This window comes from Pseudomonas sp. 05L36, assembly GCF_056398125.1.
Genome location: NZ_JBFTOU010000001.1, coordinates 288,358 through 403,700, shown reverse-complemented (window position 1 = coordinate 403,700; position 115,343 = coordinate 288,358). Strand labels below are relative to the sequence as shown.

General features: G+C 57.6%; 94 protein-coding genes, 1 tRNA gene and 11 pseudogenes (2 of these 106 only partly in view). 57 read left to right on the top strand and 49 right to left on the bottom strand.

The window, feature by feature from the left end; genetic code table 11:
* Both AC1DKH_RS01760 and pgm read left to right on the top strand, forming a co-directional pair.
* Positions 1–208, top strand: partial view of an aminotransferase-like domain-containing protein gene (locus tag AC1DKH_RS01760; RefSeq protein ID WP_477797251.1) — the 3' portion only. It extends 1,193 nt beyond the left edge of the window; 208 of the gene's 1,401 nt are visible here — the last part of the coding sequence; the start codon falls outside the window, past its left edge; the stop codon is at positions 206–208.
* A gap of 113 nt (positions 209–321) precedes the next feature.
* Positions 322–1,968 carry a phosphoglucomutase (alpha-D-glucose-1,6-bisphosphate-dependent) gene (gene pgm / locus AC1DKH_RS01755; RefSeq protein ID WP_477797250.1) on the top strand — a complete coding sequence of 549 codons (1,647 nt, stop codon included), beginning with the start codon at positions 322–324 and terminating at the stop codon, positions 1,966–1,968.
* Positions 1,969–2,132: 164 nt separating this feature from the next.
* Here the strand turns inward: pgm and AC1DKH_RS01750 are convergent, their stop codons facing one another.
* A complete protein-coding gene (locus AC1DKH_RS01750; protein ID WP_477797249.1) occupies positions 2,133–2,828 on the bottom strand; it encodes a pirin family protein in 696 nt (231 codons plus the stop codon).
* Positions 2,829–3,107: 279 nt separating this feature from the next.
* Between AC1DKH_RS01750 and AC1DKH_RS01745 the strand changes: the two genes are divergently transcribed.
* Entirely contained in the window at positions 3,108–5,582 is a 2,475-nt protein-coding gene (locus tag AC1DKH_RS01745) for a UvrD-helicase domain-containing protein (RefSeq protein WP_477797248.1), read from the top strand.
* A 140-nt stretch (positions 5,583–5,722) separates the two neighbouring features.
* Here the strand turns inward: AC1DKH_RS01745 and AC1DKH_RS01740 are convergent, their stop codons facing one another.
* Entirely contained in the window at positions 5,723–5,995 is a 273-nt protein-coding gene (locus AC1DKH_RS01740) for a DUF1652 domain-containing protein (protein ID WP_477755487.1), read from the bottom strand.
* Between the two features lie 264 nt (positions 5,996–6,259).
* On the opposite strand from AC1DKH_RS01740, the gene AC1DKH_RS01735 reads away from it, so the two are divergent.
* From AC1DKH_RS01735 to AC1DKH_RS01725, 3 genes and pseudogenes are all read left to right on the top strand, one after another.
* Positions 6,260–7,075, top strand: a complete 816-nt coding sequence (locus AC1DKH_RS01735) for a helix-turn-helix transcriptional regulator (RefSeq protein WP_477797247.1) — start codon at positions 6,260–6,262, stop codon at positions 7,073–7,075.
* Between the two features lie 50 nt (positions 7,076–7,125).
* Positions 7,126–8,532: an NAD(P)/FAD-dependent oxidoreductase gene (locus AC1DKH_RS01730; protein ID WP_477797246.1), complete on the top strand. Its 1,407-nt coding sequence runs from the start codon at positions 7,126–7,128 to the stop codon at positions 8,530–8,532.
* Positions 8,533–8,596: 64 nt separating this feature from the next.
* A pseudogene (locus tag AC1DKH_RS01725) lies at positions 8,597–8,716 on the top strand (spermidine/putrescine ABC transporter substrate-binding protein PotF); the annotation flags it as partial.
* 45 nt (positions 8,717–8,761) lie between these two features.
* Here AC1DKH_RS01725 and AC1DKH_RS01720 read toward each other — a convergent pair.
* Positions 8,762–9,439 (bottom strand): MliC family protein, encoded by a 678-nt coding sequence (locus AC1DKH_RS01720; RefSeq protein ID WP_477797245.1) that lies wholly within the window; start codon positions 9,437–9,439, stop codon positions 8,762–8,764.
* Between the two features lie 140 nt (positions 9,440–9,579).
* Positions 9,580–9,804, bottom strand: a complete 225-nt coding sequence (locus tag AC1DKH_RS01715) for a YgdI/YgdR family lipoprotein (protein ID WP_477755483.1) — start codon at positions 9,802–9,804, stop codon at positions 9,580–9,582.
* 194 nt (positions 9,805–9,998) lie between these two features.
* On the opposite strand from AC1DKH_RS01715, the gene AC1DKH_RS01710 reads away from it, so the two are divergent.
* From AC1DKH_RS01710 to AC1DKH_RS01700, 3 genes are read left to right on the top strand one after another with little or no spacing between them, the layout of a single operon-like run.
* Positions 9,999–11,666, top strand: a complete 1,668-nt coding sequence (locus AC1DKH_RS01710) for a VRR-NUC domain-containing protein (protein ID WP_477797244.1) — start codon at positions 9,999–10,001, stop codon at positions 11,664–11,666.
* Positions 11,663–13,951 carry an ATP-dependent DNA helicase gene (locus AC1DKH_RS01705; protein WP_477797243.1) on the top strand — a complete coding sequence of 763 codons (2,289 nt, stop codon included), beginning with the start codon at positions 11,663–11,665 and terminating at the stop codon, positions 13,949–13,951. The genes AC1DKH_RS01710 and AC1DKH_RS01705 overlap by 4 nt, the downstream gene beginning before the upstream one ends.
* A 13-nt stretch (positions 13,952–13,964) precedes the next feature.
* Entirely contained in the window at positions 13,965–15,884 is a 1,920-nt protein-coding gene (locus tag AC1DKH_RS01700) for a hybrid sensor histidine kinase/response regulator (protein WP_477797242.1), read from the top strand.
* On the opposite strand, the pseudogene AC1DKH_RS01695 reads toward AC1DKH_RS01700, so the two are convergent.
* Both AC1DKH_RS01695 and AC1DKH_RS01690 read right to left on the bottom strand, forming a co-directional pair.
* Positions 15,862–17,223, bottom strand: a pseudogene (locus tag AC1DKH_RS01695) (cation:proton antiporter). The gene AC1DKH_RS01700 and the pseudogene AC1DKH_RS01695 sit on opposite strands and share 23 nt — an antisense overlap.
* A gap of 227 nt (positions 17,224–17,450) precedes the next feature.
* Positions 17,451–18,605, bottom strand: a complete 1,155-nt coding sequence (locus AC1DKH_RS01690) for a MalY/PatB family protein (protein WP_477797241.1) — start codon at positions 18,603–18,605, stop codon at positions 17,451–17,453.
* 298 nt (positions 18,606–18,903) lie between these two features.
* On the opposite strand from AC1DKH_RS01690, the gene fdnG reads away from it, so the two are divergent.
* The 7 genes from fdnG to AC1DKH_RS01655 all read left to right on the top strand — a co-directional run bounded on the left by fdnG (position 18,904) and on the right by AC1DKH_RS01655 (position 27,998).
* Complete coding sequence (gene fdnG / locus AC1DKH_RS01685) at positions 18,904–21,969, top strand: formate dehydrogenase-N subunit alpha (protein ID WP_477797240.1); 3,066 nt, start codon at positions 18,904–18,906, stop codon at positions 21,967–21,969.
* Positions 21,970–22,905, top strand: coding sequence for a formate dehydrogenase subunit beta (gene fdxH, locus AC1DKH_RS01680; RefSeq protein WP_477797239.1), 936 nt, complete (start codon positions 21,970–21,972; stop codon positions 22,903–22,905).
* Entirely contained in the window at positions 22,902–23,567 is a 666-nt protein-coding gene (locus AC1DKH_RS01675; RefSeq protein ID WP_477797238.1) for a formate dehydrogenase subunit gamma, read from the top strand. Before fdxH ends, AC1DKH_RS01675 begins: the two co-directional genes overlap by 4 nt.
* A 3-nt stretch (positions 23,568–23,570) precedes the next feature.
* Positions 23,571–24,497: a formate dehydrogenase accessory protein FdhE gene (gene fdhE / locus AC1DKH_RS01670; protein WP_477797237.1), complete on the top strand. Its 927-nt coding sequence runs from the start codon at positions 23,571–23,573 to the stop codon at positions 24,495–24,497.
* Between the two features lie 51 nt (positions 24,498–24,548).
* Complete coding sequence (gene selA / locus AC1DKH_RS01665; RefSeq protein ID WP_477797236.1) at positions 24,549–25,979, top strand: L-seryl-tRNA(Sec) selenium transferase; 1,431 nt, start codon at positions 24,549–24,551, stop codon at positions 25,977–25,979.
* Entirely contained in the window at positions 25,976–27,883 is a 1,908-nt protein-coding gene (gene selB, locus AC1DKH_RS01660; protein ID WP_477797264.1) for a selenocysteine-specific translation elongation factor, read from the top strand. The genes selA and selB overlap by 4 nt, the downstream gene beginning before the upstream one ends.
* A gap of 19 nt (positions 27,884–27,902) precedes the next feature.
* Positions 27,903–27,998: transfer RNA gene (locus AC1DKH_RS01655), tRNA-Sec, on the top strand.
* Positions 27,999–28,006: 8 nt separating this feature from the next.
* On the opposite strand, the gene AC1DKH_RS01650 is transcribed toward AC1DKH_RS01655, so the two are convergent.
* The 8 genes and pseudogenes from AC1DKH_RS01650 to AC1DKH_RS01615 form a co-directional block, all read right to left on the bottom strand.
* Positions 28,007–29,335, bottom strand: a complete 1,329-nt coding sequence (locus tag AC1DKH_RS01650) for an OprD family porin (protein ID WP_477797235.1) — start codon at positions 29,333–29,335, stop codon at positions 28,007–28,009.
* 66 nt (positions 29,336–29,401) lie between these two features.
* The gene (locus tag AC1DKH_RS01645) at positions 29,402–30,055 is read right to left on the bottom strand and encodes a hydrolase (RefSeq protein ID WP_477754798.1); all 654 of its coding nucleotides are present in this window, start codon (positions 30,053–30,055) and stop codon (positions 29,402–29,404) included.
* Positions 30,056–30,317: 262 nt separating this feature from the next.
* A pseudogene (locus AC1DKH_RS01640) lies at positions 30,318–30,662 on the bottom strand (DUF1254 domain-containing protein); the annotation flags it as partial.
* A 225-nt stretch (positions 30,663–30,887) separates the two neighbouring features.
* Positions 30,888–31,955: an alpha/beta fold hydrolase gene (locus AC1DKH_RS01635; RefSeq protein ID WP_477797234.1), complete on the bottom strand. Its 1,068-nt coding sequence runs from the start codon at positions 31,953–31,955 to the stop codon at positions 30,888–30,890.
* A gap of 163 nt (positions 31,956–32,118) precedes the next feature.
* Complete coding sequence (locus AC1DKH_RS01630; protein ID WP_477797233.1) at positions 32,119–33,477, bottom strand: ATP-binding protein; 1,359 nt, start codon at positions 33,475–33,477, stop codon at positions 32,119–32,121.
* A complete protein-coding gene (locus AC1DKH_RS01625; RefSeq protein WP_477797232.1) occupies positions 33,453–34,118 on the bottom strand; it encodes a response regulator in 666 nt (221 codons plus the stop codon). The genes AC1DKH_RS01630 and AC1DKH_RS01625 overlap by 25 nt, the downstream gene beginning before the upstream one ends.
* Positions 34,119–34,201: 83 nt before the next feature.
* Positions 34,202–34,636, bottom strand: a complete 435-nt coding sequence (locus tag AC1DKH_RS01620; RefSeq protein WP_477797231.1) for a hypothetical protein — start codon at positions 34,634–34,636, stop codon at positions 34,202–34,204.
* A 27-nt stretch (positions 34,637–34,663) separates the two neighbouring features.
* A complete protein-coding gene (locus tag AC1DKH_RS01615) occupies positions 34,664–35,428 on the bottom strand; it encodes a COG4705 family protein (protein ID WP_477797230.1) in 765 nt (254 codons plus the stop codon).
* 217 nt (positions 35,429–35,645) lie between these two features.
* Here AC1DKH_RS01615 and AC1DKH_RS01610 point away from each other — a divergent pair, with 217 nt between their 5' ends.
* The 4 genes from AC1DKH_RS01610 (at position 35,646) to AC1DKH_RS01595 (ending at position 40,138) form a co-directional block, all read left to right on the top strand.
* The gene (locus AC1DKH_RS01610; protein WP_477754946.1) at positions 35,646–36,155 is read left to right on the top strand and encodes a cupin domain-containing protein; all 510 of its coding nucleotides are present in this window, start codon (positions 35,646–35,648) and stop codon (positions 36,153–36,155) included.
* Positions 36,156–36,334: 179 nt separating this feature from the next.
* Positions 36,335–38,173: a transposase gene (locus AC1DKH_RS01605; RefSeq protein ID WP_477797229.1), complete on the top strand. Its 1,839-nt coding sequence runs from the start codon at positions 36,335–36,337 to the stop codon at positions 38,171–38,173.
* 26 nt (positions 38,174–38,199) lie between these two features.
* A complete protein-coding gene (locus AC1DKH_RS01600) occupies positions 38,200–39,093 on the top strand; it encodes a TniB family NTP-binding protein (RefSeq protein ID WP_477797228.1) in 894 nt (297 codons plus the stop codon).
* The gene (locus tag AC1DKH_RS01595; protein ID WP_477797227.1) at positions 39,083–40,138 is read left to right on the top strand and encodes a TniQ family protein; all 1,056 of its coding nucleotides are present in this window, start codon (positions 39,083–39,085) and stop codon (positions 40,136–40,138) included. Before AC1DKH_RS01600 ends, AC1DKH_RS01595 begins: the two co-directional genes overlap by 11 nt.
* Positions 40,139–40,395: 257 nt before the next feature.
* Here AC1DKH_RS01595 and AC1DKH_RS01590 read toward each other — a convergent pair.
* Positions 40,396–41,535, bottom strand: a pseudogene (locus tag AC1DKH_RS01590) (site-specific integrase).
* A 78-nt stretch (positions 41,536–41,613) separates the two neighbouring features.
* Between AC1DKH_RS01590 and AC1DKH_RS01585 the strand changes: the two are divergent.
* The 4 genes from AC1DKH_RS01585 to AC1DKH_RS01570 all read left to right on the top strand — a co-directional run bounded on the left by AC1DKH_RS01585 (position 41,614) and on the right by AC1DKH_RS01570 (position 49,547).
* Positions 41,614–42,483: a DNA-binding protein gene (locus AC1DKH_RS01585; RefSeq protein ID WP_477797226.1), complete on the top strand. Its 870-nt coding sequence runs from the start codon at positions 41,614–41,616 to the stop codon at positions 42,481–42,483.
* A 543-nt stretch (positions 42,484–43,026) separates the two neighbouring features.
* The gene (locus tag AC1DKH_RS01580) at positions 43,027–44,895 is read left to right on the top strand and encodes an ATP-binding protein (protein WP_477797225.1); all 1,869 of its coding nucleotides are present in this window, start codon (positions 43,027–43,029) and stop codon (positions 44,893–44,895) included.
* 107 nt (positions 44,896–45,002) lie between these two features.
* Positions 45,003–45,332 (top strand): hypothetical protein, encoded by a 330-nt coding sequence (locus AC1DKH_RS01575; RefSeq protein ID WP_477797224.1) that lies wholly within the window; start codon positions 45,003–45,005, stop codon positions 45,330–45,332.
* Between the two features lie 96 nt (positions 45,333–45,428).
* Positions 45,429–49,547: a hypothetical protein gene (locus tag AC1DKH_RS01570; RefSeq protein WP_477797223.1), complete on the top strand. Its 4,119-nt coding sequence runs from the start codon at positions 45,429–45,431 to the stop codon at positions 49,545–49,547.
* Positions 49,548–50,010: 463 nt separating this feature from the next.
* Here AC1DKH_RS01570 and AC1DKH_RS01565 read toward each other — a convergent pair whose 3' ends face one another.
* The 7 genes from AC1DKH_RS01565 to AC1DKH_RS01535 all read right to left on the bottom strand — a co-directional run bounded on the left by AC1DKH_RS01565 (position 50,011) and on the right by AC1DKH_RS01535 (position 59,337).
* Positions 50,011–50,856 (bottom strand): LysR family transcriptional regulator, encoded by an 846-nt coding sequence (locus AC1DKH_RS01565; protein ID WP_477797222.1) that lies wholly within the window; start codon positions 50,854–50,856, stop codon positions 50,011–50,013.
* A 95-nt stretch (positions 50,857–50,951) separates the two neighbouring features.
* Positions 50,952–51,215, bottom strand: a complete 264-nt coding sequence (locus tag AC1DKH_RS01560) for a DUF2790 domain-containing protein (protein ID WP_477797221.1) — start codon at positions 51,213–51,215, stop codon at positions 50,952–50,954.
* A 171-nt stretch (positions 51,216–51,386) separates the two neighbouring features.
* Complete coding sequence (locus AC1DKH_RS01555) at positions 51,387–52,673, bottom strand: SLC13 family permease (RefSeq protein WP_477797220.1); 1,287 nt, start codon at positions 52,671–52,673, stop codon at positions 51,387–51,389.
* 69 nt (positions 52,674–52,742) lie between these two features.
* The gene (locus AC1DKH_RS01550) at positions 52,743–53,690 is read right to left on the bottom strand and encodes a D-2-hydroxyacid dehydrogenase family protein (protein ID WP_477797219.1); all 948 of its coding nucleotides are present in this window, start codon (positions 53,688–53,690) and stop codon (positions 52,743–52,745) included.
* 470 nt (positions 53,691–54,160) lie between these two features.
* The gene (gene scpA, locus AC1DKH_RS01545; protein WP_477797218.1) at positions 54,161–56,317 is read right to left on the bottom strand and encodes a methylmalonyl-CoA mutase; all 2,157 of its coding nucleotides are present in this window, start codon (positions 56,315–56,317) and stop codon (positions 54,161–54,163) included.
* Positions 56,314–57,174, bottom strand: a complete 861-nt coding sequence (locus tag AC1DKH_RS01540) for a Pnap_2097 family protein (protein WP_477797217.1) — start codon at positions 57,172–57,174, stop codon at positions 56,314–56,316. The genes scpA and AC1DKH_RS01540 overlap by 4 nt, the downstream gene beginning before the upstream one ends.
* 261 nt (positions 57,175–57,435) lie before the next feature.
* Positions 57,436–59,337, bottom strand: a complete 1,902-nt coding sequence (locus tag AC1DKH_RS01535) for a sigma 54-interacting transcriptional regulator (protein ID WP_477797216.1) — start codon at positions 59,335–59,337, stop codon at positions 57,436–57,438.
* Between the two features lie 242 nt (positions 59,338–59,579).
* Between AC1DKH_RS01535 and AC1DKH_RS01530 the strand changes: the two genes are divergently transcribed.
* From AC1DKH_RS01530 to AC1DKH_RS01500, 7 genes are all read left to right on the top strand, one after another.
* Complete coding sequence (locus AC1DKH_RS01530) at positions 59,580–60,062, top strand: MSMEG_0572/Sll0783 family nitrogen starvation response protein (protein WP_477797215.1); 483 nt, start codon at positions 59,580–59,582, stop codon at positions 60,060–60,062.
* Positions 60,063–60,188: 126 nt separating this feature from the next.
* Positions 60,189–61,166 carry a Nit6803 family nitrilase gene (locus AC1DKH_RS01525; protein ID WP_477797214.1) on the top strand — a complete coding sequence of 326 codons (978 nt, stop codon included), beginning with the start codon at positions 60,189–60,191 and terminating at the stop codon, positions 61,164–61,166.
* Entirely contained in the window at positions 61,153–62,235 is a 1,083-nt protein-coding gene (locus AC1DKH_RS01520; RefSeq protein ID WP_477797213.1) for an MSMEG_0568 family radical SAM protein, read from the top strand. The genes AC1DKH_RS01525 and AC1DKH_RS01520 overlap by 14 nt, the downstream gene beginning before the upstream one ends.
* A 14-nt stretch (positions 62,236–62,249) precedes the next feature.
* Positions 62,250–62,810 (top strand): MSMEG_0567/Sll0786 family nitrogen starvation N-acetyltransferase, encoded by a 561-nt coding sequence (locus AC1DKH_RS01515; protein ID WP_477797212.1) that lies wholly within the window; start codon positions 62,250–62,252, stop codon positions 62,808–62,810.
* A complete protein-coding gene (locus AC1DKH_RS01510) occupies positions 62,803–63,834 on the top strand; it encodes a sll0787 family AIR synthase-like protein (RefSeq protein WP_477797211.1) in 1,032 nt (343 codons plus the stop codon). Before AC1DKH_RS01515 ends, AC1DKH_RS01510 begins: the two co-directional genes overlap by 8 nt.
* Position 63,835: 1 nt before the next feature.
* Positions 63,836–64,171, top strand: a complete 336-nt coding sequence (locus tag AC1DKH_RS01505; protein ID WP_477797210.1) for an MSMEG_0570 family nitrogen starvation response protein — start codon at positions 63,836–63,838, stop codon at positions 64,169–64,171.
* 43 nt (positions 64,172–64,214) lie between these two features.
* On the top strand, positions 64,215–65,516 hold the full coding sequence (locus tag AC1DKH_RS01500; protein WP_477797209.1) for an MSMEG_0569 family flavin-dependent oxidoreductase: 1,302 nt from the start codon (positions 64,215–64,217) through the stop codon (positions 65,514–65,516).
* 406 nt (positions 65,517–65,922) lie between these two features.
* Here the strand turns inward: AC1DKH_RS01500 and AC1DKH_RS01495 are convergent.
* From AC1DKH_RS01495 to AC1DKH_RS01485, 3 genes and pseudogenes are all read right to left on the bottom strand, one after another.
* A pseudogene (locus AC1DKH_RS01495) lies at positions 65,923–66,057 on the bottom strand (IS3 family transposase); the annotation flags it as partial.
* 76 nt (positions 66,058–66,133) lie between these two features.
* Positions 66,134–66,415 (bottom strand): DUF2790 domain-containing protein, encoded by a 282-nt coding sequence (locus AC1DKH_RS01490; protein WP_477797208.1) that lies wholly within the window; start codon positions 66,413–66,415, stop codon positions 66,134–66,136.
* Positions 66,416–66,484: 69 nt separating this feature from the next.
* Positions 66,485–66,898, bottom strand: a complete 414-nt coding sequence (locus AC1DKH_RS01485; RefSeq protein ID WP_477797207.1) for an ester cyclase — start codon at positions 66,896–66,898, stop codon at positions 66,485–66,487.
* 163 nt (positions 66,899–67,061) lie between these two features.
* On the opposite strand from AC1DKH_RS01485, the gene AC1DKH_RS01480 reads away from it, so the two are divergent.
* Positions 67,062–67,940 carry a LysR substrate-binding domain-containing protein gene (locus AC1DKH_RS01480; RefSeq protein ID WP_192409343.1) on the top strand — a complete coding sequence of 293 codons (879 nt, stop codon included), beginning with the start codon at positions 67,062–67,064 and terminating at the stop codon, positions 67,938–67,940.
* A gap of 216 nt (positions 67,941–68,156) precedes the next feature.
* On the opposite strand, the gene AC1DKH_RS01475 is transcribed toward AC1DKH_RS01480, so the two are convergent.
* From AC1DKH_RS01475 to AC1DKH_RS01460, 4 genes are all read right to left on the bottom strand, one after another.
* Positions 68,157–69,419 carry a c-type cytochrome gene (locus AC1DKH_RS01475; protein WP_477797206.1) on the bottom strand — a complete coding sequence of 421 codons (1,263 nt, stop codon included), beginning with the start codon at positions 69,417–69,419 and terminating at the stop codon, positions 68,157–68,159.
* Between the two features lie 113 nt (positions 69,420–69,532).
* On the bottom strand, positions 69,533–69,811 hold the full coding sequence (locus AC1DKH_RS01470) for a muconolactone Delta-isomerase (RefSeq protein WP_477797205.1): 279 nt from the start codon (positions 69,809–69,811) through the stop codon (positions 69,533–69,535).
* A gap of 44 nt (positions 69,812–69,855) precedes the next feature.
* Positions 69,856–71,292, bottom strand: coding sequence for an aldehyde dehydrogenase family protein (locus tag AC1DKH_RS01465; RefSeq protein WP_477797204.1), 1,437 nt, complete (start codon positions 71,290–71,292; stop codon positions 69,856–69,858).
* A 143-nt stretch (positions 71,293–71,435) separates the two neighbouring features.
* Positions 71,436–71,597 (bottom strand): hypothetical protein, encoded by a 162-nt coding sequence (locus tag AC1DKH_RS01460; protein ID WP_477797203.1) that lies wholly within the window; start codon positions 71,595–71,597, stop codon positions 71,436–71,438.
* A gap of 118 nt (positions 71,598–71,715) precedes the next feature.
* Here AC1DKH_RS01460 and AC1DKH_RS01455 point away from each other — a divergent pair, with 118 nt between their 5' ends.
* From AC1DKH_RS01455 to AC1DKH_RS01435, 5 genes are all read left to right on the top strand, one after another.
* The gene (locus AC1DKH_RS01455) at positions 71,716–72,897 is read left to right on the top strand and encodes an MFS transporter (protein WP_477797202.1); all 1,182 of its coding nucleotides are present in this window, start codon (positions 71,716–71,718) and stop codon (positions 72,895–72,897) included.
* A gap of 257 nt (positions 72,898–73,154) precedes the next feature.
* Positions 73,155–73,430 (top strand): SDR family oxidoreductase, encoded by a 276-nt coding sequence (locus AC1DKH_RS01450; RefSeq protein ID WP_477797201.1) that lies wholly within the window; start codon positions 73,155–73,157, stop codon positions 73,428–73,430.
* 331 nt (positions 73,431–73,761) lie between these two features.
* On the top strand, positions 73,762–74,247 hold the full coding sequence (locus AC1DKH_RS01445; protein ID WP_477797200.1) for a (2Fe-2S)-binding protein: 486 nt from the start codon (positions 73,762–73,764) through the stop codon (positions 74,245–74,247).
* The gene (locus tag AC1DKH_RS01440) at positions 74,240–76,468 is read left to right on the top strand and encodes a xanthine dehydrogenase family protein molybdopterin-binding subunit (RefSeq protein WP_477797199.1); all 2,229 of its coding nucleotides are present in this window, start codon (positions 74,240–74,242) and stop codon (positions 76,466–76,468) included. The genes AC1DKH_RS01445 and AC1DKH_RS01440 overlap by 8 nt, the downstream gene beginning before the upstream one ends.
* Before the next feature lie 136 nt (positions 76,469–76,604).
* Entirely contained in the window at positions 76,605–77,615 is a 1,011-nt protein-coding gene (locus tag AC1DKH_RS01435; protein WP_477797198.1) for an XdhC family protein, read from the top strand.
* A gap of 479 nt (positions 77,616–78,094) precedes the next feature.
* Here the strand turns inward: AC1DKH_RS01435 and AC1DKH_RS01430 are convergent, their stop codons facing one another.
* Positions 78,095–79,222, bottom strand: coding sequence for an alkene reductase (locus AC1DKH_RS01430; protein ID WP_477797197.1), 1,128 nt, complete (start codon positions 79,220–79,222; stop codon positions 78,095–78,097).
* A gap of 93 nt (positions 79,223–79,315) precedes the next feature.
* Here AC1DKH_RS01430 and AC1DKH_RS01425 point away from each other — a divergent pair, with 93 nt between their 5' ends.
* The 3 genes from AC1DKH_RS01425 to AC1DKH_RS01415 all read left to right on the top strand — a co-directional run bounded on the left by AC1DKH_RS01425 (position 79,316) and on the right by AC1DKH_RS01415 (position 80,869).
* A complete protein-coding gene (locus tag AC1DKH_RS01425) occupies positions 79,316–79,699 on the top strand; it encodes a winged helix-turn-helix transcriptional regulator (RefSeq protein ID WP_477797196.1) in 384 nt (127 codons plus the stop codon).
* Between the two features lie 72 nt (positions 79,700–79,771).
* Positions 79,772–80,062, top strand: coding sequence for a muconolactone Delta-isomerase (catC, locus tag AC1DKH_RS01420; protein WP_477797195.1), 291 nt, complete (start codon positions 79,772–79,774; stop codon positions 80,060–80,062).
* A 51-nt stretch (positions 80,063–80,113) separates the two neighbouring features.
* Positions 80,114–80,869, top strand: a complete 756-nt coding sequence (locus AC1DKH_RS01415) for an SDR family oxidoreductase (protein WP_008017997.1) — start codon at positions 80,114–80,116, stop codon at positions 80,867–80,869.
* Between the two features lie 86 nt (positions 80,870–80,955).
* Here the strand turns inward: AC1DKH_RS01415 and AC1DKH_RS01410 are convergent, their stop codons facing one another.
* Positions 80,956–82,119, bottom strand: a complete 1,164-nt coding sequence (locus AC1DKH_RS01410; RefSeq protein WP_477797263.1) for an MFS transporter — start codon at positions 82,117–82,119, stop codon at positions 80,956–80,958.
* A gap of 556 nt (positions 82,120–82,675) precedes the next feature.
* Between AC1DKH_RS01410 and AC1DKH_RS01405 the strand changes: the two genes are divergently transcribed.
* Positions 82,676–84,349, top strand: a complete 1,674-nt coding sequence (locus tag AC1DKH_RS01405; protein WP_477797194.1) for a nitrite/sulfite reductase — start codon at positions 82,676–82,678, stop codon at positions 84,347–84,349.
* The gene (locus AC1DKH_RS01400; protein WP_477797193.1) at positions 84,346–84,849 is read left to right on the top strand and encodes a DUF934 domain-containing protein; all 504 of its coding nucleotides are present in this window, start codon (positions 84,346–84,348) and stop codon (positions 84,847–84,849) included. The genes AC1DKH_RS01405 and AC1DKH_RS01400 overlap by 4 nt, the downstream gene beginning before the upstream one ends.
* 54 nt (positions 84,850–84,903) lie before the next feature.
* Here AC1DKH_RS01400 and AC1DKH_RS01395 read toward each other — a convergent pair whose 3' ends face one another.
* The 10 genes from AC1DKH_RS01395 to gcvA (AC1DKH_RS01350) all read right to left on the bottom strand — a co-directional run bounded on the left by AC1DKH_RS01395 (position 84,904) and on the right by gcvA (AC1DKH_RS01350) (position 93,149).
* Complete coding sequence (locus tag AC1DKH_RS01395) at positions 84,904–85,278, bottom strand: cobalamin B12-binding domain-containing protein (RefSeq protein WP_477797192.1); 375 nt, start codon at positions 85,276–85,278, stop codon at positions 84,904–84,906.
* Between the two features lie 127 nt (positions 85,279–85,405).
* A complete protein-coding gene (locus AC1DKH_RS01390) occupies positions 85,406–86,611 on the bottom strand; it encodes a CaiB/BaiF CoA transferase family protein (protein ID WP_477797191.1) in 1,206 nt (401 codons plus the stop codon).
* Entirely contained in the window at positions 86,601–87,011 is a 411-nt protein-coding gene (locus AC1DKH_RS01385) for a PaaI family thioesterase (RefSeq protein ID WP_477797190.1), read from the bottom strand. The genes AC1DKH_RS01390 and AC1DKH_RS01385 overlap by 11 nt, the downstream gene beginning before the upstream one ends.
* 18 nt (positions 87,012–87,029) lie before the next feature.
* Positions 87,030–87,836 carry an enoyl-CoA hydratase/isomerase family protein gene (locus AC1DKH_RS01380; protein ID WP_477797189.1) on the bottom strand — a complete coding sequence of 269 codons (807 nt, stop codon included), beginning with the start codon at positions 87,834–87,836 and terminating at the stop codon, positions 87,030–87,032.
* A 10-nt stretch (positions 87,837–87,846) separates the two neighbouring features.
* Positions 87,847–88,611 (bottom strand): SDR family NAD(P)-dependent oxidoreductase, encoded by a 765-nt coding sequence (locus AC1DKH_RS01375; RefSeq protein WP_477797188.1) that lies wholly within the window; start codon positions 88,609–88,611, stop codon positions 87,847–87,849.
* A 1-nt stretch (position 88,612) separates the two neighbouring features.
* A complete protein-coding gene (locus tag AC1DKH_RS01370) occupies positions 88,613–89,758 on the bottom strand; it encodes a thiolase family protein (RefSeq protein WP_477797187.1) in 1,146 nt (381 codons plus the stop codon).
* Positions 89,755–90,114, bottom strand: coding sequence for a Zn-ribbon domain-containing OB-fold protein (locus AC1DKH_RS01365; protein WP_477797186.1), 360 nt, complete (start codon positions 90,112–90,114; stop codon positions 89,755–89,757). Before AC1DKH_RS01365 ends, AC1DKH_RS01370 begins: the two co-directional genes overlap by 4 nt.
* Positions 90,115–90,297: 183 nt before the next feature.
* Positions 90,298–91,128: an oxidoreductase gene (locus tag AC1DKH_RS01360; RefSeq protein ID WP_477797185.1), complete on the bottom strand. Its 831-nt coding sequence runs from the start codon at positions 91,126–91,128 to the stop codon at positions 90,298–90,300.
* Positions 91,129–91,208: 80 nt separating this feature from the next.
* A complete protein-coding gene (locus tag AC1DKH_RS01355; protein ID WP_477797184.1) occupies positions 91,209–92,147 on the bottom strand; it encodes an NAD(P)-dependent oxidoreductase in 939 nt (312 codons plus the stop codon).
* A gap of 96 nt (positions 92,148–92,243) precedes the next feature.
* Positions 92,244–93,149, bottom strand: coding sequence for a transcriptional regulator GcvA (gcvA, locus tag AC1DKH_RS01350; protein ID WP_477797262.1), 906 nt, complete (start codon positions 93,147–93,149; stop codon positions 92,244–92,246).
* A gap of 224 nt (positions 93,150–93,373) precedes the next feature.
* On the opposite strand from gcvA (AC1DKH_RS01350), the gene AC1DKH_RS01345 reads away from it, so the two are divergent.
* The gene (locus AC1DKH_RS01345) at positions 93,374–94,660 is read left to right on the top strand and encodes an OprD family porin (RefSeq protein WP_477797183.1); all 1,287 of its coding nucleotides are present in this window, start codon (positions 93,374–93,376) and stop codon (positions 94,658–94,660) included.
* A 77-nt stretch (positions 94,661–94,737) separates the two neighbouring features.
* On the opposite strand, the gene AC1DKH_RS01340 is transcribed toward AC1DKH_RS01345, so the two are convergent.
* Positions 94,738–96,171: an aldehyde dehydrogenase family protein gene (locus tag AC1DKH_RS01340; protein WP_477797182.1), complete on the bottom strand. Its 1,434-nt coding sequence runs from the start codon at positions 96,169–96,171 to the stop codon at positions 94,738–94,740.
* Between the two features lie 317 nt (positions 96,172–96,488).
* Between AC1DKH_RS01340 and AC1DKH_RS01335 the strand changes: the two genes are divergently transcribed.
* The 3 genes and pseudogenes from AC1DKH_RS01335 to AC1DKH_RS01325 all read left to right on the top strand — a co-directional run bounded on the left by AC1DKH_RS01335 (position 96,489) and on the right by AC1DKH_RS01325 (position 99,102).
* The gene (locus AC1DKH_RS01335) at positions 96,489–97,832 is read left to right on the top strand and encodes an MFS transporter (protein WP_477797181.1); all 1,344 of its coding nucleotides are present in this window, start codon (positions 96,489–96,491) and stop codon (positions 97,830–97,832) included.
* 205 nt (positions 97,833–98,037) lie between these two features.
* Positions 98,038–98,702, top strand: a pseudogene (locus AC1DKH_RS01330) (hypothetical protein); the annotation flags it as partial.
* Between the two features lie 82 nt (positions 98,703–98,784).
* The gene (locus AC1DKH_RS01325; RefSeq protein ID WP_477797180.1) at positions 98,785–99,102 is read left to right on the top strand and encodes a type 2 periplasmic-binding domain-containing protein; all 318 of its coding nucleotides are present in this window, start codon (positions 98,785–98,787) and stop codon (positions 99,100–99,102) included.
* Between the two features lie 71 nt (positions 99,103–99,173).
* On the opposite strand, the gene AC1DKH_RS01320 is transcribed toward AC1DKH_RS01325, so the two are convergent.
* On the bottom strand, positions 99,174–100,574 hold the full coding sequence (locus AC1DKH_RS01320; RefSeq protein WP_477797179.1) for an MmgE/PrpD family protein: 1,401 nt from the start codon (positions 100,572–100,574) through the stop codon (positions 99,174–99,176).
* Positions 100,575–100,707: 133 nt separating this feature from the next.
* A complete protein-coding gene (locus tag AC1DKH_RS01315) occupies positions 100,708–100,890 on the bottom strand; it encodes a hypothetical protein (protein WP_477797178.1) in 183 nt (60 codons plus the stop codon).
* Between the two features lie 906 nt (positions 100,891–101,796).
* On the opposite strand from AC1DKH_RS01315, the gene AC1DKH_RS01310 reads away from it, so the two are divergent.
* The gene (locus tag AC1DKH_RS01310) at positions 101,797–103,098 is read left to right on the top strand and encodes a cation:dicarboxylate symporter family transporter (protein WP_477797177.1); all 1,302 of its coding nucleotides are present in this window, start codon (positions 101,797–101,799) and stop codon (positions 103,096–103,098) included.
* A gap of 26 nt (positions 103,099–103,124) precedes the next feature.
* On the opposite strand, the pseudogene AC1DKH_RS01305 reads toward AC1DKH_RS01310, so the two are convergent.
* Together AC1DKH_RS01305 and AC1DKH_RS01300 are read right to left on the bottom strand one after the other, a co-directional pair.
* A pseudogene (locus tag AC1DKH_RS01305) lies at positions 103,125–103,301 on the bottom strand (IS3 family transposase); the annotation flags it as partial.
* Between the two features lie 301 nt (positions 103,302–103,602).
* A pseudogene (locus tag AC1DKH_RS01300) lies at positions 103,603–103,889 on the bottom strand (helix-turn-helix domain-containing protein); the annotation flags it as partial.
* Between the two features lie 231 nt (positions 103,890–104,120).
* Between AC1DKH_RS01300 and AC1DKH_RS01295 the strand changes: the two are divergent.
* Together AC1DKH_RS01295 and AC1DKH_RS01290 are read left to right on the top strand one after the other, a co-directional pair.
* The gene (locus tag AC1DKH_RS01295; protein WP_477797176.1) at positions 104,121–104,570 is read left to right on the top strand and encodes an IS3 family transposase; all 450 of its coding nucleotides are present in this window, start codon (positions 104,121–104,123) and stop codon (positions 104,568–104,570) included.
* A gap of 215 nt (positions 104,571–104,785) precedes the next feature.
* Positions 104,786–105,505 (top strand): GntR family transcriptional regulator, encoded by a 720-nt coding sequence (locus AC1DKH_RS01290; RefSeq protein WP_477797175.1) that lies wholly within the window; start codon positions 104,786–104,788, stop codon positions 105,503–105,505.
* A 78-nt stretch (positions 105,506–105,583) separates the two neighbouring features.
* Here the strand turns inward: AC1DKH_RS01290 and AC1DKH_RS01285 are convergent, their stop codons facing one another.
* Positions 105,584–106,576 (bottom strand): HpcH/HpaI aldolase/citrate lyase family protein, encoded by a 993-nt coding sequence (locus tag AC1DKH_RS01285; protein WP_477797174.1) that lies wholly within the window; start codon positions 106,574–106,576, stop codon positions 105,584–105,586.
* An 11-nt stretch (positions 106,577–106,587) separates the two neighbouring features.
* Positions 106,588–107,658, bottom strand: a complete 1,071-nt coding sequence (locus AC1DKH_RS01280; protein WP_477797173.1) for a MaoC family dehydratase — start codon at positions 107,656–107,658, stop codon at positions 106,588–106,590.
* 238 nt (positions 107,659–107,896) lie between these two features.
* Between AC1DKH_RS01280 and AC1DKH_RS01275 the strand changes: the two genes are divergently transcribed.
* The 4 genes and pseudogenes from AC1DKH_RS01275 to AC1DKH_RS01260 all read left to right on the top strand — a co-directional run.
* On the top strand, positions 107,897–109,111 hold the full coding sequence (locus tag AC1DKH_RS01275; protein WP_477797172.1) for a CaiB/BaiF CoA transferase family protein: 1,215 nt from the start codon (positions 107,897–107,899) through the stop codon (positions 109,109–109,111).
* A gap of 81 nt (positions 109,112–109,192) precedes the next feature.
* Positions 109,193–109,378: pseudogene (locus AC1DKH_RS01270) on the top strand (transposase); the annotation flags it as partial.
* Between the two features lie 243 nt (positions 109,379–109,621).
* Positions 109,622–110,527 carry a transcriptional regulator GcvA gene (gene gcvA, locus AC1DKH_RS01265; RefSeq protein WP_477797171.1) on the top strand — a complete coding sequence of 302 codons (906 nt, stop codon included), beginning with the start codon at positions 109,622–109,624 and terminating at the stop codon, positions 110,525–110,527.
* A pseudogene (locus tag AC1DKH_RS01260) lies at positions 110,514–110,666 on the top strand (NAD(P)-binding domain-containing protein); the annotation flags it as partial. The gene gcvA (AC1DKH_RS01265) and the pseudogene AC1DKH_RS01260, both read left to right, overlap by 14 nt.
* A gap of 1,329 nt (positions 110,667–111,995) precedes the next feature.
* On the opposite strand, the gene AC1DKH_RS01255 reads toward AC1DKH_RS01260, so the two are convergent.
* Positions 111,996–112,943 (bottom strand): site-specific integrase, encoded by a 948-nt coding sequence (locus AC1DKH_RS01255; protein ID WP_477797170.1) that lies wholly within the window; start codon positions 112,941–112,943, stop codon positions 111,996–111,998.
* Positions 112,944–113,124: 181 nt separating this feature from the next.
* Between AC1DKH_RS01255 and AC1DKH_RS01250 the strand changes: the two genes are divergently transcribed.
* The 4 genes and pseudogenes from AC1DKH_RS01250 to AC1DKH_RS01235 all read left to right on the top strand — a co-directional run.
* The gene (locus AC1DKH_RS01250; RefSeq protein ID WP_477797169.1) at positions 113,125–114,093 is read left to right on the top strand and encodes a DNA-binding protein; all 969 of its coding nucleotides are present in this window, start codon (positions 113,125–113,127) and stop codon (positions 114,091–114,093) included.
* A gap of 75 nt (positions 114,094–114,168) precedes the next feature.
* Positions 114,169–114,378 carry a hypothetical protein gene (locus tag AC1DKH_RS01245; RefSeq protein ID WP_477797168.1) on the top strand — a complete coding sequence of 70 codons (210 nt, stop codon included), beginning with the start codon at positions 114,169–114,171 and terminating at the stop codon, positions 114,376–114,378.
* A 101-nt stretch (positions 114,379–114,479) separates the two neighbouring features.
* Positions 114,480–114,875, top strand: a pseudogene (locus tag AC1DKH_RS01240) (transposase); the annotation flags it as partial.
* A 145-nt stretch (positions 114,876–115,020) separates the two neighbouring features.
* Positions 115,021–115,343, top strand: the 5' portion of a protein-coding gene (locus AC1DKH_RS01235) for an ATP-dependent nuclease (protein WP_477797167.1). The gene runs 1,465 nt beyond the window's last position; only the first 323 of its 1,788 coding nucleotides appear in the window; it begins with the start codon at positions 115,021–115,023; its stop codon lies beyond the right edge, outside the window.

The window sequence follows — 115,343 nt, the reverse complement described above, 5'->3', positions numbered from 1 at the left end:
GATGCGCTCGTTGCGTCGGGTCAACGTACGTCGTGTGTTCCAGCGCCTGCTGGTGCATCAAGTGGTCATCGCGCCGGGGGAACTGTTCAGCCTCCACGGTCTGCACGGGCAGCATTTGCGCTTGAGTCATACGTTCGGCGGCGATCACAACCTGGCGGCCGCACTGGGACTGCTGGGGGATGCGCTGCGCCTGGAATCAATCGAGTGAGCGAGACAAAAAATAACAACCTGCGCTGTGTTGGATCGATCCCATCGCCTTGCGGTCCAACTGCCAGTAAACTGCGCCCCAATTCCTGAACCACTCTATTCCAGAGGTTTTGCATGACACTCAGTCCTTTTGCGGGTAAACCGGCACCGGCAGCATTGTTGGTCGACATCCCGCGACTGGTAACGGCCTATTACACCGGCCAGCCGGATGCCGCGATTTCGACCCAGCGCGTTGCCTTCGGCACGTCCGGGCATCGGGGCAGCTCGTTCGACTTGAGTTTCAACGAATGGCACGTGCTGGCGATCAGCCAGGCGATCTGCCTGTATCGCGAAGCTCAAGGCATCGATGGTCCGCTGTTTGTCGGCATCGACACCCACGCGCTGTCCACACCGGCCGGCGCCAGCGCCCTCGAAGTGCTGGCGGCCAACGGCGTGACCGTGATGATCGCCGAAGGTGACGAGTACACGCCGACGCCGGCCATTTCCCATGCGATTCTCTGCTACAACCGTGGTCGCACCACCGGCCTGGCGGACGGCATTGTCATCACGCCGTCCCACAACCCGCCGCAAAGCGGTGGCTACAAGTACAACCCAACCAACGGTGGTCCGGCCGATACCCACATCACCAAGTGGATCGAAGCCAAGGCCAACGAACTGCTGGCCAACAAGCTCGCTGGCGTCAAGCGCATCAGCTATGAGCAGGCACTGAAAGCCAGCACCACCCATCGCCACGATTACCTCAACACCTATGTCGCCGACCTGATCAACGTGATCGACTTCGACGCCATCCGCGATGCCAAGTTGCGCCTGGGTGTCGATCCGCTGGGTGGAGCGGGGGTGCGCTATTGGTCGGCGATTGCCGAGCATTATCGTCTGGACCTGGATGTGGTGAACAAAGAGGTCGACCCGACCTTCCGTTTCATGACCGTCGACTGGGACGGCCAGATCCGCATGGACCCATCGTCCAGCCACGCCATGCAAGGCCTGATCGGCCTGAAAGAACGCTTTGACGTGGCATTTGCCTGCGATCCGGACCACGACCGCCATGGCATCGTCACGCCGTCCGGTGGTTTGCTGGCGCCGAACAACTACCTCGCCGTTGCCATCGACTACCTGTTCCAGAATCGTCCGCAATGGCGCGCCGATGCCGCCGTGGGTAAAACCGTGGTCAGCAGCGGCTTGATCGACCGCGTGGCCAAGCGCCTGGGTCGCCGCCTGTACGAAGTGCCGGTTGGCTTCAAATGGTTTGCCGACGGCCTGTTCGATGGATCCCTCGGTTTCGGCGGTGAAGAAAGCGCCGGTGCCTCGTTCCTGCGCAAGGACGGCAGCGTCTGGAGCACCGACAAGGACGGTTTGATTCCGGCCCTGCTGGCCGCCGAGATGACGGCCCGGACCGGTCGCGACCCGAGCCAGGCGTATCGTGCCTTGACCGACGAACTGGGTGAGCCGTTCTCGGTACGGGTCGATGCCAAGGCCAATCCGGAGCAGAAAGCGCTGTTGAGCAAGCTGTCGCCGCAACAGGTCACCTCGACCCAATTGGCCGGCGAGCCGATCCAGAGCATCCTCAGCCACGCACCGGGCAATGACCAGGCCATTGGCGGTCTCAAGGTCATGACCGAGAACGGCTGGTTCGCGGCGCGTCCGTCGGGCACGGAAGACATCTACAAGATCTACGCCGAAAGCTTTGTCAGCGACGACCACCTCAAGCAACTGGTGGCCGAGGCGCAAACGCTGGTGGATGGTGCTATTTCCTCGAAGTGACGGAGGACCCCATCGCGGGCAAGCCCGCTCCCACAGGGTTAAATACAATCCCTGTGGGAGCGGGCTTGCCCGCGATGGCGGCGGTGCCAACACTGTAATACTTGAGCAAAAAAATGGGGGTGACCATGACAGTCGCCCCATTTTTTTGTCTGGCAATTACCGAATCACGCCAGGTCCACCAGAACGATTTCGCTGTCCTCGATGGCAGTTACCCGCAGCACCCGTTCATCGGCAACCGCTACACCATCTCGAGCTTGTGCACGTAACCCATTGACTTCAATGACCCCGGTGGCCGGCACCAGGTACGCACGTCTTCCGTTGTCCAGTTGGTACTCGGCGGACTCGCCGGCCTTCAGATTGGCCGCTACCAGCCGGGCATCTGCGCGGATGCGCAAACTCTGGTCGTCGCCTTCCTTGCCGCTGGCCAGGGTGACAAAGCCTTCGCGGTTGCCTTTCGGGAACGGCTTGGCGCCCCAGGAAGGGGCCAGGCCGGACTCGTTCGGGATGATCCAGATCTGGAAAATCCTGGTCGGCGTCGCTTCCAGGTTGTACTCGCTGTGGGCGATCCCGGTGCCTGCACTCATGACCTGGACGTCGCCCGCTTCGGTGCGCCCCTTGTTGCCAAGGTTGTCCTGGTGGGTGATGGCGCCTTCGCGGACATAGGTGATGATTTCCATGTCCCGGTGCGGGTGTTGCGGGAAACCGGTGCCGGGGGCGATCACGTCGTCATTCCAGACCCGCAGGTTGCCCCAGTTCATGCGCTTGGGATCGTAGTACTCGGCGAACGAAAAATGATGGTGAGCATCCAGCCAGCCGTGGTGAGCGCCGCCGAGCGAGTTGAAAGGTCTGAGTTCAAGCATGATCGTCTCCAGAAAAGGTTCGTCATGGGGCAAGGCGCCTGAGCCACGAAGCGAGACCGGTGAGTGATGACGGCCATCATCCAACAGGCAACAATCGATAAAAAGCGTAAAAAATGCAGCATTCCCATCGAATACATTGATATAAAACGAACTCGGAAGTTTCTCATCCAGCCTTCACTTCATCGCATAAGCCAATGAGTCATAAGCAATTCACTAGAACTCGAGAGCAAATGCAGACACCATAGCGCTCAACAGCCTCACACCCTGGAGTCAGTCCGCGTGCCGCAACACACCCCCGATCTTCCTCCCGAACTTCGCCCCTTGGCCGAGATGCCGTTGATCAAGCGATTGCTCGCCCGATTCTTCGGTTACAGCCTGACCCGCCTGCACGCACAGCATCGTGCGTCGTGGTTGCATGGCCAGGCCGACGGTTTTCGCAGCGGTCACAGCGCCGGGGTCGATTACGGCTACAAGGAAGGCAAGCTCGAGGGGCTGGAGGAGGGTCGGCAGGTCCTGCTGATCCGCGACTCGCGCGCCACCGAACACCGGCCACCGAATGTCGATGACCTGTTGTTCGACGATTGGCGCCTGCCGTTGAACGCCGAATTGAAGAAGCGCATGAAGGCGGATGTCGCCCGGTTGTTGCCAGCCCATGCCCAACCCAGCGCCGCCCAGTGGAAAATGATCTTCAGCGACACGCCATCCACCTCGGTGATCGCGGGCGCCGGTGCCGGCAAATCGACCACGCTGGTGCTGCGTATCTTGCTGTTGACCCATTACCTGGGCTTCGAGCTGAGTTCGATGACGGTGGTGACCTTCACTCGTGAGTCGCGCAAGGACTTCATCAATAAGCTGATCGAACTGTTTGCGCTCTGGGGGCGCGCGATCAGTTTCAAGGAGGCGCGGGACCTGGTGCGCACCTTTCACTCGCGGATCCTGCCGATGGTCCGCAGTCTTCCGGGTTTCGAGCGTTTGCAGGCATTCGAGAACCTCAGCCTGCGGGCTGCGCAGGGTGACGAGGAGGTCGACAGCAATCCGTTCGATCTGCGGATCAACGACGCTCAACGCCAACAGCTCAACGCCTGCTATCACCGTCTGCACAATGAGGATGAACGTTTTCGTGAGCTGATCAAGCCATTGTCCCGGCACGCCTTGCAACTCAGGGAGCTGGAGCGGGATCACCCGGATGTGCAGAAACGCATGGGTGTTACCGAACTGGCGGCCAAGCGCGATGAAGAACTGTGCGACGCCATTGAGGACCTGTGGTTTCGCGCCGGTGCCTGGCCCATCAAGGGGATTGAGCCGAATCGCCAGTCGTTCGATATCAACGGTTCGAAATTTCATAGTCACGGCTACATCCCGTCCCTGGATGCCTGGGTGGTGCTGGGGTTCGACCCTCGGGAAAACCCGCAGGTCACGCGACCAAACGCCAAGCTGTCGGTGCGCGCAGAGTGGGCAGTCAAGCGCACCCTGTTTCAAGCTTTCTGTCGTAAGCCATTGATATGGTTGGATAGCTACGAATCATCGAAACGTGTTTTGGCCTCGCTGGCGGGCGATGCCAGCGCCGGGCCGGGCTTCGATTACAAGGTCAAGGGCGAGCTCGCCTCCGCGCCGTTGCTCGATTGCTTTGTCGCCGCCGCCGGGTTCATCGAAAATCTTGGGCTGGACGTGCCGAGTGCCGTCGGCCAGATGAGTTTCGCCAAGGACGATCCCGACCGGTTCTTCTTCGAGGCCTTGAGCCTTTACTGGCGGGCGCTGGAAGATCACTTGCTCGATCAGAAACCGCCGATCATGACTTACAACCGGATGTTTGCGCTGTTCAGCGAGCATTCGCCGGAGAATCTCAAACTGCTCAGCGATGATCTGCTGCGACCGCTGTCACACCTGATGATCGACGAGTTTCAGGATGTCTCGCCGCAAATCGTCTCCTGGATCAGGGCCAGCCTGGCAGAGATCCGCAGTCGCGGGCCGGCCATGCATGTCGGACGCGGCGCCCAGCGTTCCTCGCTGCTCTGTGTGGGCGATGACTGGCAGTCCATCTATGGTTGGCGCGGCAGTTCGCCGACCTACTTCATGGAGTTCAACAAGGAGTTCCCGTCGCCGAGCACCACCAAGGTCATGCTCAGCGACAACTATCGCAGCCACCAGCACATCATCGATGCCGCCGAACACATCGTGCGTGCAGCACCGGCGATTGCCGGGAAGAAAGCCAAGGCTAGCGGTGAACCCAAGGCATTGCTGCCGGTGAACGTCCTTGATCGTGATGACCAAGGCATGGCCCAGCGCCTGATGGAACATTACCGAAAGGGCGATTCGATCTTGATGCTTTATCGAAAAAGTAGCGATAAGTCATTGATAGAAGAACATATTCAGTCTGTAGTTAATGTTGATTCTAGCTTGCCGTATGAGGCTCGCAGGCTCAAGCAACTGACGTATCACAGTGCCAAGGGCCTCCAGGCCGATGCGGTGTTTCTGCTGGGCGACTGCCAGCACCTGACCAGCTCGCCCTACAAGAATCAGGTTTACCGGATGGCGGGCCTGGGCAAGGCCGGTGACAGCGAACCCTACGACAACGCCCAGAAGGACGAGATCCTGCGGCTGGCCTACGTGGGTATTACCCGCGCCGTCAGCCATTGCTACTGGTACGTCGATGCGCAAGACACCCAGGCTGCGAACATGCCCAAGGCCTCCGACCGGGTGGGCAAGGGCAAGGCGTTCTTTGTCGATCATCGGCAGGGCAAAGCGTCGGCCTGAATTGCAAAGATCGCAGCCTTCGGCAGCTCCTACAGGGTGTACACCGTCAACTGTAGGAGCTGCCGAAGGCTGCGATCTTTTGATCTTTCCTTACCCACAAAAGCCCACCTGATGTGGGCTTCATTGTGCGCCTTTAGCCTTCAGGCATAACTCTTGAAGGCCTCCGGTGGTACGAAGGCTTGAAGTTCATCCTCCACCGCTTCGATTATCAGTTCTACATCCGCGGCATTCATGACGGTGGCGCAAGGAATACCGGCAATGGCGATCATGGTCTCGCCAGTGGCACGATCAAAAAGACGGGCAATCATGCTGCCCGGGGCGTCCATGCTCGCCTCGAAACCCATGGGATGAAAATGCCAGCGCATCAGCTGGCAGGCGTTTGGAAACGTGACCTTACTGAACCCTCTATTCATGTGTTACCCGCCTTCATTATCGAGCGCTTCCCTTAGCTCATGGTAGGAGGGAAGAACCTTCATTGGTTCAACCAGTGACAGTGTTTAAAAGTAGCATCCGGATGTAAAAAGAATGTGGATTTTTCAGTTCATTTGGCGATTGCCGCCATTTTTTTGATTCAGGTCACGCTTCGTTCGCATTTGCGCTCAAAAGCCTTCATCCGTTTAGTCGTTGAAGACAAGGCGCAAGTTGGGCAAGCTCGGTTTTTTCCGTCGAGATTTTCAATGCACGCCGATGATGATGGCCCGTTGCAAACCCAGGCCACGGGCGAGACGGTCATGCGCTATCACTTGCGCTGGAAGCACCGGGATCTGGACGGCGTCATGGCGCTCTATCACCCCGAAGTCCAGTACAACGACTTTTTCCAGAACCGGGTCATGGGCCGGGCCGAATTACGCGAATACGTGCGTAGCAGCATGCCCCGGGATCCGGACGAAGCGCTGGAGCACTCTGACCGCATTCGACTGGACGGCAACACCGCGTTCATTCAATACCGCATCACCTTGCGCGGCGGTGAAGGGCTGGTGTCGTTGCGCGCCAGTGAAGCGATCACCGTCAAGAACGGGCTGATCTGGCGGGTCAATGAATATGCCTCGTTGGTGCATGAACAACCTGGCAGCAAAACTTCCAGTAACCAGCGCCCGGCGGTCAGCCGGCTCGGCCTGTCGCCTCGCCAATTGAGCTTCATGGCCGATGACCTGCAGCAGTATTTCCAGCGCCAACAGCCGTATCTTGCCCCGGAGCTTGATCTGCAACAGGTGGCGAAGGAGTGCGGGTACAGCCGCAATCAGATTTCCTATCTGTTGAATCAGGTGCTGGGCCAGAGCTTCTACCGCTACGTCAACCAGGCACGCCTGCAACACTTGCTCGCGGCGCTGGATGACGCCACACCGCCTGTGCGTATCGATGAGCTGGCGTTCGCTGCCGGATTCAATTCGCTGTCAGCGTTCTACAGCTGTTTCCGCCAGCACACCGGCCAGTCACCCAAGGCCTACGTCAAACAAATTTCTTTGCGTGCACGCGCGCAAGACAGCGCCTGAGCCCACGCACTAGGATCGACGCCATTGAAGTTTGAGTGACGGAGTCTTGCATGCCGGCGTGGCGCACTATCAGTTTGTGGATGGACCAGCTCGACGAGCCTTTGTTGGCGCGTCCGGCGCTGGAGCGGGACCTGGATGTCGACGTGGCAATCATCGGCGCGGGCTACACCGGTCTCTGGACCGCGTACTACCTCAAGCAGCACAAACCGGACCTGAGCATTGCGATTGTCGAAGCGCAGACCGCCGGTTTCGGCGCGTCGGGGCGCAATGGCGGCTGGCTGATGGGCAACTTGCTGGGTGAAGATCGCCTGCTGGCAGACCTGCCGGCGCAAGAGCGCCGTGCCTCTTACGATTTGTTGCACAGCATTCCAGACGAAGTGGAGATTGTCCTCGAACGTGAGGGGATCGACTGCGATTACCGTAAAGGCGGAGTGCTGTACTGCGCTGCGCGCTATCCGGAGCAGGAGGCCAGCCTTCGCCACTACCTGGACGATCTCCACCGCCAGGGCCTCAACGACAGCCACTATCGCTGGCTGAGCCCGGAACAACTGGCGCAGCAGATCCGCGTCGCCAAACCCTACGGCGCAATCTACGCGCCGCACGTGGCGACCATTCACCCGGCCAGGCTGGTCCGAGGGCTGGCCCGGGCAGTGGAGCGCCAGGGGGTCAAAATCTATGAAAGCAGCCCGGTCACCCATTGGCAGTCCGGCAGCCTGCGCACGGCGAAAGCGTCGGTGCGCAGTCGCTGGGTGGTGCCGGCGGTAGAAGGCTACTCCGTCACCTTGTCGCCACTGGGGCGTTATCAGATGCCGGTGCAGAGCCTGATCGTCGCGACCGAGCCATTGTCGGCGGCCACCTGGGACGAAATCGGCCTGAGCCGCGGCCAGGCGTTCAGCGAGGCCAGTCGCCAGGTCACCTACGGTCAGCGCACCGCTGACAACCGACTGATCTTTGGCGCCCGTGGCGGGTACCAGTTCGCCGGCAAACTGCGCCACGACTTCGACCTGACCACTGACGAAATACACCTGCGGCGCTACCTGTTCGGCGAGCTGTTCCCGCAGTTGAAGAACGTGCAGATCACCCATTCCTGGGGCGGCAACCTGGGCATGTCCCGGCATTTCCAGCCGCACATGCTTTGCGATCGGGCCAACGGCATTGCCCTGTCGGGCGGCTATGGCGGGGAGGGTATTGGTGCCAGCAACCTGGGTGGCCGCACGCTGGCTGACCTGATCCTGGGCCGCGACACCGATCTGGTGCGCCAGCCGTGGGTCATCCCCCAGCGCGGCCTCGACGCGCTCAGGGCCTGGGAGCCGGAACCCATCCGCTGGCTCGGCTACAACGCAATCATCCGCAGCTTTGTCCATGAGGACCAGACCCTGGCCAACCCCGCGACCGCGCCCTGGCGGCGCAAGCTGGCCAGCGGGGTGGCCGGTTTCATGGAAGGTTTCATGCACTGAACAGCGTCTCTACAGCGACAGGTACTCCCATGAGCATCACGCAATTCAAGAACAGCGCAACCCTGAAACCAAGGTTTACCCAAGTCCTGAAATGATGGGCAAGCTGTTTGCGCTGGAGGCCATGCCTCTGAATATCGATCGGGGGCGTACGCGAGTGTGGAACAAGATTCGCACCGGCAGTTGAAGCGGTGAGCGGCCATCGGGACAGGACGTCCCGATGCCATCGTCCTCAGCCGACCGGCTCGCCTGCGCAACTCATCTGCCCTGAACCGGGTATCTGGAAAAACACGTCATCGCCGATTTGCCAGAAGCTGTAGTTGCCTTTGTAATCCTTGCCCGTGTACTGGGTTCCGGAATTGCTCGGCACCTGGTCCAGGGTGATCGAGGTGTTCGCCCATTTCAGGAACACAACGCCCGGTTCGACCGTAAAGAACGTGGCGGCAACCAGCGGGCTGAGCCCTGCGCAATGAAAGGCAATGGGGCCTTCGGTGCGTCTGCTTGGGTCTTTGGTTCTGGCAATGGCCGAACCCTGGCGCAATTGATGCGCGCGCTCGGCATAACTGCGAATGACGCAGGGCCTGGCTTGCGCGCCGCTGTCACACTGGTTGCGGGCGTCGATCCAGAACTGTTGATCAACCTCGACTTTATCCGGGCGCGGCACCGAATGTTCATCCGTGAGCGCCAGCAGATAAAGGCGATTGAGTTCCAGGTCCATCTGCGCCAGTTGGGCGTCATGACAGATGAGCTTTTCGGCGGATGCCTGGGGCGAGGCGCAATCGAAACTGGTTTTGTAAGTTGGCAAGGGCTTCGGTTTTGCCTTTGCCTTTGTGGCAGCGTCACACACGCTCGCAGTCACGCACGCGCTGACGGCGAGCAGAGAGGCCAGAAGTGGCGTGACCATTTTCATTTCGACGTCACCTGAGAATCTTTACGTGATGCCCGTATTGCACCGCATCGTGTCGAAGCGTTGCACAGTCATTCGGTCGCACGGGGTCTGTCGAGTGTAAAGCAGTGCTCGAAACCTGCCACATCGTGCCAGGAGAAACGTTAGTCTTCCTGGCGAATCGTCGCCACGTCATCGGCCCTGACTTTGACCTTCGCACCCGAAATGTCCTCAAACTCGAAGAACCCGTCGCTGGTTTTGGTTTTCGGCATGTCTTTGGTCAGGTACTGAGTGCCGTTCTGCAGCGTCACCACCGTTGGCGTCGAGCAACCGGCCAGCGTCAGCAGGGCCGCTACCGCCAGGGGCAAGCCCAAAGTCTTGATATCCATAATCACCTCCATAGGTTCTGAAGCAGCGCCATCAATTCGATGGCTGTCACTGCACCTCTATGGCGGTTGGTGCCACCGGGGGGCAGAAAGTTCTACTGCTCGGGAAAAATTCCGTACAGCGCCATTTATCCTTTTCCGATTGCACCGGGCAGGGTGGAACTGGTATCTGTACGCATAACCAGTACTCGCTCGCCATGGCCCATTTCCCTGTGACTGCAAATCCCCTCGACGATCCGTTCTATTACCTGAACAACTTCATGCAAGTGCTTGATTGGCTTGAGCAGCGCTCTAGCGATGTGTTGAGCGTCGAAGAGCAGCATTTCATTCATGCGTTCAAGGGGGTACCCCGTGAATCGCAGGCACTGCTGGTCAGAATGGTCATGCGCAAAGGCGTTCATTTCAGGGCGAGCAAGCTGCATTACGACGAAATCGGTGATATCGGCACAGCCGCCGGCCCGCTGCTCGAACTGGGTTGGGTCGACAGGCAAATGCCAATCACCATCGACGAGCTGTTCGAGGTGCTGCTCAAGGCCGAAATCCTCCAGACCTTTGCCGCTGCCATCGAGCAGCCCAAAGGCAAGAAAACCGACTGGCTGCCGACGCTGAGCGCGCAATTTCCCCAGACGCAGAGCTTCAACGACTGGTGCCCGTGGCTGGACGAGCGCCTGTTCAGCCTGACCATCATGGCGTTGTGCGATCGCCTGCGCCTGATGTTCTTCGGCAACCTGTACCAGGACTGGTCGGAGTTTGTGCTGGCCGACCTGGGCATTTATACCTACGAAAAAGTCGAGTTCTGTGCCGAGTCCCGTGGCTTGCGCAGCCGCGAAGACGTGGATGCCTGTGTCCTCCTGCACGCGTACCAGCAACAATTCGAGGCCGGTGAAGCGCTGGAAGAGGTGGTCGAGCGCATCAAGGGGTTGGTGCTGGACAACCCATGGTTGCAACGGCGGCGCGGCAAGCTGCTGTTCCAGATGGGCCAGTATTGCGAACGCATCGCGGATTTCGCCATGGCCCTGCACCTCTACCGCGAATGTGCCTATCCGGGCGCGCGTTCGCGGCTGATTCGCGTGCTGGAACGCAGTGGCGAGTTTGAGTTGGCGCTGGAGCTGGCCGCAGAGGCCGAACAGGCGCCGGAGAGCGCCGCCGAACAACAACAGCTGCTCCGTGTGCTGCCGCGCCTGCGGCGCAAGCTCGGCGGGCCGCCCATCAAGCGGGCAGCGCCTCGGGAAATGCAGCGTCTGGACCTGCAACTACCAAGAGTCGATCCCGCAGTGTCGGTCGAGTTTTATGTTCAGGCGCATCTGGCTGAGGATTCGGCGCCGGTGCACTACGTCGAAAACAGCCTGGTCAACTCGCTGTTCGGCTTGTTGTGCTGGCCGGCGATTTTTGCGCCTTTGCCGGGCGCGTTTTTTCACCCGTTCCAGCGCGGGCCGGTGGATTTGCTCAGCGAAGACTTCCATGGCCGTCGGGCCGAACTGTTTCAGGCGTGCCTGGCCGAACTCGACGACGGGCGCTACCGGCAGACCATCCGCGAACGTTATGTCGCCAAGTGGGGCGTGCAGTCGCCTTTCGTGTTCTGGAGCGTGCTCAGCGAAGAACTGCTGGAGCAAGCCCTGGATTGCCTCCCGGCCGAGCACCTCAAGCACTGGTTCAACCGTTTGTTGCTGGACATCAAGGCCAATCGTGCCGGCATGCCGGACCTGATCCAGTTCTGGCCGCAGCAAAAGACCTACCGCATGATCGAAGTCAAAGGCCCGGGCGATCGCCTGCAGGACAACCAGTTGCGTTGGCTGGAGTTCTGCCACGAACACCAGATGCCGATTGCCGTGTGCTACGTGCAATGGGCGGAGCCGGGCGCTTGAGCTACAGCATTGCGGTGCGGGCGCTGTGTGAGTTCACCGCCAAGGCCGGCGACCTCGATCTGCGCTTCACACCGTCACCGACCGCGCTGGAAGGCATTGTCGGGCACCGTACGGTGGCATCGCGACGCAGCGAGGGTTACCAAAGCGAAGTCGCCCTGGAGAGCCAGTATCGAACCTTGACGGTCAAGGGCAGGGCGGACGGCTATGCCCCCGGGCAAAACTGCCTGGAAGAGGTCAAGACCTACCGCGGTGATTTGAGCAAGCAACCGTCCAACCACCGCCAGTTGCATTGGGCCCAGGCGAAAATCTACGGCTGGTTGATGTGCCGGAAACTGGATCTGCCTCAAATCAACCTGGCGCTGGTGTATTTCGACATCGTCAGCGAAAAGGAAACCTGCCTGGTCGAGCCTTTCGATGCCATGGAGTTGCAACAATTCTTCGAATGGCATTGCGCGCGGTTCCTGCAATGGGCCGAACAGGAAGTCGCCCATCGAGAGGGGCGCAATCGGGCGGCGCAGCGTCTGGCGTTTCCCCATGCCGACTTTCGACCGGGGCAGCGCCACCTGGCCGAGTCGGTGTTCAAGGCCATCAGCACGGGGCGCTGCCTGATGGCCCAGGCACCCACCGGAATCGGCAAAACCCTGGGCACCTTGTTCCCCATGCTCAAGGCGCTGGCGCCACAGCAACTGGACAAAGTGTTCTTCCTCACGGCGAAAACCCCGGGACGCAAACTGGCCCTGGACGCCGCGCAAGTGATTCTTGCCAGCGCCGGTGCGCCGCCGTTGCGGGTGCTGGAGATGATCGCCCGGGACAAGGCCTGCGAACACCCGGACAAAGCCTGCCATGGTGAGTCGTGCCCATTGGCCCGGGGTTTCTACGATCGCCTGCCCGCCGCACGGCAGGCGGCCAGTCAATTGAGCCTGCTGGACCAGAGCGCCTTGCGCGAGGTCGCCCTGGCGCACGATGTCTGTCCGTATTACCTGAGCCAGGAAATGGCGCGCTGGGCCGACGTGGTGGTTGCCGACTACAACTATTACTTCGACTTCAGCGCCTTGTTGTTCGGTCTGGCCCAGGCCAACAACTGGAAAGTCGCGGTGCTGGTCGACGAAGCCCATAACCTGGTGGAACGCGGCCGGCAGATGTACAGCGCCAGCCTCGATCAAGGGACCCTCAATAGCGTGCGCAAATCCGCACCCGAAGCGCTGAAAAAGCCGATGCAGCGGGTCAACCGCGAGTGGAATGTCCTGCATGGCGCGCAAACCGGTGCTTATCAGGCCTATGACAAGGCGCCGGAAAAGCTCCTTCAGGCACTGTCGTCTTGCAGCGCCAGCATCGGTGATTACCTGAACGATCACCCTCAAGGGCTGGACAGTGCACTGCAGGGTTTTTACTTCGACATGCTGCATTTTTGCCGGGTGGCCGAATTGTTCGATGAACAGTTCCTGTTCGACATCAGCAAGCGTGACCTCGAGCGCAAGCGCAACCTCTCGCAGTTGTGCCTGCGCAATGTGGTCCCCGCCGGGTTCATCCGCCCGCGCCTGACCGCCGCGCGCAGCACGGTGCTGTTTTCCGCGACCCTCAGCCCCCGGCACTATTACGCCGATTTACTGGGGACACCGGCGGACACGGTGTGCATTGACGTCGAGTCGCCGTTTCATGCCGATCAACTGCAAGTGCACATCGTCGATCAGATTTCCACCCGCTTCGTGCATCGCCAGTCCTCCCTTGAACCGATCGTGGAGTTGATCGCCAGACAGTTCAGCAAACGTCCCGGCAATTACCTGGCGTTTTTCAGCAGCTTCGATTATTTGCAGCAGGTGGCGCAGTTACTCGCCGAGAAGCATCCGCACATCAGTCTGTGGTCGCAGTCCCGAGGCATGGGCGAAGCGCAACGTCAGCAGTTTCTCGATCAATTCCACGCCGACGGCCAGGGTGTCGGCTTTGCGGTGCTGGGCGGGGCCTTTGGTGAAGGCATCGATTTGCCCGGTGCCCGGCTGATCGGCGCATTTATCGCCACCCTGGGGCTGGCGCAGCTCAATCCGGTGAACGAGCAACTGAAGCGGCGCATGGCCGCCATTTTTGGCGCCGGTTACGACTACACGTATCTGTTTCCCGGCGTACAGAAAGTGGTGCAGGCTGCTGGGCGGGTCATCCGTACGCAACAGGATCAAGGGGTGGTGATGTTGATCGACGACCGTTTTGGCGAGAGCAAGGTCAAGCAATTGCTGCCGCGTTGGTGGGCTTTCCAAAATCCCGGTATGACCCATACTCCAGTGAAACTATGAGGCGGTGGGATCAATGAGCGAAGATCGAACCAAGGCCAGTGCCATCGAAGACGGTCGTTTTCGGCTATTGATCGATGCGGTGATCGACTACGCGATCTACATGATCGATACCGATGGCATCATTACCAGCTGGAATGCCGGCGCCAGGCGTTTCAAGGGGTATGAGGAGGCCGAGATCCTCGGCGAGCATTTCTCGCGCTTCTACACCGATGACGATCGCCGTGTCGGCTTGCCCCTGCGGGCACTGGACACGGCGATCCGTGAAGGGCGTTTCGAGGGAGAAGGGTGGCAGGTGCGCAAGGACGGCACACACTTCTGGTCCCATGTGGTCATCGACCCGATCCTCGACCCGTCGGGCACATTGCTGGGGTTTGCCAAGATCACCCGGGACCTGACCGATCGCAAAATGGCCGAGGAAATCCTCAAGCAAAGCGAACAGCAGTTCCGTCTGCTGGTGCAGAGCGTTACTGACTATGCGATCTATATGCTCTCGCCGGACGGACACGTGAGCAACTGGAACCTGGGCGCCCAGCGCATCACGGGTTACTTGCCGGAAGAAGTCATTGGCCAGCATTTTTCGATGTTCTATACCCCGCAGGATCGCGATGCCCGCGAACCACAAAGGACGCTGGACATCGCCATTCGTGAAGGGCGCTTTGAAAACCAGGGCTGGAGGGTGCGCAAGGATGGTACGCGGTTCCATGCCCATGTCATTGTCGATCCGATCCGGGGCGACACCGGCACCTTGCTCGGTTTTGCCAAGATTACCCGGGACATCACTGAAGTCACCCAGGCGCAGCAGGCGCTGGAGCAAACCCGGGAGGCCTTGTTCCAGGCGCAGAAAATGCAGGCCATCGGCCAACTCAGCGGCGGCATCGCCCACGACTTCAACAACCTGCTGACGGTGATCCTCGGCAATCTGGAAATCGTGCGTAAACGGGTGACGGACGATCCAAAAATAACCCGCCTGATCGACAACGCCACCCAAGGCGCCTTGCGCGGGGTTTCCCTGACCCAGCGCATGCTGGCGTTTGCCCGACGCCAGGAACTCAAATCGGAACCGGTGCGGATACCGGCATTGGTGGAAGGCATTTCCGGGCTATTGCGCAGCTCCCTCGGTCCTTCGGTGAACATCGAAGTACGCTTTCCCGAGGATCTTGAACCGGTGATGGCGGACGTCAATCAACTGGAACTGGCCGTACTGAACCTGGCAACCAATGCCCGTGACGCCATGCCCCATGGCGGGACCATCATCTTCAGCGCCAGAACCGATGAAGTGACCGACAGCGCCACTTCATCCCTTGCGCCGGGGCGTTACGTTTGCCTGAATGTGACTGATACCGGCGAGGGCATGGATGAAACCACGCTGGCCTCGGCGATGGACCCGTTCTTTACCACCAAGGGCGTCGGTAAAGGTACGGGCCTGGGGTTGTCGATGGTCCACGGTTTTATCGAACAATTGGGTGGGCGCTTCATCCTCAAAAGCAACAAGGATCAGGGGACGACGGCCGAGTTGTGGTTGCCGGTTGCCACCCAGGGCTCGGTGGTTCAGCCGGTAGCGCAAACTCAGGCCATGGAAGTGCCCCGCCTGTGTGTACTGGTGGTGGACGATGACAGTCTGGTGTTGACCAGCACCAGCCTGCTGCTCGAGGACCTCGGACACCGGACCATCAGTGCGGCTTGCGGTGCCAGGGCACTGGAACTGTTCGACAGTGAACCGGATATCGATCTGGTCATCACCGACATGGCCATGCCACAGATGAGTGGCGCGCAACTGGCCAATGCCATCAGGAACATGCGACCGAGTGTGCCGATCATCCTCGCCACCGGTTATGCCGAGCGGCTGGAAGGCTTTGCCGCCCATCTGCCGCGTTTGTCGAAACCTTTTACCCAGCTCAACCTGGTGGAAGTCATTGCTTTGGCGATGAAGTGACGCGGCGGTTGCGCTGTTCATAGCGGGCAAGCAGCGGCTGGGTGCTGATACCGTGGACCAGAATGCTCAGGGCGACCACCGAGAGCGTCAGGTCGGCACACACCGTTGCCACTGAAGGCACCAGATCGTGGTTCAAGGCATAGAAAAGGTAGTAAAAACTCCCGATGCCACGAATGCCGAACCAGCCGATCAACCAGCGTTGCGGGCCATTGAGCAGCGACCCCCACGGCATCAGCCAGACCGTCAGCGGGCGAATCGTCCCGAACAGCACCAACGCGACCAGCAGCGCCCGCCAGTCCCAGTGTGCGATCAGCACAACCCCGAGCAAGGTGACCAGAAACACTTCCATGGCCCGTTCCACCAGGCTGCCGAACGACAACATGTCGCCCATCATGATCCCGGCCGCGACTTGCGTGTCTTCCAGGTGGTCCACATTGCCGAGCACGGCCGCTTGGGGTTCGGCATTCTGATGACCGACCACCGCTTGAACCAGGTGCTCGGCCGGCGTGTGGGCGTCACTGCTGGTCTTGACCTCGGCCTGGCGCAAGCCCAGGCCAGCGGCAAACACCGAGAGAAACCCATAGCCGCCAATGGTTTCGGCCACGACATAAGCCAGTGCGATCAGCGCCAGCGCCAGGTAATCGTTGGGGGAAAACGTGCTGTCGGCATTCTTGATGCGCATGAACAAGGTCAGGCGGCCAATGCCGCGGCCCATCCAGTAACCGGTCAGCAGTCCGACGGGCACGGCCCACAGCAGGCGCTCGAAGATCCAGTCCTCCAGACCGCTGGCAAAACTGCCGTTTTGCTGCAACAACAGCAGTCCCAGAATCACAAACGGGAACGCGATGCCGTCGTTCAGTCCTGCCTCGCCCGAGAGTCCGAACCGCACCGGATCGTCATCCTTGGCGTCATTGACCTGAACCAGCGAGGCCAGGACCGGATCGGTCGGCGCCAGTATCGCCCCGATCAGCAGCGAGGGCCCCCATGCCAGTCCGAAAGCGAAATGCAGCAGCAGGCAGACTCCGACAATCGTCAGCACCATCACCGGTCCCGCCAGAACGAACGCCACTCGTCATTGGCGATCACGAAGTGCTGGTCGCAGCTTTAGACCGCAGACAAACAATGAAAACAGCACCGCGACTTCCGTCAGGTGCTCGATCCAGAATGACGACTCTTTGATATCCAGCCTGAGCAAAACCAGGCCCGCCGGACCGATGGCGACGCCCAGTACCAGACACACCGCCGAAGTGGTGACCGGCATCCAGCGCAGGTACGACGAGGTCAGTGCCAGCGTCAGCAACACAGCCCCCAACACCGCCACCCAGGTAATGAAGCTCATGGCTCAGATCTCGAAACAACCGCCAGTGCAGGGCTATAGGCTGTTGAGCATCGCGGGCTTGGGTCGGTTCAATAATTGCCTGTAGGAGCGGCGGTGCGGCGATCCGACTTGCCCGCGATGGCGTCGGCACAGTCGATATTGATGCTGGCTGACACGACGCCATCGTCGGATCGCCGCCCGGAGCAAGCTCGCTCCTACAGGGATCTTCGATGTTGCTGAGGGGCTGATCAGGCCTTGAGATGGCGCAAGCTGCGCTCCATCCGCGCAATGCCTTCTTCCAGCAGCGACCGTGGGCAACCGAAGTTCAGGCGCACGAATTGCTTGCAGTCATCGCCAAAGTCCAGGCCCGCGCTCAAACCAACTTTGGCCTGTTCAAGGAAGAACTGCTGTGGGTCGTCCAGCCCCAGTGCCGAGCAGTCGAGCCACGCCAGATAGGTGCTTTGCGGCAGGTTCATGCTGATGCCCGGCAGGCGGGTGTGCACGGCCTCAGCGAGGAAGTCGCGGTTGCCCTGCAGATAGACCTTCAGCTCGGCCAGCCATGGCGCGGCTTCGCTGTAGGCGACGCGGGTGGCTTCCATGCCCAGCGGATTGACGCTGTCGACCATGCCGCAACGGGCGTGGTTGACCTTCTCGCGCAGGTGACGGTCCTGGATGATCATGAATGAGGTCTTGAGACCTGCGATGTTGTAGGCCTTGCTCGCCGACATCAGCGTGATGGTGCGCTGGGCCACTTGCGGGCTCAGGGTCGCCAGCGGAATGTGCGCGCGGCCGTCGAAGCACAAATCGGCGTGGATCTCGTCGGAAATGATCCAGGCGTCATGCTCAAGGCAAATGTCGGCAATGGCTTGCAGCTCTGCGCGGGGGAAGGCCTTGCCCAGCGGGTTATGCGGGTTGCTCAGCAGCAGTGCGCCGCCACCTTGCAGCGACTGGCTCAGGGTATCCAGCGGCGTGGTGTAGGTGCCATCGGCATGCGCATCGAAATTCAGCTCGACCTTGTTCAGGCCCCAATGCCCGGGGGCGTGGCGCAGCGGCGGGTAGTTCGGCACCTGCACAACGACGTTCTGTGGCGCCTGCACCAGGGCCTTCAATGCCATGTTGAAGCCCGACTCGACGCCCGGCAGGAAGATCAGTTCCTGGGGTTCGACGCGCCAGGCGTACTTGTTCCAGAGATCGGCGACGATCGCCTCGCGCAGGTCATCCTGGGCCACGCTGTAACCGACCATCGGGTGTTCCAGTCGTTTTTGCAGGGCCTGGATGATCACCGGCGGCGCGGCGAAATCCATGTCGGCGACCCACATCGGCAACACATCGGCCGGGTAGCGGCTCCATTTGGTACTGCCGGTGTTGTGACGGTCGAACACCTGATCAAAATCGAAAGTCATGCGGGATCTCGTGAAGGCGGGGTTGAACATGCACCTATGATAAGCGCCAACTTACTGTAGGAGCGAGCTTGCTCGCGAAGGTGTGTCAGATACGGTGATGTCAACTGACACACCATCGCGAGCAAGCTTGCTCCTACAAGGATCTTCACGGCCCGCTGGATTTACCCGACGGTCGGTTTTTACACAGAACGCCAACCGGTTGACTACAGTTTGTAGTGTCGGCAGCCAGACTGCCGCGACCGTGGTTGTTCAAAAAGGCCCGGCCATGTACCGGGTTCCACCTGATCAGGAGTGCACGATGGATCTCAGCCGTCGTCAGTTCTTCAAGGTCGCCGGTATCGGCCTTGCAGGCTCTAGCCTGGGCGCGTTGGGCATGGCCCCGACAATTGCCTTTGCCGAACAGGTGCGTCACTTCAAGCTCGCCCACACCCATGAAACCCGCAACACCTGCCCGTATTGCTCGGTCGGTTGCGGCTTGATCATGTACAGCCAGGGTGATACGGCGAAGAATGTCACGCAAAACATCATCCACATCGAAGGTGACGCCGACCACCCGGTCAACCGCGGCACCCTTTGCCCCAAAGGCGCGGGCCTGCTGGACTTCATTCACAGCCCCGGACGCCTGCAATACCCGCAGGTGCGCAAACCCGGCAGCACCGAATGGACCCGCATCTCCTGGGATGAAGCACTGGATAGAGTCGCCGACCTGCTGAAGGCCGACCGCGATGCCAACTTCATCGAGAAGAACGCCCAGGGCCAAACGGTGAACCGCTGGCTGACCACCGGTTTCCTCGCGGCATCGGCGGCGTCCAACGAAGCCGGCTACATCACCCACAAGGTGGTTCGCAGTCTCGGCATGCTGGGGTTTGATAACCAGGCGCGTGTCTGACACGGCCCGACGGTGGCAAGTCTTGCCCCGACGTACGGCCGTGGTGCCATGACCAACCACTGGACCGATATCGCCAACGCGAATCTGGTTCTGGTGATGGGCGGCAACGCAGCAGAAGCGCACCCGTGCGGCTTCAAATGGGTGACCGAAGCCAAGGCGCACAACAAGGCGCGGCTGATCGTGGTCGACCCGCGTTTTACCCGGACCGCCTCGGTGGCCGACTATTACGCGCCGATCCGTACCGGCACCGACATCGCCTTCATGGGCGGGCTGATCAATTACCTGCTGACCGAGGACAAGATCCAGCACGAATACGTGCGCAACTACACCGACGTGTCGTTCATCGTCAAAGCCGGTTATGGCTTCGAGGACGGTATTTTCAGCGGATACGATGCGGCCAAGCGCCTCTACACCGATAAATCCGGCTGGGGCTATGAGCTCGGTGAAGACGGCTTTGCCAAGGTCGACCCGACCCTGCAAAACCCGCGCTGCGTCTATCAACTGATGAAGCAGCATTACAGCCGTTACACCAGGGAACTGTCGAGCCAGATCTGCGGCATGCCGGTCGATGCCATGCAGAAAATCTGGGAGGAAATCGCCACTTGCTCGACGCCGGGCAAGACCATGACCATTCTCTATGCGCTGGGCTGGACCCAGCACTCGATCGGCGCGCAGATGATTCGCAGCGCGGCGATGGTGCAACTGTTGCTGGGTAACGTCGGCATGCCGGGCGGGGGCGTGAACGCCTTGCGCGGGCACTCCAACATCCAGGGGCTGACCGACCTGGGCTTATTGTCCAACTCACTGCCGGGCTACCTCTCGCTACCCGGCGATGCCGAACAGGACTACAACGCCTACATCGTCAAGCGTACGCAAAAACCGTTGCGCCCGGGGCAACTGTCTTACTGGCAGAACTACGGCAAGTTCCACGTCAGCCTGATGAAAGCCTGGTACGGCGCCAATGCCACGGTCGAGAACAACTGGGCTTACGACTACTTGCCGAAACTGGACATTCCCCAATACGACATCCTCAAGGTGTTTGATCTGATGGGCCAGGGCAAGGTCAATGGCTACCTGTGCCAGGGCTTCAACCCGATTGCCGCGCTGCCGGACAAACACCGGGTGACCGCGGCACTGGCCAAACTGAAGTGGCTGGTGGTGATGGACCCGTTGGCCACCGAAACCTCGGAATTCTGGCGCAACGTCGGGCCGTACAACGATGTGAAGAGCGCCGACATCCAGACCGAAGTGATTCGCCTGCCCACCACCTGTTTTGCCGAGGAGGACGGCTCGCTGGTCAACAGCAGTCGCTGGCTGCAATGGCACTGGAAGGGCGCCGATGGGCCGGGCGAAGCGCAGACCGACATCCGGATCATGAGCGAACTGTTCGTGCGTCTGCGTCAGCGTTATCAGGCCAATGGCGGCAAATACCCCGACCCGCTGCTCAAATTGTCGTGGCCGTACAAGATCCCCGACGAACCTTCGCCGGAAGAGCTGGCCAAGGAAATCAACGGCTCTGCCACCACCGACTTCACCGACGCCACGGGGGCGGCGATCAAGGCCAATGCGCAACTGGCCGGGTTCGGCCAGCTCAAGGACGACGGCAGCACGGCGTCCGGCTGCTGGATTTTCTGCGGCAGTTGGACCGAGCTCGGCAACCAGATGGCCCGCCGCGACAATGCCGACCCTTACGGCATGCATCAACACCAAGGCTGGGCATGGGCCTGGCCGGCCAACCGGCGGATTCTCTACAACCGCGCCTCGGCAGACCTGCAAGGCAAACCGTGGGATCCGAAAAAACGCCTGGTGTGGTGGAATGGCAAAGCCTGGGCCGGCACCGATGTGCCGGACTACAAGGCCGACGTGCCGCCGGAAGCCGGGATGAACCCGTTCATCATGAACCCCGAAGGGGTGGCGCGATTCTTCGCCGTCGACAAGATGAACGAAGGCCCGTTCCCCGAGCACTATGAGCCGTTCGAGACACCGATCGGCATCAACCCGCTGCACCCGCAAAACAAGAAAGCCACCAGTAACCCGGCGGCACGGATCTTCGATTCGGTGTGGGATTCCCTCGGCGTGGCCAAGGATTACCCGTACGCCGCCACCAGTTATCGGTTGACCGAGCATTTCCACTTCTGGAGCAAGCATTGCAAGCTCAACGCGATTGCCCAGCCGGAGCAATTCGTCGAGATCGGTGAAGTGCTGGCCAAGGAAAAAGGCATCGTCGCAGGCGACAGGGTACGGGTCAGCAGCAAGCGTGGCTTCATCGAAGCGGTGGCGGTGGTGACCAAGCGGATTCGTCCGTTGCAGGTCAACAATCAGGTGGTGCACCAGATCGGTATTCCGTTGCACTGGGGGTTCACCGGGCTCACGCGGCACGGTTACCTGACCAACACCCTGGTGCCGTTCCTCGGCGATGGCAACACCCAGACCCCGGAATCCAAGTCATTCCTGGTCAACGTGGAGAAAGTCTAAATGGCCAGCCAAGACATCATCGCCCGTTCGGCCACCACCACACCTGCGCCCTCGGTGCGTGGCATGGAGGAAGTCGCCAAGCTGATCGACACCACCAAATGCATCGGCTGCAAGGCCTGCCAGGTCGCCTGCTCGGAATGGAACGAGCTGCGTGACGAGGTCGGTCACAACCATGGCACCTACGACAACCCGCAGGACCTCACCGCAGAAACCTGGACGTTGATGCGCTTCACCGAGCACGAGACCGACGCCGGCAACCTGGAATGGCTGATCCGCAAGGACGGCTGCATGCACTGCGCCGAGCCCGGTTGCCTGGCGGCATGCCCCAGCCCGGGGGCGATCATCAAGCACGCCAACGGCATCGTCGATTTCGATCAGGACCACTGCATTGGCTGCGGCTACTGCATTACCGGGTGTCCGTTCAACATTCCACGGATCTCGCAAAAGGATCACAAGGCCTACAAATGCACCTTGTGCTCGGACCGGGTGGCGGTAGGGCTGGAACCGGCCTGCGTGAAAACCTGCCCGACCGGTGCCATCGTGTTCGGCTCCAAGGACGACATGAAGGAACATGCCGCCGAGCGTATCGTTGATCTCAAGAGCCGTGGCTTTGAAAACGCCGGTCTGTATGACCCTGAAGGCGTCGGCGGCACCCACGTGATGTACGTGCTGCACCACGCCGATACGCCAAGACTGTACGCCGGTTTGCCCGATCACCCGGCGATCAGTCCGTTGGTAGGGCTGTGGAAAGGCGTGAGCAAACCGTTGGCGCTGCTGGCCATGGGCGTAGCGGTGCTGGCCGGGTTCTTCCACTACGTACGTGTCGGCCCGCAAATCGTCGAAGAGGATGAGCATCCGGAACCGCCGGACAACACCGTGCACGAAGTCGATCCGTCGGTGCATACCTTCGATCCCCGTGGGGAGGGCAGGCCATGAGCAACAAGACGATCCTGCGCTACACCAGTAACCAGCGCACCAATCACTGGCTGGTGGCGATTCTGTTCTTCATGGCCGGGCTGTCCGGGCTGGCGCTGTTCCACCCGGCGCTGTTCTGGCTGAGCAACCTGTTCGGCGGCGGGCCATGGACGCGCATTCTGCACCCGTTCATGGGCGTGCTGATGTTCCTGCTGTTCCTCGGCCTGGTGATTCGCTTCTGGCGCGCCAACTACTTCATCGCCAATGATCGCCTGTGGCTCAAGCGCATCGATCGGGTCGTGAAGAATGAAGAGGAGGGCGTCCCGCCCATCGGCAAATACAACCCCGGGCAGAAGCTGCTGTTCTGGACTTTACTGCTGTGCATGCTGGTGCTGTTGTTCAGCGGACTGGTGATCTGGCGCGCGTACTTCAGCGAGTATTTCGGCATCACCGCGATACGCTGGGCGATGTTGCTGCATGCGTTGGCCGCTTTCGTGCTGATCCTGAGCATCATCGTGCACATCTATGCCGGGGTCTGGATCAAGGGTTCGGTCAGCGCCATGGTGCACGGCTGGGTCAGCCGTGCCTGGGCGAGAAAACACCACGAACTCTGGTATCGCCAAGTGACTCAAGATGAGACCCGCGGCGAAGCACCCAAGCGACCGATCACCAAAAAGGGCTGACATTTGCCAACCATCCTCGAACCTGGAGAAATCGAAGCGGCGGCCAGTTCGCCGCCGTTTCTGTATATGCCACCGCATAACCTGTTCAGCCTGCGCGCCCAGCGCCTGGAAACGCTGGCCGACGGGCACCCGCTGGCCGATTACCTGCGCCTGATTGCCGGGTTGTGCCAGGTGCAGCAACAGGTGCTGGACGACCCGCCGCTGAGCGAACCCCTCGACCGGCAGCGCATCGAATTGTGCCAGCAACACGGCTTGCCGCCGTTCGCGGCCGACAGCCTGGCGCGCGAAGACGATTGGCAGCTTTACCTCGATGCTTTGCTGCAGCGCTACAGCGCACCGTCACAATCCGCCGTGGCCGATGCCGTGGACACCTTGCGCCTGGCCGGTGCCGGGCAACGTCGTAGCTGGGCGGTGGCACTGGTCAGCGGCCAGTATTCGCTGGTGCCGGCCGCGTTGGTGCCGTTTCTCGGTGCGGCGCTGCAAACGGCCTGGAGTCATTGGCTGTTGAGTACACCGAACCTGGCACTGACCGCCGGCGACAGCCTCAGCCAGTGTCCGGCCTGTGGCTCGCCGGCCATGGCCGGGGTCATCCGCCATCGCGGCAAGCACAACGGTTTGCGTTATCTGGTCTGTTCGCTGTGCGCTTGCGAGTGGCATGTGGTGCGGGTCAAGTGCGTGTATTGCGAGCAGAGCAAGGGCCTGGAATACCTCAGCCTTGAAGATGATCGCCATGCCGCCAACCAGGCGCCGTTGCGCGCCGAAATCTGCCCCGGTTGTAACTGTTATCTGAAGTTGCTCTATCTGGAGAATGATGCGGACGCCGAAGCGCTGTCGGCGGACCTGTCCAGCCTGATGCTAGACATGCGCCTGGCCCAGGACGGTTATCAGCGTTTGGCACCGAATCTGCTGCTGGCTCCGGGAGACGAATAAGCGCAGCGTCTACACTCTGGCGCGAGGGTCATTCGTTTTCAGGAGCGCCAGATGTCTGCACGCGGTGCCAGCCAACCCCTGCGTCTACCTTCCATCGACAGTTTGTTGCGGCACCCGGCGTGCCTGCCGTTGGCCGAGCGCTATGGACGCGACGCCTTGCTGAGTACCTTGCGGCTTTTGCTGGATGAGTTGCGCGAAGGGGTGCAGCAGGGTTTGCTCGAACCTGCAGAAGTCGGCGCCGAAGTGTTGGCGGGCAGGGTCGGCGAACGATTGGCAACCCAGCATCGCAGCCAGGTGCGCCGGGTATTCAACCTCACCGGCACGGTCTTGCACACCAACCTCGGCCGGGCACTGTTGCCCGAAGAAGCGATCGAGGCGGTGCAAATGGCCGCGCGCTATCCGCTCAACCTGGAATTTGACCTGCGCAGCGGCAAGCGCGGTGACCGCGACGACCTGATCGAAGGCTTGATCCTCGAACTCACCGGCGCTGAAGCGGTGACCGTGGTCAACAACAATGCCGCAGCGGTCTTGCTGACCCTCCACAGCCTGGGCGCGCGCAAGGAGGGAATTATTTCCCGGGGCGAATTGATTGAAATCGGCGGCGCTTTCCGCATTCCCGACATCATGGCCCGCGCCGGGGTGAAGCTGGTTGAGGTCGGCACCACCAACCGCACCCATCCCCGCGACTACGAGGCCGCCATTGGCCCGCGCAGCGGTTTGATCATGCGCGTGCATGCGAGCAACTACAGCATTCAAGGCTTCACCACGCGTGTGGCGACGGCTGAACTGGCGCAAATTGCCCACCAACATGGACTGCCGTTGCTTGAAGACCTTGGCAGCGGCAGCCTGCTGGACCTGACCCGCTGGGGCTTGCCCGCCGAACCGACGGTACGCCAGGCGCTGCTCGATGGCGCGGACATCGTTACCTTCAGTGGCGACAAACTGCTTGGCGGGCCGCAAGCCGGGCTTATCGTCGGCCGCAAGGAATTGATCGCCAGGATCAAGAAAAACCCGCTCAAGCGTGCGCTGCGGGTCGACAAAATGACCCTCGCTGCGCTGGAAGCGGTGTTGGCTTTGTACCGCAACCCGGACCGACTCGCCGAGCGCTTGCCGAGCCTGCGCCTGTTGACCCGGCCACAGGCCGATATCCTCGCCCAGGCCGAGCGATTGCGGCCAGCGCTGGCCCAGGTGCTGGGTGAGGGCTGGAGCGTCAGTGCCATGCCGGCACTGGGCATGATCGGCAGCGGCAGCCAACCGGTGGCACGGCTGGCCAGTGCGGCGCTGTGTGTGCGACCACTCACCTCGAAGCGTTTGCGCGGGCGATCCTTGCTGAGTCTTGAGGAGGCTTTGCGCGGTTTACCGATTGCGGTTCTCGGGCGCATTGACGATGACGCCCTGTGGCTGGACCTGCGGCAACTGGACGACGAGCCGGCATGGCTGACGCAGCTCGATCAATTACAAGTGGAGGGCCGGACAGGGTGATTGTCGGCACCGCAGGGCACATCGACCATGGCAAAACCGCGCTGCTCCAGGCGCTGACCGGTCAGGCGGGTGACCGGCGCCGGGAAGAGCGCGAGCGCGGTATGACCATCGACCTCGGCTACCTGTATGCCGCGCTGGAGCCGGGAGCGGGCCTGACCGGTTTCATCGATGTTCCCGGGCATGAGCGCTTCACCCACAACATGCTCGCCGGGGCGCAGGGCATCGATCTGGTGTTGTTGGTAGTGGCCGCCGATGACGGGGTGATGCCGCAGACCCGCGAGCACCTGGCGATTGTCCAGTTGCTGGGTATCCCCCGGGCATTGGTTGCGATCAGTAAGTGCGACCGGGTCGACAACGCCCGAGTACAGGACGTGCGCGAGCAGATCCGTACCTTGCTGGCGCCCGGACCCTATGCCGATGCACCGCTGATTGCGCTGTCGAGCGTGACCGGCGAGGGTATCGAAACCTTGCGCCAACAATTGCTGCAAACCCAGCGTGAAGTTCAGCAACGCAGCACCGAAGGTGGTTTTCGCCTGGCGATCGATCGCGCCTTCAGCGTGGCCGGGGCCGGCATCGTGGTGACCGGCACGGCGCTGTCCGGCCAGGTCACGGTGGCCGATACCCTGCTGTTGGGGCCACAAGGCAAACCGGTGCGCATTCGCGGCCTGCACGCGCAAAACCAGGCCACCGACCACGCCATTGCCGGCCAGCGCGTGGCGTTGAATCTGAGTGCCGAACGGCTGGCCCTGGAGCACATCCATCGCGGCCACTGGCTGCTGTCCGCCGGCTTGTACGCACCGACACAGCGCCTGGACATCGAGATGCAGTTACTCCCCGGCGAATCCCGCGCCTTCGAGCACTTTCAACCGGTGCACGTGCACCTCGGCACCCAGGACGTCATCGGTCGAGTCGCCTTGCTCGAAGGCACCAGCCTGGCGCCCGGTGGGCGGATGATTGCGCAACTGTTGCTCAATACGCCGGTGCATGCGGTGAGAGGCGATCCGCTGGTCCTGCGCGATCAAAGTGCCCAACGTACGCTGGGTGGCGGCCGGGTGCTCGATCCGTTTGCACCCACCCGGCAACGCCGCAGCCCCGAACGGTTGGCGCAGCTGGTCGCGCTGGCGAACAGCGCAACGCTGGAAGATGTATTGCCGGCATTGCTGGCCCATAGCGACAGCGGGATCGATCCGCAGCGCCTGGAACGGCAGTTCAACCGACCGCGCAGCAGTTGGGTGTTGCCCGCTGACGTGCGCTTGATCGACACCCGTCAAGGCGCGTTGCTGTTTAGTGCCAGTCGTTGGGAATCCTTGAAAGCGCCTTTGGTGGATCAGCTCGCGCGTTTCCATCTGCTCGAACCGGATCAGATGGGGCCGGACCGGGATCGCCTGCGTCGATTCACCGGCAGCGCGCTGGAGCGCTCGACGTTTATCAGCCTGCTCGACGAGTTGCTGGCCAGCGGCGACATCGCCAGCAGCGGTCCGTGGTTGCATCTGCCCGGGCATCAGGTGCGCTTGAGCGAAACGGACGAAACCCTGTGGCTGCACTTGCAGCCGTTTTTCGAACAGGCCGGCTTCGACCCGCCGTGGGTGCGCGACCTGGGGCATGAGGAAGCGGACGTGCGCGATTTGCTGCGCAAAATGGCGCGCCTGGGCTTGATGCACCAGGTGGTGCGCGATCTGTTTTATACCGACAGCATGATTCGCCGATTGGCGGCTATGCTGTTGCAACTGGCGGACGCCAACCCGGTGATTCAGGTGGCGGCATTTCGGGATGCGGTGGGCTTGGGGCGCAAGCGCAGCATTCAGATACTGGAGTACTTCGACCGTATCGGCCTGACACGACGCTTTGGCGATCGACGGCAGATTCGCCTGGACAGTGCGTTGGCCCGGCGCAATGAGCTCTGATTCAGGGGCATGACTTCAAGGAAGGCAATCGCGCCCGGTGGCGCGGCCGGGCTTCAAACCCGGTTGGGGACGGCATCCGTTCCCGGGCAGGTTCGACTCCGGCTGCCTTCCGCCACTTTCCGTTCAGAACGGCCCGAAGTCCAACGGGTACTGGATGACCACGTACACCCGGTCGATGTCGTCGCCGGCCTGGGCGGCGTTGGCCCGGTGCGACACATGGGACAGTTGCAGCGACAAGCCCTTGGCCGCCCCGGACTGCACGACGTAGTGCAGGTCGATGTCTCGCTCCCAGTGTTTGCCCCCATCACCTTGTTGCGGCACGAAGGTACCGGTCGCCGGGTCGAACGGGTTGTAGGCCCCGCCTTGTGGCGCATGGGTGCCGTCGATCTGGTCGCCGGTGACGTAACGGGTCATGAACTTCAAGCCGGGTATCGCGAAGGTGGCCAGGTCCAGGTCGTAGCGAACCTGCCAGGAGCGTTCGCGGGCGCCGTTGAAGTCGGCGTACTTGATCGAGTTGGCCAGGTAGATGGAGTCGCCACCGACAAAATCGAACGGCGTATCGCCGTTGATTTTCTGATAGGCCAGGGTGAAACCATGGGCGCCCAGCGTGTATCGGCCGGACAGGCTGTACGCCGTATTGTCGATGGCACCGGCCAGCGCCTGACCGGTGTCCCGGGTGTGATACAGGTTGGCGTCGAGGAACACCCCGGACTGCTTGAAGTGCAGGTTGCCGTAGTACTGGTGCCAGGTGTCGGTCAACTCCGAGGCGTACAGGGCGCCGCCGACCGGGTTCTGGGTAAACAGGTCGGCGCCGACAAACGAAATGCCGCCGGCCTCGGTGTTGGCGCCATAACCGAAAAAGTTGCCCTTGCCTGAAGCACTGTCCTGATTCTTGAATGCCGTGAAGTGGCCGGCTTGCAGGTTCATGCCGTCGATTTCGCGGCTGTTGAGCAGAAAACCTGTGGCGTACTCCGGCTGCAGGCGTTTGTCTGCGGTGTCGAACACCGGGGATTCGACCTCCATTTCGCCAAACGCCAGGGTGGTTTTCGAGGCCTTGAACTTGATCGCGCCGCCACCGCTGGAGTAGTCGCTTTCGCTGCGGCCGTCACTGCCCACCGGCAGCAATCCGGTCCCGGAATGGCCCTTGCCGCCATCGAGTTTCAATCCCAGAAAGGCATGGGCATCGAGGCCGAAGCCGACCGTGCCCGGTGTGAAACCGGATGCAAAAGCGCCGATAAAACCTTGAGCCCATTCGGCTTTGTAGCTCTTGCCGGTCGGCGAGGGGGATCGATAGTCACTGTTCAGATAGAAGTTGCGGCTGAGTACGCCAAGCGTCGCTGCGTCGAAAAATCCTTCTGCGCCTTGCGCCGATTCATCCGCCAGTGTGTGGGTGGTCAACAGGCCTAAGCACAGGGCAATGGCCGTCCTGAAGTCTCGCGGGGAATGGATCATCAATGGGTCACCGCAGGGGCAGCGACTGCGCCGGGGTGGCGCAGTCGCAGGTTTTTTCAACGGACCTTAATGGCCTTCGGATGCACCAAACATGGTTTTGGCGTAGATCAGGCCAAGACCGTAGGCACCGCCGTTGGCAATCGAGGTTTTCACCGTTTCGTCGTAGGTCTCGCCGCGCGCCCAGTCACGTTGCAGTTCCAGCAGGTATTGCAGCGAGGTCATCGGCCGGGCGCCGATCTGGATCATGCGCTGCATGGCCATTTCATGGGCTTCGGTGCTGACGTCGCCACAGGCGTCGGCAATCACATACACCTCGAAACCCTGGTCAATCGCCGACAACGCCGGGCCGACGATGCAAACGGACGTCCATAAGCCGGCGAGGACAATCTTCTGCTTGCCGATGGCATTGACTTGCACGGCAATGCGTTCGTCTTCCCAGGTGTTCATGCTGGTGCGATCGATGACGTTGTGTTCCGGGAACACAGCCTTGATTTCGTCGAAGATCGGCCCGGAAAAACTCTTCTCGGCGACGGTGGTGAGGATGGTCGAGACCTTGAAGCCACGGGCTGCCTTGGCCACCAGTGCGGCGTTGTTGCGCAGGGTCACGGCGTCGATCGACTTGGTCGCGAAGGACATCTGCGACTGGTGGTCGATCATGATCAGGGTGTGGTCGGTCGGGGTCAGCAGGGTTTTGCCGGGGGCTGCTTTTGCAATGGCCATGACAGGGTCCTTACGGGGTGAGTGAGGACGTCATGGTTACGTAGATCGAACCGGGAATATTGAATCGGTGTGCTGTCTTTGACCGACGTGTGCAGTGAGCGAGGCGCGTACCTGTAGGAGCGAGCCTGCTCGCGATGAGGCAGGTACATTCAATAATGATGTCGGCTGACATGCCGCCATCGCGAGCCGGCTCGCTCCCACAGGGATTGGTGTTTGCCAATTCTGCTCAGTTCATTTTCACCACGGCCGGCGGGGCCCAATTGCCCAGTTCGGCGAAGCTGTCGGAACGCAGATCCACCACCTGATACACCCAGAAACGCCCGTCGAAGTCCGGCACTTGCAGCACCATCAAGCCAGGCTCGGACAGGTTTTTGAACGCCTGGCGTCGATTGAAGATGTTGGCCATTGGCCAACCCCAGAAATACGCCTCGCGCGCCATCATGCGCACGTACGGCTCAGTGACTTTGGTGCCGGCGACAGGCCCTGCGACAGGGCCGGAAACGGTGCTTTCTACCGCTTTGCCCTGGGCACCCAGCAAGGGAGTGGCGGTGAGCACACTGACGAAGGTCAGGGCAAAGAGGGCATGTTGCCGGGGCAAACGAATCATAAAGCGTCCTTACTTGATAGCAGTCACCTGGTGCAGGCGGGTTGCTGAAAAGATAGCTCATGTTTGCCGCAGCAATACCTGTAGGAGCCGGCTTGCCGGCGATGGGCTCAAGTGCACCGCGTTTATCCAGTTCACACGCGTTATCGTTTACGACCATCGCCAGCAAGCTGGCTCCTACAAGGGACCGTGCCCACGAAGGTGGTTATTCGGCAGCCGGATCAGCCCTCAAAGATGATCCGCATCGATCACCGCCTTGGCGAACGCCTGCGGATCTTCCTGCGGCAGGTTGTGGCCGATGCCGCCGCTGATCAGCCGGAATTGGTACTTGCCGGTGAAACGCTTGGCGTAATCCTCGGGGGCAGGGTGGGGCGCGCCGTTGGCATCGCCTTCCAGGGTAATGGTCGGCACGCTGATGGACGGCGCCGTGGCCAGCTTCTGCTCCAGCGCTTCGTATCGGCTTTCGCCCTGGACCAGGCCCAGGCGCCAGCGGTAGTTGAACACGGTGATGTCGACATGGTCCGGGTTGTCCAGCGCCTTGGCACTGCGGTCGAAGGTGGCGTCATCGAATGCCCATTTCGGCGAAGCCAGTTGCCAGATCAGCTTGGCGAAGTCGTGGGTGTTTCTCTCGTAACCGGCGCGTCCGCGGTCAGTGGCGAAGTAGAACTGATACCACCACTGCAATTCCGCCTTGGGTGGCAGCGGGTTCTTGCCGGCTGCCTGGTTGCCGATCAGATAACCGCTGACCGAGACCAGTGCCTTGACCCGCTCCGGCCACAGCGCCGAGACAATATCGGCCGAACGCGCACCCCAGTCATAGCCACCGAGCACTGCTTGTTTGATCTTCAGGGCATCCATGAAGTCGATGACATCACTGGCCAGCGCAGCCGGCTGGCCGTTGCGCTCGGTTTCTACGGACAGGAAACGCGTATCGCCATAGCCGCGTGCATAGGGCATCAGCACCCGATAGCCCTTGGCGGCCAACAACGGTGCGACCTCGTCATAGCTGTGAATGTCGTACGGCCAGCCGTGCAGCAGGATCACCACCGGCCCGTTGGCCGGGCCGGTTTCGGCGTACGCCACGTTCAGCAGTCCGGCGTTGACATGCTTGAGCGGGCCGAAGGGCAGGGGCGCCGCCTGCGTGGTAGCGGCAGGGGGCGCCGCTGGCTGCATGGTGGCGGCCGTTTGCGCGTGGGCCGCGCCGAGCACGCCGAACAGCGTAAGCGCAAGGATCGAAGGGCCGACCAGGTGGCGGCGAGTGTTGCGGGGGTTGCTGTTGCGCAGTGCCATCTTCATGGGATGTCTCCATTACCAGCCATGGGTCAGGGGTCCGGTCCGAGCCCCTTCAAACCTGGCTTGCATTGAAACGCGGCAATGTATCCGGCCTGTGTCGAATCGCAGGCCCGATGAAAGTCTGTGTATCAAGAAGTCACATTGACACACTGTGATACATAGACATTTAGCCTGAGCCTCTTTTCAACTCGATCGAGACACATAACCCGCGCTTGTTCGTCTCGTCCGAGAAACTCAGGCGCACGCGAGCGCCGGTACGCTCTACGATGGCCCTGACGATGGACAAGCCCAGCCCGGAGCCTGCCTCTTCGGTGCCCACACTGCGATAGAAGGGGTCGAACACGCGCAGTTGTTCATCGGCGGTGATGCCAGGGCCGGAATCCTTGACCTGAAGGATCACGGTTTCCTGTGCGAGCTCCACCGACAGGTCGACGCGTCCGCCGCAAGGGGTGTAGCGGATTGCGTTGTCTGCCAGGTTCTTGACCAGGATCAGCAGGTCCATTTCGTTGATGACGACCTGCACGTCTTCGCTACTATCAACACCGATGTCGATGTTCTTGCGTTCTGCCAGTGGTAACAGGTCCTCCAGCACCCGTCGATAGACCTCATGCACCGACACCCTGGTCGGCGGCCGCTCGGCGTTCGATTGTGCGGCGGCCAGGGCCAGCAATTGATCGATCAGCTTTCTGCTGCGCTCTATGCCGCGAGACAGTGGCAGCAGGCGCTCGACGGCTTGCGTCGGCATGGGTGTGGCTTTCAGTCGCTCGGCTTGCAGGGACAGGGCTGTCATGGGCGAGCGCAGTTCGTGGGCGGCGTCGGCGATGAAGCGGCGCTGGGTTTCCATGGACTGTGCAACCCGTGCCAGCAGGCGATTGATGGCCACGACGAAAGGGCGGATCTCGCTTGGCAGATGGTTCTCGTCGATAGGGTGCAGGGGCTGTTTGTCGCGTCGGTCTATGTCATCGGAGAGGGTGGCAATGGGGCGAAACAGCTTGTGCACCAGATCGCTCACCACCAGCAACAGCACCGGAAACAGAATGAGAAACGGCAGCAGGCTGCGCAAGGCGCTCTCTCGCGCCTCCTTGTCGCGCACACCCGTCTCCTGGGCGACGACGATGCGCTCGCCCCGGGCGGTGGTCCTGACCAGCGCTCGAAAGTCTTCGCCGGCGATGTTCAAGGTCGACAGACCATCGGCCAGCGTCGTAGGGAAGGGCAGCGGTATGACGCTGTCGTCAGTGTGGCCGGCGGCTTTGCTGCTGTCGGCCAGGTATTGCACGATGACCCTGGATTCTTCGTCGTCGCCGGCGATTTTTTCGGCAGCGGGGTAGTGCAGGGTCATCTGCTGCCGATCGAACAGCACGGCCACGTGACGCAAGGTTTCATCCTGCATTTCATGGGCTTCGTCGAGGGCCGAGACGAATGCAAACACCCCGGCCAGCACCGCCACGATCAGGATGGCCAGCGACAGCGCGACCGACAGCCGTACCTGCACCGAGTCGATCAAGCGCTTTTTGAAACCATCCATCCCATACCCCTGACGTTCTTGATGACCTGGTTGCCCAGCTTGCGCCGCAGCGAATGAATCAGAAACTCCACGGCGTTGCTTTCCACTTCGTTGCCCCAGCCGTAGAGGCGGTCTTCGAGTTCGCTGCGCGAGAGGATCGCGCCCGGGCGGATCAACAGGGCCTGTAACAGGGCGAACTCGCGGCTGGACAGTTGCACGTCGGGGTTTTCGGCAGTGCTCGCCTGTTTCGACACCAGGTCCAGCGCCACCACGCCGTTGTCCAGCAATGACTGGGCGCTCCCGCCGTTACGGCGCAGCACGGCGCGCATGCGGGCCAGCAACTCGGCCAAGTCGAAGGGCTTGAGCAGGTAGTCGTCGGCGCCACCGTCGAGGCCGCGCAGGCGATCGTCGAGGCTGTCCCGTGCAGTGATAATCAGCAGAGGCACCGGGTTGTTGCGGGCGCGAATGCTGTCGAGGACATCGAGCCCGTCCTTGCCGGGCAACCCGAGGTCCAGCAGCACCAGGTCGTAGGGCTGGGTCTCCAGCACCGAGAGTGCGGTAAGGCCGTTTTTCACCCAATCGGTCGCGTAGCTCGCATCACTCAGTGCGCCCTGGATGGCGTCCCCGATCATCGGGTCATCTTCGACCAGCAATATGCGCATGTCCCGCTCCGAAAAAAGGCGCGGCGGTGATGACCGACGCGCCTGTATTGAAGCACCTGTACCGGCGTTTGTCCGCCCGGTTATTACGCGCTTTTCATCGAATCGAAGGCCTTCATCAGCTCGTCCATGCGGGCCTTGCAGTCGCTCTGTTGCGGGCTGCTGGCGCGCAAGGCGTCGAGCGCGCGGTCAATGGCCTTGTCCACGACATGCCAGTCGCTGGCGGCACGAGGCTTGATCCCGGCTTCGGCCGAGTCCCAGGCGCTCTCGAGGTCCTTGATGCGGGCTTTCGCGCCCGGCAGGTCGTTTTTATCGACGATCGTGGCAACGTCGGCGGCGATGGTGCGGAACTCGGACAGGTCACCCAGTTTTGAACCGGCCTGGGTTTGTGCACTCATCGCACCGGATGCAGCGCCAGCAGCGGGCTTGTCGGCGGGTTTCGAGCAGCCGGCGGCGATGCCCAGCAGAAAAATCGACGAGACAATGGCGACGTGGCGAATGATGTGTTGAAAAGGGCGCATGACGATTCCTTGATGGACTAATAAGCGTTACTGAGTGACGGGTTTGCGGTTGCCGACGCTGATCTGCGCGACCGCCACCAGCAGGACGATGACGCACAGGAAAATCGCGCTGGTCCAGGTAGCGCCCATGCCGAGGCCACCGTAGGTCCTGGATTGGGTCAGCAAGTCGCCAAGAGAAGCACCGAACGGACGGGTCAGGATGTAGGCGATCCAGAAGGCCAGTACCATGTTGGCTCCCAGGCGCCAGGCCACCAGGGTTGCGGCGATCAGCGCGGCGAAAATCACGGCACCGAGGGTGAAACCCAGGCCCAGTGCTTCGGTGGCCAGGTCACCAGCCGCCGTACCGAGGGCAAAGGTGCAGAGCACGGTCGTCCAGTAAAACCATTCCCGTCGAGGAGTGACGATCTCGCGGATCGACAGGTTGTGTTCCACCCGGTACCAGACCAGAAAATTGACTGCCAGCAGGACAGAAAACACCGCCGTGCTGGTGTACAGGCTGACGTCGAGAACGTCGGTCAGGATGTCGGTAAGCTGCGTTCCGACGATACTCACCAGCACCACGGTCAGCCAGTAGATCCAGGGCGAACAGGCGGTTTTGCGCATCTGTATGAACAGGGCGATGGCCAGCAATGTCGCCATGCCGAGGCTGGTCCAGCCCAGGCCGAGGCCAGCATCGACAGCGAGAAAGTCCGCGCCGGTTTCACCCACCGTCGTGGACAGGATCTTGATCACCCAGAATGACAGCGTCACCTCGGGTACTTTGTTGAGCCATCCGGCTGTATGGGGTTTCATGGGCGGGTTGCCTCTCCTGTGCAGCGCCGAACTTGCGCAAGGGAGACGATACGCAGCGAAACTTAGCTGAGACTGAGGGGCGGGGAAGTCGAGCGGTTTTCTGGTACGGCTTCGAGCCAGAGTAAAAGCCAACTCGACTAAAGCACTATTTAGTCGAGTTATGTTTATAAATGCTGCGAATGTGTCACTAAAATCACCAATGAGAGGCGCGCGGCAAATGAATCAAAGCACCCTGCAAATTGGAGAAATGATCAAGACCCTAGGTCTTGAGCCCCATATCGAAGGTGGATTCTTTCGCAGAACCTACCAATCGGACGACCAGAACATGGTTGTAACTGCGGGTGGCCAACGGCATTGCATGACGTCGATTTTTTATCTGTTGACCGAGGATTCTCCGATAGGTCATTTCCATCTCAACCAGTCAGACATCGTTCATTACTATCATCTGGGCGATCCGATTCAGTACACGCTGATTTTTCCGGACGGCACGTTGAAAACCATCGTGATGGGTCACGACGTTCTCGCCGGACAATACTTGCAGCTGCACGTGCCCGGTGGAATCTGGAAAGCTTCGCAGGTGATGCAAGGCGCTGCAGGATTCGGCTTGATCAGTGAAGCGGTTTCGCCAGGATTTGATTTCGCGGATATGGAAATGGGCGACCGGCAAGAGCTCGGTCAGCAATTTCCCGAGCATTGGGCGCTGATCGAAAAGCTGACGCTTGGATGAGGTGGTTGCGTGCTTCAAGATCTGTGTGTGTCGAAATTAGAAATATAGGATGAACTCTATGTCATTGAAAAGTCGATTCTTTTAAAACTCATTTTTAAATGATGTTCTAAAATCTTGAAAGTTTTGCACGTTTAACTAAAATTCAGTCAATTATTGCGTTTTTTGTTGTGGGGCATCCCATGCAACAAATAAGCATAACTCAGGGGATTTTAGTGCTTGTTGGCGATAAAAAGCTAGAGGTAATTTCTTGTATTTCTTCAAGCAAAATACAAGCTAGAGATATCGTCTCAGGTGAAATGGTTTTAATATCGCCTGGAGAAATAGATTGCGAACTAAAAAGAACCTCATATTTTTCGACCCACGACACTTCTCAGTCAGAGGAAAAGCCGATAGACGAGGAGGTTGCGGAGGTCGACGCTCAACTGGCGTTGGACAGATTTAAGGTTTTATGTCCGATGGCTGGTAAAAGGTTTCTATCCAAAGACGATATGGAGCAATGTACAGCCGCTCTAGGTGTGAGCTCCGCTCAGGTGTATCGACTATTGGCGAGGCTGGATATGAGCGTAGGCGCAATGAGTTTGTTGCCTGGGCGACGCGGTAGGCAAAAGGGGGTTAGGCTATTAGGGGCGGACGCGGAGGGTATCATCAGCGAGACTATCAATGAGTGCTATGAGGGGCCGGGAGCCACCTATCAACATATCATTGAAAAAGTGCAACAGCGTTGCCAATCAAAGTCCATCCAGTCGCCGAGCGCAGGCACCATAACAAGCAGAATCAGAGATCATAAACCGCGCGCATTGCTGGCAAAAAAATCGGGAATGAAAGCCGCGCGTCAGGTATATGAAGTCCGTGGAGAAAAAATACAGCCAGAGGCGCCTCTAGAGCTGGTTCAGATCGATCATTGTAAAGTCGACTGCATTATTGTCGACAGTGAACAACGCGAGCCATTGATTCGGCCTTGGGTCACCATGGCTACTGATGTATATACAAGAGTGATTCTCGGTTTTTATTTGTCCTTATCTTATCCGTCGGCAATGTCCGTAGCGCTGTGTATTTCGCACTCAATATTGCCGAAGCAGCGTTGGTTAAAACAGTATGGAATGCCAGACGTCGAGTATCCATTTTATGGTGTGCCGAAGAGGATTCATCTTGACAATGCCAAGGAATTTAGATCTAAGAATTTAGCCGACAGTTGTCGTCGCTATGGTATTGAGTTGACGTTCAGGCCGAAAGCTACACCACATAATGGTGCGCACATCGAACGCGTGTTTGGAACATTAATGGGAAAGGTTCACTTGCTACCTGGAACCACCATGTCTTCGACACAAGAAAAATCTAACTATAAAAGCGAAAAACATGCCGCTTTATCATTTTCGGAGTTTCGAGAGTGGTTCATTCGAGAGGTGGAGATCTATCACAAAACAACACATTCATCGATCAACTGCTCCCCCCTATACAAGTGGGAGAGTTATTTTGAAGAAAAGGCAGGCGGAGTTTCATATCCGAGTATTATCGATGATCAATTACGTCTATTGATAGATTTTATGCCAGTCACGAAAAGGGTCATAGGCAGAGCTGGCATTAGGCTTCATAACATCGATTACTACTCATCAACTTTGAGAGCATTTGATATTGGAACAAAGTGTTTGGTGCGTTACGATCCGGACTCATTAAGCAAGATTTGGATCCAGCCCGCTGGCGAGCGAGCATACATCGAATTGGGTTACGCAGACCTCAGATTGCCAAATACAACTCTCTCAGAGTTTAAGCATTTTAGAAAAAAATTAAAGAATGAAAGTGAGCGTCGCGTGCCCGCAGCAGATGTGTTTGATTTAATCAGAAAAAACGATGCTCTTGTGAGCCTAGCCAAAGGCAAGCAGGAACGAAAAAACAGGGAGCGAAAAAAAAGTCGTAGCACTGATCCGGGCCACCCGCTTAATGAAAGAATCCCGCCTTCGGATACACCAGTGTCAACAGACTACAGCCGGAAGCCTCAGGCTTATGATTTCGAAGACTAGTCTCTAATGGCGACGAGGTGATGGTTATGAAAGTCGCAGAGAGTTTTGAACATATTTCACCACAACGTCGAAATTTGGTAGTACTCGGTGACAAAGCCCGAATCCGGTGTATTCATGAGGATTGTTGGATTAATTATCCTGTAGTAAGTTCAGTCCGGGGTGTGGCCCGAGCATTGTATGAAATGCCGTATAAAACGCAGGCCGAATGTCTCTTGATATCCGGCCAGGCTGGAATGGGTAAAACCAGTCTTTGTGAGAAAATTCAATCGGATTTAGAGACTCTCAGAAAGCGAAATAAAGAACATCCCAGCTTCATCACTTTTAGCGTCGCCTCGAATCCTACATTGATTTCACTTGAAGATACTATCAGCAATGCCTTCGGCGTGCCGATTGGTAAAATCCGCAATGGAGTTATTCCTGAAGCGTTGTGCAGGTTAGCTCGTCTTCGAAATATGCGGTTTATTCTGATTGATGAACTGCACAATTTACTCTATGCCAGTCGGATGGATCAGCGTAGAAACCTCGCTTTTCTGCGGGCCTTAAGTAGTCCGCCGATGTCACTATCGATTATAGGTTTTGGCACCGACGATGCGGTTCACGCTATCAACAGTGATGCTCAGTTGATACGACGCTTCCAGCTGTATGATCTACCGCGATGGAAAGAAAATGAGACTTTCAGGTCTTTTCTTGCTGGATATGAGAGTGCGTTACCGCTGAGGAGGCCCTCTGAACTATGGCGGCGAGAGAAAGTAAAGTTTTTATTGATTGCCTCCGAAGGTGTTACTGGTCAAATCGTCAGGCGGATAACCTGGGGTGCGATTTGGGCGATAATCGACGGTAAGGAAGCGATTGATCTCGAGTGCTTGAACAAAGCGGCCGCCATGCCTCCCTATTTGGAGCGCTTTGACGATGAGGAGTAATGCATACTTTGGTGGTTTGCTGAAGCCCATACATCAAGAGTCGTTGTCATCTTGGTTGAATCGAGGCTCGTATGCAAGTAACTCCATGCCTTTTTTGCGCGCCATGGATTGTATCAAACGAAATGATATCGAGGATATTGATGCCATGGTATTGCGTGCGAATGTTGATAGTGTATCTAAAGCGTTAGGCATTTCAAGTCAAGACCTTATGCGAAATTTCCCTTTGGTTAGCAGTTGGCTTAAAGTTCCAAGTATTGGTCGCTGTCACTTCTGTGAGTATTGCCTTATTGACGACTTTCGAAGTGGCCGACGGCCGTCATCGCGAACGCTATGGTCTTATTGGTGGTTTACTATTTGTCCGGTGCATGAACGATTGTTGATTGAAGCAACAAGCACCTCGGCTTCTCAAGCTCTGTTTTCCGCAATCAAAAATTATGCATCGTTAGATTTTATTCCGCAGCGGGCAGCGCCTTGGCCGCCTGTACGCCAAAGATTATGGGGGGGTAGACTATCTAAGGCGCTATTCTATATGGCGTTATATTTTCAGCGCTGGTATCAAGCATCCTTAAAGAATAATTCTTTCCATATTGACAATGTGGAAATTGTTGCAAGCTCTACTGAGATGGAGTTGATGATGGGGGACGTTCTCGCCATTATTGGAAAGAAGCGAAGTTATCCATTCGATCCACCATCGTATATTGCACAGCTATTAGGCATCAAATCATGGTCCTCGCTGCGCTCTCCACTTTTCCCCGACGCAGGATGTGAAGCTTTTGTATGTAAGGACATAGGTGAGCACACTGTCGAAATTCGCATGGCAATGTTCGCTATGCTTGGGCTGGTGCTGAAGCTACCAAGGTGCTTGGACGTATGGTGTATGTTGTTAGGCTATAAATCTGATGACCTTCGCTGGCAGTGGGAAGCAATGCATAGCGATGCGAGGAGGGTGCCCACATACTTGGATTGGCTACAAACACGCGGAGTTGCGTGGAATGATCCTATTAAGAAGCATTTCGCCTACCTGTTAGATAGTGCGCCTAATTAGTTTGCCCGGAATATACGCAGTACATTAGGCGCTCGTTAATCGATTCGAAGTGTACAATTTTCACAAGCGGATGAGGCTGTCCGATTTTGGAGGAAAATACCTTAACCCGTGCATTGCTAATGAGTTAGGGCTGAATGCAGTGACTTCGAATCATTGAAGCGATTTTTTGAAAAGACAAAACGGCTAGCAATCGTGGCGGCGAAGGTTTTACGTTAGCGTTCATATCTCTTGATAAGCAGCGATATGCAACTGGAGCGCTACAGAATGCGCTCGGCAGGCATTAGCGGATCTTGTTTCGCATCAGTGGCCGAGGCTGGCTCTGTGAGTAGCTCGGTTGCCCTGCTACTGAGCAGCGAACCGGCCTGGAAATAGCCCATCACCGTGCCCACACTGCGATGCTCGGTCATCGCCATGACCTCGCCTAGTGACACGCCCTGACGGCCGGCCTCGGTGACGAAGCCTGAACGCAAGCTGTGCGCCGCCCAATCACCGTCCAATCCCGCAAGCTTAGCCCGGCGTTGGACGATGCGCGCCACTTGGTCCGCTGACAACGCGCTGGTACCGACCTTGCCGCCCTTATGCAGCTGGCGGAACAGCGGCCCTTTGTCAACGGGCGCCGCATCTAGCCATGCGGCGAGCGCCTCTGCCGCTGGTCCGCGCAGCGGCTTTTCGCGGCGAATGCCGCCGGTGTCAGTCTTGGTCGTGCCCAAGGCATACAGCCAAGTGCCGGCATCCAGTTGGCGCACATCGCTGATCTGAAGGCCCACCACTTCCGAGCGCCGCCGGCCGCCGCCACTCCATGCCAGCAGCAGTAGGGCCCGATCACGCACCCCGCGTACTCCGTCCGTACAAGTGGCCAACAGCGCCTGTAATGGCTCAAGCACGATAGCGGTCTTCTTGCGCACCGCCACCCCCTGACGCGACTGCGCCTTGCGCGCTTCGCGCAGCAGAGTCTTCATCGCCGGCGCCTCACATGGACTGTCCTAGCTATTGATCCGATGCCATTTACCCATCACCGCCAGCCGGTGACTGACCGTGTTGAACGCCAATGGCCCCGGCTTGCTTTTGATCCGCGCCTTGACCAGGGCGGCGTCAATCGCCGGCGGCAACAGGTGGACCCAGGTGCCGTCGGCCAACGGCCGCGCCAGGTGATCGAGGACGAACTGCACGGCCACGGTGGCGGGGAGTGGCGCAGCGCCCAGCGCCTGGCCGTAACGCAACTGCAACCAGGCCGACCAGTAAGCGAGGGCGCTGCGGTAGCTGCGCACGGTATTCGCTGCGGTGCCGGCGGCGATAAACGCTGCCGCCGCTTCCTGGGCATTAATTGCCAGAAAATGCGGGGCCAGCGGGGTTTCGTCGACCAGGGGCCACTGATCGGTAGCATTGAGTACGCTCATCGGACTGAAATTTCCGTCTGCGGAAAATAACGGCGGATAACATTCCATTATCAGACCTAATATACCCGGAGGTGGGATATGGCAGTAGGAGTGCCGGAAAACGACGTATTTACCGCCGCTGATGCAGTCCTGGCCCGCGGTGAACGGCCGACCGTGGAGCGGGTGCGCCTGGAACTCGGTCGCGGCAGCCCGGCGCGGGTCGGCGGCTTGCTCGATCAATGGTGGGCGCGCCTGGCCGAGCGGCTGAAGGGTGAGACCCGTCTACCGTCATTGCCCGGGGACGTGTCGCAGGCCTTTGTCGCGGTGTGGCAGCAGGCCATTCACCTGGCGCAAGGCGTCGCCGAACAGGCACTCACGGAGCAACGTCAGGTGCTGATTGAAGAACGCGAGCGGGTGGCCGCGGTCGAGGATCAGGCACGTCAGAACGCGGCACTATTTCGCCAGCAGGCGGCGGAGGCCTTGGCTGGGCGTCAGGCAGCTGAATTGCGCTTGGCAGATTTGGAGTTGTTGCTGTCTCAGCGCCAGACGCAGGTCGAGGACCTGCAACAGCAGCGTGAAGGCTTGTTGGACGAGCGCCGTGAAGCTCAGCAGCAAAGTCAGACAGTACAGCTGGAACTGCAGGCGCTGCGGCTTAAGGCCGAGCAGGAGCGCGTCGCGCAGGAGAGCTACGTGCGTGGCGTCGAAGATCGCGCCCACCGCGAGGTCGACCGCGCGCGGGAAGAGGGCAAGGCGATGTCGACCCAGCTCAAAGAGGCCGGGCGACACGTCGAGCAGTTGCAACGGCGACTGGAGTTGATCCAAACCGAGCTCAGCCAAACCCAGCAACGTGCCGCAGCGCAGCAGGCCCGTGCTGACACGCTGGAGCAGCAACTGACGCAAGGACGTCAGGCTCCCACAACCAAGCGTAAGCCTCGGCCCCAAAAACCTGCAGCGTTGAAGACTTCTTAAATGTGATGGAGGGATCCAAGGCCGATGCAGTGCCAAGAGCAAAGTCAGGTACACACCTCCCGATAGAGGCTACAGAGTGTCCGTCGGTGCAGGCTTTCCGATCCCTCTTGGCGTAAGGCCGCTTTCGATCAAGAGTGTGTAAAAACGCTCTTGGGCCTCATCGTCTTGTAGCGACGTTCGTTGGTTGAGCGATTGCACGGTTAATGCCGTGAGTACTATCGGTAGCGACCAGAAACACGTCAAAGCCAACGCGTTAACGGGCAATATTTGCTCCCGAAGGACTGGCTTCAACTTTTGGTGAGCGCCTCCGATAATGATCACATCCATGGGGACAATGGGCACAGTGTCTGACCGTTTCCACATGCGGTGATTGTGCAAAATCAAAAGCGGCCAGACTGGCGCGCGATGAAACAGGCAACAACGGGCTGTGTCGATCGCTCTAGCGGTCGATAATCGGCAAAATCCAGCCGCTCGGCTGACAGCCGGTGTTAACTTCACGCATGGTTGCCTGTTCGGCACTGTTCATCAGAAATGGGCAAAGGAATGAGTTCAAAGAAAATGACCGGCGAGAACAAGGACGCCTTTCTCGGCGCGGGCAAGGGCATAGACAAGGTGCGCGCCTCGAAAGCCGGGCATGCTTTCCACGAGGCCTGGGCGGCACGTATGGCATTAGAGTTACTGTTGCCACGAACCGATCTAGCGTCAATTACCCTAGAAGGCTTTGAGGAGGTCGATGAAGCCGGCCTGGATAGTGGCGCGGTCGAAATTGCCGATCTGGTCCGCTACTACGGTCATGCGGAGGTGGCGTATGCCTCTCGAGTGGACATCATTCAATTCAAATATTCAATTGCCAGTGCCGAGGTTGCTGTTCGGGCAGCAGTGCTAGCAAAGACACTCACGAAATTTGCACAGACCGATGTTGAATTACAAACACGCCATGGCCAAGCGCATGTTGAGCAGGTCGTTCATTACGATTTTGTGACTAACCGACCGATTCATCCCCACCTGATCGAAGCACTGCACGCGATCATCTTAGGTGAGAAAAGAACCGGTGACGTTGGTCGGCAACAAACGCAAGTGGCCGATGCACTTAATGACTACCCGCACGACCGCCGACGCCTGCTCAAACGCCTCTCGCTGTCGGGTGCTCGTGGCTCTCTACGTGAGGCTGAGCGCGCTGCAGGCCAAATCTTGGCATCGTGGAGTGCGACCAATGATCCACAAGCCGAAACCCGCCTGCTGAAACTGCGCAGTCTTGTACGCAGCAAGGCATCGGACTGGGACGGCGACAAACGGATTAATCGCGTCGCCGTACTGGCAGAACTCGGTATCGCCCATGAAGAACAGCTCTACCCGACAGAGGACGCCTTTCCTCCGGTGGTCACGGTTATCGCGCGCCCCATTCTCCAGGACGCCTTGACCCTGATCCGAGAACCCGGACTGCCTCTGGTGATCCACGGCTCCGGAGGCATGGGCAAAACTGTGCTCATGCAAAGTCTCGCCGACGCCCTGGGTGAGCGCGACCATGTGGTGGTGTTCGACGGTTTTGGTGCCGGTCGCTGGCGAGACCCTGCGGATGGTCGGCATCGATCGGAGAAAACGCTGATTCACTTAGCCAACTTGTTGGCCGGTCACGGCCTGTGCGACATCCTTTTACCCACTGTCGAACCCGTAAGCCTGCTGCGCGCCTTTCGACAGCGCTTGGTACAAGCGGTCACGACACTACGCCAGGTCTCGCACGATGCCAACGTGGTGATTTTGCTTGATGCTATCGATCACTCCGCGATGGCTGCCAAGGAAACCTATTCCCACTCGTTTGCACATGCCTTACTGCGTAGCCTGGCGGTCGAACCTATTGCGGGAGTGAACATAGTCTCCTCCTGTCGCAGTGAGCGCCTCGAGATGGCTGTGGGGGCGACTGAACATCGCACGTTGGCGGTTCCCTCTCTTTCCACTGACGAGTCTCGGCGATTGATCTTGGCCCGTGTGGCGGGTGCCTCCGAGGTAGAAATTGCGGCACTAGTAGGACGCTCCGGTGGCAATGCGAGGTGCTTGGACACACTTCTAAGCGGAGGGCGCCCGTTCGACCTGCCTGTCAGTCTGGAGGAGCGAACCGCTACACCTGGCGAGCGTCTTGATCAGATGTTGCGTCAGCGAATTGAGGCCGCCCGGGCACAGGCGCGTTCCAAGGGCGCACTGGACAATGAGATCAACTTGCTTTTGTCCGGTCTGGCATTACTGCCACCGCCGGTGCCCATCGAGGAGTTGGCTTGTGCCTGCGGCATGCCTTCCGCGCAGGCGGAAAGCTTTGCGGCCGATTTGGCCCCACTGCTTGAGCGCACCCGCCACGGTTTGATGTTCCGCGATGAGCCCACCGAGGATGTGATTCTCGCACCCACTCCGTCGACATGACTGCCCGTAGCACAATTGTCACGGCACTCTTCGCCAGGCAGGTTGCCTCGAACTATGCGGCTCGCGCACTACCTGCCTTGCTCACCAACTTGGGTGAGGCGGACTCGTTGATCGCGCTGGCCTTTGATGAGCGCGTGCCCTTGGCGGCCACTCAAGTCAGCATCCGCGACATTCGCCTGGCGCGGATCAGCGCCGCCATCGCGCTATGTGTAGTGCAGAAGCGCCGTGAAGACCTGATCAAACTGTTGCTCGAAGCGTCGGTTGTCGCTGCAGGCCACGAGCGAGCCGACCGGTTCCTTTATGAATATCCCGACCTCACTGCCATCGCCGATGATGCCGAGGCGCTACGTCGATTGTTCTCGACTCAAGTCGGTTGGCCGGGCGGACGGCATGCGGCTATAGCCCTGGCTTATGCGTTTGGTGGCGATTTTAATTAGGCACGTCGTCATGCGCGCCGCGCAATCGAATGGCACGATCTAGCCCGGGATGGGGGTGAAAATGAAGTGTTTGAGCCGGGTAAGGCTTCGACCCGCTTGGACGAAATCGGTTTTGCCTATGTCGAAGCTCTGGCGGGCAATGATGTTCGCGTGGCTAATTTCTTTGCTCGGCAAAAGCCCGAGACCGCATTCGGTGCATTTTGTACTTTATTCGACCTGTTCGAACGTCATCTGCACACTAATCATCCACCTAGTGAGCGCCTTCGGCGGCGCCTGCAACGCTGCCGACTGGCGTCGCCTGCTCTGTGGGCTGCCGCTTTGCAGTACTCTCAGCGCGACTCGGCGCAAGACCGCCAATTCATTCGACGCCTAGCGGCTGCCTGTGAGCAGCAACCGTCAGTCCCGCTCTCACTCTGTTTGTCCGGCGCCGCTCAGGCGATTGCGTTGGCATGTCCCGGGGAGGCGAAAGCAATTCTGGCCAGCACGAATTCGGCACGCCCTCATTTATATAGTTTCGGTCGATGGGGCGGTGATGAACAGCCTGAGTTGTTAGTTGTCCAGGCCGGGTTGACAGCCGCCGTGCACGCAAAGCCAGTCACACTGATGCAACTCGTCCCGAATGAGCTGTTGCTCTTGGTACCCCGCAGTCTACATACACGGGGAGCGGCCACCTTCGAGCGAGCGCTGCGCCAACGTCTGGAGGAAGCAGCCAACGACGGCAGACGTCGACGCAAAAACAAGCTCGACTATCGGCGCCGCACAGAATATCGCAACACGCTGCAACATCGAATTGAACCGTTATTGCCCTATGCCCAGGTGATCGCTGACTTGGTGAAGGCTGCCGATGCACCGTCCGCGCGGCGGTTACTCTGTCAGGCTCTGGCGCAATTGGCGCAAGACGTTGAAAAGTCCTCGGAGTATCCCTTCACTGATGGTAAGGCCTATCGCGCCAGAGTCGGCTTTAAGGCGCTGTTTCAGGTGGCCGACGCCGTTGGGGTGATCGACGCCGAGGTGGCCTCACACATGGTTACCTGGCTCACTGATGCGCCGGGCTTCTACATACCGCAACTGACGGGGGTCATCGAGCGCTTCTCGCGCGAGGCGACCTGTCATGACTCTGCGCTCGACTTGGCAAAAGAGGTGGAACGCCGAATTCTACTGGAGACAGAGATAGGTGCGCGGATTAGCGCTTATGGTTCGTTAGCCCGAGCGGTCTGGCGAATTGCACCGGAAGAGGCGGCCGTATACTTCCGACGGCCCCTTGACTTGGCCGAAGCCGTTGGCTCAGAAGATTTTGATCGCACCAATTTCCTGCTGGAGCTCACCGGGCATTACCAGGGGCAAGAGTTAACAGCAGAGGCGGGGCATACGCTTGCACGCATCTTTGAGCTCAATCAGAACGATGATGCCAAGTTCCCTTGGTCCGAATACGCCAAAGCCATGGTACCCATCGCTGGCCTGAGCACGCTGGCGGTGATCGCCCGACTCAATGACCGGGACAACGCTGCGCTGGGTCTGTCGCTGGGCCCGAGTCTGACCCAGCTACTGCGCCACGGCAAAGTCAGTGGCGACATCGCGACGAGCCTGATTGGTCTGGCGGCGCCGATAGAAAGTTGGACTTGGTCTCTTGGGCAGTTTGCTGAACTTGCACTGACTTCGTTGCCCGCTCAGCACCACGAATGGTTCTTTGAACAATTGTTGATTGAACTCGATCGCAATGACCAATTGTCGCCACCGCGATCTCACCTCGAGGCATGGAATCGGCTGGCCGCCGAATATTTGCCCAACACCTCGCCCTCTCGGGTGCGTCTTGCGGCACTCCTAAAGCGCTTGCGCTTGGAGCCCACGACCTCACCACGTGAGCCACGGCCAAACCCGTCGGCAAGCGTGGCGATCGATCTGGCCGACCCAGTTGCTATCGATCGCATGATACTCGAGCAGGAACCTGTCAACGGGCACCGCTGGCCGTTGGGGACGTTACGCGACCTTGCGCATCTGGCAGGCCAGGAACCCCCGGCCCGGCGCTTGGCCTTCGTACAGGCCGTGGTGACCAGCGGTGTCGCCAGTCTGAGCGACAAGATCTGGGCTTTAGACAAATTTTTACCCATCTGGGGCGCTCGTTCGCCGGCCATGGACCTAGCCCTGCCAGAACTCGGACTGAGGTTGGCGCGTCTGCACGCTGAGGAGTTGCTACAATCGGAGAGCTGGCGTTCAGCAGACTGGGACGGGTTATTGAAATATTTCCACAGTGATCGCGCAGGGCTTGTCGATGCCGTGCTGGAGGGACTGGGGTCGTCCGTCGCTGAAGTGTCGGGAGATGCCTGGCTGGGATTGGCGGAAAAATTGGCCCCTGGTGTTCGGGATGCTGCTCTGGCAGAAGGACTCACACGTTTGCTGAAGCTGGCAGCAGTCACTCTGCCAGGCGAGATCGGTGATGGCCCGTGGACCCCTGAGCTGGCGTTGGTATTGAACCCAGAAGGGGTCACGGCTGGATTGATTTGGGCCCGTTTGGGGCACTCGCATGCGCCCATGCGCTGGCGTGCAGTACACGCAGTATCGCGCTTGGCGGCGGTTAAGCGATTTGATGTCATCGCCCATTTAATTCAGCGCTTCACCGATTCTGGCATCGGCCCTTTTGGTGATGCCAAGCTGCCGGCCTACCCAATGCATTCCCAACTATGGCTGTTGATTGCCTTGGCACGGATTGCCCTGGATCATCCACAACAACTCGTCGTGCACCTTCAGTTTTTCGAACAGGTGGCCTTTGCCGATAACTTTCCCCATGTCGTCATGCGTGCCTTTGCCATTGATACATTGCGCGCCTTGGCCGCCGTACTGGATCCGTCTGAACGAGACAAGCTGCTGCAACGTCTAGACAACACGAATCGATCGCCTTTCCCTCAGGTCATGGCGCGCGAATTCCAGAAACGTCGCTATCAGCCTAAGCCGGACACGGCGCAACCAGGCCCAGAGGCATTCCACCTCGATTACGACTTCACCAAGTACCATGTCGAGCGACTGTGTCGCGTATTCAGCTGCGCAGAATGGGAAATTGAAAGCCGCATGACGCATTGGGTGCACGGTTGGGATGCCAACGCCCACTCCATGTATGACGATCACCGAGCGCGGCGTTCCTACGAGAATGATTGGTCGTCGGGTTCGATGCCGGAAGTAGATCGTTATGGCGGTTACCTGGGGTGGCATGCACTCATGTTATGCGCGGGCGAGTTCTTGCAGACGCGCGAGGTAACCAGAGATGAATGGAGCGATGATGCCTGGGCCGATTTTCTTGAGCACTATCGTCTATCGTGCGCAAACGGTCAGTGGCTGGCTGAACTCACGGATCTGTTCCCCGTCGATCTTCCCGACAGCGATGCCATACCGATGCCGGAGACGGATAATACCGCCAGTGAACGCGACGATCATGCGCTACTGAAGCCGATGCTGGGCATTTCTGAAGCCCAATTAACAAGCGAATCGTTACCGGTTAGTGGGCGTTGGTCAATTTCCACGGATTGCACGGTTTCGCTTTCCAGCGTGCTTGTTACGGTCGACGACCTTTCTGCGGTGGTGATGACGCTACTGACCGAGGGCAGGTTCTTCTGCTCTCTACCTGAAGATCCGGAGTCCGTCGAAAGTCATTTCGGGGGGAGCGGTCATGGGATCCGTACCTGGATAGATGGCGTGGCACGTACCGACTCGAACCTTGATCAGCATGACCCCTACGCGTTTATCAGCGCGCAGCGTCGTCCGGCACCCAGTGCCTGGGTGCGTGACCAATTGGGGTTGGTGGCTGACGATGTGGGAGGGCGCTGTTGGTCGAACAGTACTGGGGTTTGCTTCAGGACCGAAGCTTGGGGCGCGACTGGAGGGCGAGGGGAACACCGCTGGGAAGTCGGTGGCCATCGCATCAACGTGGATCGATCATGCCTGCTGAGCCTGCTCAAATCCGAGGAGGTGAAATTGATCGGGGTACTCAAAATGCAGCGTTACCTTGCGGGACGCGCAGGAGGCACTGGCAACTTCTCCCACCGCTTACTGGTATTCACCGTCGATTCCAATGGCCGGGTCGAACTGTTCAAACGTGCTAACAAATTTGCGCGGGATGCGATAGCAGGCCTGGATAAAAAGTATAGACACGATTTTCGCCATCGCTTCGACGCCATTCGCGCGGCGTTGAAAGCCCGTCCAGGTTCGCGGGGTGTGCGCAAATAACGGCGCCAACTTTCAATACCATGCAGACTGTTTCACCTTCGGTGGAGCGAGTCTGCAATTGAGTGAGTGCTACCGCAGTCAGAGACTCCGGTAGATGTCCCTTGAGGAATGGTCCGGCCGACAATTCGCCTAAACGAACAGTGCCCCTGATGTAAGCTCTTCGTCGAACGGACCATAGCTGCTGTCTCTCTTTAGTGTGCGAACGCACCAAAGATAAAAGCTGCGCGATGGCTGGACGGAACCACTTGGGACCTCGCGGTACGCCGTTCCGCGAGAGATGAGCGCAGTACCACAGTTGCCGCGGAGTTGATAGGGAAGTGTCGGGCCCCAACCAGCATTCCAATAGACAAGTTCTGCAAGAGTGTTGTTGTTCCGTTTCGCCTCCAGCTGGCCGCCTGAAGGGGGCTATGTCGACCGACGCTGTTCCGCTTACCGTCGACTGAAAATATTCCCCGGCGTCAGGTTACCGGGCGAGGCACTGAGCCAAAAACGTCATGACGGCCTGTACTGATGCGGTATGACGAATGTCACTATGAGTCACCAGCCACACTTCACGTTCTAATGCCGGTCCAGAAATGCCAGCAGGCTTCAGTGAATATTGTTCACCGAGAAAGTACGGTAGCACTGCGAGTCCAACACCCGCTTTCGCTGCCATTGCCTGAATGTTTAGATCGTTACTGCGTAGAAGAATAGGGCGATCACCAGCCTGTTCAAGCAACCATAGCTGCTGAGGGGTTTGTTCCATGCTCTCGTCATAGGCAATGAATGTCAGTTGATCAACAGGTGTTCGATCCAGGTATTCGGCGGAACCGTACAAAGCAAATAGAATTGATGTGATTTTTCGCGCGACAAAATCGGGCTCTGTAGGGCGGCTCAAGCGAATGGCAATGTCTGCCTCCCGGCGATTGAGGGACGCGCTGCCCAGGTTCCCAAGCAATTGCAGAGAGAGGTGCGGATGTTGTTGGCGAAGCTTTCCTAGGTGTGGAGCAATCAGTGAACAGGCTAGCGCAGGTGGCGCGCTGACTTTGACCTCTCCGACAACCCCGGACTGGCCTGCTAAAGCACTTCGCTCCACTGCAAAGGATTCGACTTCCATGCGCTTACCTAGGTTGGCAATACGCTCTCCGTCCGCAGTCAGGACGTAAGCTCTAGGGCGACGGTCTACCAACTTCAGATTCAGCGATGCTTCCAGTGCACTGATTCGCCTTGCGACAGTAGCGTGATCGACTTTCAACTTGCGCGCGGCCGCGGATAACGACTGTTCCTGAGCAAACACCGAAAAGTAGCGCAGATCTTCCCAATCAAACATCACATAAGTCCTTTGCCGAGTTATGGTGCCTGCCTGGCACGTGGCAACTCGATGTTGCCACAGCCAGACTGCCGATGGACGGGGCACATAAACCATCAGTTCTGAGAGTTGCACGATTGAGCAAATTTCCGATAACTGATGCGTTGCAGGCTACCTTCGGTCGTACTGTAGGTCATGTACGCCTCGACCACTTGGCACTCTGCTGGATCAGGTTCATCCATTGCAATCACCTCGGCAACGTCGAGATTCATCGTGTAGCTATAAGGGGTAGCTGGGGGTTGCACGCTGTCTTGATCTGCATGAGCAAAAATGCTGATCGTTGCAATTACGACGGCGCCAATGGTGTTTGTAAATTTCATGATGTTTCTCCAGAAGTCACGTTGTTAACCAACATCGCCAGCCTCATTGGGTTGGCTTGTGAACATTCTGCTGAAACCTCTCTATGCTTAAAATTCCCCAGCTACGCACACGATCTATGCATTTTCGCACAAGCGAACCGGCACCTGAGCAATCACTCTGCCTGCGATCACTCAGCCCAGCACGCTCAAGAATGCCAATGTGAATACAACCGCTACACCCAACAGCGGAACCATGAAGAGTTGGTAGAAAAGTCGACTGCGTTCGGCTTCTTCTTGAACACCTGCCAGCGCCATCGCACCCGCTGAGGAGAATGGTGAAAAACCGGTCATGATTGCGCACGAAGTAATCACAGAAAACAGCACCGTTGGACTAACACCAGTCTTTGCGGCCAAGCCTGGGACGATTGGATATAACGTTGGCATGACTACGCCGAGCGTACTTGAGAAGAAGCTCATGATCCCCGCGCAGATACCCGTGGCGTAAACCACAGAGTTGAATCCGACGTGTAATCCCAGCCATTGAGATAAAGCATCGATGGTGCCGGCTCGCGTCGCGACGGAGATGAGCATCCCCATGCCACACAGCAATATGATGATCGACCACGGCACCTTAGCCAAGGCAGTGCGTTCATCTCCGATTTTGAAAATCAGCGCCAGGACTACGCCTAGCAATGAGATAAACGTTGGATCTACAGCGGTTCTGACAGTTGCGAGTAGACCCTGCCCTGGAATAATCGCTGCCAGAAGGCTCGGTACGATGACCAACCCCAGTATGACGAGTACCAAAACTACCGTTTTACGTTGTACTTCGTCTAACGGGGGTGGTGCATCCGCCACCAGGCATCGGGTCTTATAGCCTTGCAACAAAACGTAGGCTGCAACAAAAAGAACGGTCTGTACAATTAGTGAGTCCAGTAGCAGTTGGTGGGTGAAGAGTTCGGCAGTAGCGGTGTCGAAGCCCATTTGTTCGAATATCCCCTGAGTCACTCGACCTCCAAGACTAATGCTGTTGAATGTGGTGGCCATTCCTCCGCATACGACGATCACAGCGCCTAGTAGTCGACTCATACCAGTCTTGCTCGCAACTGCCATAACCAGCGGGGAGAGAAAAACAAATACAGCATAGTGTCCCGGCCCTACGCCAGAAATCAGCATCACCAATCCATATAAGGCAAAAGGAATAGCCGCAGAGCGATTGCGTGTTGCATAGACCACACGATTTGCAATTTGCTCAAGTGTGCCGTTAGCGATGGCAAAGCCGAAGAAGAACGTGACTCCAAAAATGATTAAAAACAGTTTGGTAGGCCAAAGTGAGATCAGTTCGTTCAGGGTCGTACCGGGGGTAGTAACGCTAAGGAAATAGGCGAAAACAATCGCCAATAGCCCAGTGTTCACGTTGAGCCAGTAGCCGACACCGATGGACGCCAGGATCGCTAATAAAATCAATAGGGTCAGCATCGAAGCCACCTCTTTTTTATTCTTGTTGTAGACCAGGGCCAATCGGCCCTGGGGGGAATTGCGAAGTGATCAGTGATGAGGCAGGAAGCGTGGGACATCAATACCCTTCTTCCAACCCAGTAGTGCATCAGCTGCGGCATCAGCGAACTGTGCATACATCTCATCGGTTGGCCAGCCGAGATGGGACGTGAGAATGACGTTCGAAAGACCAGTCAAGGCGTGCCCCGCTGGCAAGGGCTCCTGATCGAACACATCCAGTGCAGCGCCAGCGATCCGACCTTCTGCGAGCGTTCGCACAAGTGCGGCTTCATCGATAATCGGACCGCGCGCAGTGTTGATGATGTAGGCGGATGGTTTCATCAGGGCCAGGCGGCGCGCGTCAATCAACCCGCGCGATTCCGGGGCCAACGTGGCATGTACCGAAACGATATCAGACTGTCTCATCAGGTCATCCAGCTCCAATGCTTGGGCTCCAACCGCCGCAGCGTCTTCCGCCGTCAGCCTCGGCCCCCACGCTACGACATTCATGCCGAATACTTGGGCAACCTGTGATACGTAACGACCGATGTTACCCATACCCACAATGCCCAGCGTTTTGCCGCGCAGGACCCGAGTCATAGGCGTTGGCCATTCACCACGTTTGACGGCGCTGTCGACCCATGGGATTTCTCTCATCAAGGCCATCATCAATCCGAACGTGAACTCGCCTGCGCTGGTACAGAATCCTCCAGTGGCCTTGGCAATCACGATACCTAGCCGCTGCGCGGCCTCAAGATCGATGTGGTAAGCGTGATTACCCGTTTGAGCGATGATGCGAAGTTCCGGTGTCTGTTCCATAAACTCGGCAGTAAACAAAGTGCGCTCACGATTGGCGATGACCGCATCGTAGCCTTTCAAATCGCCGGGCCCACTAAGGGGGCCGGTGAAGATTTTGACCTGTGCGTGTTCACGCAGTCGGCGGATGCCTGCGGTATTTTCGTAGGCATTGTGAATATCGTTAAGGACGGCGATACGCATTTTCATCTTCCTCTTATTGTTAGGAGTTAAACCGGACAGTGATCTGTTGTCCAAAATAATTAGCTTGACCAATACAGGCAACGGAGTTTTTGGCCGCTTTCGGTTGAGAAAAAATCAACAACGTAGCTTAATTACTAATGCGTTATGAACTATCGGGTCGTCGCATTATCTCGATGTTAGCTAGTCAATGAATTGGCGATAAAAAATTGTTTGTTTCTGCATTATAAAAGCGTGCGGCGGTGATAATATTCATGATTTATTGTGGTGGTAATGTCAGTGACAAATATATTCATTCCGGTCGGCGCCGCAGCGTCTACTTCGGGTAGTAAATTTATATCCACGATCTATTTAGCGTCGTCGGCAAATGAAGTTTCGCAATCATTAATTCACAACAATTCTCGTTGTGTTCCCCATAGTGGCGCATTTTTGAATTGGCGGTTCCCAGTCATCGTTTACGATGAGTGAGTTAATCACCAATCGCAGTCACGTGGCGTTACTGACGGAGTAGGGCAAGTTAACGGTTCCTCAGAGTGGGGTTGATTTGATGTGCCGAGCTGCGAATGAGGGGGAACGAGCAAATCGACCATCTGTTGAATAATTTCAATCATTTCCTGTCCTGCACCGAAACAGGCCTTGACCCCCAAGTCCAGCAACTGACGCGCATCGGCTTCTGGAATGATTCCTCCCACGACCACCGATATGTCGAGCTCACGTTTTTTCAACAGGCTCAACAGTTCAGTGAGTAGTTCCTGGTGCCCCCCCGCCAGGCTTGAAATCCCGATCAGGTCCACTTGGTTTTCTTCATCCAAGGATTCCAGTAACTGAATCGGTGTTTGAAACAAGGGCAGAAGGCGCACTTCGAAGCCGGCATCGGCCAGTGCCGCAGCAATTAGCCGAATACCTCGGTCATGCCCGTCCTGGCCTAGTTTGGTCAGCAGAATCCTCGGCGGCCGAGCCTGGTGCGCGACAAAGGTCGAGAGGCGTGCACCTACCTGCGCCCAACCCGGGTGCTCACTCACAGAGGGGCCGTAAAAATCTGCGTGAAAGCTCAGGCCCTGCCGGAAACGTGGCCATACCTTTTCCAGGGCCTGGGTGCATTCGCCGAGGGTCGCCCGTGCCCGGATGGCAGCCATGGTCACCTGCAGAAGGTTGCCCTGACCGGAGCGTGCGCACTCAGTGATCGAATCCAGAAGGGTTTCAACCCGAGCGGTGTCGCGCCTCAGGCGTAAGCGACTAAGGCGTCGGCACTGTCGGGCGCGCAGTGCCTGGCTGTCCACGGCTGACGCTGACGCTGACTCTGGCGCCGCGTGCGCTTGCTCACTTGCAGCAACACGCCGTTGAATTCCGCTATCGAGTCGGACCTGGGTGGCCAGGGCCTGAAGGTGGATGGCCTGACTGATCCAACCGGACGCTATCGACTGGAACACCCCGCCCTGAGCATCAATTTCCGCCATCCGTTGGCGAACCTCCATAGCCATTTGCGCCGTCAGGGATTCCATCATGTAGGACCCCGCCCAAGGATCAACCACATCACAAAGTCCGGTTTCCTGCTGCAGGATATGCTGGGTATTGCTGGCCAACCTAGACGACGCCTCACTGGGCAAGGTCAAGGCTTCGTCCCAGGCATTGGTGTGTAGAGACTGCGTACCGCCAAATACCGCGGCCATGGCCTGGACGGTGGTGCGCGTGACATTGTTGAGCGGATCCTGAGCACAGAGTGACCAGCCTGAGGTCTGGCAGTGCATGCGCAGTGCCCGGCCTTTTTCACTCTGCACGTTCAGGGCCTGGGTGATTTCGGACCAGAGCAGACGGGCCGCGCGACACTTGGCGATTTCGGTGAAAAAGTCGCTGCCGATGCCGAAAAAGAAACTGATTCGTTCACAGAAACTTTGCAGGTCCAGCCCGCTTTTTTGCACCTCCTCGGCATAGGTTCTGGCGTTGACCAAGGTCAATGCCAGCTCCAGCACCGCATCCGCACCGGCCTCCTGAAAGTGATAGCCGGACACCGAAATCGGGTTGAACCGCGGAACGTGTTCGTTCAAGTAGCCGATCACATCCGTGGTAATGCGCATTGAGGGTTGTGGCGAAAAAATGTAGGTGTTGCGTACCGTGAACTCTTTGAGAATATCGTTCTGGATCGTGCCGCTGAGTTGAGTCGCAGCGACGCCGGATTCTTCTGCGGCAACGATGAACGCTGCCAACACCGGCAGCACTGCGCCGTTCATGGTAAGTGACACCGACACCTGGTCCAGAGCAATGCCGTCTAGCAGTTCGGCCATGTCCTCGACGCTATCGATGGCGACACCAGTCTTGCCGACATCCGCCTGCCATTGCGGATCACTTGAGTCGTAACCGCGATGAGTCGGCAGATCGAAGGCCAGTGATATACCCGTTGCGCCCTCGGACAAACGTTGCCGCAGACGCTGATTGCTGGCGTCGGCACTCGCGAATCCGGTGTACTGGCGCACGGTCCAAGGTTTTTCCGGGTACATGCTCGAATAGGGGCCACGCACAAAAGGCGCTTTGCCGGGCAGGCTGTGCAGGTGCTCGAGACCGTCCAGGTCACTGCCGTGGTACACCGGCTTGAGTCGCAGGCCTTCGGGCCGCCAGAGAGGAGGATGGCTCATGGTCGGCTGCAATCGGAGAGGTGGATTTTCCGGGTGAAAATGTCAGCCAGCTTGAAGAGGTCGCTGCGCCGATACACTTCACACCAGTGCAACTCTCGATGACCTGACTGGCCGGTGTGCAGTCTGAGCTGCACGCTGTCGCTGATATTGAGGTTGCCGTAGAAGTGCAGCTCGCGTTGACGAATGTGGCCGGGGCGGCGCAATCCCAATAGGGCCCATTCCGCACGTTCGACCAGGGCCTGAAAGTTGGCGAAGTACAGAAGGTCGGCACCGTTGAAGTCGATGTCAGGGCAGGGCGTAAAATCAAACACGCGCGCTTCGGTTGATTGACGGTCAATGCCGAAATGACTGCACCAGTCGCCGCTGCGTATTCGACGATTGTCGGCTTGCAGTGCTTGCAACGCCTCAGGTAGCGGGGTCGCGGGTACTTGAGTGCCGTTCAAACATGCTTTGCTGACACTGCGATTATCGCCCGGTACTTGACGGCTCACAAAGGTGGACAGCAATGCCAGTTGCCCCACAAGGCGATCACCCAGTCTAACCTCATGTTCGCTGTAATGCCGGGCCTGTCCACCGCGCCCGATCCGCGTATGAATCTGGAACGAGCGATTCTCGATGATGGCTTCCAGCTGTAAATTCCACGTTTTGACTGCGGTGAACGCGGCATAGGCGATGCGCCCTTGCTCATCGACGAAATCAGGCAGAGGCCGATCATGCAGTTGGGCCAGTGCGAGCCAATGTTGATGCCCGCATTCTTTCAGTAACCAGTTTTCCGATAGGCCGGTGAAGGCCAGGTTGGGCATCGAAGCCAGGTAGGTTTCTGAACGTGAGACGGTGAAAGCAGAGGTTGTCGGCATGGTAGGCATCCTGGATCTGCTGTTATCGATGGCCCGTTTGGCTTATCGGTTGCAGCACTCAGAAGCGAAGGTCGTGCCAGCACGTTGATGGTTTCAAGCTAATCGCTAACTATTTGATAATAAATATTATTTTTAGTGTCCAATACGCCTGGGCATCGCTGATGGCGTCGCAGAAATTACGTAATTGCGTGGAAATACGAATTTTCGTAGAGGCTTTTACGAGATTGCGTGGTCAAGTGCCAAACCATGCCCACGATCGAATCAGTTCTCCAACTTGATTTCCAGTCGCTTGAACCTCGACGCCAAGGTCGTGGGTTTCAGGCCCAGCAGTTCGGCTGCGCCACCTTTTCCAAACAGTTTGCCGTCGGAGGCCTTGAGCGCGGCCTGCATGTTGTTGCGCTCCAGTTCCCGAATCTGCGCGTCAGTCATGATCTGGGACGAGGGGAAAGGCTTTTGGGTGACGGTGGTTTTAGGTTCGTCGGGCAAGTCCAGGTTCAGATCCGCCCCGACGGAGGTGATCAGCGCGCGCTCAATGACGTTTTGCAGTTCGCGAATATTCCCCGGCCAGGAGTAGCTTTGCAGCCGCTCGATATCGCTGTTACGCAAGCGCCGCCCTGGCATGTTCAGGCGCTTGCCGGTCTGCTTGAGGAAGTGCGCCGCCAGGGGCGCAATATCAATCGGACGTTCACGCAGCGCCGGAGACTGGATCGGGAAAACGTTGAGCCGGAAATACAAGTCTTCACGAAAATGCTTCGCAGCGACTTCCTGGCGCAGATCGCGATTGGTCGCGGCAATGATCCGCACATCGACCTTGCGGGTGCGTTCTTCGCCGACCCGTTCGAACTGGCCTTCCTGCAAAACCCGCAGCAGTTTACTTTGCAGCTCCAGCGGGATTTCGCCGATTTCGTCGAGAAACAGCGTACCGCCATCGGCCAGTTCAAAGCGCCCGACGCGATCTCGCACAGCGCCGGTAAAGGCACCGCGAATGTGCCCGAAGAATTCGCTTTCGAACAATTCGGCAGGAATCGCCGCGCAATTGACCCGGATCAGCGGGCTGGCATTACGACGGCTGGCCTGATGGATGGCGCGAGCGATCAGTTCCTTTCCCGTACCCGACTCGCCGTTGATCAACACGCTGGCATCGGTGGGGGCGACCACGTCGATCTGTTTGATGATTTTTTTGATCGGCTCGCTCTGGCCGACGATCTCGCGGAAGTTGTGCTCGATGTGAATCTCTTCCTGCAAATAAGCGTTTTGCTCTTCGAGCCGCTCCTTGAGGACCTTGAGTTCATCCAAGGCATTTTGCAGTTGGGTTTCGGTGCTGCGCCGCTCGGTGATGTCGCGAAACACCACCACCGCACCGACGATTCGGCCGTCGGAAATCACCGGAGTGCTGGTGAATTCCACCGGAAACGAACTGCCGTCTCGGCGCCAGAACACCTCCTGACGTCCTTCGTGAACCACGCCGTCGCGCACGGCTTTGTAGATCGGACACTCTTCGACCGGGTAATGGCTGCCGTCCGCGTGAGTATGGTGGTGGATGCGATGGATGTTCTTGCCGATCATGTCCTGCGGCTCCCAGCCCAGCATGCGCGCGCCGGCCGGGTTGACGAAGGTGGCCAGGCCATCGCTGTTGATGCTGTAGATGCCGTCGCCCACGGAGCTGAGCAACAGTTGGTTATCGCGCTCGCTTTCCTGAAACAGGTTGAGAATGTTGCGCCACTCGATCAGCCCGCCGCGCATGGTGCGCTCGGTATGCGCCTGGTCGCGCTGGTACTTTTCATGACTCAACTCGCGCATCACCAGAATCAAGTGCTGCTCACCCTTGATCTGCAAGGTGGTGGCGGAGATTTCCAGCTCGATGCGCTCGCCGCTTTTGCAGTTGCAGCTCAACTCTTCGGTCCAGCCACGACCTTTGTCCATCACTGCCTGGGTGAACACGATCAGGTCGGCCAATTGATGGCCGAACAGCTTGCTCACCGGCAGTTCCAGCAACTCCTGACGCGGGTAGCCGAGCAACTTACAGGCAGCAATGTTCAGGTCACCCAGCCGATCAGAAAACGGGTTGAGCAGCGCGATGGCCTCGGCGCAATGCTCGAACACCATGTGCCGCGACGAATACGCCAGATCGGCCCAGCCGTTGAGAGAGTCTGTTTCAGCCATGGCTACGAAGTCTCGTGATTGGCCGCTACGAATATTCGTATTTCTACGGGAATACGTGATTCACCGATAGCATCAGATACGCAATATAAAACCGGATCAGATTGTCATTCGTAACCTAATCAATCACTTACCACTGCACAGAAAATAATTTTATTTCCTGGCACGGCATTCGCTCTCTCTCCTGTAACCCGGCAGCCAACACAGGCTGGCGTTCAAGCACGAAGCAACTGGAGAGCGACACTATGCCAACCGTGGACATCCCCCATTACAAAGACGGCGACTTCCTGGTCAATTACGAAGAGAAAGTCTTCGAAGACATCAAGGCCGAGCCCGGCGAAAAAGTCCTGATCACCTTCCACACCATCGCCTTCGAGGGCTCCATTGGCCTGGTAAATATGCTTCAGGCCAAACGCCTGCTGCGCAAAGGCTTCGAAACTAAGATTCTGCTGTACGGGCCGGGTGTGCAACTGGGTGTGCAGCGCGGTTTCCCGACGCTGGGTGCCGAAGCCTTCCCCGGTCACCTGTCGGTCAACAAGCAGCTCATTCAATTCATGGAAGAGGGCGGTGAGGTCTACGCCTGCCGCTTCGCCCTGCAAGCCCTCTACGGGCAGACCGAAAAAGCCCTGATCGAAGGCATCCGCCCGATCAATCCGTTGGACGTAATGGACCTGCGCCTGCTGATGCGCCGTGAGGGCGCGATGATTATCGATACCTGGACGGCCTGATATGTAGGAGCGAGCTTGTTCGCGATGGCGGTGCGTCTGATACACCGCACCGCCCGCATCGCAAGCAAGCCAGCTCCTACAGGACCGTTGTCGATCTTACAAACACTACTGACCTCAGGACCCCTCATGGCCATTATTCGCGCAGCCGCCGTACAGATCAGCCCGGTGCTTTACAGCCGCGAAGGCACCGTGGACAAGGTCTGCCAACAGATCATCGCACTCGGTCGACAAGGCGTGCAGTTCGCCGTGTTTCCGGAAACGGTGGTGCCTTACTACCCGTACTTTTCGTTTGTGCAACCGGCGTTTGCCATGGGCGCACAGCACCTCAAATTGCTCGATCAATCGGTCACGGTGCCATCCGCCGCCACGCTGGCGATTGGCGAGGCCTGCAAGCAAGCGGGGATGGTCGTTTCCATCGGCGTCAACGAACGCGATGGCGGCACGATCTACAACGCGCAATTACTGTTCGATGCCGACGGCAGCCTGATTCAGCATCGACGCAAGATCACCCCGACCTACCACGAACGCATGGTCTGGGGTCAGGGCGATGGTTCGGGACTGCGCGCGATCGACAGTGCCGTGGGGCGCATAGGCTCGCTGGCCTGCTGGGAGCATTACAACCCGCTGGCCCGTTACGCCTTGATGGCGGACGGCGAGCAGATCCACGCTGCGATGTTTCCCGGCTCCTTGGTGGGCGATATTTTTGCCGAGCAAATCGAAGTCACCATCCGCCATCACGCCCTGGAATCCGGCTGTTTCGTGGTCAACGCCACCGCATGGCTGGATGCCGATCAGCAGGGCCAGATCATGCAGGACACCGGTTGCGGCCTCGGCCCGATCTCGGGTGGCTGCTTCACCGCCATCGTCTCTCCCGAAGGCAAATTGCTCGGAGAACCGCTGCGTTCCGGCGAAGGCGTGGTGATTGCCGACCTCGATCTGGCACTGATCGACAAGCGCAAACGCATGATGGATTCGGTCGGGCACTACAGCCGTCCGGAGTTGCTCAGCCTGTTGATCGACCGCACGCCCACGGCGCATGTCCATGAGCGCGGCGGCCACTTTGCATCGGTTGCCGACGAGGAGTCCGATCATGCAAACCAATGAATTGCTCGCTGAACTGCAATGCCATGGCGTGCGTTGGCCGGCTGCGCAGAACGGCTTGTCCCGGCAAGGTGGCGCGGGACCGTCGGATCACAAGGCGCTGAGTTTTGGCAGCCGGACCATGATGGTGCCGATCCTCAATCAGGCCTCGCAGGATTCACCCTATCAAGCGCAACCCAGCGCCGATGGCAGCCAGGCGCTGATCTTTCGCGAAGGCCTGCAGGTCGGTCAAGTGCAGATGCCAGGCGTGCCGAAGTTCTATGGTTTGAGCACTGCCGACGGTATCCCTTATTGGAAAATAGCCACGTTGCACAGCAGTGATGTACTCGCGACCACGGTGTTGCAGCACTGCATTCGCTTCAATGACCGCGGCAGTTCCTGCCAGTTCTGCGCCATCGGCCAGTCGCTGGCAGCGGGCAAGACCATTGCCCGAAAACGTCCGCAGCAACTGGCCGAAGTGGCAAAAGCTGCGGTGGAACTCGACGGCGTCAAGCACATGGTGATGACCACCGGCACTCCACAAACCCCGGACCGTGGCGCGGCGATTTTGTGTGAATCCGCCGCGGCGGTAACCGCTGTGGTCGCTCTACCGATTCAAGCCCAGTGCGAGCCGCCGGACGACGATCACTGGTTCCAACGCTTGGCCGACAGCGGCGTAGTGTCGCTCGGCATGCACCTGGAAGCGGTCACCGATGAAGTGCGCCAACGGATCATGCCGGGCAAGGCCGAAGTCCCGTTGAGCCGTTATTTCGAAGCCTTCAGCGTGGCGGTCGAAGTCTTCGGTCGGGGCCAGGTCAGCACTTACATCCTCGCCGGCCTGGGTGACAGCGAAGCGGCGATCAGCGAAATGAGCGAGCGTTTATGCGCGCTGGGTGTGTACCCGTTCGTGGTGCCGTTCGTACCCATCGATGGCACACCGCTGGCTCATCACCCGAAACCCGACAGCGCGATGATGGCCCGGCTCTATCCGCAGATCGGCGCGAGCCTGCGTCGTCACGGTCTGCACTCCGATCAGATCAACGCCGGTTGCGCCAAATGTGGCGCGTGCTCGGCCCTGAAAAGCTACGAATAAGCCGGAGAACACCCATGCCGAATCTCGCCTTTGCTTTGGTCGACAGCACGTTCGAACCGTTCCGTGCCGGTGAATTGCTGGTCAAACCCGCCAGCGAACAGTGGGAGAAACAGGCCTATTTCGCCCTGCGGCGCTCGGTGTTTTCCGATGAGCAACAACTGCTGGTGCAGGACAAAGACAGCCATGATTTCCAGGCGATCGCCATCGTCGCCTTGGCCGGCAATTGCGGCATCGCTGATCAGGTGGTCGGTGCGGTGCGCATCTATCAGCCAGAGCTGGGTTTGTGGTACGGCGGACGCTTGTGCGTAGCGCCGGCGTATCGGCGGCACAGCATGATTGGTAGGGCGCTGGTCAATGAAGCGGTGTCTCGGGCCAAGGACCTGGGTTGCGAGGTGTTTCGCGCCACTGTACAGACGCAAAACGAAACCTACTTTCACGGCTTGAGCTGGCAAACTCTCGAACAACTGGAATTGCTCGGCCAGCCGCATTGCCTGATGCAGGCGGATTTGCCGAGCTACCCGTTGATGCCGCGCCAGGTGTCGTTACGTGCGCTGAAGGTGGCTCTCCATGACTGACGTCGTTGATTTACCCGCGCTGCTCGAAACCTTGCGCAACACCCCAGCGATGCGCTCGAAACAGGCTATCCAGCAACCTGCGGCGGTTATCGGCAGTGCGGCACAAGCGCTGACCCGCGAACAGCTTTACGCCTTGCCCGGCGATGACACGGCAGCGATTGCCTGTGGCGATCATTTTCAGCTGCTGGCCATCGAAGGCATGTTGCCGGCCTTCGTCGAGGCGGCACCCTGGTTTGCCGGGTGGTCGGCGGTCATGGCCAATGTCAGCGACATCACAGCCATGGGGGGGCGCGCCACGGCGGTGGTCAATGCTTATTGGCATCACGATGATGCGGCCGCCAAAGCGCTGTTGGCGGGTATTCGTGCGGCCTGCGACGCGTATGGATTGTTGCTGGCCGGTGGGCACACCAGCCTCACGGCGGGCAATCCGGCTGCGCTGGCGGTAGCGATTACCGGCATCGCGAAAAAATTACTGTCGACCCTGCATGTCGCTCCCGGTCAGGTGATCGCCATGGCGGTGGACCTTGTCGGCCATTGGCATTCCGACAGCACGTACTGGAAGGCCTTCGAAGGCGTACCGGCCGAGCGCCTGCGCAGCAAGCTCGAAGTGCTGCCGCGCCTTGCCGAAGCCGGGCTGCTGCAGGCGGCCAAAGACATCAGCAACGCCGGGATTCTCGGCAGCCTGTTGATGCTACTGGAAACCACCGGCTGCGGCTCGAGCATCGATTTATCTGCGCTGCCCTGTCCTGCGGATGCCGACCTCGCGCGCTGGCTACAGGTGTTTCCCAGCTACGGCTTTTTGATGACGCTGGATGAGCGTGACTGGCCGCAGGTGCAGGCCGCTTTTGCCTTCGAAGGTGTGCGCTGCGAACGCATTGGCCAGGTCAACACCAGTGGCACGTTGCGTGTCCAGTCCGGCGCACAACACGGCGACTTCTGGAACCTGCGCGAGCAGCCGTTTACCGGCTTCAGCTATCCCCATCTCGATCTCACCCCTTTAAAACTTAATCAACAGGAGCACTGACATGCCCGCCGTCAATTTCAAAATCCGCTGGCCCAATGGCCGGGAAGCGACCGGTTATTCGCCTTCGACCGTGATCTATGAATACCTGGAGGAGGGCGCCAGTTACCCGCTGACGGACTTTCTGCAACGCATCGAAAGCGCATTGGACAATGCCTCGGAACGGGTCAAGCAGGTCAAGGGTTTCTATTGCAGTTCGGCGATGGACACCTTGAGTTCGCTCAAGGGCCAGGCCAGTTATCTGGTCGATCCAGCCCTCGCCGATGGCCAGGTGGACATTCTGAGCATGCGTACCGAAGGCGCAGGCCAAGTGATCGGTGCGGGCTGGAGCTCATTCTGATTCATTCCCTTAACCCTTGTCGTTACCCAGTACGGAGCACCCCATGACCAGCCACCTCGTTTCAATCAAAACTCCACACCACAGCGTGATCGTCGTCGGCGGCGGCCAGGCCGGGTTATCCGCCAGCTACTACCTGCAACAGCAGGGCATCGATCATCTGGTCCTGGAAAAACACAGCCTGACCCACACCTGGCGCAATCAGCGCTGGGATGCCTTCAGTCTGGTAACGCCCAACTGGCAATGCGCATTGCCGGGCTACAGTTACACAGATGGCTTCAACGGCAGCGATCCTCATGGGTTCATGAAGAAGGACGAGATCAACGAATACCTCGCCGGATTCGTCAAATCGGTCAATGCCCCGGCCCGTGAAGGTGTCACGGTCCAGCGCGTGGTGCCTCGAACCCAAGGTGGTTTCGAGGTGCATACCTCGCAAGGCGAATTCACCGCCGATCAGGTGATTGTCGCGTCGGGCGGTTATCACACACCGATCATCCCGCGCCTGGCCGAACGCTTGCCGGCGGGCATTCATCAGCTTCACTCCGAGCAATACCGCAATCCGCAGGCCTTGCCCGTCGGCAATGTGCTGGTCGTTGGCTCCGGGCAGTCGGGTGCGCAAATCGCCGAGGACTTGCACCTGGCCGGGCGCAAAGTCTATCTGGCTGTCGGTGATGCGCCACGTTGCGCACGTTTCTACCGGGGCAAGGACGTAGTCGATTGGCTGGCGGAAATGGGTTACTACGAGATTGGCGTTGATACCCATCCATTGCGTGAAGGCGTGCGCGACAACACCAACCACTACGTGACCGGTCGCGATGGTGGCCGTGATATTGACCTGCGCAACTTTGCCCGCGAAGGCATGGAGTTGTTCGGTCGGCTTGACGGCTTGCAAGGCACGCGCCTGCAATTCGCCAACAACCTGACCGAGAATCTGGACAACGCTGATGCGGTCTACAACCGGATCAACGGCTCGATCGACAAGTACATCGAGCAACACGGGATTGATGCGCCTCCCGGCGAGCGCTACCAGCCGAGTTGGGTACCCGTGCAGGAGCGTAGCGAGCTGGACCTAGTTAGCGAGGGCATCACCAGCATCATCTGGTGTATAGGCTTCAGTCCGGATTTCACTTGGGTCGAGGCACCGGTCTTCAATGGGCGTGGCCATCCCGGGCACCAACGCGGAGTGACGGCACAGTCTGGTTTGTACTTTCTTGGATTGCCGTGGTTGTACACCTGGGGGTCAGGACGTTTCTCGGGTGTAGCGCGGGACGCGGAGTACCTGGTGCAGCACATTATCGAAGGAGCGCTTGAAGGCACCTCACGGAAACGACGTTTCGTGGCGGGGTAGGCCAGCCACCAAATCCTCTGGCATGTGTGAGCAGGCCAGAGGCGTTTGCTTCTAGCATCGAGGATGGCTGAAACAAGGTTTATCGTGTATCCGGGTGCAGGGGATCTGGAGGATGACCGAAGCCCGCCCAAGGCAGGATCGTTCTCGTATCCATCACGATTTCCGGAGGACGAGCAGCATGGGGCGGTGTCAACAGTTGTAGGCAGAGTACTAGATACGCCATCGGGTTCATGAGCGCTCCGGGAGGAAAATCCAACCCTTCCGACAGTGTCGACCATCGGATGGGACAAGTTCGATGGTGTAAGGGGCGATCAGCGCAACTTGAAGCGCCTTGGTCACTGCCAGCAGGCAGAAGCCGTAATCGATGACTAGATCCGCTGCGCCGTCCCATTCATCACGAGCGTCAACCGTCGGTCATTGAGCAAGTGATTCCATGTTTTGTGTGTACTTCTTGATAATGAGCGGAGCAGTACTGGGCGCCTCGATCCGAGTGATGGACTAGCTTCTGAACGCTTCGACGTTGCTTCAAAGCCATTCGAAATGGCTTGCACCACAGAGTTGGTGCAGACTTGATGAGGCGCAAGGGGCAGTGGTCGTTTGATGCGCGGGTGTGGCCGTTAACCGCCGAAGGCGTCGCAATCTGTTGACAGCGAAAGGTATTCAAGCCCTTTGATGTGTCCACTGGAGTCGCGGTAGATCAAGGTGACGGGGGCGGCATTGCACTTATCCGCCGGGGTCGTAATCGAAATCATACTGGCGATGTCCAGGTGCATTGCATAGCGATACGGTTCAATTTCTACATGGCGTTCATCTGTTAACTGATCCGCCATGACTGTGGAACAGAACACCAGAACTGCCAATGGAAGCAGGTTTTTCATTGCAATAACCTCGTTGATCAAGACTCCCTCCGTACGTTGCGTGGACGAAACCGAGGGAGGTAAGTCGGGTGTTGAGGCAGCGATTCGACCTTAGAGACCGATAACGTCACGATGAACCTCAAGCGCATTGCGCTCTACCCAGTTGTGCGCCAGCAGACCGTCTGAACGTACTTCCCAAACTGCAGTACCGAGCATTTCGAAAGGTTTGCTACACGAGCGAGCGCCTATGAAGCCCTTGTTCTTGCCGGTGAGTTTCCACCGTGAGGCCACGCGAGTACCTTCGTTGTTCTGGAACGTCTCGATACTGCCAAATGTGAAATCTTCGATCTTCGACAGAAAGACTCCGATCCACTCAATAAAGGCCTCACGGCCGACGACATCGACCCCGCCAGAGGTAATGACAAAGTCTTCAGCAACAAAGCGCGCGGCGGCCTGCGGATCTTTCGCCTGCCAGACTTCGCGCCAGAAGCTTTCAACAATTTCTACAGCTTTATTGTCAGGCATTTTCTATCTCCTGGAATTTGGGCTCGGCGTCCCATTCAGTGGTGACGCTGGATTAATCGGTGAAACGTCCCTAGGGGATGATCACAAGTACGATGTTCGGAGTTTGCTATCTATAATTCAAACGCATAAAGTTAATGGCATCTAGTTGATAGGCGAATTCATCATGCAAGCGGGCGACGTTGATATCGATTTGCTTCGGGCGTTTATCGCAGTCGCAGAAACGGGAAGCTTCACGGCGGCGGCCGAGGTGATTGCACGATCGCAATCAGCGGTGAGTCAGAAAATCATCCGGTTGGAAGAAGTACTTGGCATGCGCGTTTTCGAGCGCACCAGTCGTGCATTGACCCTGACCCCGGAGGGCGAACGACTTCTGGTTGGCGCACGCAAAATGATGGTGCACTTTGACAATTTCGTCCGTGAAATCAGAGAGCCGGAGGGGGTGAATGTCCTGCGTCTCGGCATCTCTGAGAACCTGGTGCCTACCCAGTTGCCACGACTGCTCTCACGCTTCAGCAAGCTCTATCCGGATATTCAGCTGGAACTCACCACTGGCCTCAGCAACGACTTGTTGGCGGACCACGAAGCAGGACTGCTGGATGTGGTGATCGCTAAACGCAAGATCAGCGCCACGGCCCAGCGAGGCAGAATCATCTGGCGTGAACCACTGGTCTGGATTGCCGCAAAGGATTATGAAATTGAAGCATCGCGGCCGGTGCGCCTGGTGATGATGCGACCTCCATGTGCGTACCGCGCGATCATGATCGAGGCGATGGCTTCGGTAAGGCGCGAGTGGACTTCGGCCTGTCTGGCCAGCAATCTGATTGGAGTTCAAGCAGCCGTAGCAGGCGGATTGGGTATCACCGCCCTTGGCACTTCATTTCTGCAGGAAGGCATGAAAATTGTCGAGCCTTCGGAAAAATTGCCAACGCTGCCCACCACTGAAGTGGCGGTGATCGGCGATGATGTTCGTACTCAGCATTTAGTCCAGCCTTTGGTGTCGTTGCTGACTGAAGGACTAATGTCTGGCACTAGCCTGACTTGACATTCCAGGTTTCGTCCTTCTTGTTCGCGTCTGCGAGGGGCGCCTTCAATACTGAGTTTGCAATAGCGCGATCAACGCCTTCACGCAGCACCGATCCCGTGGCGATGCTCTGTCGAAAACTGATTCAGGTTCAGCATGAGCCTTGGCTGCAGCAAAACACGCGCTAGAGGCAGGCGCGCGTCTTGTTGGCGTGAGCCGCAGCATGCTGGATCGCGATCAATGTGCCCCTTGAGTCACGTCCCTGATTTTTTTCACCTGTTCATCAGTCACGCTCGAACCCTCCTTGTGCCACGCGGAGCGCAGATAAGTAACCACGTCGGCCACGTCCTGGTCGTTCAGCGCGGTGCGAAAACCGGGCATGGGGAAGGGGGAGGGGATGCCATGGAGCACAATGAAGGGGGTGCCATTAAGGGTGACGTTGATCAACGATGATGGATCCGGCTCCAGCACATTGGGGTTCCCTGCTAGCGGCGCCAGCCAAGGAGCTCGACCTTGGCCGTTGGTGCCATGACATTGAAGACAATGGTTGGCGTAGAGCAGGCGGCCACGATTATCACTGAGGCTCGTCGCCAGACCCGCCCCCGGTTCAAAGTGTGCTCCATCATCGTCACGGGCTCCGGGCAGGGATTTCAGGTACACCGCGACGGCACGCAAATCCTGTTCAGTCAGGTGTTGGCTGCTGTTGTTGACCACCTCGGTCATTGAGCCGAATGAGGTCGCGTGCCGATTAGCGCCACTGCGCAGGAAGTTTTCAATGTCCTTGATGTCCCAGCGACCCAGCCCTGTGTTGTGGTTGCCGGTCAGATTGGAAGCGAACCAATGGTCGACCTGCGCACCACTCAGGTAGCGAGGGCTGTTTTGATCCAGGCCCAGTTCCTGAAAACCGATGCCTCTCGGCGTGTGACAGGCACCGCAATGCCCTAGGGATTGGACCAGATAAGCGCCACGGTTCCATTCTGAAGACTGCTGTGGGACCGCGGTGTAGCGTTCATCCTCTAGAAACGTCCAACTCCAGAACATCAATGGCCAGCGAATGCTAAGCGGCCAGGGAATGTCCGACGCTGTATTGGCCTGGGCGACGGGGGGGACTTCCTGCATGAACCAGGTATAGAGCGTATGCATGTCCTCGTCGCTGATTTTCGCATAGGAAGGAAATGGCATAGCCGGATAAAGGCGATGGCCGTCTTGGGCTACGCCTCCGCGAACCGCTCGTATGAATTCGGCCTCGCTGTAGCTTCCAATGCCGGATTCACGATCAGGGGTAATGTTGGTGGAGTAAATAGCGCCCATGGGCGTCACCATTTTCAGCCCGCCGGCAAATGGCTTGCCCCCGGGGACAGTGTGGCAGGCGGCGCAATCTCCGGCTCTCGCCAGGTATTCGCCGGTACTGGCGAGCGTACTGTCGGTGGCTGCGAATGCAGGCGCAAGTATTGCGCTCAGCCAGACAAGGCAAAGGGCTGGAATCAGGTTCTTTTTCATGATCAGGTTCCTTATCTGGCGTTGACAAGGTCTATCTTGCAGAGGTGCACTTTGCTTGGAAATTCGGCACGGCTGCTTATCACCTCTGCAAAAATTCCCAATGAGGTTTTGCCTCACCCTATGGCCGCAGGGTGTTTGCACAACGGTGTTATGTCGAGCGCCATGAAGGGGAACAGCGGCAGAGCGCTCAGGATTGCGTGAAGCTCGTCGATACTGTCGACATCGAAAACACTGACGTTTGCCCATTTTCCAGCGACCCGCCATAGATGTAGCCACTTCCCTTGATGCTGAAGTTCTTGCGCCTGCTTGACCTCCAGGGCGCTGAGGTTTCGAATTTTTTCCTGGTCCGCGTCATGCGGAATGTTGATCTGGATGTGTACGTGAAACAGCATGGGAGTCTCCTGTCTGTATGAGGGCGAATAAGCGACCTCCGTTCTTACAAACGGATAATCACTGATTTCAATTGAGTGTAATGAGACAGGGCATCAACACCCTGTTCGCGTCCATATCCGCTTTGTTTGAAGCCACCGCAGGGCGTCTGCACGAAGCCGCCGCTGTACTCGTTGACCACGATTCGCCCGGCTTCCAGTCTGCCTGCAACGCGATGGATGCGTCCGATGTCCCGACTCCAGATCCCGGCCCCCAATCCAAACTCACTATCATTGGCAATGCGCAAGGCGTCGGCTTCATCCTTGAACGGTATGACACACACGATCGGTCCGAAGATCTCTTCCCGAGCCAGCGTCATATCGTTAGTGACGTGGGTGTAGACCGTAGGTTCGATGTACCACCCCTCATCCAGTCCTGGCCGGGATAGCACCTTGCCCCCGATAGCAAGCGTCATACCTTCGCGTTCGGCGATGACGAAATAGCTTTTGATTTTTTCGAATTGCGCCTGAGTTGTGATGGGGCCTGAAGTGGCGTCATCTTCCGGGCCGACGCGCAGCGCTGCGACTTCGGCGACTAGCTTTTCCACAAAACGATCATAGATATTTTCCTGAACCAGCAGGCGCGTGCCGGCCGCGCACCATTGACCACTGTTCCATGTGAAGGCAGTGGTCGAACCCCTTGCCGCAGCATCGAGGTCAGCATCGTCAAAGACAATATTGGCTGACTTGCCGCCCAATTCCAGGGTCAGTGGGAGAATGCGCTCTGCGGCGATATGCCCCAGTTCCTGACCTGCTCGCAACCCACCCGTGAAGGAGATCTTGCGAATATCAGGATGACGGGCCATGACCGGCCCTATGACACTGCCTTTTCCAACGATGACGTTGAAAACGCCAGCGGGTATGCCGGCTTCTTCCACGGCAATGCGCGCCAACTCTACCAATGATGCGGAGGTATGCTCGGAGGGTTTCGCAACGACGACATTGCCGGTGGCCAACGCTGGCGCGATTGCTCGTGCAGCCTGGTGGAGCGGGGCATTCCACGGCAGAATTACGCCGATAACCCCGAATGGATCGCGCCGAGTGTAAACATGGTAATTCGGGCCTTGGTTGATCACTTCGCCATCCATCACATTCACGATGCCGCCATAGAACTCGAAGTATTGGGCGGTGAGATCCATTAGCGTTGACATCTCACTGCGCGGCTTGCCAGTGTCTGCACTCTCCAGCGCGCCCAAGGTGCTTTCACTGCGCCGAATGATGCGAGCCAAGTCGTTGAGTAGACGACCACGGTCAGCTGGGCGCATATCGCGCCACGCCTGCAATGCGCTGGATGCCGATTCGATAGCGAGCTCGACATCGCGTGCGTCACTGTTGGCGACTTCACTGAGTTTGAGCCCGCTTCGGGGATCGATTTTGTCCACATACGCTCCTTTCACCGGCTCCGAATATCTCCCGTGGACGTAACTCTTCACTTTTTCAAACATGGTCATTTCTCTCTGAAAGAAATCTCGCAATTCGAGGCGACAAGCGAGCAGTGTGGGGTCAACCTTTATTGTCGTTACGCGGCAGACGATGCAGGCAGGGTGAATTTCATTACAGAAGCAAGCAGAGGGTTGTTCAACTGATTTTATGGCGTTGGAAGATTGAGAAAAAACCAATCGTCAGTGGGATAACGGAACGAAAAAGAGCCTGGAAAAGCATCTGAAACCACAACCGCGACATTATTGCCGGGGTTTTTCTTTGGAAAATTATTTAGCAGATCCACTCGCTTGGCCTCGCTGAGGTTCATTATCAACGCTCAACGCTTGTGAAAATTTGCACAAGAACTCCGCGCCCGTGGGCATATGTAGGTCAAAGAGCACTGTTTATGCTGTCTCCACTACGGGAATTTATGCGGAGTGTTAACGATGAATATCGAAGTGAAAGCTGACAACACACTGGGCGTTATGCGGGCCGCCTGGGTAATCACGGCAATATTTATACTTTCCAATGCTGCAACACCGTTATATGGAATTTGGCAGGATGAATTAGGATTTGCTTCGGGAATACTGACTGTTATTTTCGGATGTTACATTCTCGGGTTGTTAATGACGTTAATTGTTGCTGGGCAACTTTCGGATCACTATGGGCGCAAAGCAATGTTGCTGCCATGCATTGTGATAGCCATCGCAGCCGCAGTGTTATTTGAGGCGGCTCAAAGCGTCTTCGTCCTGATGCTTGCGCGCTTCCTGACAGGCGTATCAGTGGGTATCGTCGTCTCTGCGGGTATGGCCAATGTAGTTGAACAGACCTCGTCCCATCGTAAGCATTTCGCGTCGTTAATGGCCTCTGTTGCCATGGTCGCGGGGGCGGGCTCGGGACCTTTGTTAGCGGGGGTAATAGCCCACTACTACGCGGATCCGATTCGCCTGGTCTTCAGCACTGAAATCCTGCTGTTGTTGCTCGCGCTGGTCGCCGTTCTTCGCCAACCCCATCGGAAGTTGGGTACAGGAACGTTCCGTCCCAAGCTTCCCTCTATACCAAAGCAGAGCATCGGTATTGTCTTGCTGGGAGTGACCTTTTTCGGACCCGGGATCACAGCTACGTCTTTTGTGCTTTCGTTGGGACCGAAGATGCTCGCGACATTTTTACATACCAATCAACCCCTCCTGAGTGGTGTGATGGCGTTTTTCATGTTTCTTACCGCGGTGCTCGTGCAATTTGCGATGAAGCCATTCAGCGTTAAAAAAATGTTTTTGCTCAGCGGGCTCTCGACGACTTTAAGCATGCTGAGTCTGTGGGTTGCGCTGCACTTTGGCTCTGCGGCGTGGCTTCTGGTAGGCGCTTTGTTTGCCGGTGCGGGTCAAGGTCTGGGGCAATTAGGCGGGTTGACGCTGATTGCCGATAATGTGTCGGCCAATCGCCGAGCTGAAGCGAATGCGATATTCAATATCGGCGGTTACATACCAGCCGGCATCATTCCTGTGGCCACGGGTTATCTCATTGAATTTTTTGGTTTGGAAATGGGAGTGACTGCCTTGGCTTGTTTTATTGCCAGCAGTGCTCTGCTGGCGCTGGGCGGCTTGGCAAAGTCTGCGAGGGTCGCTTGATCGAGTGATGTTCATTTCCACAAAAAAAGCCGGGAGGCAACTCCCGCCTTTTTTATTCAACCGCCCCGTATTGAGTTGATATTTTGTCAACTGACTCCTGTCTTCATATCGTTTGAGCGGTCACGCTCGTTGTTCGACCATTCCTGAAACGATCTGGTGCTGGCGGATACAACAGGAGGTCAAATGAACAAATCATCGCAACTTTTGGTGTTGACTGCGCCACGCAGCCTGCGCGCCAATGCCACATTGAAGGTGGCGTGGTCAACCTGTCCCGCAGCCTCGACATTGAATTCGCCGCGAAAGGTGTCACGGTCAATGCCATTGAGCCCGGCATCGTCGATACGCCATCATTCCAGCGTTTTGCCGCAGATATGCAGGACCGCCCCAAAAACACGGCCTCGGTCAAGGGCATCGGCACCCTTGACGATATAGCCAATGCGGTCGATTTTTTTGTCAATCCTTTAAGCAGCTATGTGACCGGTCAGACGTTGTGCGTCTGTGGCGATCGCACTCTGTTGTCCGCCAGCGTGTGAGGAGGTCAGAAAAAACATATAACAACCACAGCATATATTTTAAGCCAATGGCGAGTAGCTATGACAAGTTATCGGCATGGGTATTTATTCACATCCGATGTGAATAAATAACAGCTACCAGCTCCCTTATTGGCCTGCGAGAATTGTTCGAACTCTGGATGACGTATCAGTGAAGCAACCTTCTGGTTCGTCTTTGACGACAGTGGGTAACAGCTGAAATGTGCGGCGACTTAATCGGTTTCAGCTGAAACACATGTTGTGAACAGCTGGGTGGGTGAGGCGTATATTGAGCGCACGTCACCAGGCATTTTCTTGCAGAGAGGCGAGCACCATGAGTCAGTCACTATCGCTGGTTGTGAATCAAAAAACAGTTACAGTCGAAGTTGATGATCCAAATATGCCACTCCTATATGCTCTTCGCGATGAGCTTGGATTTCATGGTCCTAAGTTCGGCTGTGGCTTGGGCCAGTGTGGTGCTTGCACGGTATTGCTCAATGGAGAGGCGTTGCGGTCTTGCCTGATGCCTGTATCCGCCGTCGTAGGTTCCAGCGTCACCACGCTTGAAGGTTTGGCCGAAGGCGACGCCTTGCATCCTCTGCAACAAGCGTTCATCGATGAACAAGCAGTGCAGTGCGGCTACTGCATCAACGGCATGATCATGCAGTCGGCGGCGTTGCTGCATCGCAACCCGACACCGAGCGACGAGCAAATACGCCAGGAACTGGCCAATAACTTATGCAAGTGCGGCACTCATGTGCGGATCTTGCGCGCGATAAAACGCGCCTCCGAATCGTTGCAGGGAGGCCAACATGTTTGATATCTCAAGCAGTCGACGAGGGTTTCTCAAGGGCGGGGCGGTTGTGGTCGGCTTTAGCCTGCTACCTCAAGCCGCTCAGTTGCTTGCTCAAACAGGTAATCAGGACAAAAGCGTCGACATCGATCAGGTCGACGGATTTCTAGCCATCGATAAAACCGGTCAGGTCACGGTGTTCTCCGGCAAAGTTGACCTGGGTACCGGGGTTGAGACCGCGCTGGCGCAAATGGCCGCCGAAGAACTCGATGTAGCGATTGAACGGATCACGATCATCCAGGGTGATACAGCATTGACCCCGGATCAAGGCACCACATATGGCAGCATGTCGATCACCAATGGCGGGGTGCAGATTCGCCAGGCTGCGGCGACTGCCCGTCAGGCATTGATAGCTAAAGCCGCCGTGCGCTTGAAGGTCGGCATTGATCGCTTGCAAGTCACCAACGGCGTGATCTCCACCGCACCTGGGGCACCTGGCCTCAGCTATGGCGAACTGGTTGGCGGCGATCAGTTGAACTTGCCCATCGCGACGAACGTGGTGCTCAAAGATGCCACGCAATACCGGAGCATCGGTAAGTCCGCGGCGCGTCGTGATATTCCACCAAAAGTCACCGGCGACTTTACCTACATGCAGGATTTCAAGGTGCCGGAGATGCTCCATGCCCGGGTCATTCGGCCACCAGCGATGGGGGCAACGCTAGTCAGCGTTGATGAGGCGTCGGTCAAGGACATTCCTGGTCTATTGAAAGTCGTGCGCGAAGGAAACTTCCTGGCAGTGGTGGGCAAGACGGAATGGTCAGTGATACAGGCGACTAAAACCCTCAGCGCTTCGTGGACGAACTGGACTGGACTGCCTGAGCAGGAAAAGCTTTGGGAGCATGTGCGTGCTACACCCGTGACGAATACCGAAGTCTCCAGCAATTTTGGCGATACCGGTGCGGCTTTGGGCAGCGCACATCGGACGTTGAAATCCACCTACGACTTCGCCATTCATACCCATGGCTCCATCGGCCCATCGTGTGCCATCGCCCAGTTCAAGGACGGTGATCTGACCTGCTGGACTGCATCTCAGGGCACCCACGCCTTGCGTAGGCAGTTGGCGGTGATGTTCAAGCTTGATCCAAAAAACGTACGCGCGATTTACCTGGAAGGCGCCGGTTGTTATGGCCGCAACGGTCATGAGGACGCAGCGGCAGATGCAGCTTTGTTGGCGAAGATCATGAACAAGCCGGTGCGCGTGCAATGGATGCGTGCCGATGAACACGGGTGGGACCCGAAGGGGCCTCCGACGCTCATCGATATGCAGGCCGGTTTCGACGCTGACAACCATTTGACGGCGTGGCAAAGCGACTTTTTCGTGCCGGACGGCAAACCGGGTACGGTGGCGCTGATCGCTGCCAACCTGAGTGGCATGCCCCACGAAGACTTCATCTCGCCGGGCGGCGTGATGGGTAACTCAGGCATTCCTTACCGCTTCGCCAATATCCTCACTCAAGGTCACCGCTTGGCCAATACGCCGTTTCGTCCTGCATGGATTCGCTCCCCGGGACGGATGCAGAACACTTTTGCCAACGAAAGCTTTCTCGACGAAATTGCAGCAGTTGAAGGAATTGATCCGATGACGATCCGTCTCAAAAGCATCGATCCCACCGACTTGCGTGGTGCCGAGGTGCTGCAACGTTTGGCAACGATATCGAAGTGGCAGGCAGGGGCTTATCCTCGCCCGGCCGGTACCGACGAGACGGTAAGGGGGAGGGGATTGGCCTACGTCAAATACGACTTGTCGAAAACCTACGTGGCCATGGTGGCGGACGTTGAGGTAAACCGAAAAACCGGCAAGATCCTTGCGCGCAAGTTCTACGTCACTCATGACTGTGGACTTGTGATCAATCCCGACGGGACCCGCAACCAGATCGAAGGCTGCATTGTGCAAACCCTCAGCCGGACCTTGCGAGAGGAACTCAAGTTCGATCAGTCGACCGTGACCAGCCGCGACTGGGCGTCCTATCCGATCCTCACCTTCCCGGAAGTTCCGGAGATCGAAATTGAGTTGATCGAACGTCCCACGGAACCTCCGCTGGGCGTAGGTGAAATTGCCGCGGCCGTGGTGTGTGCGGCGGTCGGTAACGCGGTGTTCGACGCTACGGGAGTGCGTCTGCGATCAATACCTTTCACCGAGGCCAAAGTGTTGGCCGCGTTGGGGCATACCGCAAGCACCAGTGTTTGACTGCCCGCAATAGCGGCAAAACTACCCGCTGCTGTGATGCAGCAGCGAGTGTTTTTTCTGAGTGCTCAGCGTGGGTTTTCAGCCACATTCCCACCCTGAATTAAGTCTCTATCCTTCAAGTATGTCCGGAGGCCCCATGGACAGCGTCGATCTCAACGTCTTGAAAAACGTCCTGCAATGGCGCCGCGACGGACATCTTGTCTGGCTCTATACGGTCATCCAGACATGGGGAAGTGCACCCCGTCCACCAGGCGCGATGTTAGCCTTGCGCGAAGATGGCATGGTGATCGGGTCAGTGTCGGGAGGGTGCATTGAAGATGATCTGATCGCGCGTCGTCAGTCAGAACGGGATCAAGATGTGCTCAATGTTCCCGTACAACTGATCACCTACGGATTGAGCAGGGAAGAAGCGGCTCGTTTTGGACTGCCCTGCGGAGGCACGTTACGGTTAACCGAAGAACGGATAACTGATCCGTCCTGGGTCGAAGAACTGTTGGCGTGCTGCGAAAAGCACGAAATTGTGAGTCGTGAACTGTCGTTAAGCACAGGTCAGTCGAAACTGGGTGCTGCGACGCGCGATGATCTCCTTGAGTTCGACGGAAAACGACTGAAGACTGTTTATGGGCCGCGCTGGCGTCTGCTGTTGATTGGCGCTGGACAACTGTCCCGCTACGTGGCGTCTATGGCTCGAATGCTGGATTTCGACGTCCTTATCTGCGATCCGCGAGAAGAGTTCGCCTATGGCTGGGAGGACGAAGGAGCCCGCTTTGTTCCAGGAATGCCCGACGATGCCGTGCAAGCTATCGTCCCTGATGCGCATACTGCCATCGTCGCGCTCACCCATGATCCAAGGTTGGATGACATGGCACTATTGACCGCACTGAAGTCCGATGCTTTCTATATCGGCGCGCTTGGCTCTCGAGTTAACACACTCAAACGTCGAGAAAACCTCCTGTTGCTTGGGTTGGCGGAGGACGAAATTGCTCGATTGCATGGGCCTGTTGGTTTACATATTGGTAGTCATACTCCGCCGGAAATAGCCTTGTCGCTGATGGCCGAAATCGTCTCGATCAAGAATGGAGTCCAAGCGGTGCAAAAGAAGTCCTTTGTTGAACCGCATCTGTTATCGCTGATCGCAAGCGCCTGAATCTCTGAGATCTAACACCGACTGAACCAAAGCAGTGATTTATAACGTTGCTCGTTACCTTGCCCAAGCTCCGTAGAATCACCCGGGGATGCAAAAGCTGTGGTCTCTGCCTGCTTTGCAAAGAGGACACTATCTCTAGCCTTTTTAAGCGGACGTCTAAGCGACAAGTGCGCCGTCATCTCGCTCAAGGCATCTCTATCATGCCACTGGATAGTCGGCAAGTGGCTGCTGGGATCACTGATGCGGCCCCAACAGCTATATGAGCGCCGATGTTGGCCGCACTTACCAATCCTTACTTTCTACTACCGACTTCGCAGCCAATCCAAAAATCCCAGCATTGAAAGTATCGAGTGTTTGTTCACCCTGAACTCAGAATGTGTGAAACCGCTTTTGGTCTTCATTGTCTTGCAGCGACGTTCATTGGCTGAGAGATTGATCGGTTATTCACGCAAGGTGTGATTTGGCGGACGCGTAACGACTTATTCGATATATGGAAAGTCGGTATAGCCCTTCTCACCGTCGCGTGTATAGAAGGCGGAATGAGGAGCCTCAGCAAGCGGCCAATTGTTTCTCATACGATCCACCAAGTCAGGATTGGCAATGAAAGGTCTGCCGAAAGCAATCAGGTCTGCCCAACCGTCATCCATTGCCGCCTGAGCCGCTTGTTGGTCAAATCCTCCACACCAGATCAATGTTCCCTGAAAGGCTTTACGGACCTCGCGCACCAATTCGTCACTGAGATTATTTTCGTTGAACTCGCTGTCCACAGTGTTGCCTGCTGGTAACGGTTGGTAGACGACATGCAGATAGGCAATTTCACGGCGATTCAACTCGCTGCACAGGTAAAGCAAAGTTTCTTCTGCGAATGGATCAGAGGGCATGCTATTGAATTTTCCGAATGGGGAGACACGAACGCCGACCTTATCGGCCCCTAGTTCCCGAATCGCAATGTCGACCACATCCAGCAGCAGACGCGTTCGCGTTTGGGGTGTCTGCCCCCCGAATTGATCAGTACGCGTGTTTAGGCTCGAGTTCATGAACTGATCGAACAGATAACCATTGGCGCCGTGAATTTCCACACCATCAAACTCGGCAGCTTTCGCATTTCTGAAGGCGAGCGTGAACTCATCGAGCAGTCCTGCGACCTCGTCGGTCTCAATCTTGCGCGGAGTATCCGCGGGAACGAAAACCGCAGTACCTGTGCTGTCGTAGATAAATACATCGGATTGTGCTGCCCGCTCATCGGTCGCACCACGCGGTGCCTCTCCGTTAGGTAGCATTGTGTGGTGGGCCATTCTGCCGACGTGCCAGATTTGCAGAAAAATCGTACCGCCGTGGAGATGGACTCGGTCGGTTACCAGGCGCCAACCTTGAGTCTGCTCCGCTGTATAGATGCCTGGGGTGCAAGCGTAACCCTTGCTATACGCAGAGACATCGGTAGCTTCCGTAATGATCAGGCCAGCACTCACTCGTTGCGCATAATAGGCCGCCATAAGCGCATTGGGGACGTCCCCGGTGGAGGTGCGTGATCTGGTCATCGGGGCCATGACGATGCGGTTTTGCAGCTTGCGGGTACCTAGTGCATAGGCCTTGAACAAGGAGGACATCTGAATTATCTCCAAAGTGGACTGGAGAACCAGATTAGTTAGAGCTTATTCTCCTATCTACACACCCTTTGGTATGCAAGATTAAATCGCCCTATGACCCTTACAAAAATGCTTCCCCGCCTACCCATCGAGCGAACCCTTGGCATCATTTCAGGACGCTGGAAAGCAGTCATCATCCATGTATTGCTAGAGGGTCCCAAGCGAACGTGCGAGATAGAGACTCAAATTACCGGCATCTCGCAGAAAGTCCTGATCCAGCAGCTCAAGGCGCTCGAAGAACACGGCATTGTTTGGCGAAAAACCTCTCTTGAAGAGCCGCAACGCGTTGATTACTCGTTGACGCCATTGGGATTGAGTCTTGAACCTCTGATTTCGTCGCTCCAGGATTGGGGCCAGCAACATGCGCAAGAACTGGGGGACGCCCATCGACTGATATCGTGCGACGCGGTCGTGCGTTCACTTGATGGCCAGCGCTAGTGTGAGTCAAACAGCGTGCTAAAGGGAGAAAGCAGCTAGCCACTACCGTTCATCAAACCTGAGGAGAGCATCATGCTGTTCCATGTGAAAATGACCGTGAATTTGCCAGTCGACATGAACCCAGAACTCGCCGCCCAGCTCAAGGCCGATGAGGTGGCCTTGGCGCAGCGCCTGCAGCAGCAAGGGAAGTGGCGCCACCTATGGCGCATCGCCGGGCACTACGCCAATTACAGCGTCTTTGACGTCGACAGCGTTCAGGAATTGCACGACCTGTTGATGCAATTACCGCTACATCCCTACATGGCAATTGAGGTAGATGCGATGTGCCAGCATCCAGCCTCCATTCATGAGGATAATCGCTAGGCCGACGTTGTTCCGTTTTGCATGCTAATCAATGCACGATGAGGATCCATCATGACCAAGATTGCTATCGTTACCGGTGCAAGCCGGGGGCTCGGCCGAAGCACTGCACTGAGCATCGCTCGCCACGGCAGTGATGTCATTGTTACTTATCAGAGCCGTGGTGAAGACGCTGAGGCTGTCGTCGCAGAAATCAACGCCTTGGGGCGCAAGGCGATCGCCTTGCAACTCGATACCGGAAAAATTGCTGGTTTCGCGCCATTCGCTGGGCAACTTCAGAAGGCATTACGCGAGATCTGGCAGCGCGAAACATTCGATCATTTGGTGAATAACGCCGGTCATGGTGATTACGCTCTGATCGAACAGACCACTGAGGAGCAGTTCGACGGGCTGGTCAACGTCCATTTCAAGGGTGTTTTCTTTTTAACGCAGACGCTGCTGCCATTGATCGCCAATGGCGGCCGTATCATTAACCTATCCTCCGGGTTGACGCGGGTTTCCTTTCCTGGCTATGCCGCTTATGCAGCAGTCAAGGGCGCGGTCGAGATACTTTCCGTGTACATGGCCAAGGAACTGGGTGGCCGAGGTATTGCGGTCAACACTGTGGCGCCGGGCGCAATCGAAACTGACTTTGGCGGCGGCGCCGTCCGCGACAATTCTGAGGTCAACAAATTGTTCGCGGATATGACCGCGCTCGGCCGCACCGGGCTACCGGACGATATTGGACCGATGATCGCGAGTTTGTTGTCTGAGGACAATCGCTGGGTCAACGCTCAGCGGATTGAAGTGTCCGGAGGCCAAGGGATATAAGTGGGATGATGATCGCGCTTCCCAAGAGTGGGTCATCGAGGTTCATGGGGTTGCGAAGCTGACAACCCCACGGACCACGTCACCCGTCAATCAGGCGCTGTCTTCGCAGCGCTGGTTTTGTTCGGCTTCGGCGCTTTGCGAACCTCAATCAACAACATCAACACGAGAACGACATTGATTAGCGCGAGGCCACCGAGGACCATCATGGTCACCGTTGCGCCGTATCGCTCCTGCAAGTACCCCCCAGCCAAAGGTGTCAATGCTTGCGCAATCAATGTGGGGCGAGCAATTCGGCCCAGTATGATCGGGTAGATACGTGTACCGAACAGCGCCAGGGGCAAGGTGCCGCGAACGATGGAACGAATGCCACTACCAGCGCCGTAAAGCACGATGCCCAATGCTGCCATCGTGGGTGACATGATCACGCACACCAGACCAAGCGCGACGAGAACCGAAGAACCTAACGCGCTCCAGATCGGGTGAGTTTGCCTGCCGATGAATATATCGATGGCGCGGGCACCCACTTGGCTGGGTCCGAGCAGTGCGGCAATACCCAGGGCTGCTGCGAGCGAGATGCCTTGCGCTTGTAGCACGGCGATCAGTTGGACCGAAATCGCGGTCATGATCACGGAGGCCAGGATGAAGCCTGCTGTCAGTAGCTTGAACATCCTTTCTTGCGCCACGTTCGATAGAGCTTGTTCGATGCCTGGGTGAGCCGTTGTTGTTTGTGTTGCGGGGACGTGTTTGGGAAACACAAACAGGTAGATCGGTAGTACCAGCAGCGCAAGTCCGGTGCTGTACACCAAACAGGTTTCACGCCAGCCGAAGCGCTCGATGAGGATGGCAATCAGCGGCCAGACTATGGTGGTACAGAACCCCGAAATCAGCGTGATCCGGGTGATCGCGCCGCGAGCTTTGTCTCCATAGCGTTGTCCCAGAGCGGCAAACAAAGGGTCGTAGAGTCCGACAGCCATTCCGACACCGATCACAACCCAGGCCAGAACAAAACAGGGCAGGTTGGGTGCGCTGGCGAGCAAGACCAGGCCCAGTGCAATGACGAGGCCACTACTTGCGAGGATCAGTCGACCACCGGTCCTGGCGACCCCGCGGCCGACCATCGGCGCCAGCAGCCCTGAGATCAGAATCCCTATCGAAAGTGAACCGTACACCCATTGCTGCGACCAGCCCGTGTCCTTGACCACCGGCCCTGCCAGCATCGCCATTAAAAAGAATGAACCACCCCAGACCATAATCTGTGCGATGGCCAATAAAACGGAAACAGCCACCGTTGGTTTTGGGTGCAGGTCTGTCACTGACATCCTCGAAGGGCATAAAAAAGTGATCGGGCATTCGATACCCCATTTTTGTCGCAAGACGGGCCCGCTCGCTAGCCTGAAAAAGTGCGGACGCCGTCCGTAAAAATGCACATCCTTTACTGTGTACTGATTCAGTTTTCAACGCAGGGCACGAGGAAACTCATCACCGCCTGGACGGCCGGGGACTACGAGTTTTCGTATATCGACGGGAGTGCATGGTTCATTGACGGCATCAGATAAGCAATTAAAAGCCATCTCATATTGATTTGAGTATTGGAGGGGGATGTGGCGGTTGCTCCGCGTTAAAACAGACACACCAAACTTTAAAAAAAACGATATCAGATATGCCACGAGTACCGGATGGATTCCGCCGGATCTGATCCGGTTTTTTATGCATGACCTGATTCTGTAATGAATATCAGCGCAAGCGCATATTGGCCCCATCGAAGTTGCCCCGTGTGAGAGGGCAAACACTGATGAGGACCAGAGCATGTATCAATACGACGACTACGACCGTGCACTGGTGCTGGAGCGCGTAGAGCAGTTTCGCGATCAGGTCGAACGCTATCAGGCGGGCGAGTTGAGCGAAGAAGAGTTTCTGCCGCTGCGTCTGCAGAACGGTCTGTATATGCAGAAGCATGCCTATATGCTGCGGGTCGCAATTCCCTACGGCACTGTGTCGGCGCGGCAGTTGCGCACCCTGGCGCGAATCGCTCGCGACTATGATCGCGGCTACGGGCATTTCACCACCCGGCAAAACCTGCAGTACAACTGGATCGAGCTGCATCAGGTACCCGAGATTCTGCAGCACCTGGCACAAGTGGACATGCATGCGATCCAGACCTCGGGAAATTGCGTGCGCAATATCACCACCGAAGCCTTTGCCGGCGTCGCGGCCGATGAACTGATGGATCCGCGACCTTTGGCCGAAATCCTGCGGCAGTGGTCGACGATCAACCCGGAGTTTCTGTACCTGCCGCGCAAGTTCAAGATTGCCATCTGTTCCGCAAAACAGGATCGTGCGGCGATCATGATGCACGACATCGGCCTGTACCTGTATGCCGACGAAGCAGGCCATATGCGTTTGCGGGTGATGGTCGGCGGTGGATTGGGGCGCACTCCGATCTTGTCGCAGCAGATCCGCGAGGACCTGCCCTGGGAGCATTTGCTGTCTTATGTCGAAGCGGTGCTGCGGGTCTACAACCGCCACGGACGACGTGACAACAAGTACAAGGCGCGAATCAAGATCCTGGTCAAGTCACTGGGCATCGAAGCCTTTGCTGCTGAAGTCGAACAGGAGTGGCAGCAGATCAAGGATGGTCCCGCGCAACTGACTGAAGTCGAATACCAGCGCGTCGCCCGTGCCTTTGTCGTCCCAGCGTATCAATCGCTGAGTCATACCGAACTGAGTTTTGGCAGTGATCTGATGGCTTTTCCTGACTTTGCACGCTGGGTATCGCGTAATACCCAAGCGCATAAAGTCCCCGGCTACGTGAGTGTCGTGCTGTCGACAAAACCCGGGGCGGACACACCACCTGGCGACTTGACGGCAGTGCAGATGGAGGCGGTGGCCGACTGGTCGGAGCTTTTCGGTTTCGGTGAGATACGTATCGCTCATGAACAGAACCTGATTTTACCGGACGTGCGCAAGAGCGATTTGCTCGCGCTGTGGACGCTGGCCTGCGAGCAGGGATTGGGGGTCGCCAATGCGGGCTTGTTGACTGACATCATTGCCTGCCCCGGTGGCGATTTTTGCGCCTTGGCCAATGCTCGTTCGCTACCCATTACCGCTGCGATCCAGGCGCGTTTCAACGATCTGGACTTCCTGCATGACCTGGGTGATTTCACCTTGAACATTTCCGGCTGCATGAATGCCTGCGGTCATCACCACATTGGCAACATAGGCATCCTTGGGGTCGATAAAAACGGCATGGAGTGGTACCAGATCACCCTGGGTGGCGCCCAGGGCAAAGCCGCGGCATTGGGCAAAGTGATCGGCCCGTCGTTCAGCGCCGAGCAAATACCGGATGTTATCAAGCGCATCGTCGACACCTTCGTCGACTATCGCGAAGTCGATGAAAACTTCATCGATACCTTCTCCCGCATCGGTATCGAGCCGTTCAAGGAGCGGGTCTACCCCAAGCATGCGGAGGCCGTGGCATGAACAACTTGCTGATGTTGTGCGAAGGCGGTGCGCGCCATGTTCTGGATGACCAGTGGACCTTGATCCGCGACATCGAGGGCGAACTCCCGGCCGGCCCGCTGATCCTGCCACTGGCGCGTTGGCGTCAACGACAGGAGAGAGGCGCGCTGCATACAATCAGCGTGGATGGCGTGTGGCTCGGCCCCGATGACGATTTGGAAAGCCTTGAAATGTGGCTGGATGTATTGCCACTTATCGCCCTGGATTTTCCCAGCTTTCGCGACGGACGCGGCTACAGCCAGGCCTATCTGCTGCGCACGAGGCTGGGCTGGGAGGGCGAGTTGCGCGCAATTGGCGATGTGCTGCGCGATCAGCTCAGCCACATGCGCCAGTGCGGTTTCACCAGCTTTGCCGTGCGTGAAGACAAATCCTCTGAAGATGCCCTTAAAGGACTGGCTGGTATGAGCGTGCTGTATGGGCGTTCGGTGATTGAGCCGCGGCCGTTGTTTCGGCGTCGCTGAACCTTTCCGCATTCGGTTCGCTGGCTTGAACTGATTGTTGCTCGACAAGGCTCATCAACTGTTAGGCAGCACATCGTCCCCAGGACCGAAGACGGCACTGACACCCTGCTTGGTGAGTGAGGCGATGTCCGATTGCGCAATGATCCCGCCCAGCACCACGGGGACGTCGATGCGCCGCCGACGCAGATGTTCGAGCAGGTCGTAGAGTATTTCGTTGTGCACGCCCGCCAGGCTGGAAAACCCGATCAGGTCGACCGGCCCGGCGCTGTCCTTGGACGCCAGCAGTTCAGTGGGGCTCTGGAACAGTGGCAGCATCGTGACCCGAAATCCTGCTTCGACGAGTACTGAGGTGATCAAGCGGATCCCGCTATCATGGCCATCCAGGCCCAGCTTTCCGAGCAGTACCTGTGGCGGTCGGCCATGATGCATCGTAAACCGTGAAGAAGCCCGCGACATGTGCAGCGAGTTTCAATAACGGAGTGTTTTGCAGAAAAGAAAAACCCCGGGCCCTTTCAGCGCATCGCGAAGAAAGGGCCCGGGGTTTAGCCACTGGCGATCAGAGGGGTTCGCTACAGTGCAATGCCTGCGATGCCTCCAGCGCGGCGATCTGCGCTTCGGAAAACGCAAAGTCGCGCAGTACCGAGCGAGAATGTTCACCGTTTTGCGGGGCTGGCGCATAGGGCGTTTGCGCAGCCTGCACGCTGTTGATGGGAAACCCCGGGACGCGCACGGCGCCATGTACAGGATGGTTGAGCTCAACCAGCATGCCATTGCTGGCGAGCTGCGGATGCTTCATCAGATCGCTGTAGTCGGCCACCTTCGAGCAGAGAATGTCCGCTTCATGCAACACGCGCAGCCAATGGGTCGTTGGCTTGCTCATGAATACATCGGTCAGCGCTGCGCACATCTCGGCGCGGTGGATGACCCGTTGCGTGGAGCTGACGAAGCGTGGGTCGGCGATCCATTCTTCGTGGCTCAGAACCTTGCACAATGTTGGCCAGCGGTTGCCGTTGTAGGCCGCTACCATCAGCCAGCCGTCCTCGGTCTGGAAGGCTTCGTTGGGTGCCGAGTAGGGTGCGCCACTGCCAATGCGCGTCGGCAGCTTGCCATCGCTCAGATAACTGGTGATGGACGACTGTTGCAGTGCCAGCGCCGAGTTCATCAGGCTGACATCCAAATGGCCGCCCAGTCCATCACGCTGACGGGCGTGCAATTTGGCCAATACGGCCATGCAGGCCATGTAGCCGGTGACCACGTCCACCACCGGCGCCTGCACTTTGCAGGGGGCTGAGCCCGGCGTGCCGATCAGGCTCATCAGGCCTGAATCGGCCTGTAGAATCCCATCGACACCCGCCCGGTCTGAATAGGGGCCTTCTTGGCCGTAGGCCGAGATCGAGCAATAGATCAGGTCGGGCTTGAGTGCTGCCAAGGTTTCATAGCCCAGGCCCAGCCGGGTCATCACGCCCGGGCGCATGCTTTCGATCAGCACGTCGGCTTGCAGCACCAGGCGTTTGATGACCTCGATGCTGTCGGGGTGCTTGAGGTCCAGGCCGATGCATTGCTTGCCGCGATTGAAAGCGTGGTAGAGCGCGCTGTCTTCACCCACCCAGGCTGGCCCCAGGGTGCGGCCCAACTCACCTTCGCGGGGTTCGACCTTGATCACCCGCGCGCCCATGTCGGCCAGCAGCATGGTCGCCGTAGGGCCTGCGGCGATCTGGGTGAAATCGAGGACGGTGAGGCCGTCCAGTGCGTTACGTAACATGATTATCTCCTCGGATCGACGCCCGGGGTTTCTTGAAGGTGCCTTGGGCGGTGGCCAGAAGAGTTCCGGTGTCGGACAGAAGCTCGGCTTCGGCGAAGTAGAGGCTCCTGCCGGCGCGGCGAACCCGGCCCAATGCGCTAACGCTTCCCTCGAATGCCGGTTGCAGGTAGGCAATGTTCAACATCGCGGTGAGTCCATGGACCTCTGCTTCGCCCTCGTCACTGTGCAAGCCTGCATAGCCGCACGCCGCGTCCATCAGTGTGGCGATCATCCCACCATGCAAGGCGCCCTGGCGGTTGAGATGTTGCTCGGCAATGAGCAGCTGGAATTCGGCCTCTCCCGGCATCCAGCGGATCAACTTGACGCCCAGGCCCTGAAGAAAGGGATTGTGTAATTGCATGATCACTCCTCGGGCCACCTAGCGGCCTTTGTATTGCGGCACACGTTTCTCGGCAAAGGCTTGACGGCCCTCGATGCGATCTTCGGTATCGCGCAGTACGCCCCAATACAACTCGGTCAAACGCTGGGCATCGCGGTCGCTGAGGTGCGCCGTGCTGCGTGACAAGGTTTGCAGCGCTTGTATCGCCAGGGGGGCTTGTCGAGAAATGTGCTCGGCCAGTTCCATGGCGCGTGCCAGCAATGCCTCTGGGCTATCAAGCAGCTCGGAAACTAGGCCGATGCGATGGGCCTGGTGTGCATCGATACGTTGACCGGTCAAGGCCATTTGCATGGCATGGGCCGCCGGTACCGCACGCATTAGCCTATGCAAGCCACTGACTGCAGGGATAGAGCCCACTGCAGCCTCCGGCAACCCGAAGGACGCGCTGCTGCTGGCGATGCGCAGGTCACATTGCAACGCCAGCTCTAAACCACCCCCCAGGCAGTGACCGTTCACAGCGGCAATCAGCGGCTTGTGCAGATCGAGGTCGGTGAGGTCCATCAGGCGGATGTACAGCCCGGCATCGGCAGCAGGCTCATTGGCCAGGAACAGCGCCTGAGCGTAGGACGCGGACGAGGAACGGGTACTTTTAAGGTCTGCACCGACGCAAAACGCTCGCTCGCCGGCGCCCGTAATGACGGCGACGCGAAGCTCTTGGCAGTCGCGCACGTACTCCAGATGCTCGCGCAGGGCCTGGAGCGAGTCCAGGTCCAGCGCATTCAAAGCCTGCGGGCGGTCTAGCGTTATCAGCGCAACCGCCCCCTGTATTTGCATTGTTACTGACATGGCAATTACCTCAGACACTGGCCGATGACAGACTGCGTCCGCCACAGACATACAAGGTTTGTCCGGTAACATAGGAGCTGGCCGGGTCGAGGAAAAACAACACGGCGTTGGCGATGTCCTCGGGGGTTCCGATTCGTTTTACCGGCACGGTTTCCTTGAGTTTTGCCTGAACGTCCGGGGCGAAGCTCTGGAACAGCGGGGTATCGACGATGCCGGGCGCGATGGCGTTGACGGTGATGCCCTTGGCGGCGAACTCGATGGCCAGGCTGCGGGTCAAGCTCACCACGCCGCCCTTGGCCGCCGAGTAGTTGGCCTGGCCGAAACCGCCGAGCCAGGCCCTGGAGGACATGTTGACGATACGGCCAAAGCCTTTTTCCAGCATCAGGGGCAGAGCGGCCTTGCAGCACAGGAACTGGGCGCGCAGGTTGGTATCAACCACCAGATCCCAGTCCTGCTCGGTCATGCTTAGAAAACGCTTGTCTCTGACCACACCGGCATTGTTGACCAGAAAATCGAGCGAACCATGGGCATCGTGGATCCGCGCAAAGGCTGCGTTGACGGCCTCACCCTCGGTCAGGTCCAGCGCGATACCGGCGACCTTCAAGCCTTGCGCCGTCAAAGCTTCGACGCTGGCGGCCAGTGCAGCTTCGTCGCGGTCCAGCAGATAGACAAACACACCCTGGCGAGCCAGCCGCTCGGCGATTCCCAGCCCAATGCCGCGTGCGGCGCCGGTGATCGCGGCGACCTGTGCAGCAGTGAAGTTTCGTGTACTCATCTCAAATTCCCAGAATGTGGACAGAAGAGGCTGCGTGGTCGACGCCGGCGATACCGCCACCGGTGCATTGCGCCAGGCCCAGCGTCGGTGAACCGGCCTGGCGGCTGCCGGCGCGGCCTTGCAATTGCCAGGTCAGCTCGACCATTTGCGCCACTCCGGTGGCTCCCAGCGGGTGGCCCTTGGCGAGCAGACCGCCGCTCGGGTTGACCGGTACGCGGCCGCCAAGGGCGGTGGCACCCGAGTGCAGCAGCGACACCGCTTCGCCAGGCGCCGCCAGGCCCAAGGCCTCGTAATAGAGCAACTCGGCAATAGTGAAGGCATCATGCAGCTCGACCACGCCGATATCGGCGGGCCCCACACCGGCTTGCTCATAGGCCAGCCGCGCCGCACGTGCAGTGATTTCTGCATCGAGAATGTCGTCATCGCCGGTTTCGCGCATGCCCGAGACAACGATCGAACCCAGCACCTTGACGTCCTTGGCATGCGGCCCAGGATCTGTCCCGAGTACCAGTGCTGCGGCACCATCCACTTGCGACGGGCAGCACTGCAACAGGGTCAGCGGGTCGGCGATCATTCGTGAAGACAGCACCTGCTCCAGGGTAACTTCGGTACGCTGTTGCGCATACTCATTGAGCGAGCCGTGGCGTCGGTTCTTCACAGCAACGGCCGCCAGGTCGGCCGGACTGGCGTCGCGTTCATGGATGAAGCGGGTAGCGCGCATGGCATAGACCGCAGGGAGCACCATACCTGCGGTTGCGTACAGATCGGTCATGCGATCGTTGCGCTGCATGGGAATGGTGCCGCCGCCCAACGCCGTCAGTTGTTCGATACCAAACACCAGCACCCGTTCGTATTGTCCGGCCATCAGCGCATGCCGGGCCAGGTGAACGGCAGTCGCGCCGCTGGCGCAGGCGTTCTCGATGTTATAGACGGGAATGCCCCGAAGACCCAGGTCGCGTAAAATGACCTGGCCGAGAATCATCCCACCCAGCACATTGGCGCAATAGACCGCCTGGATGTCTGCCAAGGCAACGCCGGCATCGGCTACCGCGTCAAGAATCGCTCGTTGGGCAAGCTCCGGCGCCATCACGCCGACATGGCGGCCAAACGGCGTCATCGCGGCGCCCATTACATGCATCTGGATCATGGACGTGCCTCCAAGGATTCGAATACGTAGCCAAAAGTCTCGTCGGCAACCACCTGGCATTTCTCGCCAATGATCGGTCGACCGTTGCTGCCGGCGAGGCGTCCGAACAGGCGGACCGGACCGGGTAGGTCCACGTAGGCCAGAACGAAGGGGTTCAGTCCGCTCTTGGGGCTGGGGTGCATGATGGTGAAGCTGTACACGCGGCCTTCCACGCTCAGGGTGGTGTCCTGGAACTGATCGGCGAGGGGCGAATCGGCGGGTACCGCGGGGAAGACGATTTCGCCAGTGGTGGCATGTCGCGAGGCAGAAAGACCGGGCGGTGTGGTGGATGCCCAGATCGTTGACGGACTGTTCATGTGACCTCCTGTTTTTGTTGGCGCTCGAAAGCGAACGTCTGGAGGTATGTTCGGACACGCATCAATGCGCGACAAACGATATAAAAACGCTGTTGAATTGAGAAAAAATCAAACCAGTTGGCGCAAAGGGGCTCGTTGACTGACGCAAATGATGGCGGGTCTTATCGGCCCGCCTGGTTCATTTTACACCTGGAAATCAGTCGACGAAGACAGCTCACGCCACTGTTCCAGCTCAGCGGCAACGGCTGCGTTCTTGACCGTAATCCGTTCTATGGCGTCACTGCCCAAAGGCAAACGCAGGGGTGGGTTGGGCGCATCGACCAATGCCAGGATGGCCTCTGCCAGCTTCTCGGGATCGCCGGGTTGGCTATGATTGGCGGTTTCGGCAAACCGGCGCATGGCACCGACAGTGGCGTCGTAGTCCGCGATCACCAAGGGGGATGTGACCAGCGACTGCTCATCGAGAAAGTCGGTGCGGAAAAAGCCGGGCTCAACCACCGTGGCCTTGACACCCAGTGGCGCAAGTTCTTGCGCCAGGGCTTCGGTCAAGCCCTCGACCGCGAACTTGGTCGCGCCATATACCCCCCAACCGACATAGGCCTGGTAACCACCGAGCGAGGAGAAGTTGATGATGTGCCCCGAGCGCTGCTTGCGCATATGCGGCAGCACGGCCCGCGTAACGTTGAGCAAGCCGAAAACGTTGGTGCTGAATATGTTCTGCACTTCAGTAGCGGTTGCTTCTTCGACGCCCCCCAGCAAACCATACCCTGCGTTATTGACCAGAACATCGATCTGGCCAAAACGTTGGATGCCTTCTGCGATTGCTTCATGGGCATCGCTCTCGCGCGTCACATCAAGTTTCGCCGCAAACAAACGTGGGTGTTCCCCGAGCCGTGCTGTCACTTCCTCGGGCTTTCTCGCGGTGGCGATAACGTTGTCGCCCGCCTCCAGCGCCCGTTGCGTGAGCAAGGCACCAAATCCCCGTGATGAACCGGTAATCAACCAAGTACGCATGGCAGTGTCTCCAAGTATCGAATCGAATAATCCTTCGTCGGTGACTCACTTGCATCTATGGGCAAGACCGTAGGGTAGGGCTATGGAATTGTCTGCTCTTCGATGGCTGCCTTGGCCATTTTCTCGAGCACTTTGACCACGTGGGTCATGTCCCGAGCCGGGTCACCTTCGCCTATCGCCTGGTCGAAAAATTGCTTGACCACGGCGCAAGTGAAGACCGGCGCGCCCATGTTTTCAGCCTCGGCCAAGAACAGCCGTACATCTTTGCGCATCAGGTCCAGGCGAAAACCGAAATCGAATTGGCGACTCAAGACCGTACCGGCCAGTATATGCTCGCTACTGAAACTGCGCGCGGTGCTCGCATTAAGCATCTCCAACATTTGCCTGGGTTCGAGTCCGGCCTTGATGCCGAACAGCAGCGCTTCGCTGGTCGCCACCAGGGTGGCACCGACGATCATGTTGTTGACCAGTTTCAGGGTCTGACCCAGACCGGGCTTTGTGCCGATATGCTCGACTTTCTTGCCGAAACAGGCGAACACGGCCTCGCACTGGTCATACGCGGCCTTGTCGCCGCCAACCATGACCGAAAGGGTACCGTTCTGTGCGCCGGCCACGCCACCTGCCAAGGGAGCGTCCAGTGCCTGGATGCCGCGTTCGCGCAGCGCCTGTTCCAGCCGCCTAGCCATGCTCGGGCCGGTGGTGGAGTGGTCTACCAGGATTTTCACCTGTTGACCGTGGATGACACCGTTCTCGCCCAGCACCACGTGCTCGACGATATCTGGAGTCGGCACGCAGATCAGAACGATCCGCGCGTGATCTGCGACTTCGCGGGGCGTGTCATGGTTGCGCGCTCCCCGTTCGAGCAAGGGCGCCAACGCCTGGGGATTGGGGTCGTACAGGCTCAGGCCATAACCTTTGTCGAGCAGGTGGTGGGCCATTTTCTGGCCCATGGCACCCAGCCCGATGAAGCCGATGGTTTCGCTCGATACAGAGTCTGAAAACGCATGACGTGGGTTCATCGTGTGTGTCGTCCTTATTATTGGGATGACACCATCCTAGGACCGGCGATTACCCCGCGACAAAGGAGTTATTGGCATATTGCGGTTGACAAAAACTCAAGCGCGTTCGCGCGTCAAACGCGCCTGTTCGAGGATCCACTCGCGAAAAACCCGCATGTCATCGCTCTCCTCGCGGTGCCTGGGCGTGAGCAGATAATAGGTATACACGCCCATATCCACAGTCTGCTCGAACGGCCTGATCAGGGTGCCGTCCCTGAGTTCCTTCTCGACCAGGAACAACTGCGCCATGGCAATGCCCTGGCCGCCGGCGGCAGCGGCATAGACCATCGACGAACTCTGGTATGACATGCCGGCAAGCGCATCGACGTCCCGGCTCACACCGCTTGCCTCGAGCCAGTACCGCCAGTCTTCGGGCCTGGCGATCGAGTGCAGCATGGTGTAGTGCGCGATGTCGGCGGGCGCGTTCAGACCCGGGCCGTGCTTCAAAAGGGAAGGGCTGCAGACCGGCGCCAGACGGTTATCGCTCAACGCGTAACAATTGCAATTGGGCCATTCGCCTGCGCCGAGACGGATCGCGGCATCAATGTCTTCCTTGTAGAAATCGACCGGATCGAGCGATGCGGTCAACAACACCTCGATCTTGGGGTGTTCGGCGTGAAAGCTGGCCAGCCTGGGAATCAGCCATTGCATGGCAAACGTGGTGTAGGCGCGCACCTTGATTTGCCGACGCAAGGGCGGCGACATGAGCTTTTTCGTGGCGCCGCGCAAGTCTTCGATCACCCTTGCCACGGCGCGAAAATATTGTTCCCCAGCTGTTGTCAGGGTGATTTGCCGGTGCCCCCTGACGAACAGGTCGAGCCCGAGAAACTCCTCGAGCGTGCGGATCTGGCGACTGACCGCGCCCGGCGTGACATTCAGCTCCTCGGCGGCATGGGTGATGCTCAAATGACGCGCAACGGACTCGAACGCCCGGATGGCATTCAGTGGCGGCAGTCGGTCCATGGTGATCTTCTCTTGTTGTTGGAAGTAACTGTTGTTGGAAATGCGGGCGCGCGGAGTGTATTTAATTGCAATCCGCATCCCAACACTAAAGTGAACGCTTGATAAAAACTCAAGGTGGACGCCCGTTTTAATCGATTGTCGCCTGGGACCTGCGATTTCTACGATCGCCGCGCACGCGCCATTTGGTAGTGCTGCAGACCCGGACAACAATAAGAGATCCACCTATGAAGATCGCTAAAACCCGCCATTGCAAACATTATCCATTGGCCTCTCGACTGGCATTGTGCGGCGCGGCCAGCACCGTGCTTTCGCCGGCTTATGCGGACTTCATCGCCGACAGTAAAACCAGCATGGATTTACGCAACTACTACTTCAATCGCGATTTTCGTCAATCAGGTGCAGCGCAAAGCAAGGCCGAGGAGTGGGCCCAGGGTTTTGTCCTGCGCTTTGAATCCGGCTTTACCCCCGGGGTGATCGGCATAGGCCTGGATGCGTCGGCAATGCTCGGTGTCAAGTTGGACTCGAGTCCGTCCAGAACCGGCACGGGGTTGCTCGTTACCGGTCGTGAACCGGGCAGCCGCGCCCAGGATGAATTCAGCGAACTGGGGCTGACCGCCAAGTTGCGCATGGCGCAAAGCACGCTGAAAGTGGGGACCCTGATGCCCAAACTGCCCGTGGCGATGTACAACGACTCGCGCTTGTTGCCGCAGACCTTTCGTGGTGGCTGGCTCAACAGTGCCGACCTGAATAATACGACCTTCGACCTCGGCCGGTTCGACCGTATCAATTTGCGCAATTCAACCGACAATGAGTCCATGACGGTCTACAAAGGCGTCGCACGCAATATCAGGCTCGGCCGGCATTCAAGCAGTGACCGCTTCGATTTCGGCGGCGTGACCTATCGCTGGACGCCGACGTTGAGCACGGCCTACCACTATGGCGCGCTGGACGGCATCTACCAGCAGCATTACCTGACCCTGAACCACAAGTTGGCGCTCACCGAGCGGCAATCGCTCACGTCCGATATCCGCTGGGCGCGCAGCCTGGAAGAAGGCGGCAGTAATGTCGAAAACTCAGGCCTGGGCGCCATGTTCACCTACAGCGCAATCGGGCATTCCGTAGGCCTTGGCTATCAACGCATGAGTGGGGCCACCGGTTTTGCCAACATCAACGGTACCGACGCGTATCTGATCAACCAGGTACAGATCAATGATTTCGGCAACCAGGACGAACGTTCCTGGCAAATGCGCTACGACTACAATTTTGCAGCTTTGGGCATTCCCGGCCTGACCTTCATGACCCGCTACCTGTCGGGCGATGAAGTGAGTGTGCATAACCGGGCCGAGGCTGGGAAGGAATGGGAGCGTGACACTGAATTGGCGTACGTCATTCAGAGCGGCGCCCTGAAAAACCTTGGCGTGAAATGGAAGAACGCCAGCACCCGCAGCAACTTTTCCAGCGATATCGACGAGAACAGGTTGATTCTCAGCTACACTCTGGCGATCTGGTAAACAGCCGTTTGACACGTGACGAAAAGGGCGCAGCCAATGGCTGCGCCCTTTTCGTGGTTATAGCGAGTGAACAAGGCCTAGAGGCGGATGATCACGGACTTGAGCTGGGTGTAGTGAGAGAGGGCGTCGACGCCTTGCTCGCGACCATAGCCACTTTGCTTGAAGCCACCACAGGGCGTCTGGACGAAACCGCCACTGTACTCGTTGACGACGATCCGGCCGGCCTCCAGCTGGGCGGCAACCCGATGGACCCGGCCGATGTCACGGCTCCAGATGCCGGCACCCAGACCGAACTCGCTGTCGTTGGCGATACGCAGCGCATCGGCTTCGTCCTTGAAGGGAATGACGCAGACGATAGGCCCGAAGATCTCCTCGCGCGCCAGGGTCATGTCATTGGTCACGCCGGTGTAGACCGTCGGTTCGATGTACCAACCATTCTCATAGCCAGGTCGCGAGGCCACCTTGCCGCCGATTGCCGGCTTCAGGCCCTCACGCTCGGCGATGGCAAAGTAGCTCTGGATCTTTTCGAACTGCGCATGAGTGGTGATGGGCCCGGACGTCGCGTCATCCTCGGGGCCGACGCGCAGCGCGGCAACCTCGGCAATCAGCTTGTCGACGAAGCGGTCGTGGATGTTCTCCTGGACCAGCAACCGCGTGCCTGCCGCGCACCATTGGCCGCTGTTCCACGTAAATGCCTTGGTCGATCCCTTCGCTGCAGCATCGAGGTCGGCGTCGTCGAACACGATGTTGGCGGACTTGCCACCCAGTTCGAGGGTCAGCGGCAGGATGCGCTCGGCGGCGATGTGCCCCAGTTCCTGGCCTGCGCGCAGCCCGCCAGTGAAGGAGATCTTGCGGATGTGCGGGTTGTGCGCCATCGCGGGGCCAATAACACTGCCTTTACCCACAATCACGTTGAAGACACCGGCAGGCACCCCGGCTTGCACGGCAATGCGCGCCAGTTCCACCAGTGAGGCAGAGGTGTGTTCGGAGGGTTTGGCCACCACGGTATTACCGGTGGCCAGGGCTGGCGCGATAGCACGCGCTGCCTGATGGAGCGGGGCGTTCCAGGGCAGGATGACGCCAATCACGCCAAAGGGATCGCGGCGTGTATAGATGTGATAGTCAGGGCCCTGGTTGATGACATCCCCGTCCATGACGTTGACGATGCCACCATAAAACTCGAAGTACTGGGCGGTCAGGTCCATCAGTGCCGGCATCTCGCTGCCGGGTTTGCCGGTATCGGCTTTTTCCAGCGCGCCCAGGGTGCTTTCGCTTTGACGGATGATGCGCCCGAACTCGTTGAGGATGCGCCCACGCTCAGCGGGGCGCATGTCGCGCCAGCCTTGCAGCGCCGAGGCTGCCGACTCGATTGCTAGCGCCACATCCTTCGGCCCGCTGTTGGCGATTTCGCTGATCTTGGCGCCGGTGCGTGGATCGATCTTGTCGACATACTGCCCGTCAGCCGGCTCCAGGGAACGGCCATCGACGAAACTATTAACTTTTACAAACATGTATGTGTCTCCTCTAGAACTGCAGAACTGCCGTGAGGCTCACCTTTATTGTTTAAAACTCCATGTGCGAATACCTATTACATCCAGCGGGTCAATATTGATCAACTGAGTTATATGACGTCAGTCGTTGAGAAAATATCAAGCGATTACAAACCGTTTTGCATTAATCAATAGAACCCTATGCATTGATATTTAATCAACGATACAAGGCGAAAATGTCGATTCACCGAGGCGTGGCTAAACTGCAATATACCCCTTAGCAAGACACCGGCCGCGACTAAAGGTCAATAATAATAGCGCCTACGGGAGCAGTTGAAATGAATAACGACAACAGTTTAATGAGTGCGCTTGCGCCGGAGTCCGCATCTGGCGCGAGCGCGAGTGTTCAAGGCCGACAGCTGACCTATAGCGAGAAAAAGGCAATTGTCGCCGCGACGCTTGGAACCATCGTCGAATATACCGACTGGGTTATTTACGCCACGTTTTCTTCGATCCTTGCCCGGCAGTTCTTCCCTGCCGGGGACGGCCTTACCGGCTTGTTGTCGGTACTGGCAATCTTTGCCGTCGGCTTCATCATGCGGCCGATCGGTGGTGCGATTCTCGGTCAGGTAGCCGATCGTTACGGTCGCAAAAAAGGCCTGACGCTCTCTATTCTGCTGATGTCGCTGGCCTCGTTGGTCATCGGCCTTTGCCCCAACTATGACAGCATCGGTATCGCCGCACCGATCATTCTGGTGTTCGCACGCCTGGTCCAGGGGTTTTCCGCCGGCGGTGAATTCGGATCCGCCTCGGCGTTCTTGATCGAGTCGGCACCTGCGCATCGCCGCGCATTCGCCGGTTCTTGGCAATGGTTCGCGATCAATGCTGGGACAATGGTGTCGTTCCTACTGGGCTTTGGTTTAGCATCGATCGGCAGCGACGCCGCGTTGAACGACTGGGGCTGGCGCGTTGCCTTTGTCATCGCCGCGCTGATGGGGCTGGTGGCTCTGTGGATCCGCCTATCGGTCCGCGAGACTGAAATCTTCAAGGCGCGCGCCGCGAGCAACGTCAAGAAACGTCCTCTGCGTGAACTGTTTGTCAGCCACCGAAAAGATGCGATGCGGGTGGTAGGCATCGCCATGGCCGGCAATCTGCTGAACTATGTGTGGATGGTGAGCTATCCCTCACAGGTCCACCTGATCACCGGTATGTCGATCCGCGACACGCTGCTGGCAGGCGTGATCTCGGTAGGCGTGTCACTGGTGCTGCTGCCCTTTGCCGGGAAACTTGCCGACCGTGTCGGTCGCCGGCCAGTGCTGATTGCATTTGCCGTCGCATCGGTGCTGTGGGCGTGGCCAAGCTTCGGTCTGCTGCATGCAGGCATCAGCCTGACCGAAGTGACTATCCTGCAGACCATTTCCATGGTCATCATGACCGGCTTCGGCGCAGCCTCTGCAGTGACCATGGCGGAACAATTCCCCGCTGAAGTTCGCGTGACGGGTATCGCCTTGCCTTACGCATTGTCTGTGACGTTGTTTGGTGGAACCGCGCCGTATCTTATGGCCTCGATGGCCGGCTGGGGGTATGGGCACCTGTTCTGGATCTACCTGGCGGTGATCAGCGCCATCAGTGCCGTCGTCTATCTGCGCATGCCTGAAACCAAGGGCCTGCCATTGCGCTGATTATTTATGCCTGTTGAGTTTGTCTAATCCTGCAATAGGTTTACACCTGTTTCACCCCAACGCCCGATACACCGCATCGGGCGTTTTGTATTTCAGCGATAGATGAGGTCGTTCGCTGTTATCGCCCCCGGTGCCAGGATAGTTGTCGCCTTTCCGTCTTTTCCTAAAAAAGCATGTCGGGGCGGAAAGAGACTGATCATGCCGTAGTGAATATCGCAGGCGAAAAGGCCTTTATCTCGAACACATCAACGCCTGGCGCCAAGCCTGTATCACTGGCCAGCAGACCACTCAGGTCCAGCAAAAGGTCGACCGCGAACAAACGAGCAAGGATAAGAAACGTATCCAGGAACTTGAGCGCGAACTGCGCTGCAAAGATAAGGCGCTCGCTGAAACAGCCGCGTTGTCGGTGCTGCGAAAAAAGCTCAACGATTACTGTGGGACCGACAACAAGGACAGCTAACGTCTTTGCCGCAACGGCAGTTACTCGTGATGTGGTTGACCGAAGCCATTGCCACAGGGGCCAGGAAAATCAGGGCTTGCCAGGAAGTCGGTCTATCGCTGCGGACCTTGCAACGCTGGACCGAGTCTCGGATCGTTCGGGCCGATACTCGAACGACACGGGTTTGGGTGAGGGATTTTATACCCTGGTATAACAATGAGCACCGGCATAGCCGTATCCGCTTTGTAACACCGGCTGAGCGGCATCAAGGGTTGGACTATCAGATCCTGGCCCGCCGGCATGAGTTGTATGAGCGAGCCAAGCAGAAAACCCCGGAACGTGGGTCAGGTCAGACGCGTAACTGGGAGCCGATAGGTACTGTGTTGCTGAATCCAGACCGGGAGCAGCATCTCGACAAAAGAGCGGCATAGTTAGACGATTGACGCGACAACTATCTTGAAAAACGCCGGGAGCATCCGCCTGTAGACTCCCGGAGACATCGCTCACTACATCATGCTGCATTCCATCGCCCGTCTAGATGACTGGAATTACCGGTTGGAAGCCAACGCTGGCACAGGCCATGTCGATGCTCGCGCAGGCATGACCTATAGAGTTCAACCATATTCCACGGTCTACTCCACCGCAGCCGGGCGGAGGCGTGACCATGGCGCCGTTGTTTCTAGCAAAGAGGAGCTGAAGAACGGCAGCTTTATCTACATCTACCCTTTTGAACAGACCGTGGACATGGTCAGCTACACCTATTGCATGCTGGTCACCAAACACCGAGAGGAAAACATCGACGCGTGCATCTCTCGCGAATGGATCGTCTAGCAAACCCGCCTGTGGTTTGATCATTGATCGAATATGAACAGTGCACTCAATCGAGACAGAATCGTTTTCAACTAACGCGCGTGCCTTACCGTCAGGCGTGCCAGTTCGCCAACGTCAGCCAGGGACTCCAACCTCGCAACAGTCCGCTCCAGCTCTGCAATCGTGGATCGGGGGAGATGCCCTTCGCATAGCGCCCGGAACTTTTTCGTTAGCCGGTTTTGCTGGGCATCGAGCCCTGTTGCCGGACGGCTCGAGTCATGCCGCCGCTCTAGTTCGCGTCCGTCTCGCAATTTGATCCTCACCACAGTCTCCGGCACTCGCAATGCCGGATCCAGAATCACTCGCGCCGACTCTTGCAAAGCCAGAACCTGCGGATCCGCCACGTTTTGATCATTGAATGCACTTGGGTCCGCGGTGGGTTTGCCGAGTATGGCCATCGCTACCGTGTGTCTGAGGCTAAACTTGGCCTGCAGCGGCGTTGTAGGCGAAGCAATATTACAGATGTCGTCGCAATGCGGATTGACGCAAATATCTATCGCCACGATATCGGAAACCTTCAAATCCTCAGTGCGAACGAGATATAGGGCACTTTCAATGGCCGAATGAGTCTCGTAGCAGGAATTGTGATATTTGAAAAGATTGGTCTCCAGATGGTAGCCATAGGCGGGCGCTGCATCCGTGGTCTCCACACCAAAGTCGGCTACATAACGGGGTGGCCTCAGAGCGGAATGCACAGCCATGTCGGTCGAGTGCGTCCGGGCGAACCCGAGGCGGTGACCTATCATATTCTCGGGTACATCTACTCCCCTCTGAGCCAATCTCGCGGCCACAAGACCGCCACGTGCAGCCTCTCCAACCTGCAGCGGCTTGCATGAAGACCCGAATGCTGCTTTTAACCCTGCTGCACGAGTTGACGCAATTCCCAAGGCCCGAGCGGTCGTGTACGCGTCGAGGCCTAGTAAGCGCGAGGCCGCGGCAGCAGCCCCAAAACAGCCCATCGTCGCGGTCGCATGAAAGCCGCTCGAATAATGATTGGGTGCGACCAACTGACCGACCCGGCAGGAAATTTCATAGCCCGCAATAAACGCCTCCAATAGCTGTGCGCCGCTGGCATGGATTTCTTCACCGAGCGCTAGCGCCGCAGCAAGCACTGGCGCGGCTGCATGGCCAGGAACGGAAAAATTGACGTCATCGTAGTCAAGCGCATGCGAAGCCGTGCCATTCACCACCGCTGCAGCAGAAGCGGGAAGACGATCTATGCGACCTATGAGCGTGCAGCGAGGATGACCTCCCTCCGACACCATGAACCCAGCAAGCGTATCCGTAACTGATTCATCGGCGCCGGCCACGGTGACGCCCAGCCAGTCAAGCACAGCTTGGCGAGCAATGCTCAGCACCGGCGGGGGAATATCCTCTAACCGGATGCTGACTGCTAACGACGCCAACTCAAAGGTGATGTTCTCGTTTTTCATTTCCATAACGTCCTCAACCGGAATGTAAGTTTTCTCTTTTGACCATCTCTCCCGAGAACGTAATCTCATCCTTGATGAATTGATTAAACTCGGGTCGTGTTATCGGTAACCGCTTTATTCCGCTCCCCGCGTATTACTGTGTCACCTGAGAGAATTGCTTTGCGTGGGAGATCTGCGCGCAGAGTTTTTCGACGATGGTTGCCGGCGTTCCGGTCGGAACTAAAGCCCCAACTGCCGCTTCAGGCAAGCCGAACGCGGCTTTCGCTGAGGCGAAAGGTTGCGCACCGCGCTCGTGAATGAAGCGAGTGACGCGCATGGCATAAACCTACGGTAGGCCCGCTGTGGCAAACAAGTCAGTCAAGGGGGACATTGCCATGTATGGGAGTGATAAGTCGTTCATGTGACTTCCTATTGTTATCTCCACCAGCAGCGGATCGTTTCAGGAATGGTCAAACATGACTCAAGTCAGCTCAAGCAATATAAAGACCCGGCTCGCTTGATAAAAAATCAATGGGGAAATTTTCCTAGCCCCACGAAAAAGCCGGGGGCGGACTTATCAAACCCTGGCTTTTGTCTCGTACGGGATTAATTCAACGCAGTGGCTAGCCCTTTGCTCGCCGGCATTCTTATGTAGCCAACACAGCCAGTGCATTTTTTAAGGAAACTCTGAAAAAGACTTCCATCTCTAGTGGAATACCGGGTTACCTCTGGGGGGGCAACGGCCCCATCGGCCGAATGCTTGATTTTTCCTCAACCATAAAAGGCAAAAAACTCAGTTGTATGCTGCCTCGGTTACTTCTGTAATGGACTCATCACCCGGCCATTTCGGCCTTTATCGCTACCGCCAGAGATAAAGAAGTGTGATACGACGGCTACGGCCGCCCATGACAAGTGTCAGGAGAAAGACGAGCATGTTCGATAAAGTGAATAGCTACGTCCATGGACGATTTGTAGAACCTGTAAAAGGTCTGTTCGTAGACAAGATCGACCCGCGTAATAGACACAAGCTTAACGACGTCGCCAGCAGTCGTCCGCAAGACGTCAAATTGGCCATCGCGTCCGCCTTCTCCACACTGAAGACTACCTGTGGCTAGCGTCGCAGATGGTAGATCTCGCGATCGACCCGGCATCGTCCCTCGCTGACCCCAATGGTCAAGCGAAGCCAGCACGGCTATACCCTTTGTAATTACTCGCCAATAACAACAACAACGAGACCTCAGACATGTCCACTAAAGAGAAAAAGCCTTTTTATAAAGACCTGACATTTCAGGTCGTCGCCGCCATGGGTTTGGGCATCGCCTTCGGTTTCCTCGCGCCGGAACTAGCGATTAAGTTCAAAATCTTCGGCGACATCTTTCTCAAACTAATCAAAACCGCCGTTGCTCCCTTGGTGTTTTTTACGGTGGTACATGGCATCGTCTCAGCCGGTGATATCAAACAGGTCGGCAAAATAGGCGTGCGGGCGATGATCTATTTCGAGGTGGTTTCCAGCATCGCATTAGTCATAGGCCTACTGTGGGGCAACTTGCTTAATATCGGCGCCAGCATGCATAACGCCCATCCCAGCAGTGCTGCTACAGCGGCGGCCAATACCGCTGTAGCCAAAGGCCACGCCCCAACATCGACCATGGACCTTATCTACGGAATTTTTCCGGACAACTTCGTGGGTGCATTCTCCAGCGGCCAAATGCTCCAGGTGCTGGTAGTCTCAGTGCTGTTTGGCTTTGCCCTTCTGGTCCTAAAACCGGAACGTCGTAACGTCATTGAAGAAGGATTGAATCGCGTCTCCGAATGCTTCTTCGAATTCATCAACCTGATCATGAAGCTTGCTCCACTCGGCGCCTTCGGTTCCGTGGCCTATGCCGTCGGCAGTAACGGCAGCGCGGTGCTGATGTCACTGGCTAATCTGGTGCTTATGTTCTACGTCGTTATCGCCTTCTTTATCTTCGTAATTCTGGGTGCGGTATGCCGTCTGTCCGGGTTCAGCCTGTGGCGATTTCTGAAGTACATCAAGGACGAGATTCTGATCGTTCTGGGTACAGCCTCGTCGGAAAGTGTCCTGCCGAGCCTGCTGAAAAAGCTCGAAAAGTTCGGCTGTTCCAAGCAGAGCGTCGGTTTGGTGCTGCCCACGGGATACGCCTTTAACCTCGATGGCACCTCGATCTATATGTCGCTGTGCCTGCTGTTCATTGCCAATGCCTATGGTGTGCCGCTCAGCTGGGACCAGCAGCTGGGGATTCTCGCGATCATGCTGGTGACATCCAAAGGAGCGGCGACGGTTTCTGGCGGTAGCTTTGTAGTCTTCGCCGCAACCGTGAGCGCCATCGGCGTATTGCCGGTCGAGGGCCTGGCCCTGATTTTTGGGGTGTATCGGTTTATGTCCATGGCTATCGCGATCTGCAATACCATCGGCAATAGCGTGGCTACGGTAGTGGTGTCCAGATGGGTAGGGGAGTTTTCCGAACAGGCGGCGCAGGTCGAATATGAACGCACCCTTGGCCGTACACCCAACGCAGCACTTTAACTCACTTCCAAGCGGGCCAGCGTGACTCACGTTACCGATTCGGAGCAACATTGATGTCCGACATATGAATTGGCGTGACGCTTTTCAAACTCGACCGGCGACAGCTGATTGTTGAAGCCATTACGCCGTTTGGGGCTATAAAACATCTCGATGTAGTCGAACACATCGCTATGACCATGTTGTCGCGTTGTGTAAGTTTTTCGCTGGGCTTTGAATGTCTTGGTGAAGGAACGTTGTTTTGGCTGCATGAAAGATCCGCTTAAACCGGCAGACATGGCGTCCACTTAAATTAAGTGCACACCATGTCGAGGCTTAACGGGGGTGAACAGATGGGTTGGCCGCTCCCTTACGCTTCTGGGTTGTTGCGATAGTGTTTACCTACGACATCATTCTGACCATGGAGTGCAGAGAGTCGCTGTCAAGATTCTTGATACCGCTCGCTGCATGAACTGCGTGCAGGTGCGACACAAGTCTCTGGAGGCGAACTTGGGAATCGTCTTACAGCGTAACTTCATGGCTCACTGTTGAGGGTGAGCGGTTTAATTGGCCTGCGATGTAGCGAATGGAATGACCGATCGCCATTCCCCTGGAGATCTCTTCACGTTCGCCCAACGTCAAAGCAAGTCGAGAGCGATGCCTGATTTGCGGGGAAATCCCCCCATTACGAGCCAGTAATGTATGGATAGTGCCTGCCGGTTTTTGAATGGCCAGCGCAATTTTGCTGAGGGTCACAACTTCCAAAGCTCTGATTTCTGCTCAGCAGAAGATCCATGTGCACCACTGCGTGCCATTTTTTACTGTGCCCCAATCAACGAGCGGAAAGTGTACGTTGCGTTGACCGGTTGAGCGCGCTACCACCTTCTTTGCTCGCGAGCTGAAGTGACGTATCGCCTGGTTCGGCAGCTCCAACAGAAGGCTTTTTCGGTCGCGCATGTCTGTCGTTACTGAGCATCAGTCGATCCGCTTTCTACGAGGCCGAGAAGCGTGCTGAAGCGCCTGTTCAGCAAAGTTGTCCTGTCGTTGTGCAACTCAAAGCGTCGTTTGCCGCGAGTGGCGGTTGCTACGGCAGTCGCCCGTTGCGTGAGGCTTTGCGGGCCAAGGGCATGGACATAGACCTTTATAAAATCCGCCGTTTGATGCGTGCCAACGGCCTGCGTTTGGCCTGGAAGTGTAAGTTTGTGCACACGACAGATAGCAAACATGACCTGCCGATTGCCGAGAAATGCCGGCGGAGTTGGTGGGTAGCGCGATGCAACTGGCCATTGCTCAGCACCCAACCGCCACCAGGCCTGATCGCGCACTCGGATCGCGGCAGCCCTAACCACTCCGAAGCTGTACGCGACATTACTGAATACATCGTTGGGTTTTACACCAACGAACGGCTGCACTCGAAACTGGGATATCTGCCACCGACCGTTTACGAGCGGGCGATGGCGTCGAAATCACCTATCGAGGTGTCCGGAATTAGTTGACCACTGCAACCTTCCTGTGTGAGAACATGTAGCCTAGCGCGAACCCGTGTCGGCGCAATGCAATCACGGGGGCGCGTGCTGTGGGCGCGGGACTGGAAGGGTAAGTTATGTGTTGGGCGTAATCAGGTCGAGATGCAGGTGCGTGGACGGCGGCTTTCCGGGAGCGTGAGTAAGTGGGTGCAAAGGGTGTGAGTGGGACTCAAACAAAAAGGTACATGGACGTTGCCAACTCGCTGATGGCTGAAATAGTGAATGGGCGCTATGTCGTGGGCACGTTGCTTCCGACGGAACATGAACTCGCTACGCGCTATGCAGTGAGTCGCCAGACCGTCAGGGCCGCGTTATCGATACTCAAGGAAAAGGGTTATATCTCACGTAAGAAGGCGGTGGGTAGCCGAGTAGAATCGGCAAGCCCCGCGGCGATGTACTCGCAGTCGGTCAACACGATCGAAGACCTGATCCAGGTCGCGGTGTCTGAGGTCAGGAGTCTGGAAAGTGTCACTGGTATCAAACTGGACAAGGCGATGGCCAGACAGCTTGAGGCGCCAGTGGCCTCGGAATGGCTGCGCCTCACGGGCCCGCGGATTGATGCCAGGAACAAGCAGCCCAGCTGCTGGGCCAATATCTACATAAACACCGTGTATGAAGCCGCCCTGGAAAGCATCAGGCAACAGCCGCAGATAATGATTAGCGATATTCTCGAAAGCGTCTGCGGGGTCACCATATCCGAAGTGCGGCAGACCGTGTTCGGCGTGCTTATCGATCGTGAGATGGCCCTGCGCTTGAATGTCGAAGAGAACTCGGCTGGGTTGCGAATCCTGAGGCACTACCGAGATGAACAAGGTCAGATCGTTGAACTAACCGAGACCCTCTATCCCGCTTGGCGCATCAGTGTCTCAACTCATCTTAAACGCGTGAGCAGCGGGGCTGGATAGTGGCAGCGCTATAACAGCTACTCAGTGTTATGGCGCTGCGCATAGTGCTGAATGCGCCAACTTGGTTGACGCTATGGCTTACGAATAGAAGTTTTTCAGGGCCTTCTCAGGAACCGCCATGCCGGTTGCTTTGGCTTGCTCCAGAATACTCCAGAAGTACCGGTAGGTAGCCCTGTCGTGCAGTTCGCCTTTGTACTGGATCGGCCCCCAGTCTGCCTCTTGAGCGGCACTGAGAATTTCCGTGGCGTCCTCTATTTCTTCGAAAGCAGGCCGCATGGCGTTTACGATCGCGCCGATCTGGGCGGGGTGGATGCTCCACATGCGCTGGAAGCCAAATTCCCGTTTCGCCCTAGAGGCGTCAGCGCTAATGACGTCGGTGTCTTTCAAGTTCAGGCACACGTTGTGCGCCGGAACGACCCCGTTAGCGATGGCGGCTGCGACCATTTCCGTCTTGGCCCTGACAATGAGCGGGTGCTGGAATTGATCCGGGCTGCGCATGGCTGAGGCTGCAATAGCACCTTGGTGGGCGCTGACAAAATCCATCTGGCCAAAGTCCAAGACTTCGATGTTCGGCAAACTGGCGATCTCGAACACTTCTTTCAGTGCGCCATGAGTTTCCACCAATACATGAATGGGAATCTGACGATCGACACCGACACGTGCAGCGGTTGCCTGAACGTAGTTGGACATTTCCACGACTTGCGCGGCGGTCGTGGCTTTCGGCAGAGTCACGTAGGCCAAGCGAGCCGCGGTTTGGCCTACCACGATATCAATATCGCGCTTCCAAAACGGATGGGTGTAGTCGTGAATGCGGACGCCTAGTTTGCCGTAGACGTTGTTTTGCGAGTTGATCAGTCGAGTCACCATTTGAGCGTGGGCTTCTTCGTCCCCGGCCGCTGCACCGTCTTCGCAATCACAGGTAATGTCAAAAATAGGCCCGTTCTGTGATTGCAGTTCCATGGCTTTGTTTATGAGTTTTTCACTGCCCGCAAAGTGCTCGCAAGCTGATAGCGTAGGGAACGGCTTTTCCCCGTCAAAGAGGGCTTCGCGAGGATGTACCTTATTGCTCATGATGTCGCACCTTATTGATTGGTTTTTTTAGGGATTGCAATGACATAGTCGAGATCAAGAACGATCTCGGGCTGATACACGATTTGGCTTTCAGTGGGGCTTGGGAAAGTAATCTTGCTGGCTGATCCGAGGTTTTTCGCACCAAGCAAGCGCAGCCGCAGTGCCCCGATGTGCTCATGCGCAAGGTCGATTTTCTCGATCACTTGCGTGGTGCATACGAGTGTGTCTCCGGCGAAGGTTGGCGCCACATGGGTGCCGCTGTTCATGGCCAGGATGGCAACGGCGTTCTCTATTCCGTCATATGAAATCGCTTTGCACAGCGAGATCACGTGGCCGCCATACACCAACCGCTGTTTCGCATCAGTCGAGGCCATCATGTAGCCGTCGAAGTGGGCTCTCGCGGTGTTCTGGTAAAGGCGTGTGACTGTGCTGTGGTCGCTGTTGTTGATGGTCATGCCGCTGAGATGGTCGATGCGCTCACCAACCTCGTAGTCTTCCCAGAAATAGGTTGATCCGGTGGCCTTAAACATGGTATCGGCAGCAGCGCCCGCGTTGAGCGGCAGGTAGTGCTGCACGGCAACGGCGGCAGGTAGTTCCGGAGTGATGTTGATCCCAGTGATTTCGCCTTTATTTCTTTTATGGATCATCACCCAGCGCACCCAGGTCAGCACCTCTTCATCGCGTTGATTAACGGCAACCGACCGGGTGTAGACAATCCCGGTTTTGCCATTAGAGGTTTCGCGCAGCCCAATCACATCGCTGGTCACTGAAAGAGTGTCCCCGGCATAGACCGTTTGAACAAAACGGACATCGGCGTAGCCAAGGTTGGCGATGGCATTTAGCGAGATATCAGGCACGGTCTTGCCGAAAGCAATGTTGAAGAGCAGAAAGGCTTCCATTGGCCGTTTTTCATAGCCCAGGCGATGACTGACGGTCTCTGCGCTGCCAATTGCGTCTCGGCTTCCAGTCAAGCCGATATAAAGACTCCTGTCTCCCTCAGTTAACGTCCGGGGGGTGGGGTGCCGTATCCGCATTCCAATGTGAAAATCTTCAAAAAAGTTGCCTAGCCGTACCTTGCTCATCGTTACCTCGCTTTGCTGACACCATAAATGTACGTACATTCTATTCGTCAAAAAAAAGAACCGTCAATCGGCGTTTTTGACTTTATTCGATCGTTTTTGCTTTTTTTAATAACTAAACGCTCTATATACTGCATATTATTTTTTATTTTCAAGCAGTAATGTACGCACATAAATTATGTGGCGCGAAACTGGTTTCCAGCATTTCTCGTTTGAGAGTCCCTCCTGAAGAGATATCACTATGTCTGCCAAATCCCTGGACGATGTTGTTGTCATAGACTTGACCCAAATGCTTGCAGGCCCTTTCGGGACTCAGATCCTCGCGGATCATGGGGCGAAGGTTATTAAGATCGAAACGTTCGACGGCGATGGCACACGCAAAATAGGTCCATTCATGGCCGACGACAGCATTCGCGAGTTTGGCGGGTACTTTCAGAGTGTTAACCGCAATAAGTATTCGATCGCGCTCAACCTCAAGACGGAGAAGGGGAAGTCGGTTTTCCGAGAGCTTGTTAAAACAGCCGACGTCGTGGTGGAGAATTTCAGGTCTGGGGTGATGGACAGGCTCGGACTCTCATACGAGTCTCTGCGCGCATTGAACCCCAAGTTGGTCTATGGCGCGGTGCGTGGCTTCGGTGACCCGCGTAGCGGTGTGAGCCCCTACAGTGACTGGCCGTCCTATGATGTTGTCTCCCAAGCGATGGGTGGCATCATGGGCATCACCGGCCTGGATGAAAACAGCCCAACCAAAATCGGCCCTGGCGTCGGTGACACGATTCCGGCGTTGATGCTGACCATCGGCTTGTTAAGTGCAATTCACTATGCACGCAGGACAGGGGAAGGGCAGTTCGTTGATGTGGCAATGACCGATGCGGTGCTGTCGGTGTGTGAGCGCATCATTTATCAAAAATCGTACGAGAATCGAAGCCCTGTCCCGGAAGGTAATCGGCACCCCCTGTTGTGCCCGTTTGGGTTGTTTAGGGCTAATGACGGGTGGGTCTCTATTGCCTGTGCTCACGATGAATTCTGGGTGAAACTGTCAACCGCTATCGGGTGTCCGGAGCTGTCGATGCACCCTGATTTTTCGACCAATGCGGTGCGCCTGACCAATGTTGACAAGGTCATTGATGTCATCGAAAGCTTCACTCGCACCCGTTCTAAAGCGCAGATCAAGGACTGTCTGGGTGGGGTGGTGCCGTTTGGCCCGGTGTACACGGCCAATGATATTTATGCCGATCCTCATTATGCGATTCGAGAAATGATAGTTGATGTGGAGCAGCCAAACTCGACTATCCCCTCTCGCATCGCGGGGGTGCCTATCAAGCTTAGTTTGACCCCCGGCGAGGTCAGCCGGCGGGCGCCTCGGCTTGGCGAACATACGGACGAGGTGCTGGGTTCGCTCGGCCTGGATGAGGGCGCGGTCAACCAGCTGCGCGCCGAAGGTGTCGTCAGATGAAGCGCCGGGGCTAACCGGCTCCATCGCGATGTAGGGTATCGGTCTCCGGGAGCGGGTCTCGACGGTTACAAGCATTTACCCAGCCGCGCGCAGACACGGGCCAAGGTCGAGCATACGTTCCGGGTGATCAAACGCCAGTTCGGTTATGTGAAGGTCCGCTTCCGTGGGCTGGTTAAAAATACGGCTCAACTGACCACGCTATTCGTGTTGTCGAACCTGTGGATGACGCGAAAACATCTGATGGGTATGGGCGAGGTGTGCCTGTAAAACGGGAAACCGGACTGAAAGGTCCGGTCACGCGTCGCAGGGCGGCATTTTCTTGCCGAACAGTGCTGAAATCCGGACTTTTTACAGCTGATTGAGCACTTGGCCGAAGTTGCTGAGAGCTTCCCTAAATAAAGTAACTAAGGATCTTCACGCTTGAGTTTTTATCAAGTGGCTTTAGCCTGCTCAGTGATGATACTGCGCGTCCGTGCCCGCCCAAGTACAACTACAAAATGAGAGCCGTCTATGGATCGCCTGCCTCCCCTCAATGCCGTGCGCGCGTTCGAATCGGTCGTGCGGCATTTGAGCATCACCGTCGCCGCCGACGAACTCAACGTCACCCCTGGCGCGGTCAGTCGGCAGATCCGCTCGCTGGAAGAGTTTCTCGGCAAGGACCTGTTCACCCGTGGTCATCGGCAGATCACCCTGACACCGGCCGGCCAGCAGTACTCCCGCGCGGTGGCGTGGATGATCGATGACCTGCGAGTGGCGACAAAAAAATTGATGAGGCCCGTGCAGCGTCGGCAGATTAAGGTCCGCGCGTACACCACGTTCGCCATGCAATGGCTGATTCCACGTCTGGCTTCGTTCCACGCAGAACATCCAAAGATCGAAGTGCTGCTGACAGCCTCGCTGGACCCGGTGGACTTTTACAAGGATGACCTCGACGCGGCAATCCGGCTGTGCAACGGCGACTGGCCCAACACCAGCTGCTACACCCTAAGCGACAACCAGTTGGCCCCGGTGTGCAGTCTTTCTCTGCTGCTCAGTGAACCCGGCCTGCATACGCCGGCAGATATCACTCACTACACCATGCTGCACTCCATCGCCCGCCCGGATGACTGGAGCTACTGGCTGGAAGCCAACGACGCGACCCGCCATGTCGATGCCCGTGCAGGCATGACCTATCAGAGCTCTTCCATGGCTTACGCCGCTGCAGCCGGTGGGCAAGGCCTAGCCATGGCGCAGTTGTTTCTGGTGGAGAAAGAACTGAAGAACGGCACCCTGGTGAGGCCTTTCGAACAGACCGTGGACATGGGTAATTATACCTATTACCTGCTGGTGCCCAGGCATCGCGAGGAAAGCGCCGACATGTGTACTTTCCGCGAATGGATTGTCGAGCAGGCACGCCAGACCCGTGAACACGCTTGAGTCTCACTCAATCGGCTTCATCGGCCTTGGCGCCATGGGTCAGAAGATGGCCCTGCATCTGCTCGACAAAGGCTACGGTCTGAGCGTCTACGACCCCAACCCCAACCTCAACGCCTTGACTCCGCTGCTGGAGCGCGGCGCTCACAGTCACAACCGTTCTCCTATGGACGCGAACAAGGCGTCGATGCGCTGTCCCATTACACCCTGTTGAAATCGGTGATCATCCGGCTGTAGGTGCCTCGGACAACGACCTCCCCGAACCTGGACGGAAGGAATCAGCGGTAGGTCGAGCACGACGTTCCCAGTCATCCAGCTGTGAGCCAGATCAAGATGGTCGATGTGTACGATTTCATTTATGACCCTCGAATGTTCAGATAGGAAGAATGGTCATGCCAAGCAACACCACATACCGGATTGCAACCACCCACAGCATTGTTTCCCAGCATGAAGTCGAACAGGCTCGTCAGCGCGGCGGGGGGGGGTGTTGAGGTTGGCGAACTATTCGGAGGCGGGAAAGTTGGCCAAGCCCTGAAATGGTGCTGCGCTCAACGGGCGTCCATCCAACATACGAATCACCAGGATTGCTCGGTAGTTTTAAATCGCTCATTCCTCCTGGATTCCGTCGCCGTTGTCCGCTTGCTGAATGCGAATAAGGGCGCGGCTTGCCGATCTGTTCGGCCGTAAATGTGTGTTTTGCGAATCTTTCTTGCAGGGTACTCAGCCTGGCGACATCGAGCACTACCGGCCAAAGGGAAAGGTTGCTGCGGATGTCTCGCTACCTTTCGATCCGCAAGCCATCAAGAAGAAAAAAAACCAAGGGCGCTAAGGCCAGCATTCCTCCCGCCCGCGAAGGGTATTGGTGGTTGGCCGCTGCGTGGGACAACCTCTTGATTTCGTGCGCAGATTGCAACCGGCCGCGGGAGCAAGAGGACTTCGACAATCGCAAGCGCGTCATAGGTAAATCAAACTTTTTTCCTATCGCGGCTAACAGCACCCGGGCGTCTCGCCCGGGATTTTTGCGAAATGAGGTTCCGTTGTTGTTGACCCCGTGCGTGGACGATCCCGAGAATCATCTGGTCTTCCAAGATGATGGACGCGTGGAACCGGCCAAAATTAACGGTGCGGTGTGCAAAAAAAGGGGAGGCCAGTATCCATTATCTCGGATTGGCGCGGGCGGAGCTGTTACAAATGAGGTCGCGCCATCGCTGGATTGTGATGAGCACTCTCCGTCATGTGAAGGGCGCGCTAGCAAGGGGCGACGATCCTGGGGAAGACCTAAATGATCTGATGAGAATGCTGTCTCCCACCGAACCCTACGTAGCCTACACAAGAACCCTCGTCAGACAACATCTGGGGCCCTATCTGCATCTGATTGGTCTCTGAGGATCTTCCTCCAACAGGACATTTCTGAGGTGGCCGTCCAAGTTGCGGCTGATCCTAGAGCCACCTGACTGACGCGCTGCATAAGTCAGGTGGTTTCGACCCGCAGTCTTATTGTTTTGGCCGCTAGGCCACCGAATGAACCTGCAGCATCGACATAGCGCAGCGCTGACTTCACATCTTTCCACCCCACATAGCTCATCAGTGACTTGATGTCCCAGCCGTTTGCTGAGGCCCAAGTTGCAAAACCGCGGCGCATTGAGTGGCTGCTGTAAATTTCTGATGGGACACCCGCTTGCCTGAAGATGCGACGAAGCATCGGGATCAAACTATTTGGATTGATGCCGCCCTCAGCAAGATTACCCCAGCGATCCACCTTCCTGAACACCGGCCCACGCGCAATGCCGGCCACTGTAATCCAGCTGATGTAAGCCTGGACGGGGCAGAGCTTCTTTAGAGCGGGGGTGTGGAATGTCGTCCCCAGGTGTTGTCGATCGCCTTTCGTATGCGGCAGATAGAAAGTGATGCCGGCGCCGGACTCGGCTTGTGTGTGTTCAACCTGAAGTCGTGCCAGTTCGTCACCACGGAAACCTCGCCAGAACCCAATCAGCACCAGAGCAATGTCTCGTCGATGCCTCATCACGCTTTTGTAGTCGTCGCGCTCAGCCGCCAGGGCCGCCTCTCGTTCAAGCCAACTAACTGCTTGTTCCAGGTGAAGTAGAAGGAGAGGGGCCGCCTGTTTCTCCTGGGCGGGATGCAGTGTCCGTATGCCCTTGATCATCTGCTTAACGGTTGGCGTCTTCGTCGGATCCGGGAAGCCCTGCGTGATGTGCCACTGAGCCAGGGCGGCCAGGCGTTGCTTCAGCGTGCTGATGGTGTGCTTATCCGCGTACTCGGCGAGGTAGCGCACGATGCCGTCCCCGGTCGCGGGCAAAAAACCACCCCAGGTCACTTCGAAGTGCTCCACGGCGGCGCGGTAGCTGCGCCGGGTGTTTTCCCGGGTGCCGGCCTGCAGGTAGCGATCCGCCTTGTTCATCTCAACCCTTCGACGCGAAACGTACCTTTTCCGCCGACGGAAAAGGCCGAAAACAGTTCTATGATGCGATAACGCTCGATTATTTTATCAGATAAATGCGGTTTTATAGCGCTTTACATCATGGCAAAATAGAACGTAAATACATGGTATGTAAAACAGTACGAAATCGTAGGAGCAGAACATGGCCCGTGGCGGCGTCAACAAGGCAATTGTGCAAAAAGCGCGGGAGGCGCTGCTGGCGCGCGGGGAGAATCCGAGCATTGATGCGGTGCGCGTTGAGCTCGGAAATACCGGCTCAAAGACGACAATTCATCGCTATTTGAAGGAGTTGGACGAGGTTGACCAGCGCCATAGTGCGCCCCAGCAGGCGCTCAGCGACGAGCTCGGTGAGCTGGTGTCGCGCCTGGCGCAGCGCCTGAAAGAGGAGAGCGAGGAGCAGATTGAGCGGGCGCTCGCCGCTGCGGACGCCGACAAGGCGGAATTGAGCGAGCAGCTCAGAACCAGTCAGACCGCCCTTGGCCAGCTCCAGCAGCAGTTCGATATCCAGCGCAGCGCGCTGGAAACTGAGTCGAGCGAATTGCAGACCTGCCGTACAACCTTACAGGCCGAACAAACGCGGAATGCGCGACTTAGCCAGTCCTGCAGCGACCTGGAATTGCGGGTGAAGGAAAAGGACGAGCAGATTCGTTCGCTGGAAGAAAAGCACCTACACGCCCGCGATGCGCTCGAGCACTACCGCAGTGCGATCAAGGAACAGCGTGAGCAGGAACAGCGGCGCCATGAAGGGCAGCTGCAACAGATCCAGATGGAGCTGCGTCATCTGCAGCAGACACTGATCATCAAGCAGGATGAGTTGACCCAGTTAAATCGCGACAATGAGCGTTTGCTGACGGAAGCTCGGCAACAGCAGAAGGGGTATTTGGACTTGGAAACAGTCCGAGAGCGCCAAGCGGGCGAAATTAACTCGTTGAAAACGCTGATAGCACAGGGCGAGGGCGGCAAACAGGTTTTGCTCGAGCAGGTCAGCGGCTTGCAGCGCGAAATAAACTCACTCACCGAGGCGCTGGAGGAGAGAGCCAAAGAGGCTTCGGAATTGGCAGAAGAACTAGATGCTGCTCGCGAATTGTCTGCGAAGGAAGTCGACGGCTAAGGCTGGAAGTTGGCTTTTCAGTGGTCGCTTTCGTTCTAGGCTGTGTGTAAACGTCCAAGTAAGGATAGAGATAGCATGGAAGACAAGGGTCTGGGTGAAAAGGTAAAGGCAGGTGAGCCGCTGATGGAGCAGGCGGTGCAGGCGTTACGCCGGTACTATGAAGCGCAAGAGACTCAGCTTGCGGAAGAAGTGGAGATGCTGCGCCACGAAGCGGAAGCGCTGTTCGTTGCTGTTAATGAGTTTCTGCGTCAGGCCTTCGGCGGGCCTGCACCTCAGTATCATTGAGTCACACCCCAGAGTGGCAAAGGCAGCAGTCGACCCAGGCTGTGTGAAAACATCTGCGATTGTCTAATCTTTTGATCGTCGAGATCGTAGCGGGGGCGATCATGAAGCGATTTATTGAAGGCGAGGCTCGGACGCAAGTCACCTTGCTGCCGGAGTGTCTGGACGATTACGTAGCCGAAGAAAATCCAGTGCGCGTGGTCGATGTTTTCGTCGATGAACTCGACCTGGGCGCACTTGGTTTTGAGGGCGTTGATCCTGCCGCAACTGGTCGTCCGGCCTACCACCCAGCGGTGTTGCTGAAGATCTATATCTACGGCTACCTCAATCGGATTCAGTCCAGCCGCCGGCTTGAGCGTGAGGCCGAGCGCAACGTCGAGTTGATGTGGCTAACGGGGCGTTTGGCTCCGGACTTCAAAACCATTGCCGACTTTCGCAAAGACAACAGCAAGGCTATTCGCAGTGTCTGCCGGCAATTCGTAGTGCTTTGTCGCAACCTCAATCGTCCGGCCGCCTGGTGGTTTTCACTTTGTACGACACTGGATTGGATTCAGATATAGTCATTGTCCGCACTCGCCCTGGCGCAGCGCTACACCCGCGAATGGAATACAGAGCCCTGGTGGCTATCTGAGATAAGGAGCTGGGATGAGAGTTGGAATCCTTGAAATTTCGAATTTCCGAGGTATTCGCCAAGGGGTTGTTCACTTCAAGCAGCACCCCGTACTGATAGGCGCTAACAATACCGGAAAAACCACCGTAATCGAGGCGCTCACATTGTTGCTCGGCCGGGAACGAATGGTGCGAGAGCTGACCGAACACGATTTTTTCGGCTCGGATCCCCAACCTGCGGATCGGATCAAGCTTGTCGCGACGGTTACTGGGTTTTCTTCTCAGGATCCAGGTGATCATCTGGACTGGTTTCGAGACGGCCGGGGCGTTCCAAAATGGATTGATGAGGCTACCGGCAC

Bases quoted from the DNA above. Each gene is read 5' to 3' on its own strand.
- AC1DKH_RS01750 (WP_477797249.1), bottom strand. From the start codon at position 2,828: ATGCTTGAACTCAGACCTTTCAACTCGCTCGGCGGCGCTCACCACGGC.
- AC1DKH_RS01510 (WP_477797211.1), top strand. From the start codon at position 62,803: ATGACTGACGTCGTTGATTTACCCGCGCTGCTCGAAACCTTGCGCAAC.
- AC1DKH_RS01385 (WP_477797190.1), bottom strand. From the start codon at position 87,011: ATGCAATTACACAATCCCTTTCTTCAGGGCCTGGGCGTCAAGTTGATC.
- AC1DKH_RS01390 (WP_477797191.1), bottom strand. From the start codon at position 86,611: ATGTTACGTAACGCACTGGACGGCCTCACCGTCCTCGATTTCACCCAG.
- AC1DKH_RS01410 (WP_477797263.1), bottom strand. From the start codon at position 82,119: ATGGTCTGGGGTGGTTCATTCTTTTTAATGGCGATGCTGGCAGGGCCG.
- scpA (WP_477797218.1), bottom strand. From the start codon at position 56,317: ATGAGCCATCCTCCTCTCTGGCGGCCCGAAGGCCTGCGACTCAAGCCG.
- AC1DKH_RS01550 (WP_477797219.1), bottom strand. From the start codon at position 53,690: ATGCGTATCGCCGTCCTTAACGATATTCACAATGCCTACGAAAATACC.
- AC1DKH_RS01520 (WP_477797213.1), top strand. From the start codon at position 61,153: ATGCAAACCAATGAATTGCTCGCTGAACTGCAATGCCATGGCGTGCGT.
- AC1DKH_RS01485 (WP_477797207.1), bottom strand. From the start codon at position 66,898: ATGCCTGACAATAAAGCTGTAGAAATTGTTGAAAGCTTCTGGCGCGAA.
- AC1DKH_RS01690 (WP_477797241.1), bottom strand. From the start codon at position 18,605: ATGACTTTCGATTTTGATCAGGTGTTCGACCGTCACAACACCGGCAGT.
- AC1DKH_RS01535 (WP_477797216.1), bottom strand. From the start codon at position 59,337: ATGGCTGAAACAGACTCTCTCAACGGCTGGGCCGATCTGGCGTATTCG.
- AC1DKH_RS01345 (WP_477797183.1), top strand. From the start codon at position 93,374: ATGAAGATCGCTAAAACCCGCCATTGCAAACATTATCCATTGGCCTCT.
- AC1DKH_RS01610 (WP_477754946.1), top strand. From the start codon at position 35,646: ATGAATCAAAGCACCCTGCAAATTGGAGAAATGATCAAGACCCTAGGT.
- AC1DKH_RS01515 (WP_477797212.1), top strand. From the start codon at position 62,250: ATGCCGAATCTCGCCTTTGCTTTGGTCGACAGCACGTTCGAACCGTTC.
- AC1DKH_RS01560 (WP_477797221.1), bottom strand. From the start codon at position 51,215: ATGAAATTTACAAACACCATTGGCGCCGTCGTAATTGCAACGATCAGC.
- AC1DKH_RS01365 (WP_477797186.1), bottom strand. From the start codon at position 90,114: ATGAACAGTCCGTCAACGATCTGGGCATCCACCACACCGCCCGGTCTT.
- AC1DKH_RS01650 (WP_477797235.1), bottom strand. From the start codon at position 29,335: ATGATCCATTCCCCGCGAGACTTCAGGACGGCCATTGCCCTGTGCTTA.
- AC1DKH_RS01440 (WP_477797199.1), top strand. From the start codon at position 74,240: ATGTTTGATATCTCAAGCAGTCGACGAGGGTTTCTCAAGGGCGGGGCG.
- AC1DKH_RS01595 (WP_477797227.1), top strand. From the start codon at position 39,083: ATGAGGAGTAATGCATACTTTGGTGGTTTGCTGAAGCCCATACATCAA.
- AC1DKH_RS01375 (WP_477797188.1), bottom strand. From the start codon at position 88,611: ATGAGTACACGAAACTTCACTGCTGCACAGGTCGCCGCGATCACCGGC.
- AC1DKH_RS01615 (WP_477797230.1), bottom strand. From the start codon at position 35,428: ATGAAACCCCATACAGCCGGATGGCTCAACAAAGTACCCGAGGTGACG.
- AC1DKH_RS01455 (WP_477797202.1), top strand. From the start codon at position 71,716: ATGAATATCGAAGTGAAAGCTGACAACACACTGGGCGTTATGCGGGCC.
- AC1DKH_RS01740 (WP_477755487.1), bottom strand. From the start codon at position 5,995: ATGAATAGAGGGTTCAGTAAGGTCACGTTTCCAAACGCCTGCCAGCTG.
- AC1DKH_RS01255 (WP_477797170.1), bottom strand. From the start codon at position 112,943: ATGAACAAGGCGGATCGCTACCTGCAGGCCGGCACCCGGGAAAACACC.
- gcvA (WP_477797171.1), top strand. From the start codon at position 109,622: ATGGATCGCCTGCCTCCCCTCAATGCCGTGCGCGCGTTCGAATCGGTC.
- AC1DKH_RS01645 (WP_477754798.1), bottom strand. From the start codon at position 30,055: ATGGCCATTGCAAAAGCAGCCCCCGGCAAAACCCTGCTGACCCCGACC.
- AC1DKH_RS01360 (WP_477797185.1), bottom strand. From the start codon at position 91,128: ATGCGTACTTGGTTGATTACCGGTTCATCACGGGGATTTGGTGCCTTG.
- pgm (WP_477797250.1), top strand. From the start codon at position 322: ATGACACTCAGTCCTTTTGCGGGTAAACCGGCACCGGCAGCATTGTTG.
- AC1DKH_RS01710 (WP_477797244.1), top strand. From the start codon at position 9,999: ATGGCCCATTTCCCTGTGACTGCAAATCCCCTCGACGATCCGTTCTAT.
- AC1DKH_RS01625 (WP_477797232.1), bottom strand. From the start codon at position 34,118: ATGCGCATATTGCTGGTCGAAGATGACCCGATGATCGGGGACGCCATC.
- AC1DKH_RS01415 (WP_008017997.1), top strand. From the start codon at position 80,114: ATGACCAAGATTGCTATCGTTACCGGTGCAAGCCGGGGGCTCGGCCGA.
- AC1DKH_RS01540 (WP_477797217.1), bottom strand. From the start codon at position 57,174: ATGCCGACAACCTCTGCTTTCACCGTCTCACGTTCAGAAACCTACCTG.
- AC1DKH_RS01475 (WP_477797206.1), bottom strand. From the start codon at position 69,419: ATGAAAAAGAACCTGATTCCAGCCCTTTGCCTTGTCTGGCTGAGCGCA.
- AC1DKH_RS01395 (WP_477797192.1), bottom strand. From the start codon at position 85,278: ATGCATCATGGCCGACCGCCACAGGTACTGCTCGGAAAGCTGGGCCTG.
- AC1DKH_RS01635 (WP_477797234.1), bottom strand. From the start codon at position 31,955: ATGAAGATGGCACTGCGCAACAGCAACCCCCGCAACACTCGCCGCCAC.
- AC1DKH_RS01435 (WP_477797198.1), top strand. From the start codon at position 76,605: ATGGACAGCGTCGATCTCAACGTCTTGAAAAACGTCCTGCAATGGCGC.
- AC1DKH_RS01565 (WP_477797222.1), bottom strand. From the start codon at position 50,856: ATGTTTGATTGGGAAGATCTGCGCTACTTTTCGGTGTTTGCTCAGGAA.
- AC1DKH_RS01355 (WP_477797184.1), bottom strand. From the start codon at position 92,147: ATGAACCCACGTCATGCGTTTTCAGACTCTGTATCGAGCGAAACCATC.
- AC1DKH_RS01530 (WP_477797215.1), top strand. From the start codon at position 59,580: ATGCCAACCGTGGACATCCCCCATTACAAAGACGGCGACTTCCTGGTC.
- AC1DKH_RS01380 (WP_477797189.1), bottom strand. From the start codon at position 87,836: ATGTCAGTAACAATGCAAATACAGGGGGCGGTTGCGCTGATAACGCTA.
- AC1DKH_RS01580 (WP_477797225.1), top strand. From the start codon at position 43,027: ATGAGTTCAAAGAAAATGACCGGCGAGAACAAGGACGCCTTTCTCGGC.
- fdxH (WP_477797239.1), top strand. From the start codon at position 21,970: ATGGCCAGCCAAGACATCATCGCCCGTTCGGCCACCACCACACCTGCG.
- AC1DKH_RS01505 (WP_477797210.1), top strand. From the start codon at position 63,836: ATGCCCGCCGTCAATTTCAAAATCCGCTGGCCCAATGGCCGGGAAGCG.
- AC1DKH_RS01630 (WP_477797233.1), bottom strand. From the start codon at position 33,477: ATGGATGGTTTCAAAAAGCGCTTGATCGACTCGGTGCAGGTACGGCTG.
- AC1DKH_RS01465 (WP_477797204.1), bottom strand. From the start codon at position 71,292: ATGTTTGAAAAAGTGAAGAGTTACGTCCACGGGAGATATTCGGAGCCG.
- AC1DKH_RS01460 (WP_477797203.1), bottom strand. From the start codon at position 71,597: ATGAACCTCAGCGAGGCCAAGCGAGTGGATCTGCTAAATAATTTTCCA.
- AC1DKH_RS01430 (WP_477797197.1), bottom strand. From the start codon at position 79,222: ATGTCCTCCTTGTTCAAGGCCTATGCACTAGGTACCCGCAAGCTGCAA.
- AC1DKH_RS01600 (WP_477797228.1), top strand. From the start codon at position 38,200: ATGAAAGTCGCAGAGAGTTTTGAACATATTTCACCACAACGTCGAAAT.
- AC1DKH_RS01500 (WP_477797209.1), top strand. From the start codon at position 64,215: ATGACCAGCCACCTCGTTTCAATCAAAACTCCACACCACAGCGTGATC.
- AC1DKH_RS01315 (WP_477797178.1), bottom strand. From the start codon at position 100,890: ATGCGCGTCACTCGCTTCATTCACGAGCGCGGTGCGCAACCTTTCGCC.
- AC1DKH_RS01480 (WP_192409343.1), top strand. From the start codon at position 67,062: ATGCAAGCGGGCGACGTTGATATCGATTTGCTTCGGGCGTTTATCGCA.
- AC1DKH_RS01735 (WP_477797247.1), top strand. From the start codon at position 6,260: ATGCACGCCGATGATGATGGCCCGTTGCAAACCCAGGCCACGGGCGAG.
- AC1DKH_RS01370 (WP_477797187.1), bottom strand. From the start codon at position 89,758: ATGATCCAGATGCATGTAATGGGCGCCGCGATGACGCCGTTTGGCCGC.
- AC1DKH_RS01715 (WP_477755483.1), bottom strand. From the start codon at position 9,804: ATGGATATCAAGACTTTGGGCTTGCCCCTGGCGGTAGCGGCCCTGCTG.
- catC (WP_477797195.1), top strand. From the start codon at position 79,772: ATGCTGTTCCATGTGAAAATGACCGTGAATTTGCCAGTCGACATGAAC.
- AC1DKH_RS01285 (WP_477797174.1), bottom strand. From the start codon at position 106,576: ATGAGCAATAAGGTACATCCTCGCGAAGCCCTCTTTGACGGGGAAAAG.
- AC1DKH_RS01250 (WP_477797169.1), top strand. From the start codon at position 113,125: ATGGCCCGTGGCGGCGTCAACAAGGCAATTGTGCAAAAAGCGCGGGAG.
- AC1DKH_RS01280 (WP_477797173.1), bottom strand. From the start codon at position 107,658: ATGAGCAAGGTACGGCTAGGCAACTTTTTTGAAGATTTTCACATTGGA.
- AC1DKH_RS01325 (WP_477797180.1), top strand. From the start codon at position 98,785: ATGCTGCATTCCATCGCCCGTCTAGATGACTGGAATTACCGGTTGGAA.
- AC1DKH_RS01470 (WP_477797205.1), bottom strand. From the start codon at position 69,811: ATGCTGTTTCACGTACACATCCAGATCAACATTCCGCATGACGCGGAC.
- AC1DKH_RS01245 (WP_477797168.1), top strand. From the start codon at position 114,169: ATGGAAGACAAGGGTCTGGGTGAAAAGGTAAAGGCAGGTGAGCCGCTG.
- AC1DKH_RS01405 (WP_477797194.1), top strand. From the start codon at position 82,676: ATGTATCAATACGACGACTACGACCGTGCACTGGTGCTGGAGCGCGTA.
- AC1DKH_RS01525 (WP_477797214.1), top strand. From the start codon at position 60,189: ATGGCCATTATTCGCGCAGCCGCCGTACAGATCAGCCCGGTGCTTTAC.
- AC1DKH_RS01275 (WP_477797172.1), top strand. From the start codon at position 107,897: ATGTCTGCCAAATCCCTGGACGATGTTGTTGTCATAGACTTGACCCAA.
- AC1DKH_RS01290 (WP_477797175.1), top strand. From the start codon at position 104,786: ATGGACGTTGCCAACTCGCTGATGGCTGAAATAGTGAATGGGCGCTAT.
- AC1DKH_RS01310 (WP_477797177.1), top strand. From the start codon at position 101,797: ATGTCCACTAAAGAGAAAAAGCCTTTTTATAAAGACCTGACATTTCAG.
- AC1DKH_RS01585 (WP_477797226.1), top strand. From the start codon at position 41,614: ATGGCAGTAGGAGTGCCGGAAAACGACGTATTTACCGCCGCTGATGCA.
- AC1DKH_RS01605 (WP_477797229.1), top strand. From the start codon at position 36,335: ATGCAACAAATAAGCATAACTCAGGGGATTTTAGTGCTTGTTGGCGAT.
- AC1DKH_RS01720 (WP_477797245.1), bottom strand. From the start codon at position 9,439: ATGAAAATGGTCACGCCACTTCTGGCCTCTCTGCTCGCCGTCAGCGCG.
- AC1DKH_RS01700 (WP_477797242.1), top strand. From the start codon at position 13,965: ATGAGCGAAGATCGAACCAAGGCCAGTGCCATCGAAGACGGTCGTTTT.
- AC1DKH_RS01425 (WP_477797196.1), top strand. From the start codon at position 79,316: ATGACCCTTACAAAAATGCTTCCCCGCCTACCCATCGAGCGAACCCTT.
- AC1DKH_RS01675 (WP_477797238.1), top strand. From the start codon at position 22,902: ATGAGCAACAAGACGATCCTGCGCTACACCAGTAACCAGCGCACCAAT.
- AC1DKH_RS01730 (WP_477797246.1), top strand. From the start codon at position 7,126: ATGCCGGCGTGGCGCACTATCAGTTTGTGGATGGACCAGCTCGACGAG.
- gcvA (WP_477797262.1), bottom strand. From the start codon at position 93,149: ATGGACCGACTGCCGCCACTGAATGCCATCCGGGCGTTCGAGTCCGTT.
- AC1DKH_RS01340 (WP_477797182.1), bottom strand. From the start codon at position 96,171: ATGTTTGTAAAAGTTAATAGTTTCGTCGATGGCCGTTCCCTGGAGCCG.
- AC1DKH_RS01335 (WP_477797181.1), top strand. From the start codon at position 96,489: ATGAATAACGACAACAGTTTAATGAGTGCGCTTGCGCCGGAGTCCGCA.
- AC1DKH_RS01320 (WP_477797179.1), bottom strand. From the start codon at position 100,574: ATGAAAAACGAGAACATCACCTTTGAGTTGGCGTCGTTAGCAGTCAGC.
- AC1DKH_RS01620 (WP_477797231.1), bottom strand. From the start codon at position 34,636: ATGCGCCCTTTTCAACACATCATTCGCCACGTCGCCATTGTCTCGTCG.
- AC1DKH_RS01555 (WP_477797220.1), bottom strand. From the start codon at position 52,673: ATGCTGACCCTATTGATTTTATTAGCGATCCTGGCGTCCATCGGTGTC.
- AC1DKH_RS01445 (WP_477797200.1), top strand. From the start codon at position 73,762: ATGAGTCAGTCACTATCGCTGGTTGTGAATCAAAAAACAGTTACAGTC.
- AC1DKH_RS01400 (WP_477797193.1), top strand. From the start codon at position 84,346: ATGAACAACTTGCTGATGTTGTGCGAAGGCGGTGCGCGCCATGTTCTG.
- selA (WP_477797236.1), top strand. From the start codon at position 24,549: ATGTCTGCACGCGGTGCCAGCCAACCCCTGCGTCTACCTTCCATCGAC.